Origin of the sequence: Paenirhizobium naphthalenivorans, from assembly GCF_007992095.1 — a bacterium.
GTDB classification, from domain to species: domain Bacteria; phylum Pseudomonadota; class Alphaproteobacteria; order Rhizobiales; family Rhizobiaceae; genus Allorhizobium; species Allorhizobium naphthalenivorans.
In genome coordinates this window covers 1-112612 of sequence record NZ_BJZP01000005.1, presented here as the reverse complement: position 1 = coordinate 112612, position 112612 = coordinate 1, and the positions used below count along the sequence as shown (strand labels likewise).

Below are 112612 nucleotides of genomic sequence, written 5' to 3'. Positions count from 1 at the left end.
GGTTGAAGGCCCTCAGTTCCTGGGGAATTCGAGCCCCATCTCACGGAAGCGTTCCGGATCGTCGCCCCAGTTCTCGCGCACCTTGACGAACAGGAAGAGATGCACCGGCTGCTCGAGGATTTCGGACAATTCCTTACGTGACGCGGTCGAAATCGACTTGATCGCATCACCGCCCTTGCCGAGCACGATCTTCTTCTGACTGTCGCGCTCGACATAGATGACCTGCTCGATCCGGACCGAACCGTCCTTGCGCTCCTCCCACTTCTCCGTCTCGACATGCGAGGCATAGGGAAGCTCCTGATGCAGACGCAGGAACAGTTTCTCGCGGGTGATTTCGGCGGCGAGCTGGCGCATCGGAAGATCGGAAATCTGGTCTTCCGGATAGTACCAGGGGCCTTCCGGCAGGCGCTTGGCAAGGAAATCCATCAGATCGTCGCAACCGGAGCCGGTCGTCGCCGACACCATGAAGGTGCGCTCGAAGGCGATCGTCTCGTTGGCCTTGGCGGCGAGTTTCAGCAGGTCCTCGTGCCTGACGCGGTCGATCTTGTTGAGCACCAGGATCTTCGGCTGGTGCACATCCTTGAGGCCTTCCAGGATGGCTTCCGCATCGCCGCGCAACCCGCGCTCGCTGTCGATCAACAAGAGGATCAGGTCGGCATCCTTGGCGCCGCCCCAGGCCGATGTCACCATCGCACGGTCGAGCCGGCGACGGGGCTTGAATATGCCGGGCGTATCCATGAAGACGATCTGCGCATTGTCATGAATCGCGATACCGCGCACGATCGCGCGGGTCGTCTGAACCTTGTGGCTGACGATCGACACCTTGGCGCCGACGAGCCGGTTCAACAGCGTCGACTTGCCGGCATTGGTCGCGCCGATCAGGGCCACAAAGCCGGAATGCGTGGGCTTGTCGTCAACGGCTGCGCCTTCGACGGAGGGGTTTTCGGTTTCGGTCATGGTTTCCAATCAGCCTGCGTCCGCGGACTTCGTCCAGACGCCTTCGCGTTCGAGTATTTTCGTGGCGGCGACCTGCTCAGCGGCGCGCTTGGAGCGATCCGTCCCACTTTCAGGGGCAACGCCGGATATTTCGACGATCACCGTGAAAAGGGGATCATGATCCGGTCCGGAGCGTTCGGCAATCCGGTAGACGGGCGTGGTGGCGAATTTCGCATGCGCCCATTCCTGCAATTCGGTCTTGGCATCGCGGCGCGCACCATCGGCCCGGCTCGCCTTTTGCTCCCAGAAGCGCAGAACAAAGCCGCGGGCGGCCTCCAGCCCTGCGTCGAGATAGATCGCCGCGATGAGACTTTCGACCACATCGGCCCGGACATTGAGCATGGCCTTGCCGGTCAGCTTCTTGACGTCGGAACCGGTGCGGATGAAGCGATGCAATTCCAACTCGTCGGCGATCGCGGCACAGGCCTCGGCGCTCACCAACTGGTTGAAACGGACGGAAAGCTCGCCTTCAGTCGCGTTGCGGAACGTCTTGAACAGCAACTCGGCGACACACAGGCCGAGCACCCGGTCGCCGAGAAACTCCAGACGCTCATAGTCGCCGCCCTTGGACGACGGCGTCGCGCTCGAATGGGTCAGCGCCCGATCGAGCCTCTGCTTCTCGGCAAAGGCATGACCGATCGCGGTTTCTATCCGCGTCCGGTCCTCCTCGCTAAGACCCTTCGGTTTTCTCATTCCACCACCTTGAACAGGCGATCCCAGCGCATGTTCGACGGCCACTTCCATACCTCGCGGAACGAGGTGTCGTTGCCAAGCGAGAAGAAGATCATGGAGGCGCGGCCGATGAGGTTTTCAGCCGGCACGAAACCGACGTCGAAACGGCTGTCGAGCGAATTGTCGCGGTTGTCACCCATCATGAAGTAGTGGCCTTCCGGCACGATGAATTCCCGCGTGTTGTCGCCACGGCTGTTGGGCGATTGGTCGAGGGTGTCGTAGCTGACACCATTGTCCATCGTTTCGCGGAAAATCGGAACGTCAGTGCCCGGGTCAAGGCTGTAATCGGACGTGAAGCGGCCGTCCTCGGCACGTGGTACCGGCTTGCCGTTGATGTTGAGGATGCCGTCGATCACCTGGATGCGGTCACCCGGCAGGCCGACGAGGCGCTTGATGTAGTCGATCTTCGGATTCGGCGGGAAACGGAAGACGACGATGTCGCCGCGCTTCGGCTCGCTGGCGAAGATACGGCCCTCGAACAGATCCGGCGAGAAGGGCAGCGAGTATTTCGAATAGCCGTAGGAGAATTTGTTGACAAAGATGTAGTCGCCGACCAGCAGCGTCGGCATCATCGAACCCGAGGGAATGGTGAAGGGCTGGAACAGGACCGTGCGGATCACCATAGCCAGGAGCAGCGCCTGGATGATGACCTTGATGTTCTCCCAAAGGGCACTCTGCTTCTTTTCAGCTTCCACGCTGTCAATTCCTTTTCTGGCAAATCCTGCCTTGTCTAGTCGGTTCGCGTCGCTGCGGCAACGGCCGAGGCGCGGAAAATACCCGATGTCGCGGGTGGTCAGCCGGTCGCCGGGCGGGCCTCGATGATGACGAAGGCCTGTGCAAGCGGATAGTCGTCGGTGATGGTGAGATGGACGACCGGATCGTGGCCAGGCGGCATCATTCTCTTCAGGATCTCGGCGGCCCCACCGGTCAACGCCATAGTCGGCTTGCCGCTCGGCGTATTGACCACGCCCAGATCCTTCCAGAACACCCCTTCGGCCATCCCGGTTCCAAGCGCCTTGGACATCGCCTCCTTGGCCGCGAAGCGCTTGGCATAGGATTCGGCGCGGTTCTTGCGTCCGTCGGACTTGCGCTGTTCGATGTCCGTGAAACAGCGTTGGGTAAACCGCTCCCCGAAACGTTCGAGCGAGTGCTCTATGCGGCGAATGTCGATGAGGTCGCTACCAATGCCGATGATCATGGGCAGGCATCCAGCCAGGCTGCGCCCGGAAATGAAACCAGGCACTGGCGCAATGAAATGGCGGAATGGGCATTCGCCCGGGAAACAAGGGACAGCATAGGCCACATGTAGTGGATGCCACCTCGTTTCGACAAGTCGGAGCCGACGAAATTCGTCTGGCCGCGCAACAGCGCGAAGGCGCGCATGTATCTGCGCGCCGCGAAAGATGTGTTAGAGACGTTCAGAAGCGGTTGCGAAAAAGACCGCGTTCAATCTCGCGCTGGCGAAACTCCAGGTCGACCATGTCGTGGGCGCCGTTGAGATAGGCCATTTCGCGTTCGGTGGACGTCGGGATACGAAGGGCATGGGCAATCTTGCGAAGGGGCTTGAACATTTCTCTATCCTTTTTCTCTTATGTTAGCCCCATGTAATTGTGCGGCGCACAATGCACCAGTCCGCAAAGCGGTTTCCTGACATGCGGCTGACGCATGACCGGCTAAGAAAGGTTTAACGTTCCGGATTTCGCGTTTACGCATACGGCCACGCGAAGGCACCCCCTCCCCGCCGGCGATGACTCGCAGGCCCATAAAGATCCGGCGAGCTGCACGGCCATTCGCTTCAGGGCCTCAGTCGTAGACGCGCGCGACCGTCGAAATGCAGTCCAGGCCCTTCAACTCCACGAGCAACTGGTTGAGCTGGCGCAGGTCCCAGACCTCGACGTCGATCTCCATTTCAGTGAAGTCGGTCGCGACGCCAACCATCGACAGCGTGCGGATGTTAATGTCGAGCCGAGCCACCGTCTGAGCGACCGTCGCCAACGTGCCGGGTTCGTTGATCGCATTGATCTGGATACGCGCCATGAAACGAGACTTGTTCGCCTCGTCGAGATCCCAACGAACGTCGATCCAACGTTCCGGCTCATCGTCGAACTTCTGCAGAGCGGAGGCCTGGATCGGGTAGATGGTGATACCCTTGCCACGCTCCATGATGCCGACGATGCGATCGCCGGGAACCGCGCCGGCCGGTGAGAAATGCACTTCAGCATTGCTGCTCAGCCCGCGGATCGGCAAACGGTCGCCGTCCTCACCCGCGTCTGCCAAATTTTGTCCAGCCTTGCCCGGGATCTTGAAGACCATGCCGTTGGCGCTGTTCATCGCGAACCAGCCTTCATCCGTCGAAGGCTTCACAGTCACGCGCTCATCCTGGTAGTCGGGAAAAACCGCGCGCAACACGTCGATCGACGACAGCTCACCACGACCGACGGCCGCTATCGCATCCTCGACGTCGCGCTGGCCCAGACGGTGCAGAACCGGGCGCAGACCGTCGCGCGAAAAAATCTTGCCGGCCCGCTCGAAGGTACGCTCGAGAATGCGATGGCCGAGCCCGGCATATTGCTTGCGGATCGCCATGCGGGTCGCCCGACGGATGGCGGCGCGCGCCTTGCCGGTGACGACGATCTCCTCCCAGGCCGCCGGCGGCACCTGCACGCCAGAGCGGATAATCTCCACCTCGTCGCCGTTCGACAGGCGGGTGACGAGCGGCATGATCGAGCCGTTGATCTTGGCGCCAACCGTGGTGTCGCCGATATTGGTGTGGACCGCATAGGCAAAGTCGATCGGCGTCGCCCCGCGAGGCAGGGCGATCAGCTTGCCCTTCGGAGTGAAACAGAAAACCTGATCCTGGAACAGTTCGAGCTTGGTGTGCTCGAGAAATTCTTCGGGGTTGTCCCCTTCGGCGAGCGCCTCGATGGTGTGCCGCAGCCACGAATAGGCATTGCTCTCGCGTGACAGCAGTTCGCCATCGCCACCACCCTCGCCGTCCTTGTAGAGGGCGTGGGCGGCGATGCCGTATTCGGCGATCTCATGCATACGCTTGGTACGGATCTGCAACTCGATGCGCTGGCGCGACGGGCCGACGATCGTGGTGTGAATCGAGCGATAGTCGTTCTGCTTCGGCGTCGAGATATAGTCCTTGAACCGGCCTGGCACGACGCGCCAGCGGGTGTGGACGATGCCGAGCGCGCGATAGCAGGCCGGAATGTCGTCGACGATGATGCGGAAACCGTAGACGTCGGAGAGCTGTTCGAAGGACAGGGACTTCGACTGCATCTTGCGGAAAACAGAATAGGGACGCTTCTGACGTCCCTTGACCGAGGCATTGAGCAATCCGTTGGCGACCAGCAGTTCGTGCAGTTCGTCCTCAATCTTCTTGATCAGGCCTTCATTGCGCTGGGACAATTCGGCGAGACGCTGGGTAACCGTCTCATAGGCTTCCGGATTAATGTAGCGGAAGGACAGGTCCTCCAACTCATCGCGCATGTCCTGCATACCCATGCGGCCAGCGAGCGGCGCATAGATTTCCATCGTCTCCTCGGAAATGCGCGCACGCTTGTCGTCGCGCATGTGTTCGAGGGTGCGCATGTTGTGCAAACGGTCGGCGAGCTTGACCAGCAGGACGCGCACATCATCGGAGATCGCCAGCAGCAACTTCCGCAGGTTCTCCGCTTGTTTGGCCTTTTTCGTGACGAGATCGAGCTTCTTCAGCTTGGTCAGGCCTTCGACGAGACGGCCGATATCCTCGCCGAACAGTTCGTCGATCTCCTGGCGTGTCGCCGTTGTATCCTCGATCGTATCGTGCAGCAGGGCGACGGCGATCGTCGACTCGTCGAGATGCATCTCCGTCAGGATGGCGGCGACTTCGAGCGGATGCGAGATATAGGGATCGCCGCTGGCGCGTGTCTGCTTGCCATGCTTCTGCATGGCATAGACATAGGCTTTGTTGAGCAGAGCTTCATTGGCATCGGGCTTGTATTTCTGAACCCGCTCCACGAGCTCGTATTGCCGCATCATGCCAAGGCGCTCCATAAACGAAAAGCGCGCCAATCGACAGGGATTGGCGCACGAGATCTGATTTCCGAGACTTTAAAGCCCGATTGCTTGACGATTAGTAATCGTCGCTCTTTTCCGGCGGCACGAGTCCTTCGATACCGGCCAGAAGATCCTCTTCCGACATCTGATCGAAGCTTACGGTTTCCGGCAGTTCGTCCTCGTCTTCGCTCTTGGCGGCAGCAGCGCCGATCAGCGCGCCGGCATCCTGTTCCGGCTCGTCGACTTCGACATGCTTCTGCAGAGAATGGATGAGGTCTTCCTTGAGATCGCCGGGCGACAACGTCTCGTCGGCAATTTCGCGCAACGCGACAACCGGGTTCTTGTCCTTGTCGCGATCGACGGTGATCGCAGCGCCCTGCGAGATCTGGCGGGCGCGATGGCTTGCAAGCAGAACAAGCTCGAAACGGTTATCTACTTTGTCGATGCAGTCTTCAACGGTGACACGGGCCATTGCCTGTCCTTTGCGCTCGGGAATTTAAGGATTTAGCAGCCCGATACAATCAATGGAAGGCAAATTCAAGTTTTTCGTCGTTTAAGGCCGGCGTTCGCGACCATAACCAGCCAAAACACATTCAAAAGGCACAATATTCAACCTATGCGTGCTTGGAATATCAACTTCCCTGTCCTAGATAAAACTTATATGAATATTTCATAATTTAAGTGACATATTCATGAGTAAAAAGGCAAGGTTTTGATTTGATTGCCTTTTATCACTAATTACTTTTGTAACAAAAGGATATTCTCACGATGTTTGACCCCCGAGAAAAGATCGCGCTCTTCATCGACGGTGCGAACCTCTACGCGGCGTCCAAGAGCCTCGGTTTCGACATCGACTATCGCAAACTACTCAAGGCATTCCAGAAACGCGGCTACCTGCTGCGCGCCTACTATTACACGGCATTGATCGAGGATCAGGAGTACTCCTCGATCCGCCCTCTGATCGATTGGCTCGACTATAATGGCTATAAGGTCATCACCAAGCCGGCCAAAGAGTTTACCGACTCGATGGGGCGCCGCAAGGTCAAGGGGAATATGGACATCGAACTTGCCATCGATGCCATGGAACAATCGGAGACAGTCGACCACCTGGTCATCTTCTCGGGCGATGGCGACTTCACCACTCTGGTCGAGGCGCTGCAGCGCAAGGGCCGCAAGGTGTCCGTCGTCTCCACCATGGCGACGCAACCGCCGATGATCGCCGACGACCTGCGCCGACAGTCGGATCACTTCATCGACCTGATCTCACTCAAGGCCGAAATCGGCCGCGATCCGAGCGAGCGTCCCGTGCGCCAGGTTGAGCCAGCGCCCTCCGGCGACACGGACGGCTGATTGCGCGAAGCGCCCCACAAAGAGCGCCGATGCCCCGCATTTGACAGTGCCCACATCCGGGGCCTCAAGACAGTGAAAGACGGTGCCGGAAAAACGCAACAATTGGGAAACGTTGCGGTAGTTCACTTCCCCGGCAACAAAACGCCATTGCCGCAGGCCGTGGCAGCACGGTTTTCCTTGCCGGCTCAGCGACAGCTATAAGGTCGCACGGCCGTATATTTGATCATTATCATTCCCTTCATCAATTTACGTCTAATACTTCATGCTCCGTTAATCGCGTCAGCCATCGGCGCTCCGGCGGCGATTTACTCTCGTCCGGGCGCGGGCTATCTGCACGACCGCTCCGCCTCCCCCCTAAATTTTATGGGCTATTGCAATGACCGACCTTTACCGCTCCGCCTCCCAGCTCAACGAACGCCTGCATTTCCTTGGCCTCGATACCGAACAGCGTGAGCGCCTTGCCAGCCTTCAGCCTCTCATCAAAACCGCCATAGGCCCCTCACTCGACAAATTCTATGCGCGGACCAAGTCGCATCCGGAGACGGCGCGCTTCTTCGCCAGCGATGCGCATATCGCCCATGCCAAGCAGAAGCAGGAGGCTCACTGGTCGCTGATCAGCTCCGGCAAGCTGGACAATCACTATGTGGAGGCCGTCTCCGCCATCGGCCGCACCCATGCGCGCCTCGGCCTCGAGCCCCGCTGGTATATAGGCGGTTACGCGCTGGTGCTCGAGGGGATCATGGAGGACGTGATCACCGACGAGCTGCGCGGCTTCATGCAGGGGCGCAAGGCAAAACGGCTCGCGGAGAACCTCACGACGATCGTCAAGGCCGCCATGCTGGACATGGACTATTCGATTTCGGTCTATCTCGATGCTCTGGCCGAACAGCGTTCTCGCGCGGAGGAGGAACGTCAACAGTTGGAGCATGAGCAGGAAGTGGCGCTGGGGGCTCTCGGTCAGGCCCTCGACCGGCTCTGCACTGGCGACCTGACGGCGACAATCGACAAGGAACTTGCGCCCAAGTTCGACAGTCTGCGCAACAATTTCAACTCGGCGGTCAATGCTCTCGGCTCCGCCTTCTCGGAAATCTACACCGAAGCCTTGCGCACCGCGTCGAACACCCGGGAACTGACCTCCGCGACAGACGAGATGGCCAAGCGCACGGAGCAGCAGGCGGCGGCACTGGAAGAAACAGCAGCCGCGCTCGAACAGATCACCACGGTGTCCAAGCAGACGGAATTGCGCACCCAGGAAGCGCGCGTGGCAATCATCGCCTCCGCTGAGGAAGCGGTACGCTCCGGCAAGGTCGTCGATCAGGCGGTCGAAGCCATGGGCGACATCGAAGCGTCCTCCAAGAAGATCACCCATATCATCAGCGTGATCGACGAGATCTCTTTCCAGACCAATCTGCTGGCTCTCAATGCCGGCGTTGAGGCGGCGCGTGCCGGCGAAAGCGGGCGTGGCTTTGCTGTCGTTGCCCAGGAAGTGCGTGAGCTTGCCCAGCGCTCTGCCGCGGCCGCCAAGGAGATCAAGACGCTGATCGATCGCGCGTCGCAGGATGTCGCACGCGGCGTATCGCTTGTGAACAAGACCGGCGAAGCTTTGAGCACGATCGGCCAGCAGGTGCATACGATCAACGGCCATATCGCCGCAATCAGCACATCTTCGCAGGAGCAGTCGGCTGGCATCAGCGAGATCAACGCGGCAATCAATAGCATGGACCAGATGACCCAGCAGAATGCCGCCATGGTGGAGGAAACCAACGCCTCGACCCATGCGTTGCTTGAGGTCTCGCATGACCTGACGAAGCTCGTCTCGCGCTTCACCATATCAAAGGAAATCGCCATGCAGCGGCAGTCGCAGGACTACCGTCCGCGCTACGCCGCATAGCCTTGAGGCCGGCAGGCGAAGCCCCGGCTGAGCCTGTCCCTCTCAGTGTCAAACGGCCGCGCCCCAAGGGCGCGGTCCATCAAAGAGCTTCGAAACGGATCGGTTGGGCGCCACGCCACAACACCCTGCGGCCCATTTCTTCCAACTGCTCTCGCCCCTCGACCACCGTCAGGAAATGATTGCCCGCCAGCGACCCCATCTTGCTGGCGAAGGACGAGCTGCCATAGGCGAACAGCAGCTCTGTTTCGCTATGGCCACCGGGATAAAGCAGGATGTCGCCGCGCGAGGGATGGCAAGTGTGATTCTCAAAGCCGGCGCCGAACTGGAAATCGCCGAGCGGCACCCAGACCGCCTCGCCGCTCCAGCGCGAATGGATCGTCTGGTTGGTGAATGGCAGGAACGTCTTGAAGATCCGGCAGGTCTCGGGCGCCTTTTCCAACTCGAACCGCGCGGTGAAGACAAACGGACCAACGCTGACCTTCAGCAACTCCACCATGCTCAACCGCCCGTTTTCAAGAGCCGCGACTTCTGCCGGTTCCAGTCGCGCTCCTTCTCCGTCTCGCGCTTGTCGTGCAGCTTCTTGCCCTTGGCCAGCGCCAGTTCGAGCTTGGCCCGCCCCTTCTCGTTGAAATAGATCTTGAGCGGCACGAGCGTCATACCCTCGCGATTGATCGCTGTGCGCAGGCGATTGATCTCACGCTTGTTCAGAAGCAGCTTGCGGCGGCGGCGGGGCTCATGGTTGAAGCGGTTGGCCTGGAGATATTCCGGCAGATGCGAGTTGATCAGCCAGATCTCGTCGCCCTCGTCCGAGGCATAGGATTCGGCGATGTTTGCCTTGCCCTCGCGCAGCGACTTAACCTCCGTGCCAGTCAGTTGAATACCGGCCTCGTAGGTGTCGATGATCTCGTAATTGAAGCGGGCCTTGCGGTTTTCCGCGACGATCTTGTTGACGGTGCGCTGGCTGCCTCTGGGTGCCATAGTGTGATCCGATCCGCCCGGAATGCTTGTTGTTGGCCGGGCGGCGGGCATCCGTCCGGCTCTTGTCTTCCCTATGTAATATAGTGGCCACGGCAAAAAAAGAAGCCGGGCGGAATGCCGCCCGGCGCTCTTCGTATCAAAGCCGAGAAAGCCTCAGCCGAGAAGGCCAGCGTGCGTCAGCGCCGCGTCGATCGCAGCTTCCGTTGTCGGCTCGAGGGCCGACAGAAGCGGCAGACGTACCACCCGGTTCATACGGCCGATGCGCGACAGCGCATATTTCGCACCGCAAACGCCCGGTTCCATGAAGATCGCCTTGTGCAACGGCATCAGGCGATCCTGAAATGCGAGCGCCTTCTTGTAGTCGCCGGCCAGTGTCGCCGCCTGGAGTTCGGCACAGAGTTTCGGCGCGACATTGGCCGTCACCGAAATGCAGCCGACCCCGCCATGAGCGTTGAAGCCGAGCGCGGTGGCATCCTCTCCCGAAAGCTGGATGAAATCGTTGCCGCAAGTGATGCGCTGGTCGGAAACGCGCTCCAGTTTGCCCGTCGCATCCTTCACGCCGACGATGTTCTTATGGGCCTTGGCAAGCGCGCCCATGGTCTCCGGGCTCATGTCGACGACGGAGCGGCCTGGGATATTGTAGATGAAGATCGGCAGTTTCACCGCATCGGCAACCGCGGCGAAATGGGCGAAGAGGCCCTTCTGCGTCGGCTTGTTATAATAGGGTGTGACGATCAGGAGCGCATCGGCGCCAACGCTTTCGGCATGAGCGGCAAGTTCGATCGCTTCCTTGGTATTGTTGGATCCTGCACCCGCGATCACCGGCACGCGCTTCTTCGCCACCTCGATGCACAGTTCGATGACCCGTTTGTGCTCCGCATGGGAGAGCGTCGGCGATTCGCCGGTGGTGCCGACCGGCACCAGGCCGCTCGAGCCCTCGGCGATCTGCCACTCCACATGGGCGGCAAAGGCTTTCTCGTCGACCGCACCGGTTTCGGTGAAGGGCGTGACGAGCGCGGGAATAGATCCCTGGAACATGCAGTAAAACTCCTCAGGGCCGGCATCCATGCTTCGGCCGTATTCCTTGGCTACAACGCGCGCACAATACTTGGGACATAGGGGCGCGACAAGCCGAGGTACCGGGCTTTTATGACGGTTTTGCGTCCCTTCATTCGAGGTATTTCTGCCCTTTCGGCAAGATTTCGTTAATCTCGCGAATGGCTAATGGAGGTATGCGCATTTTCCAGCGGGCAATCGACATGAGGAAAACCCTTCTTCTGGCATCCACCTTTGGTTTCGGGCTGGTGGCGCTGTCGAGCGCTGGCCAGGCCGCGGCGCCCGCCACCGTTCCCGTACCCTCACCCAAGCCCGCCCTATCTTCGGTCGGCGCCTCCGCCCCCTCGCCGGAGGTGACCGGAGGTATTCCCCGCTCCGCCCCCATCCTCGCGGCAAGCCAAGCGCTCAAGGCGGGGCTCGACGCGCTATCAGACAAGAAAGCCGCCGAGGCGCTCGCCATCCGCGACAGTATGCCGGACGGCCTTGACCGGCACATGCTGACTTGGTCGATCGCGGTCTCAGGGATGCGGGACATTCCCTCATCGGAAATCGCCGCCGCGCAACGCGAACTGAAGGGCTGGCCGGGTCTCAAGGCTTTCCGCGCCAATTCCGAGCGCGCGCTCTATCGTGAAAACCCGCCGGCCGCCGACGTGATCGCCGCCTTCGGTCCCACCTCGCCCGAAACCACCGAAGGCACGGTCATCCTCGCGCGCGCGCTCGTCGCCACCGGCGAGAAGAGCCAGGCGGCACGGTTGCTGCGCGGACTGTGGCGCGGGGATGTGCTCGACACGGCGATGGAAGACCGTATCCTCGATGAATTCGCCGGCCTGCTGACGCCTGCCGACCACAAGGCCCGCATGGATTATCTCCTCTATCGTGGCCGGATGACGCAGGCGAAGCGCTTTTCAAACCTGGGCAATGCGCAGTCGCTCTACAACGCCTGGTCCGCGGTACTCTCCAGATCGTCAAAGGCAGCCGCACTGCTTCAGGCTGTCGATCCGAGCTGGCAAGCCGATCCTGCTTATCTCTTCGCCCGCATCGAACAATTGCGCAGGCAGGACAAGTTTGACGAAGCGGCAAAGTTGATCGCCAAGGCGCCGAACGATCCGGCAAAGCTGGTCAACACCAGCGAATGGTGGAACGAGCAGCGAATTGTCGCGCGGGGCCTCGCCGACCGCGGCGAGTTCCAGGCGGCCTACAAGATAGCTGCCGGTCATTTTGCCACCTCGTCCGTCGATGTGGCCGATGCCGAGTTTCATGCAGGCTGGTATGCGTTGCGCGGACTCAACGATCCGGCGCTTGCCGCCGGCCATTTCCGCAAGATTCTGCAAAGCTCGAGCAAGCCGATTTCCGCCTCCCGCGCCTGGTACTGGCTCGGCCGCGCCTCGGAGGTCAGCGGTGACGGCAAGGCGCAGGACTATTTCACCAAGGCCTCGCGTTTCGCCAGCACCTTCTATGGGCAGCTTGCCGCCGCGCGTCTGAAGCACGACCGGCTCGACATCCCCTACCCGATGCCGAGCAACGAGGACCGCCAGAATTTCGCGGCCCGCGAAGCCGTCCAGGCGATCGCGCGTTTCGAGGCGGCGGGCCACGGCTGGCGCGCCGAAAGTCTCTATCGGGCGCTTGCCGAGCAACTCGACCGGCCGGGCGAACTCGCCCTTCTGACCGCCAAGGCGGAGAAATCCGGAGACCACCACCTCTCGCTGCAGATCGGCAAGATCGCTTTTGCTCGGGGCATCGACGTGCCTGCCCTCGCCTTCCCGATCGGTGTGATACCAGCAACCGCCAATATCGCCGGCTCGGGCAAGGCACTCGCCTATGCGATCGCCCGCCAGGAGAGCGCCTTCAATCCGGCGGCCGTGTCGCCGGCCGATGCCCGTGGCCTGCTGCAACTCATGCCGGGCACGGCGAAAGCGGTTGCCAAGCGTCATGGACTGGCCTTCGCACCGGAAAAGCTCACACGCGATGCCGCTTACAATGCTACGCTGGGCGCGCACTATCTTGGCGAGCAGATCGACGCCTTCGGCGGCTCCTATGTTCTGACCTTCATCGCCTATAATGCCGGCCCGAAGCGTGTTCCCGAGTGGATTTCCCGCTACGGCGACCCGCGAGGACTGCCGATCGATGATGTCGTCGACTGGATCGAGCGCATCCCCTTCCCCGAGACCCGCAATTACGTCCAGCGGATCATGGAGAACTACCAAATCTACAAGAGTCGACTCGGCCAGAAGACCGACATCGTCGCCGATTTGCGTTTCGGTCGTTGAAGCCTCTTTGGACAGAGCGGGAACTGGGCTAGCTTTCATCCTCTCGTCGAGCAGGAGGATGTGATGACGGCAGGCTATAATGAGGGTTTCACCGAGCGCTTCGTTCAGACAACTGATGATCTTTCGCTCTATGTGCGTATCTACGGTGACGAACTGACCGGGGTACCCGTCGTCTGCCTGCCAGGTCTAACCCGCAACACCCGCGACTTTCACCAACTCGCCGTCCTGCTTTCGCGTGGCGATACCGCCTTCAAGGTCATCGCGATCGACTCACGCGGGCGCGGCAGGTCCGGTCGCGACCCGGACAAGAGCCACTACACGCTCCCCATAGAGGCGCAGGATGTTGTAAATGTCCTCGACGACCTTGGCATCGACCGCGCCGCCTTCATCGGCACGTCACGCGGCGGATTGATCCTGCATCTGCTGGCCGTCAGCCATCCTGACCGCCTCGCGGCCGTTATCCTCAACGACATAGGACCGGTGATCGAGAAAGAAGGCCTGAAACAGATCCAGGCCTACCTCGGACACGAGCAACGGCCACCGACGGATCTGGATGAGGCGGCCACTGTCTTGCGCGCAATCCACGGGTCCGCCTTTTCGGCGCTAGAGCCGCAAGACTGGCGCGATCTCGCGCAGGCGATCTACCGCGAGGCCGACGGGAGAATCGTCGCCGACTTCGACCCGGCGATCGCCGCACATTTTGTCGGTGCGGATCTGGAACAGCCACTTCCTGACCTCTGGCAGAACTTCGACGCTCTTGCCTCCACTCCCCTGATGGCCATCCGCGGCGATGCCTCCCGTCTTCTCTCACCTGAGACACTGGGCGAAATGGCGGTACGGCACCCCGGCATGGTATCGCTCACCGCCAAGGGCCAGGGACATGCCCCCATCCTGCATCTGGACGATATTCCGACGCGGATCGCGGGCTTTCTCACAACCGCGTTGAATTGAGCGAGGCCGCGCCTTGAGCAAAGCGGATTCCGCAAGCCGCAGCTGATCGACCGAGCACGCCTTGACGCTTAGCGCCGCTCGTCCGGCAACAGCTCACCGACCACCGTCCGCGCAAACGGAAAAAGCCCGGTCTTGCGACCGGGCTTTCCCTATAAGATCAGGAGATCTTATTAGAACGAACGCTGCAGGCGAACGAAGCCGCTCCACTCGCCGTCGGTGTTGTCTGCATCGAAGTAGTTGACAGTGGTCTTCACAGCCAAGCCCTGAGCCAGAGCGTAGTCCATGGTCAGACCAGCGGTCCAAGCATCGTTGCTGCCGGTGAAGTCGCCGTTGGCGTCAGCAAGACCGTAGTTCCAGAAGTACTGGGCACCGGGGGTCAGAGTCAGCTTGTCGGTCAGCTTTGCGGAGTACGAAGCCGCGATCGTCCATTCTGCCAGGTCGTAATATGCGTTGACGCCCGAAGAATAGATACCAGCTACGCCGAGCGTGCCCGGGCCGATTTCAGCATTGACCAGCAGACGAACAGCACCGTCTTCGCGAGCGAAGTCGTAAGCGCCGAGCAGGGCGGCGTTGACAACGCCGAAGGTGCCGGAAAGCTGAGCTTCTACACCGATGCTGTCGTTGTCGCCGTACGAACCATTGAAGGTCGGGGTCCAGTCAGCATAGGTGCCGTTGATCTCATCGACGAATACGCCGAGCGAAAAGGCGTCAGACGAATACTCGTAACCGATCGCATTGATCAGGTTGGAGCCGAGATCGTCGGTTTCGCCAGCGAGACCGGTATCCCAGTAGTTGTACATGTAACCAACTTTGAAGCCGCCGACGGTGATGTAGGCTTCATCAACCTTGAAGGCTTCATTGGTGTAGTCTTCCAGGCCCTTGCTCTGGAAGGCGAAGAAGGAACCGATCGTGCCGAGCTCAGAGTCGTTCTTGGCAGAAACTTCGAGACGGGCGCGGGTCCACATGTCCCAATCTTTTACGCCGCGGCCATTGTCTGCGAAGTCGATTTCTGCACGGACGTAGCCGCCGATCTTCAGGCAGGTTTCGGTGCCGGGGATGTAGAAGTAGCCGGTGCCGAAAGCGTCGCAAACGCGAACGTATTCCATCGGCTCGGGTTCAGCTGCAACGATAGCGTCAGCAGCCTGTGCGCCGGATACTACAGCGAGAGCTGCAGCGGAGCCGAGAAGAAGGCTCTTGATGTTCATATTGACCTCCAGTCAATTATAACTGGAAAGCCCTGATGGAAATGAAATAATTTGTTTTATTTCAACAGCTTGAAGAAAATCGTCGCATTTGCAGACGAACAAGGTCAGGGGCGAGAGCTCATGGCGACGTGCGAAACAGTCGGAGCCAGCGGCCAGGAAGGTGCGCAGCAACTAGGGGCGATTTGGAATTTTCAGGCAAGTGGCGGAGAGGAAGGGATTCGAACCCTCGATACCATCTCTGGTATACTCCCTTAGCAGGGGAGCGCCTTCGACCACTCGGCCACCTCTCCGGTCGGGCTTGATTATTTGCTTGGTTGATCGAATGCAAGGCCTTTTCGCCGATCTGTGCGTTTTCCACCGCCGCAGGAAGAACCCTCCGGTTTCGTGTGAGGCCGCTTCATCCTCTCCCTATTATAAAGTATGCGCCCGTTCGGCCGCCGCTCACGCCAGGCACTGAAGAGTGTGATTCCCGAAAGGGCTGACGAATCGTGACGCGGCATGAAGGGGATTCGTTGCCCAGAAATTGATCCGGTGACCGGCGACAAGCAAAAACCCCCGTCGCCAGGATGTGTGGCTGGTCCTCTGCTTGCGCGGGAATCGCCCCGGAAAGCCGGGATTCAGGTGTTCCGTTATGGGATGAATGCGATGAATCACATCGGTCCGGAAGCCTGCTTGCTCCGCTAAGTGCCTTTTTCGTAAGGGATTTCTTAATGAGAAGTAAACGCCGGCCCCCGTTTGATAGCCGGTTTGTGTCCTTTCAGCAACAGGGCATTGGGAAGGCAGTTAGGATTTGATGCTTTCGGTGGTTTGTTGATTGCATCACCGTCGGCGTTTTGTATTTTCAACTTCGGAAGCGAGGCGGTGGATCGTCCGTCTTCTGAAAACCGACGGGGATGGGGCAGGGAATGCTGTCCTTCAGCCAAAGAACCCAGACCCATACGAAACTTGACTGGAGGTCAATATGAACATCAAGAGCCTTCTTCTCGGCTCCGCTGCAGCTCTCGCTGTAGTATCCGGCGCACAGGCTGCTGACGCTATCGTTGCAGCTGAACCCGAGCCGATGGAATACGTTCGCGTTTGCGACGCTTTCGGCACCGGCTACTTCTACATCCCCGGCACCGAAACCTGCCTGAAGGTCAGCGGCTACGTCCGCTTTGAGACCGGTTTCGACAGCTATGACCGCGGCGCAGGCAAGGATGACTTCGACTGGAACGCCCGTACCCGCGCCAAGGTCAACTTCGAAGCCAAGAACGACTCTGAACTCGGCACGATCGGCTCCTACATCGCGTTCCGCACCTGGGCCGAAAACGACGGCACGGACAAGGACACCAACAAGCTCGAAATTGATGAAGCCTACATCACCGCCGGCGGCTTCAAAGTCGGGTACATGTACAACTACTGGGATAACGACCTGTCGGGCGAAACCGATGACCTCGGTTCGAACCGTCTCAATGCGATCGGTTACGAATACGCTGCCGACGCCTTCTCGGTTGGCGTTTTCGTCGAAGAGCTGACCCGCACCTACTCGAGCGGCTACGACTTCTATAAAGGCAACGACAACATCGGCCTCGACGCTCAGGTTGCCGCTACCTTCGGCGTCGTCAGCGGCGAACTGCTCGGCGCATACGACTTCGCAGCCGAAAACGGTGCCGTCCGTGGCAAGCTGTTCGCCGACATCGGCCCGGGCACGCTTGGCGTCGCAGCCATTTGGTCTTCCGGTGCGAACGCTTACTACGACGTTTCCGAATGGACCGTTGCAGCTCAGTACGAAGCCAAGCTCACCGACAAGCTGAGCCTGACCCCCGGCTTCCAGTACTGGTGGAACTACGGCCTCGTCTCCACTGACGAGTTTGATGATAACAACGACGCTTGGACGGCTGGCCTGACCCTCGACTACAAGGTCGCTGAAGGTCTCACCACCAAGATCGCGGTCAACTACCTCGAAGAAGACCACGGCAAGTATGAAGACGGCCTGTGGAACGGCTTCGTTCGTCTGCAGCGTTCGTTCTAATCCGGTCTCCATCGGATTTGACAGGAGGTTCGGCCTAACGGCCGAGCCTCAGCGCCGCCCGGGCAGATCCGGAAAGGCATCCCGTGAGGCATATCTAGAGATATTGGGCATTGGTGATGGCTTGTCGGGCTGTTGCCGCTTTGCCACCACTTATCTTGGATTTCGCATATTCCGCCGCTGCGTGTAGTTTGCCTGTATACTTTTTATATATCATAACTATCTTGAGGTCAGACGGACGCCAAAGGCGCGCCCTATCACTGTTGAGGCATGCGCGTGAACCAAACGGAAGCCAAAACCCTCCAGACCTTAGGCGGCGACACCCAAGTCCCGCTGTACTCGGTTCACTACCAATATAATTCGACGAACAAATTCGCCGAAGTGCGGGAAACATCGCTTCGAACGCTCTTCGAGAAGTACGGCGACATCCTATGGCTGAACGGCAGCCACAAATACAACGTCACCAACTTCATCGGGGAGTTGCACGACCTCTTGGATTCCCCAGGATTCTCCACGTTTTCCCAGGAGATGCTGGACGAACTGATTGGCAAATTGCGCAAACGCGGTAACAGCAACGCCACCATCAATCGAAAGATGGCGGCCTTAAGCAAACTGCTGCGAAAGGCGTATAAGATGGGAGATGTTTACAGCTTACCCGAATACAAGCGACAAAAGGAAAAGGCGGGCCGCATCCTCTTCCTCGACAAGGACGAGGAGCATGCTCTTTTCTCCCAATTGAGAGCACATTCGGATCTCTATTACCGCTTTTGTATCTTTCTGATCGACACAGGAGCCCGCCTCAGTGAAGGCCTCGATGTGCGGTGGGGTGATCTCACCGATCAGCGCGCAACCTTCTGGGTGACAAAATCGGGCAGGAGCCGCTCTGTGCCCCTGACCCAACGCGTGGTCTCGGCCATCGCCGCCTCGGACCGGCGCAAGCCCGGACCGTTTTCGGATATAGACCAACAGCGTTTCCGGAACGCCTGGCATCAGGCCAAGGACGTTGTCGGCCTTGGCCATGACAAGGATGTGGTCCCGCATATCCTTCGCCATACCTGCGCTTCTCGCCTAGTTCAGGGCGGGATAGACATTCGCCGCGTACAGATGTGGCTGGGTCACCAGACCCTCTCGATGACCATGCGCTATGCCCATCTGGCATCACATGATCTGGAAATGTGCGTACCCGTTCTGGAACGTGCCGCGAGCGCCTAACGGCTCCCTCGCCCGCCGCATCGGACAGATAATGAAGACCGGCGCGCGGCCGATGACGGCGCGCCGGGAAATAACGGGCTGCCTTCGTCGGCGCAAATCTCGGCGCAAGCCACCTCCCCCACAAGGCACGTCTCATCGAACAACGCCGAATACGGGCGGTGCGCCAACCTGTCCCAGCATCAGCCCAGCAAGGACTTCAGCTCTACCGCCGGATCCGCAACCACCGCCTTCGGCGCATTGCGTCCGAGTTCCAGCAGTTTCTTGCCGGTGACATAGGCCTTGGCGTCGTTGATCGCGTCAACGGCGATGAACTCACCCTTGGCATAGTACCAGATCGACAGGCTACCCTCACGCGGTCCGGGGCGCACCACCGTCTCGTCGTAGCCAAGATTGAAACCGGCGATCTGCAGCTTCACATCATACTGGTCCGACCAGAACCAGGGCTTTGGTCGATAGGGTTGGTCCGCGCCAGTCATCACGGCGGCGGCTGATTCGGCTTGGTCGACGGCGTTCTGCACCGACTCGAGACGGATCTTCTCGCCCTTCCAGTCAAAGACGGCGCAGTCGCCCATGGCGTAGATGGCCGGATCGGAGGTGCGAGTGAAGGCGTCGACCAGAATGCCGTTCATCGTCTCGATCCCGGCACGCGCAGCGAGCCCATCATTCGGATTGACGCCGATCCCAGCGATGACGATGTCGGCATCGACGCGCGTGCCGTCGGACAGTTGCGCGGCGACGACACGGCCGTTGTCGCCAATCAGCCGCTCGAGCCCGGTCTTTTCCCGGATGGTCACGCCGTGGCTCGCATGGATGGCGCGCATCGCGTCGGCCGTTTCCTTCGCCGCCACACGCGCGAGAATACGCTCGGCCACTTCGATCAGCGTCACCTCTAGCCCGAGATGGTTGGCGACTGCGGCGGCCTCGAGACCGATATAACCGCCGCCGACGATCAACAACCGGCGTCCCGGTTTCATCTCAACCGCCAGCCGGTCGGCATCGTCCTTGTCGCGCACGGTGTAGACGCCCTCGAGGTTGCCGCCGATCGCATCCGGCAGGCCTCGTGGTGTCGCACCGGTGGCGATCGCCAATGTCTCATAGGCAAGGCTTGAGCCGTCGAACAACCGCACAGTCTTCGCTGCGCGGTCGATAACCTCGACCGGGCTCGACAGGCAGATCTCGACATCGTTCTCGCCGTACCAGTTCTCCGGTCGGAAAAGCAGACGGTCGAAAGCCATCTCGCCGAGCAGATATTTTTTCGACAGCGGTGGCCGTTGGTACGGCAGGTTGTCCTCGGCGCCGAGAATGGTGATGGGCCTTGCATCCTTCAGGCCGCGCAGTTTTGCCGCCAGTGCGAAGGCTGCCTGCCCTGCCCCGATAATGACCAGTCTGCCTGTCACGTGAAGCTCCCGATAGCGGTTCTGGAAGATCGCGCCGATCGCCATATGGGCTCGCGCGAGAAGAAGGCCAAGGGGTAACGCGCCGCAATTCGCCCGTCAAGGACGGCGACGGCAAACCTCGGCGCGGCAAGGGCCCGGCCTGCGCGATCCATGCGCAGGCCGGGTGTCCGGTCAAAGGTCGAGCACGAGATGCGACCGACCATCGGAGGTGTGACGGGGCGAGATGCCTTTGCCGTCGATCGTCGCCGTGACGCGCTGGCGAAAGGCCGAGAAGCTGTCGAAGGTGACAACATCGACCGGCTCATCGAAATGCAGCGTAATCGTGTAATAGCTGCTCTGCGAAAGCCGTGACAAAGCCAGCACGCGGCCGCGAAAGCGCTGACCGAGATACTCGCCGGACACCACGGCGCCAACGGCAACGGGGTCGACTTCGGCATTATCACGGCGGGCGGCGAGCGCCGACAGCGTGTTCCAGTCCCGCACGCCGTGGCTTTTGGCCACGAGTTCGAGCGCGGTGCCATGGGTGACGGCCGTGCCGCCGCTGGCCATGGCCTCACGCAACCGCCGGGCCTGGGATTTCAGTTCATCTATCGTCAGTGTGGCCATGGACATGGCAAACCTCTTCTCTCATCGCATGCGAGAAAAATGAAGGGGCCCGCATTGCCCTCACCGCGCATGCGCAGGACAAGGGTTCATTCCATGCTCAACGAGGACTTCACCAAGGGCATATTGCCTGCGGGCGGCCGGTGCCTCGAACCGTGAGCACATATGGAAAGTCGCAAGGCCCCTGTCAAGCCGGCGAAGTGAGGTTGGACAAGAGGACACGGCCACGGCTCCAGCCGCTGCGACCGAAGGGCGCACACTTATAAACTCTTAGCGATGCCGTTCAGAAAGTGTGAGTGAAGTTGCGCTAAATTGGGACCCTAAAAAACAATCTTGGGGAGAGGGTCATGTCGCTGCAGGTCATACCGGACGCCAAACAAAGCATTCCGCAGGATCAGGTCTACGAGAAGTTCACAATCGATCGCCCCGGAAAGATCATTTTCGTCGGCCATCGCCTGAGCACGAAGAGCAACCTGCGCTGCCTGATCCATTCGATTTCGCTCCACGGCGCGGAACTCGAGGTCAGCCCGCATGTGCCGGTTCCGAGCAACTTCTTTCTGGAAATCCTCGGCATTCACGACGAGATCGGCTGCACCCTGATCCGTCGTGAGGAGGAAAAGGTCACCATCGGCTTCAACATGCTGATCGATGCCGAGTTCCTGCACCACGTCGTGCGGCTCTCCTTCGAACTCTGAATCCTGAGAGTGAACGCAAGAGGCCTCCGGCGATCCGCCGGAGGCCTCTTGCATATCTGCTGATCGTCGCGGTCTATTTGAGAGCGGCCAAGTGCTGCTCGATCTCCGGAACGGTCAGTTTCACCAAGTCCTTGTCGACCTCGGCGCGAATGACGCCAGCCGGAAGCGAGGCAAACTGAGCCCGGAGGATTCCCAGGGCCTTGGGCGGGGCAACCAGAATCATCGCCTTGATCTCGTCCGCGTCCACCAGCGCTTCGATCTTCTTGGCCACATCCTTGAGGAAATCCTCCTCGGCCTGCTCATGCCAGTCGGTATCGCCCATGGCGCTACGGCTGGCGCCCTGCGACTGGTACACGCGTCCGGGCCGGTCCGAGCCAAGATCACGGGTCGCCTCGTCGGGCTGGGATTGATGGTCGACGACCGTCAGGTTGACGAGATCGGCGTCACCGTCATTGCGCAAGAACAGTGCCTTGGCGCCGTCGCATACGATCACCCAAGATTTGCGGCCAATATCGAAACGGCTCATGTCGTTCTCCCTTAATCGATGAGGCACATAGGCCTCGGATTCACACTAGGCCGGTCGAAGGCCTGGTTCAAGACAACCGCTCGCCACAAGGGCGCCGGCATGGAGGCCTGGATTACGACTGCCACGTCATCGCTATCGGTCCGCGCGATGCCAGCAACTCGCCCCTGCAAAATGATGCGTTTCAACAAGGCGTCCAGGCATGGCCAACCCTGCGGAAAAGCCGGAATATCTCACTTTCCTCCAGCCAACTGGGTCGACGCTAGGCCAAGAAGGCGCGCGTGGCCTTGATCCCGATCAAGTCGAGCGACGGCCGGTCGGTTGGCAATCGCCAAATGTCCAGCCTCGACCACCACGCCGTTTCTTCCAAACCGATGGACATCTCGGCGATGCACCCGCAGCTTTGCACCGCGTCCGAACACTGGAAACACCAAAATCCGCCGCGCTCAAGGCGATGATAGTTGCGTCGCGGAACCAAATTTCGAATTCCCTAAAAATCTAATGTCTCGATTGACCACAGCACAACACTTTTCGCGCAGCCTCTCGTTCAAGCAACCGCAGCCAGCGGAAACAAGGGGGAACGCCATGCAGGGTGCCACACATCTCGCGGCAGTGAAGTCGGAAATGTACCAACGCCACTGGGAGCGGTTCTATGTCCGCCGTCCCGCGCGTGTCATGTCGGTCAGCCCCGGCCTCAGTGGCATCACAATGCGCAGTTGTCAGGTCGTTGACATATCGCAGGGCGGGGCCGCGCTGGAACTCACCACCGCCATCGGCCTCTCCTCCCACTATTATCTGCAGGTTCTGGGCCTCGCCGACAGGATCGGTTGCGCCGAAGCCTATCGCAACGGTAACCGCGTCGGTGTAAAATTCATCTGTCCCATCCCTGAGCATGTGCTGCATGCCATCGTCCGAGCCGACTTCATGATGGGCGACAAGGTCAACAAGCCAGCCGGCACCCAGCGTTGATGCGGCAGTCCCTCGGAAAAACTGTTCACGCTTAGCCGTTTTCACGTAAATCCCGACCTTGCGCCGGCCGCAATCGCGCCTATTGTGTGCCGAATTTCAATCGCTTCAGGATTTACAAGAACAGCATGTCCGGTTTTTCGCGCTTCACCCCCTTGATTGGCGCCCTTCCCGCAACAGTACCCTTTGTCGGCCCCGAAGCCATCGAGCGCCAACGCGGGTTGCCCGTCAAGGCCCGTATCGGCGCCAATGAGAGCGACTTCGGCCCCGCTCCCTCGGTGCTAGCCGCAATCCGCGAGAAAGCCGGCGAAATCTGGAAATACAACGATCCGGAAAACTTCGCGCTGAAGGCTGCACTCGCCGCCCATCTCGGACTTGCGCCAGCCAATCTGGTCGTCGGCGAAGGCGTTGACGACTTGCTGGGGCTGATCGTCCGGCTGGTCATCGAGCCCGGCATGCCGGTCGTCACCTCGCTCGGCGGCTATCCCACCTTCAATTTCCATGTCACCGGCTTTGGCGGGCGTCTCGTCTCGGTTCCTTACGTCAACGACCGTGAAGATCTGGGCGGCCTGCTTGCCGCCGTGAAGAGGGAGAACGCTCCGCTCGTCTACTTCGCCAATCCGGACAATCCCATGGGGAGCTGGTGGGATGCCGAAAGCATCGTCGCCTTTGCCAGAGCCCTGCCCGAAACCACGCTGCTCGTTCTCGATGAGGCCTACAACGAGACAGGGCCTGATGGCTCCGCACCGGCGGCCGATGCCTTGATCGACCTGCCGAACGTCATTCGCACACGCACCTTCTCCAAGGCCTATGGCCTGGCCGGCGCACGCGTCGGCTATGCGTTCGGCACGCCCGAAACGGTCGTCGCCTTCGACAAGATCCGCAACCATTTCGGCATGCCGCGCCTGTCGACCGAGGCGGCACTCGCGGCACTTGCCGATCAGGCCTACCTGAAGGATGTCGTGTCGCGCATCAGATCCGCGCGTGATCGGATTGCCGCGATTGCCACAGCGAACGGCCTGTCGCCACTCGCCTCGGCGACCAATTTCGTCGCGATCGACTGCGGCCGAGATGGCGCTTACGCGCGCTCCATCGTTGACGGACTGATGCAGTATGGCGTCTTCATCCGCATGCCGGGTGTCGCCCCGCTCAATCGCTGCATCCGTGTTTCCACCGGCCTGCCGGCTGACATGGACCTGTTCGAGGAAGCACTTCCGAAGGTGCTGAAGTCGCTCTGACCGGGCAATAGCCCAATAAAAAGAACCGCGCCGGCCTTGTTCCTGCCGGTCGCGGTTCTCATGTGTTGGCTCAGGCCCCGTCCAAAGGTCCCCCGCCACGCTCCCCTCTCCAAGGGTTCTTTTTATCTCGCGCCCCGGTTCATTGCCGGGAACTCGTCAGGATGATCAGTGCATCGTCATCCATTCGCGGGCCGAGCGCAGGGCCTCCGCAAGCTCGGTCTTGCTCATCGTCTGGGTCAGATCGGCGCGCAGTTCAGCTGCACGCTCGCAGCCCTTGATGGCGGCGATATTCAGCCACTTGTGCGCCGAAACGAGGTTGATCGGGCAACCGCGGCCGGTCGCATACATCAGCCCCATGTCGCAGAAGACATCAGCGCGGGTTTCGCCACCCATGGTGGCCATTTCGGAATTGTGCATTTCAAAGCGTGCCATTGGTTTTGTCCCTGTCTAGCCTAACGGTTAAAACTGTCCCTGTTTTGGCCCTCTCAGGCCTTCCTTCCGAACCCTGGCCGACTGTCGCGGCTTCTGTTTGGTCCTTCCGGAGCGGCGGGTTTTCCCTGCTCGTTTGATGCCCCAACTATGCCAAAAGCCTTTCAACGGGCGCTTAAAATGCATGATTAATTTGCTGAAAACAAAGTACAAACTCTTCGTAAACTTGGCTTTTCGTTAAGCATCGCCCTGCCTGAAACTTAAGGGATTTGGCTCGAAATTTACGAAAGTTTCAGACTTGGATTTAAACCGAACGATAACCAAGAAAAGCACTTGGCCTTCGCGGTATCGGTGCGAAAGCCGGCGCGCAGAGGTTTTCGCGGTCGTGCAAAAGCCCACAGCCACCTATTTACCTTTACGTTTGCGTAAGATATTTTTCACTCGCTGATCCATGCGTGACCTTAAAATCTGGCGCGCATACCGGCTTTAGAGGACCGGTCCATCAGCATTCGGGCTCGTTTCGGGAGGAGAGTTACACAATGCGCATGATCATCGTCGCTGCGGCTGCGGCCCTGGCGTTTTCGGCGGCAACCGTTCAGGCTGCCGAACCGATCGAAGGAAACTGGAAGACGGCAAGCGGCTCGACCGCGCAGATCGCGCCTTGCGGCGGCAGCTTCTGCGTGACGTTGAAGACCGGCAAGCATGCCGGCAAGCAGATCGGCAAGATGGCCGGAACCGGTGGCAGCTATAAGGGTACGATCACCGATCCGGACGCCGACAAGACCTACTCGGGTTCGGGTACGGTTTCAGGCAACTCGCTCAAGATGAAGGGCTGCGTGCTGGCGGTGCTGTGCAAGAGCCAGACCTGGTCGCGTCTCTGAGGCCGCTCATCCAGCGCAAATAGAAAATAGCGGAAGGCCCGGCGAACATTTCGCCGGGCCTTCCTGCTTCAGTGGCTTTCGTTCAGCGCGCCGTCTGGCCGAACAGGACTTTCTTGGCGTCGTCGTCCTGGGCAATGTTGCTGCGCTTCTCCTGACCGACGGCAATACCACGTTGAACGGCGGGACGCGCCATGACCCGTTCAAACCAAGCCTTCAGGTTGGGGAAATCATCAAGATCCTGCCCCTGGTTCTTGTGCGGCACGACCCAGCCGACCGAGGCGATGTCGGCGATCGAATAGTCGCCGGCAAGATAGTCCCGATCAGCCAACCGCTTGTTCATCACACCGTAGAGGCGGTTCACCTCGTTGGTGTAGCGGTTGATGCCATATTCGATCTTTTCCGGCGCATACTGGCGGAAATGGTGAGCCTGGCCCGCCATCGGGCCAAGACCGCCCATCTGCCAGAACAACCACTGATCGACCTCGACGCGGCCGCGCTCGTCGCTCGGATAGAACTTGCCGTACTTGCGGCCGAGATATTGCAGGATAGCGCCGGATTCGAAGACCGAGATCGGCTCGCCACCGGGGCCGTCCGGATCGATGATCGCCGGCATGCGGTTGTTCGGGGAGATTTTGAGGAAATCCGGAGCAAACTGCTCACCCTTGCCGATATTGACGTATTTCACCTCGTAGGGAACGCCAAGCTCCTCAAGCATGATGGAGATCTTCCAGCCGTTCGGTGTCGGCCAGTAATAGAGTTCGATCGGCTTGGTCATGGGCTTCTCCTGTTCTCGCAAAGAGTGCTGCTGATGCAGGGAGACTTAGGCACGGGCGGCCGATGTTCAAGTGAATTCCCCTTAACCCTTCTGAATGCCAGATGAACCGCAACCTCAGGACGCGTTCAGGGCCGATCCGTCATAACGCCATCATCGAAACGACGAACCCGGAGAAACGACGATGGTGGCCAAGGTAGCAAGACGATTGACGATCTTCACCCTTTCCATGGCGGTCTTTGCCATCCTCGTCGCGGGCCTGGTCACCGCCGGAAACGGAGCGGCCGGGCGTCCTGTGCCTGTTTCCGTCGCGTGCCTGACCTCGAGCGCCCCCTTCTGCAACTCCACCTTTTGAACATTTGCCCGGAGACAGAACCATGCACGCAGCCGCCTTCATCCCCCTTGCCGCCATCTGCCTTCGCTACACGCTGCTCTTCAGCCTCTTCATCAGCCCGCTGGTTGCCGTCGGCATTGCCCGGTCGGAGGAAATCAAGCTGACCAGGAACGGCGCCGGTCTCGTCCTGTTCGTCAGCCTGCAGCGCCAGTCGATGAGTTAAGTCTGCTGCCCGCGACCTTCTTGTACCGGCGGCATATGTCCGACCGAAATTCTCTGTGGATCAGGGCCGTACAGCGTCGTTTGCTTGTCAAGAAGTCTTCACTATAATGACTCATGAGCAAGCGAATCCACTTCCACTCCCCGATCAATTTCATCAGCCCCGACCCGTTCGAGCCGCAGGTCTTCACGGACGCCAAGGCCGCCGTCGATGCGTTGACCGCACTTTACGAGCGCAATACGCGCTTCCTGATCGACGGTTTCTCCGCCCTGGCCAAGGGTGCGACGATCTCCGGCCGCTACCGTGCTTTCTATCCGCAGGTCACCATGGAGACGACGAGCTTCGGCCACGTCGACACAAGGCTCTCCTATGGCCACGTGACGGCGCCGGGCCGTTACACGACCACCGTGACACGGCCGAATCTGTTCCGCCACTATCTTGAGGAACAGCTGGCCTTGCTGATCCGCAACCATCAGGTCCCGGTGGTGGTGTCGGAATCCGACACGCCGATCCCGCTGCATTTCGCCTTCGGCGAAGGGGCACATGTTGAGGCCGCGGCGAGCGGGCTGATGGATATTCCGCTGCGCGACCTGTTCGACACACCCGACCTCACCGTCACCGACGACGAGATCGCCAACGGCGAATACGATCCGCGACCCGGCGAACCGCAACCGCTGGCGCCGTTCACCGCGCAGCGTATCGACTATTCTCTGGCGCGCCTGTCGCACTATACGGCGACCAGCGCGGCGCATTTCCAGAACTTCGTGCTTTTCACCAACTACCAGTTCTACGTCGACGAGTTCTGCGCCTATGCCCGGCGGCTGATGGCGGAGGGCGGCGGCGAATATACGGCCTTCATCGAACCCGGCAATGTCGTGACCCTTCCCGGCCACAGCGAACCGAGCGAGGGCACGGCCGTCGCGCGCCTGCCGCAAATGCCCGCCTATCATCTCAAGGCCAAGGGCCACGCCGGCATTACGATGATCAATATCGGCGTCGGACCATCAAACGCCAAGACGATCACCGACCATGTCGCAGTGCTGCGCCCCCATGCCTGGCTGATGCTCGGCCATTGCGCCGGCTTGCGCAATTCCCAACGTCTCGGCGACTATGTGCTGGCCCATGCCTATGTCCGCGAGGATCACGTCCTTGATGACGACCTGCCTGTCTGGGTGCCGATCCCGGCGCTTGCCGAGGTCCAGCTGGCGCTGGAGGATGCCGTTGAGGAGATCACCGGCTATGAGGGCTTCGAACTGAAGCGCATCATGCGCACCGGCACGGTCGCCACCATCGACAACCGCAACTGGGAGCTTCGCGATCAGCGCGGCCCGGTGAAGCGGCTGTCGCAGTCGCGCGCCATCGCGCTCGACATGGAATCGGCGACGATCGCCGCCAACGGTTTCCGCTTCCGCGTCCCCTATGGCACGCTGCTGTGCGTCTCCGACAAGCCACTGCACGGCGAACTGAAGCTGCCGGGCATGGCGACCGCCTTCTACAAGACGCAAGTCAGCCAGCATTTGCAGATCGGCATCCGGGCGCTGCAAAAACTCGGCTCCATGCCGAAAGAAAAGCTGCATTCGCGCAAGCTCAGGAGCTTCTTCGAGACGGCCTTCCAATAAGGCTTGGCCGTTCTGGAGATGGGTTGAGGTCGGGGCTGGCCGCTCAGCGGCCGGCCGCAAGCTTGCGCAACGTGTCGAGCAAGATCGATACTCCCGTTCCGATCAGCGCGGACAGGATGATGATGAGATGCAGATTGACCGCAGCCCGGCCCAGCAGATCTATACCCTCCTTGGCGGACGACGCACCGAGCGCAAGCGCGCCAGCTGCGATAGCGGCGGGATAAGTGCCGACACCACCCGGCGCATGAAACGGCAGAACCGAAGAAAGCTCGCCACCGAGCGCGCCGCCGAAGGTTGCCGCTAGGGGCGAAACGCCCATCAGGCCAAGCACCCAGGCGAAAACGACAACCTTGACACCCCAATTGACTGCGGTGGCGAACCAGGCCCGAACCAGGCTGGCCGCATTTACCGGCAAGCCTTCGTTGATGCCGTCGAGGATGCGGCCGAGCTTGCCCTTCAGTTTCGGTCGCACTCGCGCCAGGACCGGGCCCTTCAACAGATAAGCGGGAACCGGCGCGATCAGGAAGGCAATCCAGAGCGCTGCCGGAAGACGTTTGTCAGCGGCTTCAAGAACCAGACCAAGTCCACCGGCTGCCAGCAAAGCATGCAGATCGAGTACGCGCATAACCAGCAGAGCCGAGGTGCCGCGCAGCAGCGGCACTGAAAACTCGGAACGCATCAGCAACGGAAAGCTCGTCTCGCCGCTGCGGAACGGCAGCATGATATTGAGGAGATTGTGTACCTGGGCGAGATGGAAGAGCTCGACGAAGCGGCCGGAGGTTTCGCGCGGAAAATAGTCGTGAAGGCGCCAGGCGCGGGCGACATAAGTGAACAACAGCAGCAGAAAAGCCAGCGTGATATGGCCGAAACCGACCGACGACCAGCGCTCGACGATGGACGCCCAGCCCCAGACTTCCTCGACGAAGAAGGCATAGCCACCCACGGAAACGAGTGAGATCAGCAGGGCACGGTGCCGGCGAAGCCACGATTGTTTGCCGATATCCCCCTTGGGCGTCATGGGCAAGAGTTCCGAATTGCGCGAAGATGCCGGTTCCTATAACACCCACCGGAACAAAACCAGCAGTTTCCGGAGTTTCCTGTGCCGACAGTCGCCGTTCAAACGGGCCCATCCAGCAGCGCCACCGAGCAGCCGGATATCGAGCTCTCAGTTATCGTTCCGGTTATGAACGAAGAGGACAATGTCGCCCCGATGATCGACCGGATCGTCGGCGCACTTGCTGATTTCGGCAAGCCTTGGGAGCTGATCCTGATCGACGATGGTTCGACGGATGAGACACTGGTCCGCGCCAAGTCCTATATCGGCCGCCCAGGTCTCGACCTGCGCGTCATCGAATTCCAGCGCAATTTCGGCCAAGCCGCCGGTTTGCAAGCCGGATTTGACGCGGCCCGCGGACGGTTGATTGCCTCCCTGGACGGCGACCTGCAAAACGATCCTTACGACATTCCGATGATGATTGCCGAACTGGAGAACCGCGACCTCGACCTCTTGTGCGGCTGGCGCAAGTCCCGTCAGGATGCGCTCGTGCTGCGCAAGATTCCGTCGTGGCTGGCCAACCGGCTGATTGGGGCGGTAACCGGCGTGAAGATCCACGACTATGGCTGCGGTCTCAAGCTCTATCGGGCCTCGATCATCAAGCAGGTCCGCATCATGGGTGGCATGCATCGCTTCATCCCGGCATGGGTCGCAAGCGTCACGCCCAGCCGTCGTATCGGCGAGGTGGTCGTCAATCACCATGCCCGCCAGTTCGGCCAGTCGAAGTACGGCATTTCTCGCACCGCACGGGTCGTGCTCGACCTGTGCGCGGTTCTGTTTTTCATGCGCTTTCGCCAGAGACCTGGCCATTTCTTCGGCATGATCGGCTTCTTCATGGGTGTGATCAGCGGCCTGATTCTGCTCTATCTCGGCTTTGTGAAGTTCGCGCTTGGACAGGATATCGGCACACGTCCCCTGCTTCTGATCGGCGTGATGCTGTTCCTGGCATCGATCCAGATGGTCACCACCGGCATAGTGGCCGAAATGATGACCCGCTCATACGACGAGCCGAAAGGCTACATCGTCCGCAAGACCTACGAGCAGAAGGCAGGCTGAGGTGATCACCATCCTTCGACAGAAACCGGCCGCGGTTTTTGTCCTGCTGGCCGTCTACTTCCTGGTTCAGCTTGTCATCCGGCTGATCCTGCCACACTCGCTTGAACTCGACGAAGGCCAGCAACTGTTCTTCGCACAGTGGTTCGCATGGGGCTATGATTCACAGCCGCCACTCTACAACTGGGTGCAATACGGCGTCAGCCGGCTGCTCGGCCCCGATCTGCTGTCGCTCGCGTTGCTGAAGAATCTGGCGCTCTTTGCATCCTATCTATGCTTCGGCCTCGCCGCGCAGACAGTCCTGCGCTCACGGGACCTCGCCGTCGTCGCAACGCTCTCGCTGCTGACCATCCCGCAAATCGGTTTCGAGGCGCAACGGGATCTCACGCATACTGTCGCGGTGATCTTTGCCGCCTGTCTGTTTCTCTATGCGTTTCTCTCGACCCTGAAAACGCCGAGCTTTCAGGGCTATGTCCTGACCGGGCTTGCGATCGGCCTCGGCGTTCTCTCGAAGTACAACTTCGTCCTCTTGCCAGCTGCAGCGGTGATTGCCATCGCGCTCGATCGGCAGTTTCGTTCCCGCCTGCTCGACTGGCGCATTCTTCTCACGGGCGCGGTCGCGCTGATCGTTGCCCTGCCCCATGGCCTCTGGTTCCTGGAACATATCGATCTTGCGACCGAACAAACGATCGGCAAGCTGACCAGTGAAGCGACCCACAGCCCCGTCGAGCAAATCGTGTCGGGCCTGTCGTCCCTGTTTGTGTCGTTTGTCGGCTTTGCCGGCCTGACGATTGCGATCTTCGGCATTGTGTATTGGCGGGAGTTCCGTGTGGCATGGCACGCGCAAAACCAATGGACGCGCCTGATCGGCCGGATCATGGCGATTGCGGCGATCCTGCTCATTGTGCTGGTCGTATTCGGCGGCGCGAACCATATCAAGGATCGTTGGCTCACACCTATCTACCTGATCCTGCCGCTCTATCTGGCCACCAAGCTTGAGGCCGGGACAGGCGCGGACGCGCCATATCTTCGCCGGTTCTGGCCCGTTGCCGCATTTGCGCTGGTCGCGCTGCCGATCGTCATGCTGGTGCGTATTCCGATCCACGGGATGACCGGACGATACGAAAAGCTGAACGTCGACTACCCAAGCGCCATCAGCCAAATCCTCGCAAGTTCTCCGACCAAACCCTCGATCGTCCTCACCATCGACTCCCAGCTTGCCGGCAACATACGGTTAAGCGCGCCGGCGTTGCTGGTGACAATCGATGGCTATGAGGTGCTCGACAAGGGCTTAACCGCGGACGACGGCCAGCCGGTTCTTGCCATCTGGCGCGATCGAGGCCGTCCCTCACCGGAGCTGCCCGACGGCATGGCCAGATGGCTCGACGCCCATGGCCTGGCCGCTCCGGCCCAGGCTCATGACATGGCTGTGCCCTATATCTATGGACGTCAAGGCGATCTCTATCACTTCGCCTATGCTTTTCTCTATCCGCAGGCGAAGTGAAGGGGCAAGCAATTCCAGCAAAAGTGTGTAGCGGTTTTGCGTAAAAAATTGCGTAAAAACAAACAGATAGAGCACCGCAGGCGACTCGGTTTTCGCCGGTGATGCTCTAGCCTCCCCTCCATTCAGCCCTGAAGGATCACCGGTTCGCAGCGAACCGGAAAAGTCACCGAATTGGCGATGAAGCATTTTTCGTGCGCATCGCCATGCAGTCTCACCGCCCGTTCGACGTCACCCGTGGCAATGGTCACGCGCGGCCTCAGCACGACGTCGGTGAAACGCCCTCCACCGGTTTCGTCCGTCACCATCACCCCCTCGGCATGGTCCTCATAGGCCGTCACCACGACACCGTTGACCGCGCAGAAATGCAGATACCAGAGCTTGTGGCAGGCTGAGATCGAAGCGACCAGCAAGTCCTCCGGGTTCCAGCGCTCGGAATCACCACGAAAGGCTGGATCGGCAGAGCCGGGAATGTCGGGCTTTCCGTCGCAGCCGATCACATGGTCCCGGCTATAGTCGCGGTAGCCGGACGTGCCGGTGCCGCGGTTGCCGGTCCAGGTGACCGTGACCCGATATTCGTGGTGATGCCCTGCCATGCTTCCTTCTCCTGTTGTGTGAGTCTGTTGCCGGACGATAGGCCAATGCCCCGGCCTCTCCAAGCCGGACCTCTCGCTGCCAGCAGCACAGACACAGGAAAGAAATTCCAAGCCTGCCCTTGCAATGACCGATCTACGATATATCTTAGATACAGTGCAAGATATTGAACAAAGGAAAACAGATGAGACACATGAATTTTGAAGGCAGGGGCTGCGGCGAAGGCCGCAAGGCATGGCATGCCATGCGAGAAGGCGGGCTCGGCGGACGCTTCGACGGACCGCATCGGGGGCACGGTCGCGGGCCCGGACGCCGACGCATGTTCGAAGGCGGCGAACTTCGCCTCGTCCTCCTCAAGCTGATCGAGGAACAGCCCCGCCACGGCTATGACCTGATCCGCGAAATCGAGAACCGCTCCGGCGGCGCCTATGCGCCGAGCCCAGGCGTCGTCTATCCGACCATGACCCTGCTGCTCGACATGGGGCTTGCCGAGGAACAGGCCAGCGAAGGCCCACGCAAGCTGCTGGCGATCACGCAGAGCGGCCGCGAGCACCTCGCCGATCGGGCCGACGAAGTCGCGACCGCCATGGCACGGCTTGCCGCACTCGCCAAGGTCAGCTCGAGCACGGATGCGGCCCCTGTCCGCCGCGCCATGCAGAATCTCAAGGCCGCGTTGCAGGACCGCCTGTCGCAGGATGGCGTCACCCGCGAGGTCCAACTCGAAGTCGCCCGCCTCATCGACGAGGCCGCCGGCAAGATCGAGAGGCTCTGATCATGGCAAAGGCAACCGCGGTCGTACCGACCAAGAACGGCTGGAAATACCTGCAGCAACTGTGCAAGCACTGGAGCCACAAGCTCGAGGTCGAACTCGGTGAAAAAGACGGCACGGTCCGCTTTCCCGAAGCGGTGGCGACCATGAGCGCCGATGATGCGGCGCTCACCGTCGAGATCGAGGCTGCGTCAGATGACGTGCTCGAGCGGATGAAAGGCGTGGTCTCAAACCACCTCGACCGCTTCGCCTTCCGTGAGGCGCCGCTGCCGTTCGCCTGGACGGCGGCTTGAGCGATCGAGAAGCAGGCCGCATCGCGCCTGCGACACCGATCTCCGGCGCGTCGGATAAGCGCTTGAAATACCGTCGTGCTCGGCGTGTATTGCATCTCCTGGTTCGAAGGAGGAAACAAGCATGCCCAGCACACTCACTATCCCCGATCTCGCCGGTAAGGCCGTTCTGATCACCGGCGCGTCAAGCGGTATCGGGGCCGCACTTGCCCGCGCCTTCGCAGCGCAGGACGCGTCTGTCGGCCTTCACTACCATTCGGGCGTCGAAGCGGCACAGGCGATTGCCGGCGAAATCGAGGAGGCCGGCGGCAGGGTTGCTCTCGTCCAGGCGAACGCGGCGAAATCCGAAGAGATGGCCGCCGCCGTCGACAGCGTCGCGCAAACCTTCGGGCGACTGGATGGTCTCATCAACAACGCCGGCAGCATGATCGCCCGCGTCTTGTACGAGGAAATGACCGACGCCCATTACGACAGGGTGATGGACGTCAACGCCCGCTCGGTCGTCGCGGCAAGCCGGGCCGCCGTTACCCACCTCAAGAGGGATGGCGGATTCATCATCAACACGACATCGGTCGCAGCGCGCTCCGGCGGCACCGCCGGATCGGGTATCTACGGCTCGTCCAAGGCTTTTGTCGCGGCAGTCACCAAGGGCATGGCGCTCGAATTCGGTAAATATAACATTCGCGTCAACGCGGTTGCCCCCGGACTGATTACCACGCCCTTCCAGGACCGCTTTGCTCTGGCAGGTCAGCTCGAGCAGGTTGCGGCAAGTGTGCCGCTACGTCGTACGGGGACGCCCGAGGATTGCGTCGGCGCCTATCTCTTCCTCGCCTCTGCCATGCTGTCAGGTTACATCACCGGCCAGACCGTGGACGTCAACGGCGGACAGTTGATGCCATAAGGCGCCCTCGACGACATTCGTCATCGGCCTCCGGTGCATGTCGAAAGGCTCACCCGCTCCCCACCGGCGGGAAGAGGGTGAGCCGCAGCGATCCGGGCCCGAGCCTTATTCCTTGTGGTTGTCCTTCAGCCAGTCCAGCCCCTTGCGCAGCGTATCGACCGCCTGGTCGACCTCGCCGCGCGAGATGATCAGCGGCGGCGAGAACAGCATGCGGTCGCCGGAGGCGCGCAGGATCACGCCATTGCTGACGCACTGGTTGCGCACCAACGTGCCGACATCATCGGGCTTTGAAAAGCGGCGACGGGTCGCCTTGTCCGCGGCGATCTGCACCGCGCCCATCAGACCGACGCTTACCGCTTCTCCGACCAGATCGTGATCAGTGAGCGACAGCAGCGCCTGGTTCAGATACGGGCCGATGTCGTCACGCACGCGTTCGACAAGGCCTTCCTCCTCGATGATGCGCAGGTTCTCGATCGCCGCGGCCGCCGAGACCGGATGACCGGAATAGGTATAGCCGTGATAGAAGTCACCAAGTTCCTCGATCATCACCTTGGCCACCCGTTCGGAGACGAGCACACCGCCAATCGGCAGATAACCGGAGGACAGCCCCTTGGCGATCGGCGCCAGATCGGGCTCAAAATCATAATGCTGGTGGCCGAACCAGGTGCCGAGACGGCCGAAGCCGCAAATCACCTCGTCGGAAACCAGAAGAATCTTGTACTTGGCGGCGATGCGCTTGATTTCCGGCCAGTAGGTTTCCGGCGGAACGATGACCCCGCCGGCGCCCTGGATCGGCTCGGCGACGAAGGCGGCGACATTCTCCTCGCCGAGTTCGAGGATCTTGTCCTCCAATTCCTTCGCGACCTTCAGGCCGAATTCTTCTGGCGTAAGATCACCACCTTCGACATACCAGTAGGGCTGGTTGATATGAACGATACCCGGGATCGGCAGGTTGCCCTGCTCGTGCATCCACTTCATGCCGCCAAGCGAGGCACCGGCAACCGTCGAACCGTGATAGGCGTTCTTGCGAGCGATCACCATGGTCTTGGTTTCATGGCCCAGCGCCTTCCAGTAGACGCGCGCCATACGGAACCAGGTGTCGGAGGCTTCCGAGCCGGAATTGGTGAAGAAGACGTGGTTGAGATTCGGGCCGCTATGGCTGGCGATCTTCTGGGCCAGCAGCGTGGTCGGCGGCGTCGTCGTGCCGAAGAAGGTGTTGTAATAGGGCAGTTCCTGCATCTGCTCATAGGCGGCATCAGCGATCGACTTGCGGCCGTAACCGACATTGACGCACCACAGGCCTGCGAAGGCGTCGAGATACTGCTTACCGTTCGAGTCCCAGATATGTACGCCGTCGGCCCGGCTGATGATGCGAGTCCCTTCCGCATTCAGTTTCTTCATGTCGGAGAAGGGATGCAGATGGTGGGCAGCGTCGATGGCACCGAGATTGGAAGGGGCGACTGCGGTCTTCGTCATGGCATTAGATCCTTGCGCAAGGTGCACTCGCAAACACGCCCGCGGACAAGCTGATCAAAGCTGGTCCGTGACGCCCTGCTTTCCCTTGCCTGATTGAAAGGCGGAACGTTATCGGCTACGAACATTACCTTCCCGAATGCGTTTGGCAAGGGCGTCGATTTGTGCGCTCCTGCGGCCAGATCGCCCCCCAGATTAGTCAGCGAGAAGCACTTTATGACCGAATTGTCCCAGGCCGCCGCCACCCTCGCAGCCGATCCGTCGGCGCGCATCGAAGTTCTGCTGGTCGGCATGAACGGCGACCTGCGCGGCAAGATGATCCCGCTCAAAGCCGAGGACAAGGTCTGGAAGAACACGGTGCGGCTTCCGGCCTCCACCCAGTCGCTCGACATCTGGGGTGACGACAATGACGACATCACCAGGATCTCGCTGACGCTCGGCGACCCGGACGGCATCCTCTTCGCCGACCGGAAATCGCTGACCACGCTGCCCTGGGGGCCTGCCGGCTCCAAGCAGGTCCTCGCCACAATGCACACGCTGGATGGCAATCCGCATTTCATCTGCCCGCGTGCCATCCTCGCCAATGTCCTGAAGCGTTTCGAGGAACGCGGCCTGACGCCGGTCATGGCGACCGAGCTGGAATTCTACGTCGTCGAGCCTGACTTCCGCGAAACCGGCAAGCCCATGCCACCAAAGGCACTGGTGATGGACGGCGAGGTCGAGGGTTTCCAGCTTTACGACATGCGGGCAACCGCCGCGATGGAGGACTTCCTCACGACGGTGCGCCGCTACTGTGACGATATGGGCCTGCCGGCCGACGCGACGACCGCCGAATTCGGCCCCGGCCAGTTCGAGGTCAATCTGCTGCACAAGGCGGATGCCATGGCCGCCGCCGACGACTGCATCTACCTGAAGCGCGTCGTTGATTTCGCCGCCCGCCGCCATGGGCTCAAGGCCACGTGCATGGCCAAGCCCTATGCCGACCACGCGGGGTCAGGCCTGCATGTCCACGCCTCCATCATAGACAAGGACGGCCGCAACATTCTCGATGCCAGGGGCGCCGATCCGGTCAAGCTCAAGTCGATCACCGCCGGCATGCTGAAAACCATGCAGGACGCCCAACTGATCTTCGCGCCGTTTGCCAATTCCTACCGCCGCTTCCAGCCGGGTTCGTTCGCGCCCGACAAGGTCGACTGGGGTTTTGGCAATCGCGGTACGGCCATCCGCATTCCCGACAGCGAAGGCCCTGCGGCCCGCGTCGAGCACCGCGTCGCCGGCGCCGACGCCCATCCGCACCTGCTTCTGGCCGCGATCCTCGGCGGCATCCTGCTCGGTCTCGACGAGAACCTCGATCCTGGCCCGGTCACCACGCCGGACAGCGCGCCGGAGAACCCGGACATGCTGACCCATGATTTCCTGACCGCGGTCGACCGGTTCCGCAACTCCCCCTTCATCGCCGACGTCTTCGGCGCCGAATACCAGCGGATCTACGGCGACACCAAACGCAAGGAAGCGATCACTTATCTGCGCAGCGTGTCGAGCTTCGACTACCAGACCTACCTGCCACGGATCTGATCTGCATCCACCACACCAATCCTACCCCCGGGGCGGCACTACTGCGCCCCGAATACTTGGGGCCGACAGGCAATAATTGACAAACATCAATACACAGCACACAACTGTTGCTCTTGGGCAACGCTCGCACCAACAATAAGAAGCAGAATTGTATTTTTTCTCATCGTAATGTAAGCATATTGAATGTTTTACTGAGGGGACCCAGCGATGAGAAAGCATTTATTGAGTGCAGTTATACTCGCAGCCATGGTAACGCCGGCGGCTGCGGCGGACATGTCGACACCACTTTCTGTACCGACTGCGAGCGACTGGACCGGCTTTTACGTCGGCGGCCATCTGGGCGGTGGCCGGTCGATTATCGATTGGACCTACGACGTCGGTGGAACGACGGCAGACCACAAGGGCGATGGTGTCCTCGGCGGCGCCCAGCTGGGCTACAACTTGCAGTCCGGCAACTGGGTGTTCGGTGGTGAAGCCGACATTTCGGCCTCCGGCATTGATGGTGACACGGACTGCCCGAACCCTGCCTTCACATGCTCCAGCGATACCAAGTGGCTTTCGACCGTTCGCGGACGTCTCGGCTACACCTTCGACAACCTGCTGATCTATGGCACCGGCGGTCTCGGCATCGGCCGGTTTGAGATGAGCACCAATAACGGCGCAGGTACCAGCGGCAGCACGACCAAGACCGACACCGGTTGGGTCGCCGGCGCCGGCGTCGAATATGCCTTCTCGCCGCGCTGGTCGGTCAAGGCCGAATACATGTATTACGACTTCGGCAGCACCAGCTACGAAGTCGATAACGGCTTGGATGTCAACGTCGACTCGCGTTTCCACACCGGCAAGATCGGCGTGAACTTCAAGTTCTGATCACGCCCAGCATCGCCCCGAAAATCGCAAGAGCCGCCGCGTAGGCGGCTCTGTTGTTATCGATGGCCACCGGATCGCGCTTCCCGCATGCGCTAGAAACGGTCGACAGTCAGATCCGCTCCTCTGCTTTTCTCCAGGACGAGCCGGACATTCGGCAGGTCGTTGCCCTTGAGTTTCCGGTCGATACCGGCGGCATCGAGATTGTAACCCTGCCAGCGGGCCGTCAGCCGGCGCTCCAACTCGGCGAGCGGCGGGGCGACGAAGACGGAGTAGTCGAAGAGTGGCGCGAGGGCCGCCCAGGGTTCCTGATCGAGCAGCAGGTAGTTGCCCTCGATCAGGACGATACGATCATGCGGCGAGATCGGCCGCGCCGAGGCAATGGCAATTTCACGGTCCCGGTCGAAGACCGGCACCAGCACTTCCTCTTCCCCTGCCCTCACCGCACGCACGATATCGGCAAAGCCGCGCACATCGAAGGTTTCCGGAGCGCCCTTGCGCAGCAGCAAGCCGCGGTCCTCAAGGATGCCGTTGTCCATGTGGAAACCGTCCATAGGCAGGACGGCCGCGTGCTCTCCGGCAGCGTTCAGAATCTCGGCGAGACGTTCGGCGAGCGTAGACTTGCCCGCGCCCGGCGGTCCGGCGATCGCGACGAGAAAACGGCGCGCCCCTTCGGCGCGCCGTACAATGGTTGTGGCAATGCTGTCCGCCGTCAGGCTCATGCGGCAAGCGCCTCGCCCGGCGCCTCCTTAGCACCCGTCATGAAGGCCACCGCATCTGACATGGTGTAGTCCTTCGGATCAATGACGCAGAGACGACGCCCAAGCCGGTGAATGTGGATCCGGTCGGCGACCTCGAAGACATGCGGCATGTTATGGGAGATGAGCACAATCGGAATACCACGCGAACGCACATCCTGGATGAGTTCCAGCACGCGACGGCTTTCCTTGACACCAAGCGCCGCCGTCGGCTCGTCGAGAATGATGACCTTGGAGCCGAAGGCTGCCGCGCGTGCCACGGCCACACCCTGGCGCTGGCCACCCGACAGTGTCTCCACCGCCTGATTGATGTTCTGGATGGTCATCAAACCGAGTTCCGACAGCTTGTCACGCGCGAATCTCTCCATCGCCGGCCGGTCGAGCGAGCGGAAGATGCTGCCCATGACGCCCGGTTTGCGCAATTCGCGGCCGAGGAACATGTTGTCGGCGATCGACAGCGCCGGCGACAGCGCGAGGTTCTGGTAGACGGTCTCGATGCCCGCCTTGCGCGCCTCGATCGGTGAGGAAAAGTCGACTGCCTTACCTTCGAGGCGGATCTCGCCCTCGTCCGGCGCAATCGCACCGGAGATCGCCTTGATCATCGAGGACTTGCCGGCGCCATTGTCGCCGATGACCGCGAGGATTTCGCCCGGATAGAGATCGAAGTCGGCATTGTCGAGGGCGGTTACACGGCCGTAGCGTTTGACGAGACCGCGCGCGGTGAGAATGGGTTCTTGAGCCATCAGCCTGCTACCTTTCTGATCCACTGGTCGATTGCCACAGCCGAGATGATAAGAACGCCGATCAACAGATAGGTCCATTGCGGATCGGTGCCGATGAGGCGAAGCCCGAGCGAGAAGACGCCGACGATCAGCGCGCCAAACAACATGCCGAGGATGGAACCACGGCCGCCGAAGAGAGATATACCACCGATCACCACCGCCGTGATGCTCTCGATATTGGCGAACTGTCCAGCGGTCGGCGAGACCGAACCGATACGGCCGATGAGCGCCCAGCCGGCCAGCGCGCAGATGAGGCCGGACAACGTATAGACCGAGACCAGCATGCGTTTGACGTTGACGCCGGCGAGTTCTGCGGCATCCGGATCGTCGCCGACCGCATAGACGTGGCGGCCCCAGGCGGTGCGGTTGAGCACATACCAAAGGAGAGCGACGAGCAAAACCATGAAGATGACGCCATAGGTGAAGACGGCGCTGCCGATGCGAAGATTCTGGCCGAAGAACTGCAGGATCGGCGCCTGAGCGGAAATATCCTGGCTGCGGATCGTCTCATTGGCCGAGTAAAGAAAGTTGGAAGCCAGAACGATCTGCCACATGCCAAGCGTGACAATAAAGGGCGGCAGCTTCATGCGCGCGACAAGCTGGCCATTGATCCAGCCGCAAAACGCGCCGACGGCAAGGCCGCACACAACCGCCAGCATCGGCGGCAAGCCATAGCGAAAGGTAAACTGGCCCATCACGACGGACGACAGCACCATAATCGCGCCGACGGACAGATCAATGCCCGCCGTCAGGATCACCAGCGTCTGGGCGGCGCCGACAATGCCGACAATCGCCACCTGTTGCAGGATCAGGGTCAGCGTGAAGGCGGAGAAGAACTTCCCGCCAAGGAGCACGCCAAAGACGGCGATCGATAGCACCAGCACGATCAGCGGCACGGCCGCCGGGCTCGAATGCAGGAAGTGCTGCAACTTCTCCAAGGGCGCCTTGTCATGGGCGTCGAACGAAGCGACCTGGGTCGAGCTGTCGACCAATACCTTCTCGAATTCCTGGCTCGGCTGTGAAACCGGATTTGCAGGCTGCATCGCTTCATCCTCCCTGGATTTCCCGCGCGTGTCTCTGCCGAAGATGCGCGACCGGCCCTCCACCCCGGCGGGCCGGTCGCATGAACCGTGATCGCTCGGCACGGGGGGACCTGATATTCCCCCGCGCCGCCTTGCCGACGCGATCACGGCAAAGTCGCCGGTTAGCCCCAGCACTTGTCCTTGCCGGCCTTGGTGTCGATCGACTCCACGCCCGGAGCAGGCTTGTCGGTGACAAGGGCAACGCCGGTGTCGAAGAAGTTCTTGCCTTCGGTCGCCGCCGGCTTCTCGCCGGTGTCGGCGAACTTCTTGATCGCCTCAATGCCCAAGGAGGCCATCAGCAGCGGATATTGCTGCGAGGTCGCGCCGATCACGCCGTCGGCGACATTCTGAACGCCCGGGCAACCGCCGTCGACCGAAACGATCAGCACGTCGTTTTCCTTGCCGAGAGCCTTCAGCGCTTCATAGGCACCGGCAGCAGCCGGTTCGTTGATCGTATGGACGACGTTGATACCCGGATCCTTCTGCAGGAGGTTTTCCATGGCGGTGCGGCCGCCCTCCTCATTGCCGTTGGTCACGTCATGACCAACGATGCGGGCATCGTCCTCGTCGCCGATCTTGTTGGGGTCCTTCGGATCGATGCCGAAGCCGATCATGAAGCCCTGGTCGCGCAACACATCAACCGAAGGCTGCGAGGGCGTGAGATCAAGGAAGGCGACTTTGGCGTCCTTGGCCTTGTCGCCGAGCGTTGCCGCGGCCCACTGGCCGATCAGCTTGCCGGCGAGTAGGTTATCGGTGGCGAAGGTCTGGTCGGCGGCATCAATCGGCTCGAGCGGAGTGTCGAGGGCGATGACCAGCAGGCCGGCGTCACGCGCCTTCTGCACGGCCGGGACAATGCCCTTGGTGTCGGATGCGGTCAGCAGGATGCCCTTTGCACCGTCGGCAATGCAGGTTTCGATTGCCGCGACCTGGCTTTCCGAATCGCCATCGACCTTGCCGGCATAGGACTTCAGCGTCACGCCGAGCTCGGCCGCCTTGGCGGTCGCGCCTTCCTTCATCTTGACGAAGAAAGGATTGGTGTCGGTCTTGGTGATCAGGCAGGCCGAAACGCCTGCGGCGCTGGCCGAACCGGCGAATACGGTGCCGAGCGCCAGAGCTGCAAGCGACGCGGCGAAAAGAGACTTCTTCATGTGATTCCTCCCGAGAATATCGATGATCCGGTTGCCCCGGACCGTGAGCGTGGCTCCCCCAGCGCTCCCACGCCGGGCTGGCAATCCTCCTCAGGCCGCCATTCCTCCACGCCCCATTTAGAACATCAGTGAATTCTGATTGTCAATTAATAAATCCAGTTGAATTATTAATTCCCTATGACATGCTGACGAACGAAAGATATAAGAGCGCCGGGTGCGACCGAAGGAGGAGCGGCCATGGCACTATCGGACCCCCCAGTGGGGCTTAGCGAGCAATCGCCATTCACGACCGCGGCCGGCGGCGCCAATCAGGTGCGTGTGCGCGCCTACAACGAGCGCCTCGTTCTGTCACTTGTCCGGCGCAACAGCGGCGTGTCGAAGGCCGAGATCGCCCGACTGACCGGGCTGTCGGCCCAGACCGTTTCCGTCATCATGCGGGCCCTGGAAAAGGACGGCCTGCTGATGCGCGGCAAGCCGGTGCGCGGCCGGGTCGGCCAACCTTCCGTGCCAATGCACCTCAATCCGGATGCGGTCCTGTCATTTGGCGTCAAGATCGGCCGCCGTAGCGCCGATCTGGTGCTGATGGACTTCGTCGGCACCATCCGCCTCAACCGCCACCTGACCTATCCCTACCCCGACCCGACGACTATTCTCGCATTCCTGGTGGAAGCGATCGCGGACATGGAGCAACAGCTTTCGCCGGCACAGCGTGACGCGATCGCCGGCGTCGGCATTGCCGCCCCGTTCGAACTTTGGAACTGGGCGCGCGAGGTCGGCGCGCCGGAGGGAGCCATGGAGGCCTGGCGCGGCTTCGATCTGCAAGCCGAGGTCGCGACCCACCTGCCCTACCCCGTGTACCTTCAGAATGACGCGACCAGCGCCTGCGGCGCCGAACTCGTGTTCGGCGTCGGGCCTCGCTATCCCGACTTCGTTTATTTCTACATCGGCTCCTTCATCGGTGGCGGCGTCGTGCTCAATTCCTCGGTTTTCGTCGGACGAACCGGCACGGCCGGCGCAATCGGCCCTCTGCCAGTGCGCAACAAGCACGGCGAGACGCGGCAACTGCTGGAAATCGCCTCGATCTTCGTCCTCGAAAGGCTGCTCAAGGAGCGCGGTGTCGATCCTCAGCCCTTGTGGTATGCGGCCAACGATTGGATCGACTTCGGCGAGCCGCTGGAGATCTGGATCCGCGATTGCGCCGCAGCACTTGCCCAGGCGATCATCGCCGCGAGTTCGATCATCGACTTTTCCGCCGCCATCATCGACGGCGGCTTCCCCGCCTGGGTCAGGACCCGTATCGTCAAGGCGACGCTTGAGGAAATCGGCAAGCTCGACCTTCAAGGCATCGTCGTCCCCGACATCGTCGAGGGTGCGGTCGGCGCCCAGGCAAGGGCGATCGGTGGCGCCAGCCTGCCGATCTTCGCCCGCTACCTCATCGACCAAACCGTCTTGTTCAAGGAAATCGGTAATGTTGAAGGGAATTGATCCGCTGCTGAGCCCGGAATTGCTGGCGACATTGCGCGCCATGGGGCACGGGGACGAGATTGCCGTCGTCGACGGCAATTATCCGGCGCTCGAACACGCCCGTCGCCTCATCCGGCTCGATGGCCACGGTATCGTCGCGGTCATCAACGCCATCCTCAGCGTGATGCCGATCGATGATTTCGTCCCCGAGGCGGTCTTTCGCTCGACTGTCAGCGACGATACCGAACGGCTCGACCCCATCCATCAGCAGATGATCGCCTGCTGCGCCCGCCATGAGCCGAAGCGCCGCGTCGTGCCGCTGGTCGGCCAGGATTTTTACAGTCGGGTGAAGGCGGCACACGCGGTCGTCCAGACCGGGGAACCAGCGCTCTACGCCAACATGATCCTGCGCAAGGGCGTGATCTATCCGTCCAACTGACCCGGCTCCCAGAGGCGGTAAGAGGTTTCGGCTTTCGCAGACACCAGGACATTGAGCGCGCCGGGATGCAGCCGGATCTCGACATCGCGCGGCATGCGGACAAGTTCCCCGTCCACCACGCAGAGCGTACCGCCGCGATGCTTGGGAAACTGCAAGCTGACAACCTCCGCTGTCGTGCTACTGACAGCACCATTTTCTTTCAACCGCCCAAGCAGGATGTCGAGCGCCAGCTTGGCCATGCCGACCGGCTCTAGCGGATCTGTGAGATAAACCCCGAGTTTGCCGCCAGTCAGATTGTCGGCAAAGAACAGCGGATTATCGCCGAACGGGTTGTTGGACACCGAAATCGCCGACACGATCCTGTGCTCGTTGCGGCTATCGTGATCGATGTCGAAAACGACTTCAAAGCGCGAGGGGCGCAACATCACACCAAGGGCCGCGCGTGTGCTCGCCCGCATCTTGCCGAATCGCGAGGCGAAATCCATGGCATTGCGCATGCGCACCATGCGGGCGTGCAGACCGGCGGAAAACTGATGCACGAAAGGCCGGCCATTGACGCTGGCGATATCGACTCGCTCTATCCGGCCCTTTGCCAGGGGCGCCAAGGCGGCGTGGATGTCGAGCGGCAACTTCAGGGAGCGGGCGAAAAGGTTCATCGTTCCGGCCGGCACGACGCCGAGGGCAATCCCCGCCTTCCAGGCGATGCCGGCTGCGGCTGAGATCGTGCCGTCGCCGCCACCGGCGATCAGCGCGTCGATACCCGTCTCGCGCGCGGCGTCCTCAAGCGCTTGAACCACGTCGCGACCCGCGACCACTTCACAGGTGATGTCGTGACCGGCCTCCTGGAAAACCTGCTTGGCATGGACACTGTAGGCGGCCATGTCAGTGGTGCGGAAGGTTCCGCCGTCTCGGTTGAATACCGCCTTGAGCCTCATGGGTCCTCGTTCCGCTGTTCCGTCGGTCGCAGGCATCCGCAAACTACCAGCGCAACCAAACGCGTCGGCATGGGAATGGTTTCGCTATCTATGCTGAAATCGGCATTCAGCGGCATAAATCAAGTTGCCGTGCTATTGCCCTTTACGACGGCGCACGAACGCATGATAAACGTCAAATCCCGCCAGCACCAAGGCTTGTTCCGGCAATGGCCGTCTCGCCTTTCGCTCCGATTTTAGCCCCTCCACGGCCGCCCGCCCGCGGTCGACCAAGGTAGTGCCATGACCGATTGCCGCGCGCTTCCCACCCACGCCCGAGCCGGTATCGTCTCGACCGACTCCATCCAGTCGCTGACGCCGCTGATGATGATCCTGATCGAGATCGCACTCGCCGCCGGGGGCTTCGGCATCGGCACCGGGGAGTTCGTCATCATGGGCCTTCTGCCGGAGGTGGCCACGACCTACGGCGTGAGTGTGCCGGAAGCCGGCCAGGTCATCAGCGCTTATGCCCTCGGTGTGGTGATCGGCGCCCCGATCATCGCCGTGTTGGCCGCGAAGCTGTCGCGTCGCACCTTGCTTCTTTCGCTGATGGGCGTATTCGCCATCGGCAATGTCACGAGCGCACTGGCGCCCGACTTCCTCTCTTTCACACTGCTGCGATTCGCCACCGGTCTGCCGCACGGCGCCTATTTCGGCGTCGCGGCGCTGGTCGCCGCCGCCATGGTGCCGCCCCACCGGCGCGCGCGTGCCGTCGGACGCGTCATGCTGGGCCTGACAATCGCCACACTGATCGGCACGCCGATCGCCACCTTCCTTGGCCAGATGATGAGCTGGCGAGCGGCCTTCCTCATGGTTGGCGCCATCGGCGCGCTGACGGTCATGCTGATCGCGCTCTACCTGCCGAAGGACAAGGTGGCGGAAGGCGCCAGCATTCGCCGCGAACTCGGCGCTTTCGGCCGGCTGCAAGTCTGGCTGACACTTGCGGTTGCCGCAGTCGGCTTTGGCGGCATGTTCTCGATTTTCAGCTATATCGCCAAGACCACGACGGACACTGCCGGCCTTCCCGCGACCATGGTCCCGATCGTGCTGGCACTATTCGGTATCGGCATGAATGTCGGCAATGTCGTCGGCAGCCGTATGGCCGACTATTCGTTGAAGGGCACGATCGGCGGCATGCTCGCCTTCAATGTGGTGCTGATGAGCGTGTTTTCGCTGACCGCGGCCGATCCGGTCATGCTGTGCATCTGCGTGTTTCTGACGGGGTGCGGCTTTGCCGCCTGCCCTGCCGTGCAGACCCGTCTGATGGATGTCGCGGCCGATGCGCAGACGTTGGCCGCCGCGTCGAACCATTCGGCTTTCAACATCGCCAATGCGCTCGGTGCCTGGCTGGGTGGCCTGGTGATCACCTGGGGCTATGGCTATGGCGCCACAGGCTTTGTCGGCGCGGTGCTGTCCTTCCTTGGCCTGCTCGTCTTCCTGATCTCAGTGCTGATTGAGAAGCGCACGTCAGGCCGCTGACAGCGCCTCCTCGTTCGCCAGGTCGGAAGCCTCTTCCGGCATGACGACGTATTTCTTGCCGTCCTGACAGACCACATGCGTCTCGCCCCATTGGCCGAGCGCCATGATCACCGGCTCAAGGGTGCGGCCGAGCGGCGTCAGGCTGTAGTCGACCCGCGGTGGCACGACAGCGAATACCGTACGCGAGACGATACCGCTCTCCTCAAGCTCGCGCAGCTGCTTGGTCAGCATGCGCTGCGTGACGCTCTTCAGCTTGCGCTGCAATTCGGAAAACCGCAGCGTGCCGGATGTGATCAGATGGTAGAGGATCACGCCTTTCCACTTGCCGTCGAGCAGGCTCAAAGTCGACTCCACCGGACAACCGGGAAAGTTGTTCGTCATCTTGGCGCGGGGACGCGACATCACAGTATCCTTTTTGATACTAACACCACTATTGTGCGGTATATGCCAATAATGTGCATTCTTGCATATTGCGACCATATGGATCAACTGAACAGCGTGCAAACGAACCAAGGAGTTTCCCATGCGCGCCGTCGGATATGACAAGGCCGGACCCATCAGCGCCGAAAATGCGCTTGTCGACTTCGAAATTCCCACTCCCGAAGCCAGCGGCCACGATTTGCTCGTCGAGATAGAAGCCGTTTCCGTCAATCCGGTCGACACCAAGGTCCGCACCAACATGGCACCAGCCAACGGCGAACGCCGTGTGCCGGGCTTCGATGCCGCCGGCGTCGTCACCGCCGTCGGTGAAGCCGTGACCCTGTTCAAGCCCGGCGACGAGGTCTATTACGCCGGCTCGATAGCCCGGCCCGGCACCAACAGCGAATTCCATCTTGTCGACGAGCGCATCGTTGGGGCCAAGCCGAAAAGCCTGAGCTTTGCGGAGGCCGCCGCTCTGCCATTGACGGCGATCACCGCCTACGAGGCGCTGTTTCACCGGCTGAAGGTGGACGACAAGGTTCCCGGCGCGACCCAGGCCATCCTGATCACCGGCGGCGCCGGCGGAGTCGGATCAATTGCCATCCAACTTGCCAAGCAGCTGACCGACCTCATCGTCGTCACCACGGCCTCCCGCCCCGAAAGCGCCGAATGGGTGAAATCGCTCGGCGCCGATCACGTCCTCGACCACACCGCATCGCTTGCGCCTCAGTATGCAGCACTTGGCATCGGCGCGCCGGCCTTCGTCTTTTCCGTCACGGCAAGCGACCGCCATGCCGAAGACCTCGCCGAAATCATCGCGCCGCAGGGCCGATTTGCCATCATCGACGACCCGAAAACCGGCTTCGACGTGATGAAGTTCAAGCGCAAGGCGATCTCGATCCATTGGGAAATGATGTTCGCCCGCCCCGTCTTCCAGACCGCGGACATGATCGAGCAGCACAAGCTGCTCAGCCACGTCGCACAACTGGTCGATAGCGGAAAGATCCGAACGACGCTGGCCGAGACATTCGGCGCGATCAATGCCGAAAACCTGACAAGAGCCCATGCGGCAATCGAATCGGGCAAAACCCGTGGCAAGATCGTGCTGGAAGGTTTCTGAGACCAAGCGAGGCGGGTTTAACCCGCCTCAGCCCTTGGCCGCCGGCAACTTCAGAGGGCCGCCGGTCTTGACGCTGCGGATGGCGAAGTTGGACTGTATGTCGATGACATGCGGCAGCACCAACAACTTGTCGGTCAGCAGCGTCTCATAGGCCGCGAGATTCTCGACGACGACCTCGGCCATGAAATCGGAATGGCCGGAAATCATGTAGCAGCCGACCACTTCCGGCAGGTCCTGCAACGCCTGCTGGAAGGCGTGGGCGTGCTCGCGCGTATGATGCGCCACCTTGAAGGCGACGAAGACGGTCAGCTCCAGTCCGGCGGCGCGGCGATCAATCTCGGCACGGTAGCCGCGGATGATGCCCGCCTCCTCCAGCATTCGTATCCGTCTCAGGCAAGGCGACGGAGAGAGGTTCACCCGCTCGGCGATCTCGACATTGGTGGCCCTGGCATTGCTCTGCAACGCATCGAGGATGGCAATATCAAATTTGTCCAGTTTTGGCATATTTCTCACAATCTGCGATTCATCGCGCATTTTACTGCCAATTTTGACACCATCTCAGGCGTAAATGGCAAGGACATATTGGCTATCGGAGGTTTATCCTGCCTCATCTTTTCAGGAGTGCCCGATGAGCCTTGCCAGCCCCGCCACAAGACCACCTCTTTCCGCCGGCCTCGGCGCAGCCTCAGCGCTGTCGGTCGTCCTGATCTGGGCGGCATGGCTGATTTCCACCCGTCACAGCGTCGGCAGCTCGCTTGCCGCCCTCGACCTCAGCCTGCTGCGCTATGGCGTGCCGGCAATCCTGCTTTCGCCCTTCTGGCTGAAAACCGGGCTCTGGCCGAAGGGCACACCGAAGTGGGCGCTCGTGCTGATGGTGTTCGGCTCCGGCGCACCGTTTTTTCATCTGGTCGCCTTCGGCATGAAGTCGACACCGGCTTCGGCGGCAGGCGTGCTGCTGCCCGGCGTCATGCCGCTCGCGGCGGCGCTGATCGGCATTGCTTTGCTGGGTGAGAGGCCTGATCGCATGCGCGCGCTCGGCATGGCAGCGATCCTCTCCGGTGGTCTGCTGCTTCTGCTCAGCAACCTTTCATCCGGTCAACTGACGTGGATGAGCTATGTGATCCTGCCGGCGGGCGCGGCGCTTTGGGCGGTTTATACGCACGCCTTCCGCAAGTCCGGGCTTTCGGCCTTCGAGGGCGGCGCGCTGATCTGCGTCTGGTCGACGATCATCAACCTGGCACTCATGCCCTTCCTTGGCACGCACCTGCTGACCGCACCCATTGCCCAGACGGGACTTCAATTCGTGACCCAGGGATTGCTGTCCGGCCTCCTGGCGACCCTGCTCTACGGCACGGCGGTGCGCAGCCTCGGCGGCACCCAGGCGGCCGCCTACACTGCGGTCACGCCGGTCGCGGCCGCTATCGGCGGCGCGCTACTGCTCAGTGAGCCCCTGGGCGTCGTCACCGTCGCCGCGGCGCTGGTGACGGGTGCCGGCGTGCTACTGTCGACCGGCCTGCTATCAGCTCGCGCCGGTCGCTGACATCAAATGCCTCGCGCTATGCGCGACAGCGCGGGCCGTCAGGCCTGCAGCACCACAACCCGCCCGCCGACCTTGACGCGTTCGTAGAGATCAATGGCGTCGTGGTTCATCATGCGGATGCAACCAGACGACATGGCCTGACCGATCGACCATGGCTGGTTGGTGCCATGGATACGGAACATGGTGTCATTGCCGCCGCGATAAAGATAGAGAGCGCGCGCGCCGAGCGGATTGTTGATGCCGCCCGGAACCCCGCCGGCATATTTCATGTTCTTTTCCGGATTGGTGCGCAGCATATTGGGCGACGGCGTCCAGCTCGGCCATTCCGCCTTGCGACCGACATAGGCGACGCCGGCCAGCGCGTAGCCGTTGCGGCCGACGCCGACGCCATAGCGCATGGCCCGACCGTTGCCGAGCACGTAATAAAGCCGGCGAGCCGGCGTATCCACGACGATAGTGCCGACCGGCTGACTGGTCTCATATGCGACTTCCTGCCGGCGCAGTTCCGGCTTGATCTTGTCGATCGGCACCCTCTTCAGCGGATGCGGCTCGTTCGGCCTGGCATCATACATCGACTGCGCGCTCGGCCCCGTCTGGCATCCAGCAAGCAACAAGGGCAGCCCGATCAACAAGCTGCGGCGGGAAATCGTCATTGTGGCCCCTCGAATTGAAAATGCGTCGCCCAGAAAATTACCGAGTTTATGGTTAACTGTTGGTAAAGGAGCGCCGACAACCACATCGTCGCGTCACACGTCAAAGAAACGACAGGTCGCTGCGGACAGTGCTCGATTGCGGGCACTTGCCTGCCGGCGGACCTCCATTTCGGATCATGGACGTGAATCCTCGAGAAGACCGCAGGGCCGGAATCGGAAGACCCGCGGAAGGGATTTCCGCGGGTCTTCATATGATCGTCGCCGAAGCTTACTTGTCGACGCCAACCATGGCGTTGGCTTCGACAATCATCGGATTGAAGGTGAAGACGTCGCGGTTAGCCGCATCCACGGTCACCTTGACCCAATGCACATTCGGGCTGCCGAATGTCTCGAGGCGGGTAAAATTCGGAAGCATGTGGGTCGCATCCTTCATCGGCTTGTCCATCTTGAAGAAGTGCGTGTCGCCATGCACCAGAACGACCTGGCCCGGGAAGGCTGCGGTTTCATTGTAGACGGCGTCGAGGAAGGCGGCATAGCCTTCCAGGCCCGGAAGGCGGCTTTCGTCCTCGTCTTCCGTTTCCGGAATGTCGAAGCCGAGATCACCCTGGAGAACAAGCATCACGCCCTTGAGATTGGCTGCCTTTGCCGCCTCGAAGGAACCATGCAGCCACTCGATGTTGGCAGCATCACGCTCGACGTATTCGACGTTGTCGGCGGCGCACTGCTCCGGAGTACGGGCGCTCTTCTTGGTGCAATCCTTGTCGTCGTTGACCTTGTTGTTGTTGGAGCCCGGTACGTTCAGGCCGACAAACATCGCCGGTCCGCGTACCAGGCGCGTATTCTCGGAGAACTTCTCGCCGGGCTTGCCCTGATGTTCCAAAGCGACTTTCTCGGCGCCAAAGCTGTCCGCGGTCGTGAACATGGTCTTGCGAATATGGTCAAGGCGCTCGAGGTTGTCGTAGCCGCCGTTGTTGGTGCGATGACAGTCAGTCCACTCGTTATCGCCGGGAACGTAGATCACCGGCTTCTTCAACGTGTTGAACATCGAAATGGCCGATTCGTAGATGTCGTCGGTGCACTTCGAGCTGCCGTCCTTGATGTCGCCGTCATACATGGAAAATGCGATATCGGAGGCGTTCATATCATCCAGCAGCGCTGGAATACGCGGCTGATCGTCGGCCTTGGCATAGGGCATATCGCCCCAAAGGCCCATCGTATAAGCCGTATCGTCGGCAAATGCTGCGGTCGAAAAGGAGGCTGCGGCCAATGCGATACCGGCGCCAAATGCGATCTTTGTAAACTTGAAGGCCATGAATCTTTCCCCTCGGGTGTTGCGATCACTCGGTGGGTATTCCTGTCAGACGACAGTAATACGACAGATTCTTGACGTTCCTGTCATCCCGTTATGATGGCGACCTACGGGAGCAGACACAGCCGATGCGGGGATTTGTCCGCACCGCGCAAATCATGAAAAGGCCCGTCCGCACCGCGAACGAGCCCCTTGTATAGACAGGGATCGGGATAGCGCCAGATCAGACGCCGGCGATCGTATGGAGCCAACCGTGACGGTCATTGCTCTGGCCGCGCTGGATGCCGATCAGCGCATCGCGTAGGCGGGCCGTGACCGGGCCGGTCTGACCGTCAGAGATCTGGAACTCGCCGTCCGGATATTTCACCATGCCGATCGCGGCGACCACAGCGGCGGTGCCGCAGGCGAACGCTTCCTTGAGCTTGCCACTGGCCACGTCCGCCTTCCACTCCGCGAAGGAATAGGGCTTCTCCTCGACGGTGATGCCCTCTTCATGCGCCAGCGTAATCAGCGACTTGCGCGTGATGCCCGGCAGGATCGTGCCACCGAGCGGCGGGGTGACAAGCGAACCGTCGGCCATGACGAAGAAGACGTTCATGCCGCCCAGTTCCTCGACCCATTTGTGCTCGGCCGCGTCAAGGAAGACGACCTGGTCGCAGCCCTTGCCGTAGGCCTCGGCCTGGGCGACGAGGCTCGCCGCGTAATTGCCTCCGCATTTGGCAGCGCCCGTTCCGCCCGGTGCAGCGCGGGTGTAGTCCTGAGACACCCAGATGCTGACAGGCTTGGCTCCGCCCTTGAAATAGGGACCGACCGGAGAGGCGATCACGCAGAAGATATACTCCCTCGACGGACGCACGCCGAGGAAGGTTTCGCTGGCGAACATGAATGGCCGCAGATAGAGGCTGCTGCCCTCGCCTTGCGGGATCCACCTGGCATCGATGCGCACCAGCTTCTCGACCGCTGCCAGGAAATCCGCCTCCGGCAGCTCCGGCATCGCCATGCGGCGGGCAGACTCGTTGAAACGGCGGGCGTTTTCCTCCGGGCGGAACAGCACGGCTCGGCCGTCGGCGGTGCGATAGGCCTTCATGCCCTCGAAGATTTCCTGAGCGTAGTGCAATATGCTCGATGCAGGGTCGATCGGGAACGGCGCGCGCGCCGTCACTTCGGCGGAGTGCCAGCCCTTGCCCTCGCTCCAGCGAATGACCGCCATATGGTCGGAAAACAGTGTGCCGAAGCCGAGGCTCTCGAAGGCCTTCAGGCGATCGGCCTCCGGCAACGGATTGGCGCTTGGCTTGATATCGAAGGTAAGCGGCGAAGTCGTGGATGGCATCGGGATGATCTTTCAGCTGACCATTAAGGTGGCACGCAAACTGCCGCTTTGGCCACCGTTTTTCAAGCCGTCATTGTGAAAGATCGCTACGCCGCATCGCAGGCGAAGATGTGTCCAAGGACATCGCGGCAATGACCCAGCCTGCCCTCAAGACACAGGGCGGAGGGAGCGAAGATACCGCCTACGCTTCGCTCAGAAGTGGACCGCGCGTGGGGCTTACGGCAACCATCGGCTCGTTTGCGAGGGGCCGGCAACCAGTCCTCCGGTCACCGGGCCCATCTGTCGATGGTGGGGTTATTTCCACTGCTGGCTGCGCCACTCCCAGGGGGTAACCTTGCCATCCTTGTCGCCATCCGCCGCCTCGAAGCGAGCCTTGGCATTGGCGATGAACTCGGCCTGGGACACGCTGCCGTTCTTATCTGTGTCCATCTCGGCGAAACGGGCCGCCTTTTCCTTTTCCCGCGCGGCCTGGCGGTCCTTGTTCCAGCCATTCTGCGGCCCCATACGGACCGTCATATATTCTTCCATGGTCAATTCGCCATTGTCATCAGCGTCCATGGCCGCGAAGACTTCCTCAGCGGCCGACGCCGCCTCTTCCGCGCTGACAACACCGTTTTCGTCGGCATCAATGATCGGGAAACGACCGCGCCCCGGCCCATTCATCATCATGCCGCCGCGGCCCCAGCCCATACCATTGCCATACTGCTGAGCTTCGACCACGCCGGCGAACAGGGCCGTCGTCAGAGTCAGGGAGAGCAGGATCTTCATTTTCGGTGTCATGAGCTTATTCCTCCAATTGCGTAGAGCTTTGAACAGAAACCGGTGGACCGCTGCGCGATCTCGCCCGACGGTTCGCACCTTAATCCATAATCGCATATGGAAATTGATATACATCAAGGAGAGGTAAACTACAGCGCACGGGCGGGAGACCCGGCCGGCATTTCGCCCGATCAAACGCAAAACACCTGCCATCCGAGGGACGGCAGGTGTTTTTGCGCTTCATATTCGGAAAAATTGCCGCCGCCGCTGCCCGCTGTTCGCGGGAACGGCGAGCGGAGGAACATCACATATTCGGATAGACCGGACCTTCGCCACCCTGCGGCGGCACCCAGTTGATGTTCTGGTTCGGATCCTTGATGTCGCAGGTCTTGCAGTGCACGCAGTTCTGCGCGTTGATCACGTAGACCTCCTCGCCATCCTTCTCCACCCACTCATAGACGCCAGCCGGGCAATAGCGGGTCGAGGGGCCGGCATAGACGCCGAGTTCCGACGACTTCTGCAAGGCCATATCCTTGACCTTCAGGTGGACCGGCTGGTCCTCCTCATGGTTGGTGTTCGACAGGAACACCGAAGACAGACGGTCGAAGGTCAGCACGCCATCCGGCTTCGGATAGGCGATCGGCTTGTGCTTGGCTGCCGGCTCGAGCGAGGCGGCATCGGTCTTGCCGTGCTTCAGCGTGCCGAAGAGGGAGAAACCGAACAGCTGGTTGGTCCACATATCGAGACCGCCCAGGCTGACGCCGAGCGCCGTGCCGAGCTTTGACCACAGCGGCTTGACGTTGCGCACCCGCTTGAGGTCCGTACCTATATCGGTTGCGCGCCATTCGTTCTCGATCGCGACCGGCTCGTCATTGGCGCGGCCGCTCGCGATGGCCTCGGCGATCTTGTCCGCCGCCAGCATGCCGGAGAGCACGGCGTTATGGCTGCCCTTGATGCGCGGCACATTGACGAAGCCGGCGGAACAGCCGATCAGCGCGCCGCCCGGGAACGAGAGCTTCGGCACCGACTGATAGCCGCCCTCGGTGATGGCACGGGCGCCGTAGGACAGGCGCTTGGCGCCCTCGAAGGTCGGGGCGATCGCCGGATGGGTCTTGAAGCGCTGGAACTCCTCGAAGGGGAAGAGATAGGGGTTCTTGTAGTTCAGGTGGACGACGAAGCCGACCGCCACGAGGTTGTCTTCCAGGTGATAGAGGAAGGAGCCGCCGCCGGTTTTCATATCGAGCGGCCAGCCGAAGGAGTGCTGCACCAGGCCTTGGCGATGGTGCTCCGGCTTGACCTGCCAGAGTTCCTTGAGGCCGATGCCGAACTTCTGCGGCTCACGATCCTTCTGGAGATCGAATTTGGCAATCAGCTGCTTGGCGAGCGAACCACGCACGCCCTCCCCGATCAGCACATATTTGCCGAGCAGTTCCATGCCGCGCGTGTAGTTCGGCCCCGGTTCGCCGTTCTTCTCGACGCCCATGTCGCCGGTCGCGACGCCGATCACCGCGCCCGCGTCATTGTAGAGCACTTCGGTAGCGGCAAAGCCCGGATAGATCTCGACGCCCAGCGCCTCGGCATGGGTGGCAAGCCAGCGACAGACGTTGCCGAGCGAGACGATGTAATTGCCGTGATTGCTCATCAGCGGCGGCATGAACATATTGGGCAGACGGATCGAGCCGGCCGGGCCGAGGAAGAGGAACTGGTCGTCCTTGACTTCGGTCTTGAACGGATGGTCGGCCTCGTCGCGCCAGCCCGGCAGCAGCTTGTCGATGCCGATCGGATCGACAACGGCGCCGGACAGGATATGCGCGCCGACTTCCGAACCCTTTTCCAGAACGACGACGGTCAGGTCCGGATTGACCTGCTTCAGGCGGATCGCCGCCGACAAACCGGCCGGGCCTGCGCCGACGATCACCACGTCGAATTCCATGCTCTCGCGTTCGGGCAGTTCGTGTTGTTCGCTCATCATCTCTCTCCGCTCGGACTATCCCAGACTTCGGCCTCTTCCTTGTCAAAACACAAGCGCCTTGTCGAGCCGCGATGCGACACGCAGTGGCTCGAAATTAAGGCCGGGTGACATTCCCGTTCAGAATATCTAACGTTTACGTTAACGTCAATTCAACAGCAAGACCCCGACCGGGTCTCTGCACGCATCGAGGATTGTCCCGAGCCGCGAGCCGGACTAAAGATCCACCCGGAAAAGGCGCGCCGATCTTGCGCATGGCGCACCGCAATCGGATCAAGGACGCGTATCGATGACGAGCGAATGGCGGCGCTTCACCGCGATGGAACTGGTGGAACAGCTTTCAGGTCTTCACGCCGAGCTTACCATCCTCGGCCCCGACGCTCTGGCGGGCCGCCATCCCGGCGAACACGCGGACAATCTCGCCTGTGGCGTCATGGCCCAACCCGGCTCGACCGAGGCTGCGGCCGCACTCATACGCTGGTGCAATGACAACGCCGTCGCGATCGTGCCCCAGGGTGGGCTGAGCGGCCTCGTCGGCGGCAACGTCAGCCACGCCGGCGAGGTCATCCTGTCGTCCGCGCGCCTCAACCGCATCCTCGCCATCCATCCGGAGGAGATGACGGTGGAGGTGGAAGCCGGTGTGCCGCTCGAAAGCCTGCAACAGGCCGCCGCCGCTCATGGGCTGACGACCGGCATCGATCTCGGATCACGCGGTACGGCAACCATCGGCGGCATGGTCTCGACCAATGCCGGCGGCATTCTAGCCTTCCGCAACGGCGTGATGCGCCATCAGGTGCTGGGGCTGGAGGCCGTGCTGCCCTCGGGCGACGTGCTTTCCGACATGACCCGCGTGGTGAAGGTTTCCGCCGGACCGGACCTGAAACATCTCTTCATCGGCGGCGAAGGCGCCTTCGGTTTTGTCACCCGAGTGGTGCTGAAGCTTGAGCCGCAGCGCCCGCACCGGGCCACCGCCTTGCTCGGCGTCACCGACGCCACCTCGGCGCTTGCCGTCATCCGACATTTTCGCACGCGCTCCGCTGTCACGCTGGAAGCCGCCGAAATGATGTGGCCGCGCTACATCCGCGACTGCGCGGCGCTCAAGGGCTTTGACCTCTCCTGGCTCGAAGACGACGCCGCGGCGCTTCTCATCGAGCTGTCGGCGGAAACCGTGGAGGCGGCGACGGCCGCGCTGGAGCACGGACTGGAGACGCTCTGGGAAGCGGTCGACCTCAAGGGCGGTCTGATCGCCCAGTCGCTCGACCAGGCGAAGAAATTCTGGGACATGCGCGAGGACTCCGGCTTCTACTATGCCGCAATCCCCAGCGCTCCCTCCTTCGACATTTCCGTGCCGCCGACCTATCTGGATGCCTATGTCGCCGGGCTCCATGCGCGGCTGCAGGCGATCGACCCGACCTATGACGCCTATGTCTACGGCCATGTCGCCGACGGCAACCTGCACCTCACGCTAATCAGGCCCGGCCCGCTGCCGCAAACCGAGCTTCTGGCCGTCGAGGACGCGGTCTACGCCGGCATACGTGACGCCGGTGGCAGCTTTTCCGCCGAACACGGCGTGGGCGTCGAAAAGCGCCACGGCTACGAGACGAATGTCTCGCCGGAGAAGCGGGCGCTGGCACACGTCATCAAACAGGCGGTGGACCCGAAGGGGGTGTTCAATCCGGGGAAAGTGCCGTTTTAAGTACCCAGGAATTGCGCAAAATCTGGCCATTGCGGCAATTGTAAAAGCTCTTATTCTGCAACCTCCCACAGATCGGCTGTCAGACCGGGTTAAGACCCGGCATAGCCACGCCATCAATCCGAATACTCAACGGAGCGCAGCAAATGGCATCAGGGCGAGCGAGCATCGTCATCATCGGCGCCGGCATTATGGGCGCCTCCCTCGCCTATCATCTGGCCAAACGCGATGTACGGGTTACGCTTGTCGACCGCGGAAAACCAGCCAGCGGGGTTACCCATCGGTCGTTCGCATGGATCAACGTATCCTACGGCCAGCCCAAGATTTATCTGGAATTGCGCAAGAGGGCCGTCGACGAATGGCGCAGGTTGGAGAGCGAACTTGGCGGACGCCTTCAGATCGACTGGTCGGGTGCTTTGACCTGGTACGCGGACCCGGACGAAACGGAGCGTTTTTTCCAAGAACGGGTCGCCATGGGCCATAATATGCGCCTTATTCGACGGGATCAGCTCGGCGTTATGGAACCATGCCTTAAAAACTTACCGGTTCATGCCGCGTTCGCGGCAAGTGAAGGCGCGGTAGATCCCGTCGCGGCAACCGAACTAATGGTGCGGGCAGCAAGGGAAGCGGGCGCGGATATTCGCCTCGAGACCGAAGTCCTTTCTCTGGCGACAAAAGGATCCGACATAGTCGGTATCGTGACGTCACAGGGCAGGATCGAGGCGGATACCGTCGTGCTGGCGGCAGGCGTCGCATCAAGAGAGCTATCCCAGCCACTCGGCTTGGACCTACCGTTGGAAGCGTCCCCCTCCATCTTGATGCGGTTTAGCACCCCCAAGCGCCTGATAAATAGAGTGATCGCCAACCAATACGTGGAATTGCGACCTCACTCGGATACGGTCATGCTGGGTGCAGAAAGCTACATCGACGACACCGAGGAGAACGGACCTCGGGCTGTGGCGGAACGGACAATGGGTGAAATCAGGACGCATCTCGTCGGAGGCGATAATGTTGAACTGATGGATGTGCAGGTAGGATTGCGGCCCTATCCAAAAGATCGCCTGCCGATCATCGGGCGGATTGGCGGTGTCAATGGCTTGTACCTTTCCGTCATGCACGCCGGCGTCATACTGGCCCCCCTGATGGGGCGACTTGCGTCTTCGGAAATAACGCAAGGCACGAATGATCCCCTGCTCGCACCGTATCGGTTGAACCGCTTCTAGCTCGACCAACGGCAAGGCACCGAAAGATACAAGCGACATTTCGGCTGGTCGCCGCCGCCACCGCGCCCCTTAGCAAAACAAATTGTCGGATTGCCCCATCACACAAGCCTGACCAAGCCTTTGATGCGGCTCTTTTTCCGATGCTTTCCCTTCCCAAAGCCGATGGCGGCTCTATAACCTTGCCCGACACCGCCTGCGGCGGACACAGGAACAGGGAAGGAATTCACATGGATCTTGGAATTTCGGGAAAGCGCGCGCTTGTGCTCGCCTCGTCGCGGGGCCTTGGCCTCGGCATCGCCAAGGCGCTGGCCGATGAGGGCGCGCATGTCCTCTTGTGCGGCCGAAGCGGCGACAAGCTGAAGGCCAATTGCGAGGCGATCAACGCGGCCGGTAAAGGCAAGGCCGATTATGTCGTGGCCGATCTGTCGGACGGCGATTTCGTCGACAAGATGCTCGCGGCCGTCCACCAGACGCTCGGCGGCATCGACATCCTGGTCAACAACACCGGCGGCCCGACGCCCGGCACGGCGGAGGAGATGACGGCGGAAAAGCTCTATAATTTCTTCCAGTCGATGGTGGTGCGGGTCATCACGCTCACCAATGCGCTCTTGCCGCTGATGCAGACGCAGGGTTTTGGCCGCATCCTGACCGTCGCCTCTTCCGGCGTGTTCGAGCCGATCCCCAATCTGGCGCTGTCCAACACGCTGCGCTCGGCCCTGGTCGGCTGGAACAAGACGCTTTCGACCGAAGTCGCCTCCTATGGCGTCACCGCCAATATGATCCTGCCGGGCCGCATCCATACCGACCGCATCGACGAACTCGATGCGGCCAACGCCAAGAAGGCGGGAAAGACGGTGGACGAGGTGCGCACCGCTTCGCTGAAATCGATTCCGGCCGGCAGGCTCGGCAAGGTCGAGGAATTCGCCGCCGCCGCCGCCTTCCTGTGCTCGGTGCCCGCCTCCTATGTCACAGGCACGATGATGCGCGTCGACGGCGGAGCGGCCCAATCGATCTGATAACCCATCCGTGGGCCAACGGTCCTTCAGAGAGAAACCCCCGCAACGCGCGATGCGTGCGGGGTTTTCATCATTTTGGCCCATATGCGACGGACACAGAATTTCGCCGGCGTTCGCGGACCGCGTGGCGGCGCCAGTCGCCGCATGTGGCTTCTCCCGCCACCTATAGACCGGCCAGGATCCCCGGCAGGTCGGCAATCAGCGCGTCACGGGTCTCGAAGCTGATCGGCTCCTTGTAGGGGCGATTCGCCACATGCAGCCGCGCGAAGACCACTTTGCGGCCTTGCCGCTCGGCCCAGCCCACGAACCAGCCGATCGGGCGGTTTCCGTCGCGCGCACCCTTCGCGTCACGCATCCAGCCGCTGCCCGTCTTGCCATGGATCACCCAGCCGTCAGCCGCCTCGAAGCGTGGCGTGATCGCCTGCGTCATCACCCTTGCATGATCTGGGATCGGCAGCTTGCCGTTCAGGAAACGGCGGAGGAAGTCCGCCTGCTCGTCCGGCGAAATCACCAGAGACGACATCAGCCAGGATTCGGTCAGCCCGTCGAGATCGCCAGGTCCGCCGGAGACGTCGCGGTTGCCGTAGTCGAAACGGCGCACGTAATCGTCGAAGCGCTTGGCGCCCAGCCGCCGGGTAATTTCCTGCGAGTACCAGACGATCGATTCCCGTTCCCAGCCGGTCGGATCAAAGGCCTTCTTCACCCGCGCAGGGCCGCCGAACTTCGCCTGGTAGTCCCAGCGCGGCGTCGTCTCGTCCTTCAGAACGCCCGCGTCATAACCCATCATGGCCAAAGGCAGCTTGAAGGTCGACATGGGATAGACGCGCCGGTCGCAGCTCCCTTGCCGATGGATCACCTCTCCGCTATCCGCGTCGAGAACGACCGTGCAGCGGATCGGATCGATGGCAAATGCCGGGTCCGCGGCACAAAATACGGCAAAAAGGCCGATAGCGGCGGCAAGAAAGCCGCGTCTCTCTATGATCATGGTATGGCTCCCTCGGTTTGGGCGTCCCTGTTGTAGGCGCGATTGCGAGTGAGCGACAAACGATGATAACTGGCGGGAGCCATAAATAGAACTAGGGCATATGATGGTCCGGCCATATCTTCCGCTGAACGCGCTGCGCGCCTTCGAGGCCGCCGCCCGTCATCTTTCCTTCACCCGGGCAGCGATCGAGCTGCGCGTCACCCAGGCGGCCGTCAGCCACCAGGTGAAGCTGCTCGAACAGCGGCTCGGCGTCACGCTCTTCCGCCGCCTGCCGCGCGGCCTGATGATCACCGAGGAGGGGCTGGCGCTGCTTCCGACGCTGAGGGAGAGTTTCGACCGCATGGCCGACATGCTGGAGCGCTTCGAGGGCGGGCACATGCGCGAGGTGCTGACGCTTGGCGCCGTCGGCACCTTTGCCGTCGGCTGGCTGCTCCCCCGTCTTGCCGACTTCCGCGCTCGCCACCCTTTCATCGACGTGCGCCTCTCCACGAACAACAACCGTGTCGACATCGCCGCCGAAGGCCTCGACTTCGCGATCCGCTTCGGCAATGGCGCCTGGCACGATACAGAGGCGGAAGCCCTGTTCGAGGCGCCGCTGTCGGCGCTCTGTGTGCCGGCCGTCGCCGCGCGGCTGAAGAACCCGGAGGATGTCGGACGCGCGACGCTCCTGCGCTCCTACCGCGCCGACGAATGGCCCGGCTGGTTCGAGGCGGCCAATGCCGTCCCCCCGCCAATCACCGGTCCCGTCTTCGACTCCTCCGTGCTGATGGTGGAGACGGCCCTGCAGGGTGCCGGCGTGGCGCTCGCGCCGCCGCTGATGTTCTCCCGCCACCTCGCCTCCGGCGCGCTCGAACAGCCCTTCCCCGTCTATGTGTCCAAGGGCAGCTACTGGCTGACCCGGTTGAAGTCCCGCGCGCCGACGCCGGCGATGAAGGTCTTTTCGGAATGGATGATCGAGATGGCGGAGGAGACGCGCTCGGTCGGCTAGGCCGCTTCCTCACTGGCCGCCACGCTGTCGTGCAAGCGCTCCGGAAGCCCCCGCAACGCGCTGCGTTTGCAGGGTTTTCGTCATTTTAGCCATCGCGCAACCGGCAGCGGATTTCGCTGGCGTCCGGCTCAGACTCGACTATAGTGGGTGCGACAAATTGTTCCATGGGAGGAGAGACTATTGGAGCACATTCGCCAGCTATTCACCGTCGTCGGGGCCTTGACGATTCTCGTCGGCATCGCCTGGGTCGCGCACGGCACCGGTGCCTTTCACCTGCCCGGCACGGACTTCATGCCGAACGAAAGCGTCTGGACGATCAACGGCATGCTCGTCGCCGTGTTCGGCCTGATCGTCTTCATCGGCGCGCGCTGGTTCCTGCGCCGGGAACACAAGACGGCAAACTGATCGCCTTGATCCGACAACGTGAAAAACGGCAGCGGCTGGGCCTGCAGTCCGGTCGACCGCCTTTTACAAGAATCCGAACAAACAGATCCACGGAAACGCAAGGCGCAACCGCTATAGCCTGTTCGACAGACCGAACAGGATTGAAGCGATGCCCGACCTGATCAACGCCAATGGCGATGGGGTCCCCAGGAATTCGAGCCGGATTCGCGCCGGCGCCGCTTCACGCAAATCGGCGCCGGCCGTTTGCGCCGCCACCGCCCGGTCGCAAACCGCCGCCCAGGCCCGAATCGTCGGCCAGTTGCTTGCCGACTTCGCCTCGCCCGCGGATATGGACGGCGAGACGCCGTCAGAGACGCTCGTTTTGCGCTATTACGGCGAAGTGTGAGATGTCGGTCCGTTGAGGTCTGGCCGAAACAGCGAGCCGCCCTATCTTCATCCGGACGGATCACGCGCGGGGGAACACATCATGGCGACAAGACGGATATTCACCATTCTCGGCGCGCTCGCACTGCTTGTCGGCCTTGTCTGGATCGGGCAGGGCAGCGGCTATTTCCCCTATCCCGCATCCAGCTTCATGATCGACCAGAGCCCGTGGATTGCCTATGGCGCAATGCTTGCGGTCGGTGGCCTCGTGCTGATCTGGATCGCGCGACGCACAGCGCGCTAAGACGACACACGTCCGATCGGGCCGCATGGCCCTTGCCTTCCCCGTCCCCTTCATGGCATTAGGCCCCCTCTCATTCCGGGGGCGCTCAGCGCGCCCTTTTTTCATCTTCGGGCACCGCCCGGTTCCAACAAACGACAAGACGACGAAGGAGCGCGGCAATGGCTGAGGCGCTGGGGCTTGATTTCGGCACGACAAACACGGTGATGGCGCTCGCCGACAACGATCGCGCCACCCATTCGGTCAGCTTCACCTCGCCGGCCGGCGTCAGCGACAGCATGCGCACGGCGCTTTCCTTCATGAAGGATCGCCAGCTCGGCGCCGGCGCGCTCAAGGTCGAGGCCGGACAGGCGGCGATCCGCGCCTTCATCGACAATCCCGGCGACTGCCGCTTTCTGCAATCGATCAAGACCTTCGCCGCCTCGCCGCTGTTCCAGGGAACGCTGGTGCATGCGCGGCGCTTCCAGTTCGAGGACCTGATGGAGGTCTTCCTCAAGCGTCTCGAAGCCTATGCCGGCGACGGCTGGCCCTCCGGCGCCAAACGGATCGTCACCGGCCGACCGGTGCATTTCGCCGGCGCCAGCCCTGATCCGGAACTCGCCATCACCCGTTACAACGCGGCGCTCACCCGCCTCGGCTTTCCCGAGATCCACTATGTCTACGAGCCGGTGGCGGCCGCCTTCTACTTCGCCCAGCACCTGACGCAGGACGCGACCATCCTCGTCGCCGACTTCGGCGGCGGCACGACCGACTACTCGCTGATCCGCTTCGAGACCCATGGCGGCAAGCTCTCCGCCGTGCCGGTCGGCCATTCCGGCGTCGGCATCGCCGGCGACCAGTTCGACGCCCGGATCATCGAGCATCTGGTGGCGCCGGAAATCGGCAAGGGCAGCCAGTTCAAGAGTTTCGACAAGGTGCTCGATGTGCCGAGCAATTACTACACCAGCTTCTCGCGCTGGAACCAGCTCTCGGTGTTCAAGACCTCGCGCGAATATGCCGACCTGAAATCGCTGGTGCGCCAGAGCCTTGAGCCGGACAAGCTGGAACTGTTCATCGATCTGGTCGAGCATGACGAGGGCTATCCGCTCTATCAGGCGGTTTCGGCCACCAAGATGGCACTGTCCTCGGCCGAGGAAGCCGAATTCCGCTTCTCGCCGCTTGGCAAGGCCGGAGAAAAGACCGTCAAGCGCAGCGAATTCGAAAGCTGGATCGCCGAGGATCTCGCCCGCATCGAGGGTGCGCTCGACGAGGTGCTGACCAACACCGGCACCGCCCCCGGCGCGATCGACAAGGTCTTCCTCACCGGCGGCACGTCCTTCGTTCCCGCCGTGCGCAAGATCTTCACCGACCGTTTCGACACCTCGCGCATCGAGACCGGCGGCGAACTCGTCTCGATCGCCCACGGCCTTGCCCTGATCGGCGAGCGCGACGACATCGAGCAATGGGTGGCCTGAGGAGCGGCCACGAACAGAGGTTCAGTCTCCCCCTTGTGGGGGAGATGGCCGGCAGGCCAGAGGGGTCTCTCCCGCCAAGGGAGGGGAGCCCACCGTAGACATAGTGAAAAATGTCCCGCTTGGTGATGGCGGCGGCTTTGCCCTCCCTCTTGTGGGGAGGGTGGCCGGGAGGGGTTTTCGCCTCGGCCTCGGCGGGCGCGGCTTTTATCTCCGCCGCCCCCCTCCCCACGAGGAGGAGAACTCCGCCCGTCCTTGCCATAGGCCTTTTGAAACTGCTTCAGCCCCGAGTCGGTGATGTTGTCGACCCGCTCGCCGGTGGCGGTGTAGCGGTAGAAGGCCACGGTCTGAGCCGCATTCGGAAGGAATAGATCTTTGTTTGGGATCGAGTCCGTGGCCGACCTTAGACCGAAGGATGCGCGCGAGGAAAGCGCGAAATCCCCAAGCGGGCTCAACCTTTCCGCCCCGCAGGAATCAGTTTCCTTTGCTCAAGCACTGCACTAGAACAGGCCGATGATCACCGCCCGCGACATGACGCCCGCCGAACTGGCTGCGCTTTTGCATTTTCACGCCGAAGCCGGCGTGGAATGGCTGGTGGAGGATGATCCGGTCAACCGGATCGCTGAATTTGCCGAGCAACGCGCGGCCCGCAATGTCCGGGCACCGGCTGCGGCCGCGCTCGCGGCATCGGAAGGCGCGCAGCCCTCGACCGCTCGTACGCGGCCGTCAGCCCCGCCGCCGCCGAAGACCGCCTCGCCTTCGGCGCTGCCGGCCATCCCGGACGAACACGCCATCACCGAGGCGCGCTTTGCCGCCGAGAGTGCCCGCTCGCTTTCAGAACTCGGCACCGCGGTGGCGGCATTCGCCGGATGCAACCTCAAGACCAGCGCCCGCTCGACGATCTTCGCAAGCGGTGAGCCGGCGAACCGCATCATGGTGATCGGGCCAATGCCGAGCGCTGATGACGACCGGGAGGGCGTGGCTTTCTCCGGACGCGCCGGCCTGCTGCTCGACCGTATGCTGGCCGCCATCGGCCTTGCCCGCGAGACCGTGCTGATCAGCACCGTGATCCCCTGGCGCCCGCCCGGCGACCGCGCGCCGTCGGTGCCGGAAGCGGCCATATGCCGGCCGTTCATCGAGCGGCAGATCGAGCTTGCCGAACCGAAGGCCGTGCTGTTGTTCGGCAATTTCACCGCCCGGTTCTTCTTCGGCGAAACCGGCACGATCCATGCGCTTCGCGGCGAATGGCGTGACATCGCCTGCGGCAATCATGCCGTCCCGGCGATCGCCACGCTGCACCCGCAGGAGCTTCTGACCGCGCCAGCCAGCAAGGCGCTCGCCTGGCGCGACCTCAAGGCCTTCGCCGACCGCCTCGCGGAAGGCTGAGCGCCTAAACTTTCGGCACTTGTGACACCAATATGCGGAACGCCATGCGCTTTTCACATGGCTGCGTCGCGTTCGCGCGCTTGCCTCATTTATGCTGCACTGCGATATATACTGTCACTCACGGGAGGAGTCGGAAGACAAGGATGACGGCCATGATCGTTCGCGCCCGCCCGCTGCACTGCAAGTTCGAGACCCTGCGCCTCGCCGCCGAGCCGCTGCGCAGTGGCCAGCCCTACCACCGCTTCGGCTCGGCCACCAACGAGCAATTGACCGCGCTTGGCCTTGGCCGCGCGACCATGATCGCCCGTCCTGTCGCCCTGTTCGCCGATTTCCGACAGGCGTGACCGCACCAGCGGGTGCGGCTGGGCATTTGTGCACCGCACTACACTCGATGAAACAAGCCCCACCACCCTTGCGAACCGCCCCTGGGCTTTCATGCAAGACATGCAAAGGAGAATGCCATGACCACGAAGTTCCATCCGCTCCGCAGCCTGAGAGCCGCCGTCAGCCAGATCGGCATGGCCATCGATGTGTCCGAGGCTTACAGCCAGGCGGCCGCCGGAAAGACCAGGCGCTCTTCGCGCCTCGAGAACGCCCTCGCCCTTCACATCCCGCTTTGAGCGCCGCCGCCGTATAGGCGGCGTGTTCAGCTCTTGAGACCGGCCAGGGACGGGACCTCCCGCCGCGCGGAGGGGAGAAGTGTGACACAGGCATGATCGAAGGCCTGGTCGATAATGGAGAACTTGATCGCCTGCCAGCCGCAGTATTCGTGCAGCAGACCGGCCATAAACCACAGGTGGGTCTTTTTCGTTTCATCCTGCCATTGCAGCCCGCCGGCCTCGATGGCACGGCGTAGCAGGCGCTGCAAATGGGTCCGCGACATCATGAAATGCGCCGCCAAGGCGCGGGCGTCGACGCGGCCTATATCATAGCGTTCGGCGCTCGCATCGCTCGTCTCGATCCGCCGCACCAGTTCATCCATCACCAGCCCGCCCGCCTCCGTCCATTGAAACATCGCCACCAGCGGCGGCGGCTCGCGCCAGCCGCCATGCTCGAGCGAGCGACGCGCCGTATAGGGCTGGATGATACGGAAAAGCTCCGGATGCGACAGCAAGGTCGCCGCGCGCTCGCCGCCGTCGACCCGGTCGAGCGTGGCGAGATTGGCCAGCGTCCAGCGCATCATGCCGGTATGGCTGACCTCCGTCGCCTCGAAGCGGCGCGGCCGCCGCCCGGCCTCTCCGGCAAGGCTGATGTAGCGATAGCTCAGCATCTGATCGAGGAAGTTCAAGACGGTATTGCGGCTTGCCGCATTGCTGGCGGTGATCATGTCTCGCAGACGCGATGCCGTCAGTCCGGAACGGGGAGCCGCAGGATCGTATTCGAGGTGCAGCGCGAAGGCGCATTGACTGAGCAACCAGCGCTGATGCGACGTAAGCAGCCGCGCCAGCCGCGGATTGTCGTCATATTCGCCCCGCAGATCGACCGAATAGACCTTGAGGGCCTCCAGGAATGCGGGATTGCCGCTGAGGTCATCAACCGAGAGGGCCAAGACAAACCCTCCCGTTCGCGCGAAAGCCGCACCACATGATCACGCCATTCGGGGAAGAAAAGTCGGCATCCTGATCTTGGCAACGCCAGCGAGGACAGGGGACTTCACTATAAAATCTCATAGAATTCACGTCGATCATGCTGGCTTCCGCGACCGCGGAAGTATCGGTTTAGACCTCCAACGTGCCCTAACCTTCCCTCTGTTTCAATCTTTATCCCCCTCACGCGCCGAAAAAGCGGCGTATCGCAAGGATGATCGTCTGTACTTCAACCCTGAGGCGTCGATGCCTTGCGCGCTGCACGGCGCTCGAGACCCAGCTGGTGTTCCCGATAGATGATGAAGATGCCTGCACCAACCACGATTGCCGCCCCGACCAGCGTTGTCATCGTCGGCACCTCGTCAAACAGCAGATAGGCGATCACCGAGCCGAGAATGATCGAGGTGTATTCGAAGGGCGCCACGGTGGAGACATCGGCGTGGCGATAACTCTCGGTCAGCAGGATCTGCCCGAGACCGCCGAAGAAACCGGCAAGCGCCATCAAACCGAGCGACTGCCAGCTCAATACCTGCCAGCCGAAGAACCAGGTGACGGCCGACAGCAGCGACGCGGTCAAAGAGAAGAACAGGACGATGGTCGCGGTCTTCTCCTCCTTGACCAGCTGACGCACCTGCATCATCGCGGCGGCTCCAAGCATGGCTGACACCAGCACCGCCACTGCGCCTGTAGCCGCAGCCGACCCGAACCCCTGCTCGCCGAAGAGCGTAAGCTTCGGCCAGGAGATGATCATCACCCCGACCAGTCCGACGACAACCGCCGTCCAGCGATAAGCACGTACCGTCTCGCCGAGAAACACGGCAGCGAAAACCACAGCAAGAAGCGGCATGGCATAGCCGATCGCGATCGCATCCGGCAGCGGCAGCAGCACAAGACCGTAAAAGCCGATGCCCATGGCCGCGACGCCGATCAGGCCTCGCTTCAGATGACCGAGCGGATTGGCGGTTTGAAAGGCCGAGCGCAGGTCACCCCGCATTGCGAGATAGGCAAGGATCGGCACGATGGCGAAAGCGGAGCGATAAAAGGCGATCTGCCCGGCCGGCATGCCGGAGCCCGCGAGCTTGATACTGGCCTGCATGCCGACGAAAACGGCGACCGAGGCGACTTTCATCAGGATGCCGCGAAGCGGACTGGAGGCGACAACGGCCATGGGGGGACTCATGTCAGGGCGGGAGCGGCGGGAAGAGCGCAGAACGCCCCGAGCCAAAGGATAAGGAAACGCCACGGCCGATGCACTTGACAGAATCCCATTGGAAGAGTGGCACTTCCAGCCAGCGCAGGCAAGGGCAAGAAGAAGGCGCGAACGCAAAGCCGTCGCCCCCTGAGCCGGGCGGATTCCACAATGAAGGTGCAGCCGCAATCGTCGGAGCGATCACGTTCATTGTCTGTCTTGTCTATTTTTTTCGTGATCGGCCAATTCACCCGGTCATCGATCAAAGATCCAACGCCGAGATTTTTTGGCCTGGCGGACGATGCCCCTCACCTGGCCCGAGAACCTGCGCGAGCGGTGACGACCTTGTCGGCGGCGAGGATGACAACACCATCCGCGCGACGCCTGGCGCCAAGAATCCATTTACGGTGGCGCGCGCGAGCCGGAGGGGCAAGATTTTCGGCTTGCGGCCTATCCCGGCGCCCACAATCATTCCCGAACAAAAGCGTAAATATTCACCGTCGAACACTGGCGATATGGCTTTGTATGCACTTTTATTTCTTGGCTTTTTAACAATCGTTCAGAAATGTGTGCCAGTCTCGCCGGCGAAATCATATCCTTGCAGGCGCATGTTCGAGTATCGCGATCACGCAAGGCGGCTCACGGACGAGATCAGGATACACTATGCGAACAGACACTGGCCGGACAATCAATCTGGCAGACTACCGCCCCACCGACTTCGTCCTGGAACGTGTGGATCTTACTTTTGAACTCGATCCGACCGAAACCAAGGTTGAGGCACGGCTGATCTTCCACCGCCGCGAAGGTGTCGATCCGGCAGCGCCCCTGGTTCTGGACGGTGACGAACTGAAGATGACCGGTCTGCTGTTCGACCAGATCGAGATGGAGCCCGCGCGCTATACTGAGACGGCCGACAGTCTGACAATCCGCGACCTGCCGGAATCCGCCCCCTTCGAGATCACCGTCACGACGCTGATCAATCCGGAGGCCAATACCCAACTGATGGGCCTCTACCGCTCCAACGGCATCTATTGCACGCAATGCGAAGCCGAGGGCTTCCGCCGCATCACCTTCTTCCCCGACCGCCCCGATGTGCTCGCCGTCTACACGGTCAACATCATCGCCGACAAAGCCGCCAACCCGCTGCTTCTGTCGAACGGCAACTTCCTCGGCGGCGCCGGCTATGGCGAAGGCAAGCATTTCGCCGCCTGGTTCGACCCCCATCCGAAACCGAGCTATCTCTTCGCATTGGTCGCCGGCGACCTCGGCGTGGTCGAGGACACCTTCGTGACCATGTCTGAACGCGAGGTGGCGCTGAAGATCTATGTCGAGCATGGCAAGGAAGCCCGCGCGGCCTATGCGATGGATGCGCTGAAGCGTTCGATGAAGTGGGACGAAGAGGTATTCGGTCGCGAATACGACCTCGACATCTTCATGATCGTCGCCGTTTCCGACTTCAACATGGGGGCCATGGAGAACAAGGGTCTCAACATCTTCAACGACAAGTACGTGCTGGCCGACCCGGAAACGGCGACCGACCAGGACTACGCCAATATCGAGGCGATCATCGCCCATGAGTATTTCCACAATTGGACCGGCAACCGCATCACCTGCCGCGATTGGTTCCAGCTGTGCCTGAAGGAAGGCTTGACCGTCTATCGCGACCATGAGTTCTCCGCCGACCAGCGCTCGCGCGCGGTCAAGCGCATCGCCGAGGTGCGGCACCTGCGCTCGGAGCAGTTCCCTGAGGATAGCGGACCGCTTTCCCATCCGGTTCGCCCGACGGAATACCGTGAGATCAACAACTTCTACACGACCACCGTCTACGAAAAGGGCTCGGAAGTTACCCGGATGATCGCGACCATTGTCGGCCGCGACGGCTTCAAGAAGGGCATGGACCTCTATTTCGAGCGCCATGACGGCGAAGCCGCCACCGTCGAGGACTTCGTCAAGTGTTTCGAGGATGCCACGGGCCGCGACCTCACCCAGTTCTCGCTCTGGTATCGGCAGGCCGGCACGCCGCAGATCACCGTTTCGTCCTCCTACGACGCGGCCGCCAAGACCTTCTCCCTCTCGCTCGAGCAGATGGTTGCGGCCACGCCCGGTCAGACGGCGAAGGAGCCGATGCACATTCCGCTGAGGTTCGCGCTGATCGGCGAGAACGGTGCAGAGGCGCAGCCGACCGCAGTCAGCGGCGGCGAGGTAAGCGGCGACGTCCTGCACCTGACAGAGCGCAGCCAGACCTTCACCTTCTCCGGCATCGGCGCCCGCCCGGTTGTTTCGCTCAATCGCGGCTTTTCCGCGCCGGTGAACCTGCATTTCGCCCAAAGCACGGAAGATCTCGCCCATATCGCCCGCCATGACAGCGATCTGTTCGCCCGCTGGCAGGCGATCACAGATCTGTCGCTGCCGAACCTCACCGCGGCGGCGGAAGCTGTCGGCGCAGGAAAGCCGGTGGAATGCGGCTCCGCGCTGTGTGAGGCTTTGCTGGCAATCACCGCCGACGACAGCCTCGAACCGGCCTTCCGCGCCCAGGCGCTGGCCCTGCCGAGCGAGTCCGATATCGCCCGCGAGCTGGGCGCCAACAACGACCCCGATGCGATCCACCAGGGTCGTCAGGCAATCCTCGCGGCCATTGCCAAGGCTGGTGCGGCGACCTTCCGCGCGCTCTTTGACGGGCTCGCCTCTTCCCAGCCGTTCAGCCCCGATGCTGCGGGGGCGGGCCGTCGGGCGCTGCGCAATGCGGCACTCGGCTTCCTGGCGCTCAGCGAGAACAGCCCGGCCGGCGCAGTGGAAGCCTTCGCCGAGGCCGACAACATGACAGACCTGTCGCAGGCGCTCACGGTGCTCGCGCACCGCTTCCCCGATGCGACCGAAACCCACGCGGCGCTTGCGGCCTTTGAAAGCCGCTTCGCCGCCAATGCGCTGGTGCTCGACAAGTGGTTCTCCATCCAGGCCACCATTCCGGGTAACGGCGCGCTCGACCGCGTCATGCGGTTGATGCAGAACCCGCACTTCACCGCCTCCAACCCGAACCGGGTCCGGGCATTGATCGGCACCTTCGCCTTCGCCAACCCGACAGGCTTCAACCGGCCGGACGGCAAGGCCTATCACTTCTTCGCCGAAGAGATCCTTGCGATCGACAAGCGCAATCCGCAGCTTGCCGCACGCCTGTTGACAGCGCTGCGCTCCTGGCGCCTGCTCGAGCCGGTCCGTGCCGATCAGGCCCGCGAGGCGCTGATGTCCATCGAGCGGGCACCTGCACTCTCATCCGACGTCGCCGACATCGTGGAGCGGATTCTGAAGGGCTGACTCAGCCCAAGCGGGACGCCCCGGCACGGGGCGATCCCCCGCCGTGCCATTCCTGCTTGCGGTCCTGGCCGGTCTCCTCATTCCCCTCAGGGCGCCTCCTATCCGTTCGACGGTTCAGCGCCCATGAGCCGGTTGGCGGCGAAGATCCGGGCCAGACCGGGCAATGTTCTCGATCAGATTCAAGCCTTTGGCGAAACTGACACAAAAAAAGCCGATTCGGATTAAGGGCTTAAGTTTTTGTTTACCGAACCCGTCTGGACAAGGCGAATCAGCGATGATTCATTGAGTCAGATTCGGGCGAGCGGCGCCCTGGATCGCACGAGGGATCGAGGCAGGGACAATGTCGAACGCGCGGCGGGCAACCGCAGCCGATGAGCGGTTGCGACTCAATTTTTCAGGCTTTGTGGCTTTTTTCAACAGCTTGCGCGAGCGCGTGGCTACGGAAAAAAAAGCCGGAAACGGTTCGTCGCGACGGCTCGAAACCGTGCTACGCCGGTCGATCCCCATTCTGATCCTCGCCTTTCTCGCGGTTGTGGCAATCGCGCGTATCGGCGGCATGCTCAACGAACATGCTCGCCTGGAAAGCGCGGTGCGTCAGACCACGGCGCTGGTTGCCATCACCGCGAAAGCCGCCCTCATCGAGCACGAGGCGCTGTTCCTTTCCGCTGATCGCAATGCGGCGGAAGCCACACTGTCCGCCCTCCTGCCGGCCGAGCGTCTCGCCGGCGACGCCTTCGTGCTGATGGTCGAGCCGTCCGGTCGCATATTCGCCTCGTCGGTGGCTGGCGCCGGCTATGTCGGCTTGCCGCTTGCCAATCTCCTGCCGCAGGTCGCCGCCATCCGCCGCTTCTCCGATCAGCCAGACGGTGTCGAGACCGACATCGGCGGACAGCGCCATTTCGCCGTGTTCACCCCGATCGGCAGCGACGGCGCCCTAGTGCTCACCGCCCACTCTCTACTGCCAACCATGGATTTCTGGCGCAGCGAAATCGCCCTCAATGTCACACTGTTTTCCGGCATTTCACTGATCCTCAGCGTCATTCTCTACGCCTATTTCCAGCAGGTGAAGCGGGCGCGCGAGGCCGACGAGATCTCGCTGGAAAACAATATCCGGGTCGAGGCGGCACTGTCGCGCGGCCGCTGCGGTTTGTGGGATTTCGATCTCGTCAACCGCAAACTGTTCTGGTCGCGTTCCATGTATGAAATGCTCGGCCTGCCCCCGGCGAGCGAGGTCGTTGCCTTTGCCGACGCGGCGCAGCTCATGCATCCAGACGATGGCAATCTCTTCGCCCTTGCCCGCGCCGTCGGCCGTGGCAAATCCAAGCAGATCGACCAGATTTTCCGCATGCGCCACGCCCAGGGCCATTATGTCTGGATGCGCGCCCGCGCCCAGGTGATCTGCTCCCACACCGGCTGCATGCATGTCATCGGCATAGCCATGGACGTCACCGAGCAACATCGGTTGGCTCAGCGCTATGCCGAGGCCGACCAGCGCCTCGCCGACGCGATCGAATGCACGTCCGAAGCCTTCGTGCTGTGGGACAAGAACGATCGGCTGGTGATGTGCAACGGTCACTTCCAGCACGTCTACGGCCTGCCCGACACCATCCTCGTGCCGGGAACCGAGCGCGCCGTGGTACAGGCGGCGGCCCAGCGGCCGATCATCCAGCGCCGGGTGGCCGATCCCGACCAGAGCGGCTCGTCGCGCACCACCGAGGTGCAACTCGCCGACGAGCGCTGGCTACAGATCAACGAGCGACGCACCCGCGACGGCGGTCTCGTCTCGGTCGGCACCGACATCACCCTCCTGAAGCGCCACCAGGAGCGCCTGCGCGACCAGGAGCGCCGGCTGATGGCGACCATCGGCGATCTCTCGTCTTCGCAGAGAAAGCTCGAGAAGCAGAAGTCCGAGCTTTCGATCGCCAATGCCAATTACCAGGCGGAAAAGGAGCGCGCCGAGGCCGCCAACAAGGCGAAGTCGGAATTCCTCGCGAACATGAGCCACGAGCTTCGCACACCGCTCAATGCCATCCTCGGCTTCTCGGAAATCCTGCTCGCCGGCATGTTCGGCCCGATCGGCTCGCCGAAATATTCGGAATATGCCCGCGACATCCACGAGAGCGGCAAGCATCTTCTCAACGTCATCAACGACATTCTCGACATGTCGAAGATCGAGGCCGGGCAGATGAAGATCCGCTGCGAGACGATTGATCTCGACTCGCTGATCGAGGAAAGCCTGCGGCTCACCGCCATCCCGGCGGATGAGAAGAACGTCCTCATCGAGCAGCGTGTCGCCTCCGGTCTGACCATGACGGCCGACCGCCGCTCGATGAAGCAGATTCTGCTCAACATCCTGTCCAACGCTGTGAAGTTCACCGAACCGGGTGGACGGGTCTCGCTTCACGCCCGCAGGATCGGTGACGAAGTGACGATCACCATCGCCGACACGGGCATCGGCATTCCAAAAGCGGCGCTGAGCAAGATCGGCCAACCTTTCGAGCAGGTGCAGAGCCAATATGCCAAGAGCAATGGCGGCTCTGGGCTTGGCCTTGCCATCTCCCGTTCGCTGGTAAGCATGCATGGTGGCAGCCTGAAGATCCGCTCACGCGAAGGCAAGGGCACTGTCGTTTCGGTCCGCATTCCGGATGTGCTGGAGACCGAGGTCCTAAGTAAACGGGCGTGAGAGGTTATTCGGGGGCGCTCATCCGCCGCTGTGGCGACAACGGTCGGCCCTTCTATCACGGCTGGGCGAGATCCTGGATCGGTTGGAACGCGAGGATGCCGCCGACGGTACTGCGCCGGGAATAGGGCTCCGGCCTCGCCTGTCGGCCTGTTCCCCAGTCGAAAGTTCACCATAGTTGTATTTATTCGCCGTACACACGTGAATTCATTTAAGATTACTGATACATATTAAGAGGGAGAGTAAGATACGAGTTCCCTTTTTGCGCGATTTCCCTCAAGCAGTGCGAGCAGGTGAAGAATGCGTCGATCATGTTGGAGCCTGACCTTAATCATTCTTGTCTGCGGAGGCCTGCTTGCCGGACAGACAAGCGCGGCTGAAACACTGCGTCTAGGCGGCAGTGGCGGCGCGCTGCCGATGGCGGAGCGTATTTTCAAGGCCTATGCCGCCCAAGGCGGTCCCACCATCGAGATCGTGCCCGACCTCGGCAGTTCGGGCGCCATCCGCGCGACCGGCGACGATGTCATTGATCTGGCAATCTCGTCGCGACCACTGAAAGCGGAGGAGTCCGCGCGCGGATTGATGGCCACCGCCTTCGCGCGGACCCCGCTGGTACTGATTACATCGCGCCGCGCGCCCGGGAGTGTGAAGAGCGCCGACCTGCCGGGAATATTCGCGGCGGAGAGTCCGAAGTGGCCGGACGGGTCGCCCGTGCGAATTATCCTGCGGCCCAAATCGGAGACCGATACCGCGCTGTTTATCGAGCAGTTTCCCGGCATGGCGGCTTCCATCGACGCAGCGCGACGGCGCCCCGAGATTCCCGTCACAGTGACGGATCAGGACAATGCCACCGCGGCAGAAGAGCTGCCAGGATCGCTTGTCCAGGCAGGCCTCAGCCAGATCGTGACCGAGAGGCGCAACGTGCGACTTGTCGCGATCGATGGCGTGGAACCCACACTGGAGAACTTCGAGAAAGGGCTCTACCCCTACGAAAAGCGCTACTATCTCGTTTATTCGGAGAAAAGCATCGCGATAGCGCAAGGGTTGCTTGACTTTCTTCATTCTGAGCAGGGCCAGAGCGCCTTGCGCGAAACCGGAAGTCTGTCGGTCGGGGAGTGATGGGGAGCATGGCCACCACCCAACTTCGTCACTTGGTTAGCACGATAGGATTGACGGTGGCACTGGTTACTGCGGTCGCCGGTCCGGCCGCCTTTCTTTGGGATGCCTATACCAACACGACAAGTACGCTGGACCTCAAAGCGGGACTCGCCGGCAATAGAGTGGCGCAATATATCTATTCGCACGAGAGCCTCTGGCAATACCAACAGCTCCATCTGCAGAGCCTGATCGAGGCCCCCTACGCCGATGGCGCGGCTTTGCAGCAGAGGATCTATACGACGGACGGGCAATTGATCCTAGAGGTGGGAGCGCCGCTTACGGCCCCGACCATCACCAGACGTCTGCCGGTTATCGTTTCCGGACAACTGCGCGGCTACGTTGAGGCGACGTCCAGTTTCCGCACCCCTCTCTATGAGGCCGGGTTGGTCGCAGTCCTCAGTTCCCTGCTCGGTTTCGGCATGTATTTCGCGCTTCGGATCTTCCCATTGCGGGTGCTCGACCAGACGATGGAGGCCTTGCAGCAGAGCCAGAAGGACCTGGCAACCCAGAATGAGCGGCTGGATACGGCGCTAACGAACATGTCGATAGGCCTGTGCATGTTCGATCACCAGGAAAAACTCGTCGTCGCCAATGAGCGATTTGCGGAGATCTTCAGGCTGTCCCCGGACGAAGTAAGACCCGGGCGGACCATGCAGGAACTGTTGGAGCTGGCCTTCCACCAGGCAGGGCGAAAGGAAGACGACCTGCAGGACACATTGAGGCTGAGCCGACGCTTCATAGCCGAACGCTCGTCCGGATACGCCGTCCACAAGAGCGGTGACGGTCGAAGCATTGCCATGACCCACCAGCCAACGCCGAGGGGCGGCTTTGTCGCGACCTTCGAGGACATCACCGAGAGATTGCTTGCGGAAGAGAAGATCAAGTATCTGGCGCATCATGATGCGCTCACCGGCCTGCTCAACCGCGCGGCCTTTTATGAGCGCATGGACGCCATCGTCGGGCGCATACCGAAATCGAGGTCGCTTGCGGTCCTCAGCCTGGACCTCGACCACTTCAAGAACGTCAACGATACACTGGGCCATCCCGTAGGCGACCTGCTTTTGCAGGCTGCCGCCGATCGCATGCGCAATTGCACCCGTAGCGAAGATATCCTTGCACGTCTGGGAGGGGATGAGTTCGTCATCCTTAAGGTGGATTCCGAACATCCGGCCGATGTCACGGCGCTCGCGTCCCGTCTCGTCGAAGTACTCGGCACTCCGTTCGACCTGGAAGGCCACCAAGTGGTGGTGGCCGCCAGCATAGGCATCGCGATAGCCCCCGGTGACGGTACGGTCCCGGATGTCCTGATGAAGAATGCGGATCTCGCGCTCTACCGTTCCAAAGCCGATGGCGGAGGCACCTACCGCTTTTTCGAACTCGACATGGACGCGCGTATGCAGGCCCGGCGCAGCCTGGAACTCGATCTTCGCAAGGCGATCGTGACCAACGAGTTCGAGGTCTATTATCAGCCGATCATCGACGTGAAGACCGGGGCGGTCACGAGCTGCGAGGCACTTGTGCGCTGGCGGCACCCTGAGCGCGGCATGATCTCGCCCATGGAATTCATCCCGCTCGCCGAGGAGACCGGCCTGATCGTGCCGCTGGGTGAGTGGATCCTGCGGCAGGCTTGCACAGAGGCAGCCAAGTGGCCAAGCCACGTCACCATCGCCGTGAACCTCTCCCCGGCCCAGTTCAAGAGCAAGAACCTCGTTCCCGCCGTGACAAAAGCGCTTGTGTCTTCCGGTCTTCCGGCCAAGCGGCTGGAACTTGAGATCACCGAACTGGTCCTCATCCAGGACAACGAAAGCGCCTTCGCCATACTTCATCAACTCCGCGATCTCGGCATTCGGATCGCAATGGACGATTTCGGCACCGGCTATTCCTCACTGGGCTATCTGCGCAGCTTCCCGTTCGACAAGATCAAGATCGACCAGTCCTTCATTCAAGATTTGCCGCACAAGGAAGAAAGCCTCGCCATCGTCCGCGCCGTCGTGGGGCTGAGCAGTAGCCTGGGGATCGTCACGACCGCGGAGGGCGTCGAAACGGACGAGCAGCTCTCGAGCGTGACCTCCGAAGGCTGCACCGAGTTCCAGGGCTATCTGTTCAGTCGCCCCCAGAGCGCTGGGGATATCGGTCGTACGCTCAGCGAGCAGGCCACGCCCACAATCAACACTGCCTCAGAAAGCACGGAGACCCGACGGCGGCCAGCCTCCGACACTCTCCCCCTCCCCGCTATTTCACTACCGCCTGAAACACCTTCCTGACCGCCTTGGTCAGCCGGCGCAATTCCGCCTCCAGCGACTTGAGATCGGGCGCGTCGCCGGCGCGGCAGACGAGGTCGACAAGGCCGGCGGGGGCAGTTGCGGGGTCGAAACCTCCATCGACGCAGAGCTGGATCACCTGCGACAGTTCAGTCAAGAGATGCAGCGCCGCGAGGCACAGGTCGAGGTCGTTCGGATCCATCAGCTCGCCGCCAAGCCGCTTCAGGGCATCCGCGGTCGAAAGACCGTTGACCTCCGCCTTGACGCCGTGCCCTTTGGCGATCAGCGCCAGATACTGAGCGATGAATTCGATGTCGATCAGCCCGCCGGGGATGAGCTTCAGGTCCCATATGCCCTTCGGCCGCTTCTCCTTGTCGATCATCGTCCGCATTTCCGCGACGTCGCTCGCGGTCTTCGCCTCCTCGCGCGGCTTGGCCAGCACGGCGGCGATGACGGCACGCGTCGCATCCATCAATTCGGCATCACCCGCGATCAACCGGGCGCGGGTGAGCGCCATATGCTCCCATGTCCAGGCTTCCTCGAACTGGTATTTTTCAAAGGCCTTGAGCCTCGTTGCCACAGGTCCCTTGTTGCCGGAGGGGCGAAGCCGCATGTCGACCTCATAGAGCACGCCCTCCCCCGTCGGCGCCGACAGCGCGGCGATCAACCGCTGGGTAAGCCGGGTATAGTAGCGCACCGGATCGAGCGGCTTTGCGCCGTCGGACTCGCCCGCGTCATCGTCGTGTTCATAGAGCAGGATCAGGTCGACGTCGGAGCCCGCCGTCAGCTCGAAGGAGCCAAGCTTGCCCATGCCGGCAAGCGCCACCCTGCCACCGGCGACCTTGCCATGGACGGCCTCGACCTCCGCGATCACGGCCTTCAGAGCATGCTCGATGATCAGGCCGGCAAGGTCGGTGAAGGCATGCCCCGCCAGCACCCCGCCGATCGAGCCAGTGAGCAAGCGGATACCGATCAGGAAACGCTGTTCGGCAGCGAAGATGCGCAGACGATCGAGGATCTCCTCGTAGTGGCGACTGCCGCCGACGAAGGAGGAAAGCCGTCTGGCGAGATAGTCGCGGGTCGGCAGTTCGACCATCAACCCTGGATCGAGCATGCCGTCGAACACATGCGGACGCCGGGCGATGATCTCGGCGAGCCTCGGTGCCGACGACATGATGCTGACGATCAGGTCGAGCAGTGCCGGATTGCTGGTGAGCAGGGAAAAGAGCTGGATGCCGGCGGGCAGACCGGCGAGGAAATTGTCGAAGCGCAGCAGCGCCTCGTCGGCCCGCCGGCTCTCGCCGAAGGTCATCAGCAGTTGCGGCGTCAGTTCCGTCAACCGCTCGCGCGCCTCGACCGATTGCGTGGCGCGGTAGCGACCGTAGTGCCAGGTGCGGATGACGCGGGAAATATCCTCCGGCCGCTCAAAGCCGAGGCTCTCCAGCGTCCGCAGCGTATCGGGGTCGCCCTTCTGTCCGGTGAAGACCAGGTTTCCGGAAGCCGACGACAGGACCTCCTCCTGCTCGAACAGCCGCGCGTAGCGTTTCTCGACCGTCTTCAACACGCTTTCCAGCCGCGCGGAGAAACTGCCCGTGTCGGCAAAGCCGGCCATGAATGCGATGCGGCGAAGCTCGCTCTCGGTTTCGGGCAGCAGATGCGTCTGTTCGTCACGCACCATCTGGATACGGTGCTCGACATCACGCAGGAACCAGTAGGCCTCGATCAACTCGTCGCGGGTTGTCGCATCGATCCAGTTGGCGGCGGTCAGCGCTTGAAGCGCCGCTTCGGTCGGGCGCAGGCGAAGTTCGGGCATACGACCGCCGGCGATCAACTGCTGGGTCTGGGCGAAGAACTCGATCTCGCGAATACCGCCCCGGCCGAGCTTGACGTTATGACCCTTGACGGCGATCGCACCATGCCCCTTGTGCACATGGATCTGCCGCTTGATCGAATGAATGTCGGCGATCGCCGCGTAGTCGAGATATTTGCGAAAGACGAAGGGAACGAGTTCACGCAGGAACCCCTCACCGGCCTTCAGATCACCAGCGACGGGTCGCGCCTTGATGAAGGCGGCACGCTCCCAGTTCTGCCCCCTGCTCTCGTAATAGAGCAGGGCGGCCTCGACCGGCACGGCCAGCGGCGTGGCGCCGGGGTCGGGACGCAGGCGAAGGTCGGTGCGGAAGACATAGCCGTCGCCGGTGCGGTCCTGCAGGATGCGCACGAGACGGCGCATCATCCGGCCATAGGTCTCGGTCGCGTCTTCGGGCGAAACAAGGATACCCGCATCCGTCTCGAAAAAGACGACGAGGTCGATGTCGGAGGAATAGTTGAGCTCGCAAGCGCCGAGCTTGCCCATGCCCAGCACGATCAGGCCACTGCCAAGGGCCGGCGCCTGCGGGTTTGCAAGCTTCAGCTTGCCGCTCTGCTCACCGGCGAGCAACAGATGGTCGATCGCCGCCGCGACGCAGGCGTCAGCCATTTCGGATAGCCAGCGGGTCGTGTCGCGCGCGTCGAAGATCCGGGCGAGATCGGCAAGTGCGGTCAGAAAGGAAAGCTTGCGCTTGGCGGCGCGCAGCCGCGTCATCACTTGCGCTTCGGTCGCCGGCGGCCCGCCTTCTTCGCCGCGCCAGGCATCGCGCGCATCGGCAACGAACCCTTTCAGCAATGGCTCGAGCGGCTCGTCGAGCGCGCGAACGAGTGTCGCCGGATCGAGCAAGGCCATGTCGCGCAGATATGGGGAAAGCGAGAGTGCCGCCGCAACGAAGCTTTTCAGCGGGCTTTCCCCCGCCAAAAGCGCAGCCAGCGCCGGTTGTTGCTTACCGGCATCTTTCAGCAGCGAGAGGGCCGATTTCAGTTCCGTCTGGTTGAACGGTCGGATCACACCGTCCGCAACATCCGAAAGTCTCTTCATCACCGTCTCATTCATCGCCAGCCTCCCCGCACGCGCTCCTTGCGAGATCTTTCTTAGCGAATCTCGCGGCTGAAGGGAAAGCTAGGCTTTCTGCCGGGCAAAGGCCATGCTAGCGCATCAAGGCACCACGGTGCCGTGGCCTGCGTCAATTTGTTTGTTGAACATAGAACTCATATTTCTATACACCTGCAAGATGATGGGAGCGAGTATCGGCCTGGAGACAAGTCTCACCCAATTCCCTGTTCGGAATTATACGCATTTGCATCATGCGCCTGGTGCGGGAGCCTTCCTGCAATGGCCTGAAGCCTGGAGAACACAATGACGGCGGCATCGCTTTCCTATCCGTTGGCCATGGCGCGAACCGGCGAGCAGGTCAGGATTATCGGGCTTGCAGGCGGGCGCAGTGTCGACCAGCGACTGACGGATTTCGGCTTGGCCATAGGCAGCACGGTGCGCGTCGTGCACAACCCGATGACCGGCCCCATGATCGTCGCTGTGCATGAAAGCCGCGTCAGTCTCGGCATGGGCATGGCGCAAAAGATGACCGTCGAACCGCTGGAGAAATAACGCCCATGCCCCTCCTCAACGAACTCCCGGTCGGCGCGGTTGCGCGCGTCACCGGGTACAGCGATCGAAACGCCCCGTGCCGGCGGCGGCTCTTGTCCATGGGTGTCACGCCCGGCGCTGTCATTACCGTCACGCGGCGCGCGCCCCTCGGCGATCCGATCGAACTGAACCTGCGCGGCACGGCGCTCTGTCTGCGTCTGGAGGAAGCGCGGGTCATCACCGTCGAGCCAATTATCGCAACCGTTTCCGACTAGCTCCGTCCGGAACGCTATACCCCACACGCGGATACATTCGATGAACCAGTTGACTGCCGCCGTTGTCGGCAATCCCAATTGCGGCAAGACGACCCTCTTCAACGCGCTCACCGGCTCGCGGCAGAAGGTCGGCAACTGGCCGGGCGTAACCGTCGAGAAAAAGACCGGCACCATGCTGCTCGACGACAAGCCGGCGACGCTGGTTGACCTGCCCGGCACCTATTCGCTCGGCTCGGCCGAAACCTCGCTTGATGAGCGTATAGCGCTCGATTACGCGATCTCCGGCGCGGCCGACGTGTTGATCAACATCGTCGACGCCTCCAATCTGGAGCGGCATCTCTACCTGACGACCCAGCTCCTTGAAATGCGCGTGCCGATGCTCGTCGTGCTCAACATGATGGACGTCGCACGCCAGAACGGCATCAGCATTGACGTCGATGCCCTCGCCGCGCACCTCGGCTGCCCCGTCGTGCCTGTCGCCGCGGCCAAGGGAACGGGGCTCGAGGAGATGAAGCGCGCGATCGCCGAGGTCGCCGCATCGAGGGCCGTGCCGCACTGTTTCTGCCATTATGACGCGCCGGTCGAGAAGGCCGTCACGCGCTTTGCCTCGCGCTTGCCGGACGCCTCTGTCGATCGCAGATGGCAGCTCATCCAGATCTTCGATGGCGACCATGCCCGACTTGCTGCCTTGCCGTCCGACCTTGCCGCAGAGATCGGCGATTGCTTCGCCGATCTGGAGGAAGCGTGCGGCGAGGACCTCGACATCCTGATCGCCGATCGCCGCTATGCCTTTGCCGGCAAGGCGGTCGCAGCTTCCGTCGAGCGTCCGCGCGAGGCCTCGCGCTCGATGACGGACCGCATCGACCGGGTGGTGCTGCACCGCGTGCTCGGCATCCCGATCTTCCTCGCCATCATGTATCTGATGTTCATGTGGACCATCAATGTCGGCTCCGCCTTCATCGATTTCTTCGACATCGGCGTCGGCGCGGTGCTGGTTGACGGGCTCGGCCATGCCATGCGCTCGGCCGGTTCGCCGGATTGGCTCGTGGTTCTGCTCGCCGATGGCGTCGGCGGCGGTATCCGGACAGTCGCCACCTTCATCCCGATCATCGCCTTCCTTTACATCTTCCTGTCGATCCTCGAGGATTCCGGCTATCTGGCCCGCGCCGCCTTCGTTATGGACCGCTTCATGCGCATGGCCGGATTGCCGGGCAAGGCCTTCGTGCCGCTGATCGTCGGCTTCGGCTGCAACGTACCGGCCATCATGGGCACGCGTACGCTCGACAACGACAGCGACCGCAAGACCGCGATCATGATGGCACCTTTCATGTCCTGCGGCGCGCGCCTGCCGGTCTACGCGCTGTTTGCCGCCGCCTTCTTCCCGACCAATGGCCAGAACCTCGTTTTCGGGCTTTATATCACCGGCATCGCCGTGGCGATTCTAACCGGTTACCTGATGAAGATGACGGTCACCAGGGGCCATTCCTCGCCGCTGGTAATGGAGCTTCCTCCCTATCATTTGCCACGCTTTCGCAATGTCGTGCTGCACACCTGGGAACGGTTGAAGGGCTTCGTACTCAGTGCCGGCCGGGTGATCGTGCTGATGGTCGCCTTCCTCTCCTTCGTCAATGCCATGGATACCGAAGGCAATTTCGGCACTGGGAAGAGTGATGCCTCGCTTCTGGCGGCCGCAAGCCGGGCTGCCGCTCCGGTCTTTCATCCAATGGGACTTGATGAAGGCAACTGGCCGGCGATCGTCGGCATCGTCACCGGCGTCTTCGCCAAGGAGGCCGTCGTCGGAACGCTCGATTCGCTCTATGGCGCATTGGCACGGGATGCCGTAAGCGCGGCCCCGCAAGAGCAGCGGACGACGCTTCAGATCATCGGGAACGGACTGAAGGACGCCCTCGCCTCGATCCCGACAAATCTCGCGGCCGTTGCGGGCAAAGCCGTCGATCCGCTCGGCCTTGACATCGGCCATGTCAATTCGCCCGATGCCGCCGCCGCCGAACAGGCCGTGGAGAAAGGCACCTTTTCCGAAATGCAGGCACGCTTCTCCGGCGCCGCCGGCGCCTTCGCCTATATGCTGTTCATCCTGCTCTACACGCCTTGCGTCGCGGCGACAGGGGCGATCTATCGTGAAGCGGGCGCGCGCTGGATGATGGCGGCACTCGCCTGGACGACCGGCATTGCCTATGGCGCCGCCGTCATAGCCTACCAGATCGCCACCTTCGACAAGGCTCCGCTGCAAGCCGCCGGTTGGATTGCCGGGGTGATTGCCGCCTTCGCCCTGACCGTCGCCACGCTCCGCTACAATTCGGCACGGCCTCACCGGACGCTGGCGGTCACAACGGAAGGAGAGCGCTGATGGCGAGCCTCATCCAGTTGCGCGACATCCTGCGTCAACAGAAACGCGCCTCACTCCAGAGCCTGTCGCTGCAAAGTGAGAGCGACATCAGCGCGGTGGAAGCCATGCTGTCGGTATGGGAGCAAAAGGGGCGCGTGCGCCGCACAGCACCCGCCGCCGGGGCTTGCGGTGGATGCGGCGGGTGCCAGAAGGGCTGTTCGTCCGCGCAGGTCATGTTCGAATGGGTCGGGGACTGAGGAACTGAGACCACGCCGGAGTGGCGTCAGGCCAAGGCCGTCGTCAGCCCTTTTGCCCCGGAAACACCATGCTGGCGGTCAGACCACGCGCTCCCCCACCGTCAGGCGTCGTATCGGAAAGTTCCAGCCGGCCGCCATGCAGCGCCATGATCGCCTCGACCAGCGACAGGCCGAGCCCCGTACCGGGCTTGGAGCGGCTGGCGTCGAGGCGCACGAAGCGCTTGACCACGTCACAGCGCTTGTCGGAGTCGATGCCCGGACCGTTGTCAGCCACGGTGACCTGCAATGCGCCGCCGACCTTGGCGACCGTGACGGTGATCTTGTGCTCGCCCTCTGCCGTCGCCCCGTATTTGATGGCGTTGTCGAGCAAATTGAAAAGCGCCTGTCCGATCAGTTCGCGATTACCACGGACCGACAGACCGGGGGCGATCTCGGTCTTGAGCACCAGCCCCGCCTCCTCCGCCACCGGCTCGTAGAGTTCGGCGCTGTCGGCGGCGATCGCCGAAAGGTCGATGTCCGAAAACTCGGCGGCGATCGAGCCCGCCTCGACGCGGGAAATCATCAAGAGCGCGTTGAAGGTGCGGATCAACTGATCGGATTCGGCGATAATGCCTTCGAGCGCGGCACGACGCGCCGTCTCATCGTCCTCCGCCAATGCCTCGGCTGCCTTGTTGCGCAGGCGCGTCAGCGGCGTCTTCAGGTCGTGGGCGATACTGTCAGAAACCTGGCGCAGGCCCTCATTCAGCTTCACGATCCGCCCGAGCATTTCGTTGAGCGAGGAGGACAGGCGGTCGAACTCATCGCCTGATCCGGAAACAGGAAGACGCTGGGCAAGATCGCCCGCCATAATCTTCTGGCTCGCCGCCGAGACACGATCGATCCGCTTGAGGGCACTGCGACCGATGGCGAACCAGATGATGACAGCGCCGAGCCCCATGATGGCAAGCGCCACCATAAGCGCTTGGCGCACCAGAAGCCGCAGCTTGCTCGGCTCGCCAAGGTCGCGGCCAACCAGGACCCGCAGCTTGTTGTCGAGGAAGAACACATGGCCGGCGGCGATGTGGCGCTGCACGTCACCGCTTTCATTGTAGCGCTCGTAGCGGAAGGGATGATCGGTCCAACCTTCATGGTCGAAGAGCCCCGGCTCCACCGACGCGACGTTGCCGGCGAGGATCTCGCCATTCGGACCGGCGATGACGTAGAGATTCGCGCCCGGCTGGCTGGCCCGGCGCTCCATCATGCTCAAAAGCCGATTGACACCACCCCGCTGGAAGGCGGTCTCGATCTCCTCGACCTCCTCCTTCAGCGTATCGCGTGTCTGGACATAGAGGATCTGCTCGGACAGCGCCGTGACGTAGATGACCAACAGCGCGGCGCAAAGCGCGAAGAGCGCGATATAGAGGGCCGATAGCCGGACCGCGGCCGACTTCAACAGGAGCTTGGCTCGGGCGTTCATGGGCGGCTCAGCCTTCGTCCTTGATCATATAGCCCGCGCCGCGCACCGTCTTCAGCAACGGCCGGTCGAAGTCCTTCTCGATCTTCGAGCGTAGCCGCGACACATGCACGTCGATGACATTGGTCTGCGGATCGAAATGATAGTCCCAGACGTTCTCGAGCAGCATGGTGCGTGTCACCACCTGACCGGCATTCTTCATCAAGTATTCGAGCAGCCGGTACTCTCGCGGTTGCAACAGGATCTCCTTGCCGGCGCGGCGCACTTCGTGCGACAGCCGGTCGAGTTCGAGATCGCCGACGCGGTAGGCCATATCCTGTTCCGGCTTGCCCTTGCGACGTCCTAGGACCTCGACACGCGCCAACAGTTCGGAAAAGGCATAAGGCTTCGGCAGATAGTCGTCGCCGCCGGCGCGCAGACCCGTGACGCGATCATCCACCTGGCCAAGCGCGGAGAGAATCAATACCGGCGTATCGACACCACGCTTGCGCAATTCGCTGATGACCGAGAGACCATCGCGGCGCGGCAGCATACGGTCGACCACCATCACGTCATAGCCGTTCTCGCTGCCCATGAAGAGCCCGCTCTCCCCATCGCTGGCATGATCGGCGACAATGCCGGCCTCGCGAAAGGCCTTGGTGATGTATGCGGCGGCTTCGAGGTCGTCTTCGATGACAAGTATCTTCATGTGCGCGACATTATCGTCGGAGGCGCCCTGTGCACAACTGGAATCACCCGACTGTGGCTGGTCGCCCCGCCCGGTACTCATGATGAATGTCCTTTCCCCGGAAAAAGAAAAGGCGCCGCGTCCCGAAGGACCGCGGCGCCCGGTTTGGGTCAGGTTAGCGCCGTCAGCCTTGGGCGATCGGCAGTGCCACGAAGCGGCTGCCGCTGTCGGACTCGATCTGGAACAACGCCTTGGTGCGGCCGTCCTTCTTCGCCTGCTCAAGCACCTTGAGCACATCGTCGGCGGTTGAGATGGCCTGGTTGTTGACCGAGGTGATCTTCTCGCCCGGCTTCACGCCCTTGTCGGCGGCATCGGAGTCCGGATCGACGTCGACGATCGTCAGGCCCTTGCCATCTTCGGCGGGAGTGACGGACAGGCCCATGTTGGCCAGCGCCTGTTCTGTCGCGGGTGTCTGAGTGTCGCCACCGTTCTGGCCATCGGTGCCGGCAAGGTCCTTTTCGCTCGGCAGCTGGCCGAGTTCAACCTTGACGCTCGTCGCCTTGCCTTCACGCCAGATCGACACGTCGACTTTGGTTCCGGGAGCGAAGGCGGCAATCCGCTTGGCAAGATCGCGCGGATCCTTGACCGTTTCGCCGTTGACGGCGGTGACGACGTCACCCTGCTTGATGCCGGCTTTGGCGCCCGGCGAACCTTCCTGCGGAGCGACGACCAGAGCGCCGCTGGCTTCCGACAGGCCGAGCGAGTCGGCGATGTCCTGGCTCACCGGCTGGATCTGCACGCCAAGCCAACCGCGTTCCACCATACCGCCGTCCTTGAGCTTGGCGATCACGTCCTTGGCGACCGAAGCGGGGATGGCGAAGGCGATGCCGACATTGCCGCCCGACGGCGAGAAGATCGCGGTGTTGATACCGACCACTTCGCCGTTGAGGTTGAAGTCGGGACCACCGGAATTGCCACGGTTCACGGCCGCGTCGATCTGGATATAGTCATCATAGGGACCAGAGCCGATGTCGCGGCCGCGAGCCGAGATAATGCCGGCCGTCACCGTGCCGCCGAGACCGAAGGGATTGCCGACGGCCACGACCCAGTCGCCGACGCGCATGTTCTCGTCGTCGGCGAAGTTAACATAGGTGAATTTCTGTTTGGGATTGTCGACCTTCAGCAATGCGAGGTCGGTACGGCTATCCTTGCCGACCAGCTTGGCGTCGAGTTCCTTGCCGTCATTCGTGACGATGGTGAAGGCCGCACCCTCATCGACGACATGGTTGTTGGTGACGATATAGCCGTCCTCCGAGATGAAGAAGCCGGAGCCTTGCGAGGTCGGGCGCAAATGTCCCTTGCCGTCGGCGCGACCGCGCGGCATGCGGTCAGGCCCACGCTTGCCGTTCGGATCCTGGCCCTGGCCGCCGAATTCCTTGAAGAAGCGCTTCAGCGGGTGATCATCGGGCAGGTCCTCGAAGCCCCGGCCACCGAAGCCGAAGGAAAAATTGCTGTTGTCGGCGGTCTGTTCGACATTCGACTGGACACGAACCGATACGACGGCCGGGGAAACGGCCGCGACCACGTCGGCGAAACTCGGCACCTGAGCAGCCTCGACCTTGACCGGCTCGGCATAGGCGGGCGCTGCGGCGAGCGGAAGCGCGCCGGCCAGCATCACAGCCGCAAGACCCGCTGCGGTCGAATTCTTGAGGATCGTCTTGAGCTTGGAGCGACCAATTTGTGCGGACATGAAACTTACCTTCATCTGTTCTTCTGACTGGAGACCGGGAAATCCGGCGAACGCGGTGGACGATGAAGATATAGGACGCCTCACCTTACTGCGAACTGTCCGACAGATGAAATATTTGTAATCTTTGACGGTCCCCACGCAGGGGTGCGGCTCATTCGTCCAGCAGCTTGCCGAGACGTGCCTCTTCCTCGTCCGTCAGTTTTTTCTGTACAGCGCGGCCACGGCCACGCGCGTAGAACAGGGCGATCGCCAGCCCCCCGATCATTAACGCGCCCGGCGCGCCCCAGAGGATGATCGTCTTGCCCGTAAGGCGCGGCTTCAGCAGCACGAATTCGCCGTACCGCGACACGACATAATTGATCACGTCCTCGTCGCTGTCGCCAGCCGTGATGCGTTCACGCACCAGAAGCCTGAGATCACGAGCGAGTTCCGCGTTCGAATCGTCGATCGATTGATTCTGGCAGACCATGCAGCGCAATTGCGCCGAAAGGTCCCGGGCCCGCTGCTCAAGTTTCGGATCGGCAAGCCGCTCACCCGGATCGACGGCGAAAGCCGGGACGGGAAGAACAGCAAGGAGCGCGAAGAGGAGCGTCGTCGCAAGACGCGGCAAATATCCACTTCGCCCTCCGACCTGTCGTCCGCGAGGGAGCAGAGGCCGGACCAAAGAGCGCATCATTCGGCCGCCTCCAGGCTTGCCGCGGCGATCGTCTTGGCACGCCGCTTCGGCGCGCCAACGCGCAGTCTGCGGTCGGAGAGCGAAACGAAACCGCCGGCCATCATGATCAGCGCGCCGTACCAGATGCACAAGATATAAGGCTTCCACCAGATCCGCACGACGATACCGCCGCCGTCCATGCGGTCGCCGAGCGAGACATAGAGTTGGCTGACGCCGAAGGTACGGATACCGGCCTCGGTGGTCGGCATCCGCCGCGCCGTATAGAGCCGCTTCGACGACCAGACGTCACCCTTGTCGACACCCGCCTGCCTGACGGTGAAATGGCCTCGGTCCTCCGTGTAGTTCGGGCCGATGGCCGACTTCATGCCGTCAAACGTGATGGTATAGGCACCCGCGTCGGCCGTCATGCCGGGCGTCATCTCGACCACGGTCTCGGTTTCGAAGGTGGTGACCGCGACAATGCCGAGAACCGTCACGCCCAGCCCCATATGGGCAAGCACCGTGCCGATCGCCGAGCGCGGCAGGCCGTTCAGGCGGCGCAAGGCCACGCCGAACGCCACCTTACGGAAGCCGGCGCGATACCAGAGGTCGGAGAGCGCCCCGAAGATCAGGAAGAAACCGGCGGCCAGACCGAACACGGCGAGCACCGGTCCGCCATTCTCGACGTAGTAGAGGCCGAGCGCCACGACAAAGGCGAGACCGGCGGCCACGTAAAGCCGCTGAAGCGCCGCATAAAGGTCGCCCCGCTTCCAGGCCAGCATCGGCCCGAAGGGAACCGCCACCAGCAGCGGCGCCATCAACAGGCCGAAGGTCAGGTTGAAGAACGGCGCACCGACCGAGATTTTCTCGCCGGTCAGCGTTTCGAGCAGCAGCGGATAGAGCGTTCCGATCAGCACGGTCGCCATCGATACCGTCAGGATCAGATTGTTGAGGACGAGCGCCCCCTCGCGGGAAATCGGATGGAACAAACCACCCGCCTTGAGCAAGGGGGCGCGCAAGGCGAACAGCGTGAAAGCGCCGCCGATGAAGAAGGTCAGGATGCCGAGAATGAAGATACCGCGGCTCGGGTCCGTGGCAAAGGCGTGGACCGAGGTCAAAACACCCGAGCGCACCAGGAAAGTGCCGAGCAGCGACAGCGAGAAGGTCAGGATGGCGAGCAGCACCGTCCAGATCTTCAGTGCGTCGCGCTTTTCCATGACGAGCGCCGAATGCAGCATCGCCGTGCCGGCAAGCCAGGGCATGAAGGAGGCGTTCTCGACCGGATCCCAGAACCACCAGCCGCCCCAACCGAGTTCGTAATAGGCCCAGTAGGAGCCCATGGCGATGCCGGCGGTGAGGAAGGTCCAGGCGGCAAGCGTCCAGGGGCGAACCCAGCGCGCCCAGGCCGCATCGATACGCCCGTCGATCAGCGCGGCGATCGCGAAGGAGAAGCAGACCGAGAAACCGACATAGCCGAGATAGAGCAGCGGCGGATGGATCGCCAGCCCGACGTCCTGCAGCACGGGATTGAGATCCTGGCCCTCGGCCGGGATTGGCGAGAGACGGGTGAACGGATTGGAGGTCAGAAGAATGAACAGCAGGAAGGCCGAGGAGATCCAGGCCTGCACGGCCAGCACATTGGCCTTCAGCCGATCCGGGAGATTGGCGCCGAAGAAAGCGACCAGCGCGGAAAACAGCGACAGGATCAGCAGCCAGAGCATCATCGACCCCTCGTGATTGCCCCAAACCGCCGAAAACCGGTAGATCGTGGGCATCATCGAATGGGAGTTCTCCCAGACGTTCTTGACCGAGAAATCGGACACGACATAAGCCCAGGTCAGCACCGAGAAGGAGAAGGCGACCAGCACGAACTGCGCAACGGTGCCAGTGACCGCGACACCCATCAGCGCGGCATCGCCCCGCTTGGCGCCGATGATCGGGACGATGGCGATGATGATTGCCGCCGCCAGCGCCAGCACCAGGGCATAATGGCCAAGCTCGATAATCATTGGGTCTGTTCCTCCTTCCAGACGCCGTCCTTCTTCAGACGGTCGGCGACTTCCTTCGGCATGTAGTTCTCGTCATGCTTGGCTAGCACGCTGTCAGCGGAAAAGACGGTGCTGCCAGCCTCGAACTTGCCTTCAGTCACCACGCCCTGCCCCTCGCGGAAGAGGTCCGGCAGAATTCCGACGTAGGTGACCGGGACGGTCGCCGTGCCATCGGTAACGGAGAACTTCACGGTCGATCCCTCGCCACGCACGACCGAGCCCTCCTCAACCAGACCGCCGAGGCGGATGCGCGTGCCGGGACCGACGGCGGTTTTTTCCAGATCCGCCGGCATGTAGAAATAGGCGACCGACTGGCCGAAGGCGAACATCACCAGAAGCACCGCGGCGATGATGAAGCTCATGCCGCCAACGATCACGGCCAGACGTTTCTGCTTGCGCGTCATTTCAATGCCTCCTCCACCGGCAGGCCAAGTTCGCGGCCCATGGCGATCAACTGCTTGCCCTCATCCTTCTCGGGCGGGAAGGCGGCAAGGCCGGCTTTCAGTGCCGCGATCGCCTTGTCTTTTTCCTGCAACATCGCATAGGAGCGGACGAGACGCATCCATCCTTCGAAATTGTTCGGGTCATCCTTGAGCTTGGCATCCAGCCCCTCGACCATGCCGCGGATCATCGCATTGCGGTCCGTCGCGGACATGCCGGCGGCGGCGTTGATGTCTCTTTGGGTCGGATTGCCCGGCGCCTTGGCCGAACCCTGGGCCGGCAATCCCGCGACCGGCGCACCGCCGGAGTTGGCGGCGATATGTTGCTGAACCAGCGGCAGCCAGGGAGCGTCCGCCGGCGAGGCCTTGGCGAGCGCCTGGAAGGCGCCCAGCGCATCGGCGTTCTTACCGGCCTGCTCCAGCGCCAGCGCCAGATAGAACTGCGCGCGCGGGTCCCAGGGGTCGAGCCGTAGCGCCTCCTCGAAAGCCGAGCGCGCGTCTTCGGTAATGATCCCGTCATTGCCGGCGATCAGCACCTCACCGAGACCGTTCATCCGCGTCGGGCTGGTGCCAGCGAGGCGGATGGCGTTGCGATAGGCCAGTTCGGCGTCACCGAGGCGCTGCATCTTGAAGTAGATCGGCGCCAGTACGTCCCAGCCGGCGCCATCGTTCGGGTTTTCCGCCAGATGCCGTTCGACCTTGGCGACAAGCAGCTCGATATTGTTGCCGGGATTCTCCAGTCGCGCCGCCAGCGGCGCTGCGGGCATGTCCGGGCTGCCGGTCTTGAGATAGAGGCCGAGACCGACGGCCGGAACACAGAGAATGACGAAGGCTTGCGCCAGCAAGTTGAGACCCTTCGCGCCGGAACGGCCACTCGCATCCACAGCCTCGTTCGACACCGCGAGCAACCGCCGGCCGATCTCGGCGCGGGCATAGCCGGCGTCCTCGGCGGAGATCAGCCCTTGCGCCTTGTCGCGCTCAAGCTCTTTCAGCTGGTCGCGATAAACGGCGGCCTCGCCGGCATCGTCAATCGGAGCGGAGCCTGCCCCCTTGAGGAGCGGCAGGAGCAGGGCGACGGCAACGGCGACCGTCAAAAAGGCAGATATGATCCAGAACAACATGCTGCTCAATTACTTCAAGCCGAGACGTGATGCCACAGACAAACAACGGATGACGCGAAATTGAGGCGTTTGGCCGCAAGCCGATCCGTGAGAGAGCAGATGATGGGCAGCCTTGGCTTAAGTCAAGGGCGTCCAGGTCCCGTTCGAATTGCGGCAGGCCGCACCGCGGGCCTCGATCTGGCGGCCCTTGGCGTTCAACTTATGGGTATACTGGCGGCAATTCTGCTGACCGACCTGATAGGGCGCGGCAGCGACCACCTGGCCGCTTACGCTCTGTCCGGTCCAGGCGACAGGCTGTCCGCCGGGCGCCGCTTCCAGCGCCCGATATTCGGCCTCGAGCGCCCGCTGCAACTCGCTGTCGGTCAACTTCAGCCCGGAGCGCGAAACGATGCCGCCCTGAAGCGCCGAAATATAAAGCGCCGACGGATTGGCCTTGCCCGAGGACAGAAAACCACCCTTCGATCCGCCAGTCGTCGTGCAGGCCGAAAGCGCCAGTGCGGCCAGCATCAACGCTGCCGCGCCGCCAAAGCGGGAAACACTCATCGGACCAGCCCCGGTCCGCTCATCGGAACAATCGATTATCACGCCTGTCCTCGCTCTGCTGCTGTCCGCCCAGGGCATCATTAAAGCCGTCATTGTTTTTTCACAACAAAATTGATCATGCAGTGTCCCGCGTCACAGAAGGCAACACGAGCGCCGCCTTCAGCCCGCCGATGGTCGCGCCTGACAGACCAAAAGCCCCCTGATATTCGCTGGAAATCTCCTTGACGATCGACAATCCGAGCCCGGTGCCCGGCTTGCTCTCGTCCAGCCGCTTGCCGCGCTTCAATGCCTCGCCGATCTCCTCGGGCGCAAGCCCGGGACCGTCATCCTCGACAGTCACCTCGATCCAGCCGCGCCGCGCGCCCTCGCCCGCCGGTTCCAGCTCGTGGATTGCCGTTCCGGCGACGATTGCAACGCGCGCCTTGGCGAACCGTGCGGCATTCTCCAGCAGGTTGCCCACCGTCTCCTCTACGTCCTGCTGTTCCATGGCAAAGGCCAGGCCCGGTGCGACGTCGAGGGTGAAATCGATCTGCGGATTGAGCCGTCGCATCACCCGAACCAGCCGCTCCAGCACAGGCTCCGCCTCGCAGCGCGCTAGCACGGAATCGCGCTGGGCGGCGATACGCGCGCGGTTGAGATAGCTCGTCACCTGGGCCTGCATGGCTTCCGCCTGACTGCTCACCACGTCGGCTTGCGCCTTGTCGAGGTTGCGCGCCTCGTTGAGCAGCACGGCGATCGGCGTCTTCAGCGAATGGGCGAGATTGCCGACCTGCATGCGGGCCCGCTCGACGATGCGGCGATTGCTTTCGATCAACGCATTGATCTCGTTGGCAAGCGGCTGGATCTCGCGCGGATAGTCACCCTCGATCCGCTCGGCTTCGCCGCCGCGGATCTTTTCCAGCGCGCGGCGCGCACGGTCGAGCGGTTTGAGGCCGATCAGAATGGCAAGACCGTTGACGACGAGCCCGCCGAAGCCGAACAGCGCGAGCCCGACATAGAGACGCGTCGAGAAGAAACCGATCTCCTCTTCCACCACGTCGAGATTGCCGGACACGCGAAAGCGCGCCGCCCGGTCGCCGCCATCGAGCACGACCTCGGTCTCCGCGACCAGGATCTTGTTCCCGACCGCATCGACCATCGGATAGAACCGCTCGTAATGCTCATCGAAGGGAAACTGTTCGAGACTCGGCACCGCAAGTTCGGCCATGCCGAGCGAGGTGGAGGCAAGCGGGGCTGCGGCGAAATTGCCGAGCGGCTCGACCAGCCAGTACCAGCCGGTTTCCGGCTGGGAAAAGCGAAGGTCGCCGAGCTCCGGACTGCCCTGAAGACTGTCGCCGTCGCCGATCGAAACGGAGTTGATGACGTTGTAGAGCTGGGCGCGCAGAAGATTGTTGAAGCCGCGCTCCACACCCTGGCGGTAGAAGGCGGAGATCACCAGCGCGATGGTGATAAGCGAGACCGCCGACCACAGCGTGGCCATGAGCAGCACGCGGACGGTCAGCGACCGGGAGACGGGGATCATTTCGCCTCTTGCGGGGCTTGAATACGGTAGCCGAGGCCGCGCACGGTCTCGATCATGTCGGTGCCGATCTTCTTGCGCAACCGTCCGACGAAAACCTCGATCGTATTGCTGTCGCGGTCAAAGTCCTGGTCGTAGAGGTGCTCGACCAGCTCGGTCCGCGACACGACCTCGCCCATGTGGTGCATGAGATAGGAGAGGAGACGGTATTCGTGCGATGTGAGTTTCATCGCCTTTCCATCGACGCTCGCCTTCGAACTCTTGGTGTCGAGGCGAACCGGGCCGCAGACGATCTCGGACGAAGCGTGCCCCGCGGCGCGGCGGATCAACGCCCGGATGCGGGCCAGCACTTCCTCGAGATGAAACGGCTTGGCGACATAGTCGTCGGCGCCGGCGTCGATGCCGGCGACCTTGTCGCTCCAGCGGTCGCGCGCCGTCAGCAGCAGAACCGGCATGATGCGCCCGGCGGCCCGCCATTTCTCCAGAACGGTGATGCCGTCCATTTCCGGCAGGCCGATGTCGAGGATCACGGCGTCGTAGGGCTCCGTGTCACCAAGGAAATGCCCCTCCTCACCGTCGAAGGCCTTGTCGACGACATAACCGGCCTCCTGTAGAGCCTCGACCAGCTGCCGGTTCAGGTTGACATCGTCCTCGACGACCAGAATGCGCATCTATCCCGCCCCTCTTCTTGCGTCACGCGCCACGGCTGCGGCGGAGATTACTTGGAAACCCGCATAGTCACCTTGCGCGGACGTTCGTTGCCGTTGCCCGGAATCAGGACCGTGATGACGCATTCATTGCCGGATTGACGCACCGAGAGCAACTGCCCTCCGACATCCTCGACAACACGATAGGCGGCACTGCGGCAATCGACACCACCGTCGCTCTGCACAAGCACGAGCGGAGCGTTCACGGCATCGACGCCCACGCCGTCCAGGACAGGCGAGGCCGCCATTCCGACCGCGAGGCCTGCGATGATCATGATGGATGACATTGCTTTTTCTTCCGCACCACTGCTTACTATTACTCTCTATCTACCGCATGCCTTCTGAATGGCAAATGAATGCCCGGATCAATTGCGGCCGCCGCCTAGATCGATCGGCCCACGCGCCATGACGCGTCCGTAGATCGCCAGAACGCCCCCGAACGCACCGGCGAAGCTCGCCAAAGCATCGGCGAGGTTGGCTTGTTCGGCAAGCCCCATTTCGACACCTGCATGTCGCAAAAGCGGCGCCGCCATCGCAATCAGCGCCCCCCACACGGTTTTCGACTGATACCATTGCTTCATGTCGAGCATGGCTCGCTCCTTTCAAGGGTTGATGTGAATTGATTGGTGGTTGTTGATTGATCTGGCCGCATGGTCCGGCGAAACGCCGCCGCGCCAGCTCGGCCCGCCCCTTTTCGCCTCCCAAAGGCCAATATTGCCGGCAGACGGCTGACGGATGGGCGCCGGAGAGGATTCGGGTCCGCGACGGCCGTACTTCACGTCACCGCGATTTCAGCCTCGGCCGCGATCCCTTCCGCGACCCGCCCGAGCTGGCGAACCCGCAGCCGGATACGCGTCTGCATCCCGCCGAAATCCACCATTTCATAAGCCTGCGCATAGACGAATCGCGCTTCCGCGACCTCGCTCACCCGCCGCACCTCGGTTTCATCGAGGATTTCCACCCGATAGGCCTCGTATGCCTCATCGAGCGGCACCTCGGCCGGTAGCCAGCTGTCGGCATCGACACGGGATCTGCGGATCCAGCCGAAGACGATATCGCCCGCCGCATCACGCCGCGCCGAAAGATGCACCGGCTGGAGTGGTATCTCGGCCCGCAAGCCGCCGGCAAAGACGCCAAGTTCCGCCGGGGATGCCGACATGCCGAGCCGCTCGGCGATATAGGCGAGCGAAAGCCCCGCCTCCCCGGCACTCAGGCCGAGCGGCCTCACCGCCTCGTCGAGCAGTACGGCCATGGCGCCCGCTTGCGCCCCGGCGAGCATCGCATCCTCGGTCCCGCCAAGGCCCCGCAGCAGGGGCGCTAGCCGCCAGCGGCCGGACGAGATCTCCTCCGCCTCGGCAAAGCCGATCACCTCCCAGGCGCCGTTTGCCGCACGTACCGCCAGCCTGTTTGCGCCGTCCAGCGCCGCAAGCCGGCTTACCGAGGAAAAGCTGCCGAAAGAAAGCTCCACCTCCAGCCCTTGTGACCGGTCAAATCGGCCCGAGACGCCATTCCCAAGGGCCAGTGCCAGACGCCCCAGAGTCGCCGGTCGCTCCAGCGCCACGCGCGGGCGAAAGCCCTCGTTCTCGGCGGACGATGAGATCAGCATGCGCCGCCACGGCCGGGTCAGCCCGGCCGCGCTGGCGAAATCCGTTGCCCCACCGGGCGCATAACGCGGCAGATCCATCAGCTGGATGACCGGATCGAAGCCGATCGCCGCCGGTCTCGCCGGCGTGCGTCCCGTTCCCTCGCTGACCGGCGTTGTCGACACCGCCCCCGCCACCTCGCGCAGGCTCAGCCGCCGCGCCAACCCGTCGTCGATCTCGCCGACCAGAAACCGGCCTTCCGGCCCATCTGTGAGCCGCAGCACGTCGCCCGGCTGAATCGAGATCTCCCCCGGCCCGAGCGAGAATTCCAGTCGGCGCCGGCCGATGCGATGGTCGCGCAGCATGCCTTCGGCGAGCGCCAGCGCCGTTTCGCCTGCCAGGACCGCCATCAAATCGCGCGCCAATTGCCGCTGTGTCGCCGCCTCGACCCGGCGTGATCTGGCGCTCGCCTCTTCGTAATCGCCGGCCGGATCGTAATAGGTCAACGAGGCCTCGGCGGCGAAATCGCTGTCATGGCCGCGCGTTTCGCGCCACAGCGGTTCGTCCTTCAGGTCGGCGAGAACCGGAACGTCCAGCGCTGGCAGGCTCGCCGCCCCGCGCGAACGAAAGCGAAGCTTTGCGCCATCCTCGATGATGTCGATCAGGAAGCTCTCCGCCAGCGGCTCGATCAGACTACGCGCCGAGGCAAGATCGCCCTGCACATAGCCGGTCAGATCGCCGCTCACCTGCGAGACATCGAAGTCGATAAAGCCGTGATCGGACAGCAGGGCCGCCAGCACATCCGCCAGTGTACCAGTGCCCAGTCGCCCGTTCAGCCAATGGCCGGTGCGCCAGTTCGTGCCGTCGGCCCAGAGATCTACATCCTGCGGAAAGGCCGGCTGCGGTCGTGCGTCCCAGGTCCACAGGAAGACATGCGCCGGATCGACCATGCCGTCCTGCCAATGTCCGAGGTGCGTTTCGAGGAAGCGTCGCTGCTGGCTGTCGGAGCGTGCTCCGCTGGAGAAATAGGGCAGCGCGTTTTCCGCCGATTTGGGATCGCCAAAGACATTCGGCTGGTTCGCCCCCTTGTCGATCGCCGCGCAGCCGAGTTCGGTGAACCAGACCGGCTTCATCCCCGGTGTCCAGGCACTCGGCACCGCCTTCTCCACGCCGCCTGCCCGGTCGAAGTGCGGATTGCCCCACCAACCTTCCATGTCCTTGAAACGAAACACCCAGGGCTTGCCCGCCAGCCCATCGGTGATCGGCGAGCGAATACGCGCCGCCCGATGCGTCTCGCTTGCGTAATACCAGTCATATCCCTCGCCGGCCGTGATCTGGCGCGCCATGGCTTGACCGTCGTCGGCGAGGCGAAACCCGTCAGGATTGGCTCCCTCGAGATCGGCGTCGCGCCAGTCGGACAGCGGCATGTAATTGTCGATACCGACCGCATTGATCGCCGGATGCGCCCAGAGCGGGTCCAGATGGAAGAAGACATCGCCCGAGCCATCCGCCGGATGGTGCCCGAAGTATTCGCTCCAGTCGGCCCCATAGGTGATCTTCGTTGTGGAACCGAGGATGGCACGCACGTCGGTCGCAAGATCGGCCAGCGCCGTGACGAAGGGAAAGCCGTCGCCTTCATCGCGCAGCGTCGTCAGCCCGCGCAGTTCCGAACCGATCAGGAAGCCGTCGACCCCGCCCGCCGCCTGCGCCAGCAGCGCATAGTGCAGCACCATGCGGCGATAGCCCGTCTCTGCTCCGCCGAAGCTGACCGTCGTTCCCGACACCGTAAACTCGCTCGCCTCCGCCGAACCGCAGAAGGCCGCGATCATCGCCGGGATCGCCGCAGTGCGATCCGGCGAGCCCGGCCGTCCCGGCGCCGGGTGACAGGTGATCCGCCCGCGCCACGGATAGGCCGCCTGTTCGGCCCCGCCGTAAGGATCGGCAAGTCCGTTGCCCTGAGGAATATCCATCATCACGAAAGGATAGAGCGTCACTTTGAGGCCGCGCGCCTTGAGATCGGCGATCGCCTCGACCACGCTTCGATCGTCCGGTGTGCCGCCATAGGCCGGACCGCCATCGTGGCAGCTGACCAGATAGGCCGCATCGCGCGTCACGCCCGAGACCCGCCAACTGCGGCTCTCACGCGTCCGGCTTTCCACCTCGACGCCCGGCACCACCCGGCACTCGCCGGCCCGCAGGTCCGTGCCGAACCACGAGACCACCAGCGCGACGTTTTCCAGATTGGGGCAAAGCGCCTGCAATTCGTCGATCGACGCCTGCCAGTCGGTGTGCGCCACAAGTGTGTTGCGGTTGATGATGCGCGAGGCCCCGTCGCCCGTCCTTTCCTTGACCTGCACGGTCGCATAGCCATGCTCGGTCGAGCCGGGAATGACGGTCACGGCCCGAACCATGTTCTCCAGCGCGCCGACCGGCCGGATCACCTCGAACTGCAACAGCGGAATGCGATTACCGAAATCGTCGAGCGGCAGGTGCTCGAACACCACATAGGAAAGGCCGCGATAGGCCGGCGCCCTGCCCGTCCCCTGTTTCGCCTCGATCAGCGGATCGGGCAATTGGTCCTCGCTTCCAGGATAGAAGCGCATCTCGATCTCGGTCAGGTCGATCTCCTGACCATCGGCCCAGACCCGGCGCACCGCCGCCACCTTCCCCTCGCAAAGCCCGATCGCCAGATTGGCGAAGTAACGATAGGTCTTGACCCTTGTGCCCGTCGCCTTGGCGCCTGCCCGTTCGGTCGTCACCTCCTCCTCGAAGCGAGTCGCCCAGATCAGCGTGCCGCCAAGCCTTGCCGTGCCATAGAGGCGCGGGATCGCCGTGCCTTCCGCCGCCCCCGGCAGACGCGCCGCCGAAAGATGCGATCCGGTGACAGTTGTCCCGCCGATCAGCGCGCGGTCGACCATATTGCCGGCCAGCGCCCCCGCCGCCCGACCGATCACCGCGCCAAGCGGCCCGAAGACAGAGCCAAGCGCTGCACCCGCCGCCTGGAAGAGGATTGTCGCCATGGGCTCGCCTCCGGCACCCGCATGGATGCTCGCCTGGATTGGGAAGAAGTGAGGTTGTTCAACAACAGACGCGGAATACGCTGCGTCGGCGCAAGCGGGTTCGCCGCATATCCGTTCGACGGTCGCCTGCGGTCAAATCTCCGGGAACCGGTAGATTCCGGCAATCCGTCTGCTCCAGGCCGGCACTAGGGCCGAACGGATCACCGCCGCTTGTTCATAGGCATGGATGAAGGCGTCCGGCGCGGCGAGAATGCCGGCATGCTTGGCGGCGAACTGCTGGCGGAAGCGGAAGATCACAAGATCGCCCGGCAGCGCCTCCCCGAGATGCTGCACCGCCGCACAATGCCGGCCCGCCGCCTCCAGCAAACGCTCTTTGCCGGAGCGCTCGGCCCAGTCCGGCGCATAGGGCGCCACAGGCTCCGGCTCCACGCCATAGATCTCGCGCCAGATCCCACGCACCAGCCCCAGGCAATCGCAACCGACTCCCCTGGTCGAGGCCTGATGGCGGTAGGGCGTACCGATCCAGGTCTCGGCGATCGCGACAACCCGTGCTGCGATAACGGACATGGTGCTTCCTTGGGGGAGTTTGGACTAGCGGAAAATCGTGACGGCGCACCGACGCCATCACGTCACTCGAACAAAGGTGCCCCGTCATGCGTGCTCTCGCCCTTCACGTAGGAATAGGCGAAATCGCTGCCCGGCATATGCGGAAAGCCGCGAAAATTGACGGCATTGGCAAAGCGCTCGCGGCAGGTCGAAAAGCCCTTGTCGCAACCGACCGTCACCGTCACCCCGTCGCCCACAGCAGGCGGACTTTCCAGTGGCAGCCAGAGCGTCAGCCGCGTAGCCCCGGAAACCGCCGCATTGCCGTCGATCTCCACCGTCAGCCCTTGATTGGCGCCAGTGTCGAACCGCAGCGTACCGAGCCGGAAATGCCCGTCCTCGAAACCGTCAAGCCCGGAAACCAGAATCCGATCCCGGCCTTCGAGAGCGGCCACCGTCCCCGTCGCCCGCCGTCCGGAAGCCGATAGATCCACCCGACAGCGACCGTCACCGAGGCTCGCGTCGCAGCGCCGGCCAAAAACCCGGCCCTGCTCCTGCGACAATCGATGGGCAAAACTGCGCAGCTCGGCGTTAAAGGCCCCGCCGGCGCGCGACACTTCGCCGATCTCCTGCACCTTGAGCAGCAGATGCTGGCCCTCAGGGTCCTGCCAGTTGACGGAAAAGACCTCGACCCGCGCTCCGTCATAGCGACCGGCGGCGAGATCCTCCTCCCGGATCGCCTCGCTGGAAAATCCACCGGTGACTTCGGCGCCCGGCGCCGCCATGCCGTTGGCCTCGCGGGCCTCGGTCCCGGCAAAACCGCTCGCGGCGAGAAAATCCGTGCCGGCGAAGGCAAGGTTGCGATCGTGCTCGGTGAAGCCCATCATCTGCCCGTCCCGCCGCGTCACCCGCCAGGCGCGGCACAGCGTGGTGGCGTCGCCGGACAGATGTGCGGCGAGCGCACTGGCGATCTCTCTCATGGCAGTATCTCCGTCAGCGGAATGGCGGGAATGCGCCCGGCCTTGAAAGCCTCGACATTGACGTCGATGCGGTCAGTGTCGAAACGCACCGGCACGTCAAAGGCAAAGCCGGCCTGCACCAGCGCCCCGACAGAGGGAATATATTCCCCTCCAAAGGTGATGATCCCCGTCGTCGCATCGCAGGTAAACCCCGTCTCCGGCAGTTCCACGCCGTCCACGGCCAGCCGCACCGTCCCGGCCACCGGCTTGACGATCTCCCGCCGCCATTCGCCGCCCGCATCGCCATAGGTTTTCACCAGCGTAAAACGCGCGGTCTCGCCATCGCCCATGCCGATCGTCTGATCGAAGGGTGTCACCGCCTCGCCCGGTTCGCCGGATGTGCCGTCCAGCGGGTCGCGAAAGCGAAAGCCGTGGAGCTGCCCACCGCGCGCCTCGAAGAAGGCCACCACGGCATAGAGATCGGCAAGCGAACGCAGACCGGAGCCTGCGTCATAGACCCGGCGCGAGTTGCGCCATCGGGCATTGCGCGCCTCACGCCCGTTGGTCAGATCGACGATGTCGGTGCGCCGCGTCGGCCCGCCGCTCGTCGACAGCGACAGGCGCAGCGGAAAGCGCACCTCGTGAAAACCACTGCTCATGGCTTGCTCCTCGTCTGGACGGCACCGGGATGGCCGGCGACCTGCCTAGAGATGCCGCCGCCCGCGCCCGACGCTACGCGCCAGCATGGCGGTGATCTGCCCCTCGCTACGGGCAAAGCTTGCCGCGTCGCTGGCCGTCACATGGAAATTGATCTGGGTCGTGCCAGAACCGCTGCTTGCCACGCCGAGCGATCCGTCCGAGCTGCGCTTCAAGGGAACGATGGCCTCGGCGCCCGCCTCGCCCATCAGGCCAAGGTCCGCCCTCCAGCGGAAAATAGGTCGGCGCCGACACCACGCCCCCAGCGGCAAAGGGTGTCACCCGCCCCGGTATGCCGCCTGCGGCAAACGGCATGATCGCGCCAAATCCTGTCGTGAGCCCGGAAATCAAGCCGGTCATGGCATTGCCCAGCAGCCTCTCAAGCGGCTTCAGGCCGGCCGACAGCGCAAGATCGGCAAGCCGCGTGCCGACCGATTTCAGCGTATCCTCCAGCCCCTTGCCCCCGGCGGTCGCCCCCTTCAGCGCCGAGGTCAGCGCCGCGCCAAAACTCCGCGACCGCGCCTCCAGATCGTCCAGCACCTTGAGCGCCTCTGCCGCATCGAGGTCGAGCGAAAGCGCAAGTGTGTCCTCACCCGTCATGGAAACTACCTCCCTGAACGTGAAAGCGTCATCTCGGACGCCGGAAGCCGTGGCGTCGGCCCTCGCCGCCGCCTGATCCTCATATGGGCGCGGGATCACGGAGCGGTTGAAAGCCTCGCGCCCTCACTTGATCCATCGGGATAGGCTGACATCAACCTCTCGAGCCCCTCGCGCTTCAACCTCTCCCCACGCCTGGCAAGACCGCCCGCCATCGCGGTGAATTCGGCAAGGCTCAGCCCCCAGAACACCGTTGGATCAAGCCGCAGACGGCAAAGCCCGGCATCGAGCACCGCCTCCCAGGGGAAGGCGCGCACCCCGCCGCCTTTGCCGCCTGCGGCCCTCAGGGGTCCGGAGAGCCTTCCCCCTTCTGTTGTCCGTCACCCGGTGCGAAGGTCACGACCAGCAGGTCGCGGACCACGGCCGCCGCCCCGGCCAATCCGCCCTCCACCGCCATGTCGGCCAGATCCTCGTCGCTTAACCGGTTGCCGCCGCCCCTCAAGCCGGCGCCAAGAATGCGTGTGAGATCAACCGCCTTCAGCCGGCCGGAGGCGAAGCGCGCGCCGAGATCGGCAAGGCTGTCGACCCCGAAGGACGTCTCCAGTTCGGCCAGCGCCCCAAGCGTCAGGCACAGGATCCGCCGATGTCCGTCGATCATCGCCTCCACCTCGCCGCGCCGGCGGTTGGCTCGTCCGACGCCGACAAGGCTCTCGCCCGCGCTCCGCATCACAGGACACCGAAGGCGAGCGCGCCGGCCGATTCCAGCGCCAGTTCGAAGGTGAGTTCGCCGTCATGGGATCCGGCATATTCAAGCGCCGTCACCTGAAACGGCCCGCTCACCGTACCGAAATCCGGAATCACCACCTGCCACGACAGGACCTCGCCGGCGAAGAAGACGCCGCGGACCAGCGCATCGGAGGCTTGATCCTTGAACAGGCCCGCGCCCGACAGGGAGGCGCGCTGCACGCCCGCCCCGCCCAGAAGCTCGCGCCAGCGCCCGGCGCTTTCCGCATCGGTCACGTCGACGGTCTGCGCATTGAAGGCGAGCCGCTTGGTCCGCAGTCCCGCCACGGTCGCATAATCCGCACCGTCATGGACCTTCAACAGCAGGTCCTTGCCCCTCTGTGCCGTCATCTGGAAATCCTCTCGATCCGTGAAAAATCCTATCTGTCAGGGTGCGGCTGACGATGGCCCATGCCCCGCACGCCCCCCTGCCCGCCCCTCACGGGTCCGCCGTCGGCAAGCCCCACGCGCTGCGACAGCGCGTCCTGGGCTCAAGGCAATTGCCGGGCGTCGCCCTGTCACTCCACCGTCAACTCCACCACCGCGCGAAACGCCATCTCGGCGGCGAAGAATCCGGTCTTGACCTCACGCCGGCTCACCGTCCGGCGATGGCGCAGCGACACCAGCACGGCCCCTGCAAGCATCGGCGGCGCATCGCCCAGCACGACACGCGCCTTGGCGGCGATCGCCTCGGCCTCGCGCCGGCTGGTCGCCGACCAGGCCTCCAGCGTCATCAGGATCTCGACACCGGCCTCGCTCGCCGTCGAATAGTCGCGCGTCTCCACCGTGCCCAGCACCAGGGCCGGCAGATCGAGCCGGTCGGCCCGCCGGTCGCGCAGACCGCTTGCGCCGACCAGCGCGACGAGCCCGGCATCGGCGGAAAGCCTTGCCTGGACCGCCGCCAGAAATTCGTTCACCGGACTGGTCATCGCGCCTGTCCTCCTCTTCCATGAAGGCCGTTCGCCCCGCGCAGGTCTTGACCCGCCGCATCGTTCGGCCATTGCGCCTCTGTCTGCGTCAGAGCCTCATGCGTCCCGGCATCCGGTATCCCGTCCGTTGCGGTCTCCATCGCCCGGATCTGCGCCACCTGCCGCGCCAGGCTTCCGGCCAGCGCCCGCCGCAGGGCGATCCCGAGATCCGCCCCCGTGTGTGCCAGCGACATACGGATCGCGGCCCTCATTGCGCCTCCTCCCGACAGCGGCAGAGTAGAAAACGCCCGGTTTCGTCGGGATCGCGCGCGCTTTCGATGACGAAACGCCGTGTGCCCTTGCCCAGCCGCATGCCGGCCGCGATGTCCGCACGAGAATGCAGCCAGACTTGATGGGTGATCGTCACGCGCCCCGCGCCGGCCATGTCCTCGACGCTGGCGGAAAGCGGCTCGATCCTTGCCCAGAGGCTCGTCACGACCTCATGGCCGATGGTGGCGCCACCCTGCCCGTCAGCGGTCTCGACCGGTTTTTCCAACACCAGCCGGGCGCTGAACTGTCCGGGATCGAAGTCTATGAGGCCCATGGTCAAAGCCCCCGTCGGCAAAAAGGCGCGATCAGCCGCTCGTAGCCGGGCGGGATCGCCGCCGGCTGGCTGTCGAGCGCGATCGCCCCGCGCACGGCAAACATCACCGCCACATGCAGCAGCATCGCCCGTTTCAGCGTGTCGGGCACATCCGCGCCGCTTGCGCCATAGCCTGCGGTGAAATCGATCTCGATGCCGTTCAGTTCCCGCCCTAGCGCCGGCGGATCGCGCAGCCACAGCCGCGCCGGTCGGGCCTCCCCGTCCAGCAGATGATCGGTGAGCGAAACAGCGGCCGGATCACCCTCGCCATCATAGACGATGACGCCCGTCACCTCGCGCACCGGCCCACGTACGATCTGGATCACGCCGTCCCTTGGCCAGTCGTCGAGGCAGAGCCGAAACCCTTGCGTGATCAGCGCCAGCCCCGTCTCGCGTTCGATATGTTCGCGCGCAACCGTGACAAGCGCGGCGATCAGCGCGTCTTCGTCTGCGCCATCGACGCGCAGATGCGCCTTGGCCTCGACAAGCGTCAGCGGCTCCGCCGCGGGCGGAATGGTCTGGATATAGGTCATGGAAACGGGTCCTCGGCTTTCGGGCGGAATGCGCCGCGCGTCATCTCATCCCCAAACGGGGGAGAATGGGATTTCGGCGACTGGGGCCAGTCGCCGGGTGCTGGACACTGCGGAAAAGCGCCGGCCTTTGGCGAGCGGCCCTTTTCCGAAACATCTGCAGATCAACCGGCCGCGAACTTCACCAGCTTGATCGCCTCGAAGTTCTGCACGCCGCCACCGACGCGCTTGGTGGTGTAGAACAGTACATAGGGCTTGGCCGAATAGGGATCGCGCAGCACGCGCACCCCAACCCGGTCGACCACCAGATAGCCCGAGCGGAAGTCACCGAAGGCGATCGCCGTGGCATTGGCGGCAATCGCCGGCATGTCCTCAGCCTCGGCGACCGGAAAGCCGATCAGCGATGCGTTCTCGCCCGGCCTTGCTGGCGGCTGCCAGAGATAATTGCCATCGGCATCCTTGAACTTGCGGATCTCGCCTTGCGTCTTGCGGCTCATGACGAAGCTGGCGTTCTGCCGGTGCCCGGCCTTCAGCGCATAGACCAGATCGACCAGCACGTCGGACGGGCCGGAGGCGGCGAAAGCCCCGGCCACCCCGGTCGCCAGAGTGCCGATCTTGCCCCACTCCCAGGCGTCGTCGGCCACCTGATCATAGGCGAGGAAACCCTTCGGCTTGTTGACCCCGTCGCCCGAGACGAAAGCGGTGCCCTCCTGTTCGGCGAAGGCGATGTCCACTTCGCCGGCGATCCACGCCTCGATGTCGACGGCCGCGTCGTCCAGCAGCGCCTGGCTGGCCGCCGGCATGGCATAGAGTTCCATGGTCGGGAACGACAGTTCGGCAAGCTGCGCCGTCGCCGTCTGCGGTCGCGCCGCCGTCTCGGCCACCCAGCCGGCGGTCATGCCGGCCGGCGACAACGGCTTCTTCAGCACCGAGCCCGAAACCTGCCGCACGGTCGCCAGCGCGCGGATCGGCGAGACGACCGACAGTCTGCGGCCGATCTCCGTGTCGGTCTCGGGCGGCACCAGATAGCCGCCGTCGGCCGGCGTTCCCGCGCTCAACGCCTTGGCCTCCAACTCGCGCAGGCCCGCCTCGTCGCCGCGACGGATATAAGCCTCGAACGCCGCCTTGTGCTCGGCCGTCTCCGGTCCGTCCGCATCGCCGCCGCGCGATAGCGGCGGACGCATCTTCTTCAGCACCAGCTCGTCGAGCACCCGGCCCTGCTCGTCCATTGCCTTGTTGATCCGCTCCATCTTGTCGCGCGTCACCACGTCGGCGGTCAGCTTCTGCTCGATCTCGGAAAGCCGCTGATCGTTGACGTCCTTGAACGCCTCGAAAGCGGTCATGAAATCCTCGAAAGCCACCGTCACGCTGTCCGGCGCCGCCTTGACTTCGGGGGCCACGCGTTCTGCCACGGCGCACGGCTTGATCTGCTGCTTCATCGCTTCGCTCATCTGTCATCCTTTCCTGAAGACATCCATGGCCAACGACCGGGCCGCCTTGCGCATGGCGCGGGCGAGCTCGGTATCCCTGTCGCGGAAAAACCGCGCGTGCTTGACGTTCGAGACCCGTGCGGCCGGCAGCATCGGAAAAGTCACCACCGAGATCTCCCAGAGGTCGGCCTCGAGAATGCGGCGCACGCCGCTCTTCCTTTCGCGCCTCGAGCGCACGGTACGAAAGCCGATCGACAGTCCGTCGAGCGCGCCCGACTTCATCAGCGCATGCACCTCGCGGGCGCGGGCCACCCCCGGCGACAGTTGTCCCTCGACATAGAGCCCCCGGGCGTCCTCGCGGATCACCCGCCACGCGCCGATCGGCTCGGCCGGATCATGCTGGAAGAGCATGCGCACACCCTTGGCGCCGCGCATGGCCAGCGACCGCTCGAACGCCCCCGGCTCGATCGCGTCGCGCCCGAGATCGACCTCGCCGAACAGGCTGGCATAACCCGAAAACGAGCCGTCGCCCTCGACGCCCTTCAGGGTCAGGTTGACGAATTTTTCAGTCAGCGAAACGGGCCCGCGTCGAGCGTGCATGGCAGTCTCCTCGTGATCTTGGATGGTTCTTCGAGCGGCATCGCCGCTCCCTCTTCTCTCCCCGCCGGGGAGAAGGTGACGCCGTGCCCGCAGTGCCCTTACCCGCCCGGCCGCTGGCCGTAGCGGGCGAAGAGGCGGACCAGCAGACCGAGCCCCCACCAGGCCGAAAGGCTCGCCGCCGTCGCCCCGGCCAGCATGATCTCCTGGGGCGACAGATCGGCCGCCACGTCGAGCTTGGCCGCGATCCACAGCCCCGCCGGCCCGCCAAAGATCATGCCGCAGGCGACCCCGGTCAGGAACCGCACCGCCGCCTCGCGCCGACCTTTCGGCAACAGGTAGACGAGCGAGATTGCCGAGCCGGCGATCGCCCCGATCACCCGCGCGCTCCACACGCCCCCGTCATGGCTGAAGTCAGTCATTTGTTAATCTCCCGCCGCTAAAATGCGCGAAGACTGAAAGGCTCCCGATGGACGTCGGCCCCACCTCCCGCCGCCCCACACCGGCCTGCGGGAGGCCCAGAAAGCCCCCCGGACAGCTTCGCGTGGCGCTTTAAGTGCAGGGCATTTTCCGAGTCGATTGAATCCCTTGGCCGAGATGTCTGAGACTTTGAGTCCGCGACATCAGGTGCCACTTCAACCGGTTCATCTTCCGATTCAGGTTGAAGTGCGCCCTTCCGGTTGCCCCTCCCCTTCTGCCCTTGTCGCAGGACCAAGCCGCAAGCTCTCAATAGCCCACGGCCTGCCGCTTCTCCTCCTCGGTGAGAAAGTCCGCGGCCCCCAGCCTTGCCCAGAGCGCGTCGCGCTCGGCCGCCAGCCCCGCCACCTGGTCGAGGTCCGGCACCAGCCGCAACGGCTCGCCGAACAGCGTGGAGAGGAGGCCGGAGAAGCTCGCTGCCGTCCGGGAGACGAGCGGCAGAACGGTCAGCCGATAGAAGGCCCGGTTGGCCTCCTGGTAGTTGGCGTAGGTATTGTCGCCGGGAATGCCGAGCAGCATGGGCGGCACACCGAAGGCGAGCGCGATGTCGCGGGCCGCGCCATTGCGCGCCTCGACGAAGTCCATGTCCTTGGGCGACAGGCCCATCGATTTCCAGTCGAGCCCGCCCTCGAGCAGCAGCGGCCGCCCGGCCCGCATCGGTCCGGAATAGCCCTCGTCCAGCTCGCTCTTCAGCCGCTCGTACTGGTCGGCGGAAAGGTTGCCGCCCTCCTTCGGCTGATAGACCAGCGCGCCCGAGGGCCGGGCCGAATTGTCGAGCAGCGCCTTGTTCCAGCGCGCTGCGGCATTGTGCAGATCGAGCGCCACTTGAGCCGCCGCCAGCGGCGGAAAACCAATGTGGTCGTCGAGTGGATGGAAAAGCTTCAGATGCAGCAGTCCTTCGCCACCCTCGGCCGGAATCCGCCGCCTCACCGTGCCGGTGCGATAGTCATAGGCCTGCGGCCAGCCGTCGGCGCCGGCCACCACCGAGACGCGGTCGGGCCGCAGCAGATGCAGTTCGGCCGGCCGGATGCCGATCGCCAGCGCCTCGACATAGCTGTTGCCGGACAGCAGCAGGTGGCCGTAGAGCGCCTCGAAGAAATCCGCCCCGCCCATGTGGGCATTCGGCCGTCCGACCAGCGCCAGCGCCGCATGGCCTTCGACCTCCTGTCCGTCGCGATAGGCAAGCCATGGGATGGCCGCGGCCGCCTCCGCCACCAGCCGCACCGTGCGGTGGGCCACCGGGTTCTTCATGAAGCCCTCGCGCGACAGCGTCGGATAGGACCTGCCGGACCAGCGCGCCTCGCCCTCGCCTGCCACCAGCGAAAACCCCTGGGACCCGCTCGCCTTGGTTTCGGACATGGCGCTTCTTTCCGCCGGGAGAGCCCACGGCAGACGGAACGGCAATTTCATCGGATCCATCCTGTTGCTGTTGATCGAGAAGACGGCAAACCGCGCCGGTGCCGCGTCGCCTAGCTCAGCGCCGCCAGAAAGGCCCGCCCGTAACCCGCCACCAGTGCGGCCCGGTCGCGACCGTTGACGATGCGCCGCGCGCCGGTCCAGTCGGGGCTTTCCCCGCCAAACGCATCAGCCAGCCTGACCCCGCTGAACAAACCGTCGCGCATGCCGACGATCAGAACCTTGACCGCCACGTCGAGCTTGAGCGCCCGGCCGGGGTCGCCGACAAGGTCGACCCCGATCGCTTCGGAGAGCTTTTGGTAATTGCGCTTGTGGGTGATCTGCACCAGCCCCCGGCCGAACCAGCTCTTGCCCTCGGCATCCACTCGCCAATAGGGTCGGCGCACCTGCGGCAGCAGCCCGGCGGCATAGGCCCGGTCGAGCCGGGCGATGGTCGTCCCGTCGGAGGCCGCGAAGGTCTCGCGCACCGGCTGCATCCGCCCGCCGGTCTCGTGAAACGCGGTCGCCAGGCAATAGGCCAGACGGCATGGATCGTCCACGTCGCCGAGCGCCCGCCAGCCGGCGACGAGCGCCTTCATGCCGGAGACCTGCGCCGCCGTCAGCCGACCGGAAAACAGGTCGCGGCGGACCGATTTGAAGAATCGCTGCTCGTCGAATGCCATCTCGCTCTCCCGTGTCGAAAGTGCTGTTTTCCGCCCGGCCGTGGCCCTCGACCTGACCCGGAGCCGTTCGTCCGGCCCGGCGGTTAACCACCGCCGAAAATTTCCTGGGTGTTTAAATCGTTTGAAGGAATTTCAATCGTTTAGAGGGGCAGGCGCCCATATTTACAAAGATTTAACACTGTGGAACTTTCCGCCGCATTGGAAGTTTCATCCCCCACACGAACGCCGTGAGGAGTAGAGAGATGCAAGTGAACAGCACGACCCAGACCAAGGCCCCGGCCGCGACCATTCCGGCCCATGTGCTTGAGCGCCTCGAAAACGAATGGCGCCAGATGCGTCTGGCCGGCCCGCAGCCGGTCGCTGCCACGGCCAAGTAAGCGGCTTTCGGCCCCTGTGATCGCGCCGGCGCCTTCGAGCGCCGGTTTCTTTTTGCCGCCGCGTGCGGCCTCCCGGCATGGCGACCTGATCCTCACACGCCTCTGATCCGCGGCTCACTCCCCTCCTTCAGCAGCAACACCGTCAGCGCCCAGACCAGCGCGTCCAGCCGGTCCGGCGAGCGCCCCGAAGACAGCCCGTCAGGGCCGAAGTCGCACATCTGGTCTTCCAGTTCGACGAAGCGGCCGGCATGCACCACCCGGCCCTGTTCGTAGAGGGCCGCAACCGGCTCGGCCCGCAGGAACTTGCCGCGCGTCGCCCGTACCATGGTCACCGGCAGGTTGGCCTCGACGCTTTTCAAGGTCGCCGCCACCATGTCGCCGCCCTGGTTGACTTCCGCCACCACCCGGTCCGCCTCGAAGCGACGATAGGCGGCGGCCACCGCGCGGGCCCAGTCGGCCGGACTTCGGCCCTCGACCGAGCAATCGGCCAGCACCGCCGCTCGCCCGTTGTCCATCAGCCCGGCCACGACGATGCCGCAAACCGAGGCGGCACCGCTTCCGGCCGGCGGATCGACCGCGACGACGATCCGGCCGAGCGGCTCGCTCAGCCGCACGGTCAGCGCCTCCAGCCGGTCGCGCCGCCACAGGGCGTCCTCGCGATCCTCGACCAGCTCGCCGCCGAGTTCCTGCCGTCCAAGCCGGGTCCCGCCATAACGACGCTCCAGCGCGGCGAGAAACCCCGGCGCCAGGTGATCCGCATTGTCGGCGGTCGAAAGCCGCGACATCCGCGTCTCCGGATCGCGGATCAGCCGCTTCAACAGCGGCACGGCGCGCGGGGTGGTGGTGATCAGCTGGCGCGGCCGCGCCCCCAGCCTCAGCCCGAACTGCAACATGTCGAAGGTCTCCTCGGCATGTTTCCATTTGGCCAGTTCGTCGCACCAGGCATAATGGAACTGCGGCCCGCGCAGGCTTTCCGGATCCTCCGAGGAGAAGATCTGCGCCATCGCCCCGTTCGGCCAGACGATCCGGCGCCGCGAAATCTCCACCTCCGGCCGCATCCGCCGGGCGATCCGGGCAATGCCGGAGGCCCCGTCGATCATCACCTCGCGGGCGTCGCCCAGCGTCTCGGCGATCAGCGCGATGCGCAGACCCGTGCGCGGCCCGGCGGCAAGCGCCAGTCCATGCACCCATTCGGCGCCGGCCCGCGTCTTGCCCGATCCACGCCCGCCCATGATCAGCCAGGTCGCCCAGTCTCCCTTGGGTGGCTGTTGCTCGGCTCGACCCGCGAGTTCCCAGTCCCGCCCGACCCGCCGGCAGCCCAGGATCCCGCGTGCCAAAAGCAGCGCGTCCAGATCGGCTTCGGCTGAAGAGCGGGCCCGTTCCTCCGCCTCCGTGTCCGTCCCATCCGGCGGCCCATTGTCGTCCGGCCCGGCCGGTCCGTGAGCCTCGCTCCGTTCGGCCCACGGCTGGCTTTGCCCGTCGCGCCCAGCCGGCGGGCCTTCGCCCTCTGCCGGCACTGGCGGACGTGGTTCGTCCAAAGAACGCGGCGTCGAACGCTCCTCGGCATCAGCGGCTTGCGCGCCGGACACTACCTCGCTGGAGCCGCTATCGCCAAGGGCGACGTTCGCCACGGGCCGGCCTGTCATGTCGCCGATCAGCCTCCAGACCGATCCCATCGCGTTGCTGCGTTCCCGGCCAATCCGCTCCATTCCACCCCGCATACCGTCGAGGATTCCGGTCGCCTGTCTGGCACCACTCTCGGCGGTCGCCTTCTCAACCGCTTCCCATGCCCGGCGGTGCTGGCGGTTCAGGCTCGCCGCCGATGCAGTCCATGGCGCCGCCATCGGCGCCTCCCACCGCGCCACCGGCGACAAGCCCTTCGCCATCGGCCCGCCAGGCTTCGAACCGGGCTTTGGCCCGTGATTCCGCCTGTGCTTCGATGATCCGCAGGAGTTCGGCCTTGATCGCTTCATCGTCCTCGCCTTCGCCGCTCGAAAGGGCTGCGTCCTCGCGGTCTCGCGCCAGCTGGCGTTGCAGGCTGTCGATCTTTTCCAGCGTCCGCACGATCAGCGCGATCGCGTCGGTCGCCGCCTTGGCATCGGCCCGCGCCGCCTTCGCCGCCGCCTCGTCCACGCCACTTGCGCCAGCCTCGTCCAACGTATCGCTATCGCCCTCGGCGGTTCCGGACAGGATCGCCACGGCCGCCGCGCGCAACTGGCGAAACAGCTCGAACTGCTCGCGCATCTCCTGGGTCAGGTCGTCGAGCAGAGCCGCCAGCCGATCGACCGGCGACAGCGGCTGCGCCGACTTCATCTCCAGCACGGCAGCGCCCGCCGCCCGCGCGCATTCGGCCAAAGGCCACGCCTTTCCGCCGCGCCCGAGGCCAAGCAGCCCCAGGTCGCTATCAACCCTGTCGTCCATGATGATGTCTCCGTGTCGAGGCGCCGGCAGCCGAAGATGGCCGAGACCAGACGCCCAACAAAAAAGC

Annotated in this window: 112 protein-coding genes, 1 tRNA gene and 1 pseudogene (1 of these 114 cut by a window edge); 47 read left to right on the top strand and 67 right to left on the bottom strand. The window is 62.7% G+C overall.

The genetic code is table 11. The features are described from left to right. Positions 1-6, top strand: the end of a protein-coding gene (locus RNA01_RS07060) for an AbrB family transcriptional regulator (RefSeq protein ID WP_147179263.1). The gene continues 1095 nt to the left of window position 1, outside the view; 6 of the gene's 1101 nt are visible here — the last part of the coding sequence; its start codon lies off the left edge, out of view; the stop codon is at positions 4-6. A gap of 6 nt (positions 7-12) precedes the next feature. On the opposite strand, the gene era is transcribed toward RNA01_RS07060, so the two are convergent. The 7 genes from era to rpoZ form a co-directional block, all read right to left on the bottom strand. Then, positions 13-957 carry a GTPase Era gene (era, locus tag RNA01_RS07055; protein WP_147179262.1) on the bottom strand — a complete coding sequence of 315 codons (945 nt, stop codon included), beginning with the start codon at positions 955-957 and terminating at the stop codon, positions 13-15. A 9-nt stretch (positions 958-966) separates the two neighbouring features. Continuing rightward, positions 967-1689, bottom strand: a complete 723-nt coding sequence (gene rnc / locus RNA01_RS07050; RefSeq protein ID WP_147179261.1) for a ribonuclease III — start codon at positions 1687-1689, stop codon at positions 967-969. Beyond that, complete coding sequence (gene lepB / locus RNA01_RS07045) at positions 1686-2423, bottom strand: signal peptidase I (protein WP_147179260.1); 738 nt, start codon at positions 2421-2423, stop codon at positions 1686-1688. Before lepB ends, rnc begins: the two co-directional genes overlap by 4 nt. A 98-nt stretch (positions 2424-2521) precedes the next feature. Beyond that, the gene (gene acpS, locus RNA01_RS07040; protein ID WP_147179259.1) at positions 2522-2926 is read right to left on the bottom strand and encodes a holo-ACP synthase; all 405 of its coding nucleotides are present in this window, start codon (positions 2924-2926) and stop codon (positions 2522-2524) included. 220 nt (positions 2927-3146) lie between these two features. Continuing rightward, a complete protein-coding gene (locus tag RNA01_RS07035) occupies positions 3147-3299 on the bottom strand; it encodes a DUF3563 family protein (RefSeq protein WP_147179258.1) in 153 nt (50 codons plus the stop codon). 232 nt (positions 3300-3531) lie between these two features. After that, positions 3532-5754 (bottom strand): RelA/SpoT family protein, encoded by a 2223-nt coding sequence (locus RNA01_RS07030; protein ID WP_147179257.1) that lies wholly within the window; start codon positions 5752-5754, stop codon positions 3532-3534. Between the two features lie 94 nt (positions 5755-5848). After that, positions 5849-6244 carry a DNA-directed RNA polymerase subunit omega gene (gene rpoZ, locus RNA01_RS07025; RefSeq protein ID WP_147179256.1) on the bottom strand — a complete coding sequence of 132 codons (396 nt, stop codon included), beginning with the start codon at positions 6242-6244 and terminating at the stop codon, positions 5849-5851. Positions 6245-6540: 296 nt separating this feature from the next. Here rpoZ and RNA01_RS07020 point away from each other — a divergent pair, with 296 nt between their 5' ends. Further along, positions 6541-7122: a LabA-like NYN domain-containing protein gene (locus tag RNA01_RS07020; protein ID WP_147179255.1), complete on the top strand. Its 582-nt coding sequence runs from the start codon at positions 6541-6543 to the stop codon at positions 7120-7122. A 376-nt stretch (positions 7123-7498) separates the two neighbouring features. Beyond that, on the top strand, positions 7499-9013 hold the full coding sequence (locus RNA01_RS07015; protein WP_147179254.1) for a globin-coupled sensor protein: 1515 nt from the start codon (positions 7499-7501) through the stop codon (positions 9011-9013). 79 nt (positions 9014-9092) lie between these two features. Here RNA01_RS07015 and RNA01_RS07010 read toward each other — a convergent pair whose 3' ends face one another. The 3 genes from RNA01_RS07010 to dapA form a co-directional block, all read right to left on the bottom strand. Continuing rightward, entirely contained in the window at positions 9093-9509 is a 417-nt protein-coding gene (locus RNA01_RS07010) for a DUF3830 family protein (protein WP_210245736.1), read from the bottom strand. A 2-nt stretch (positions 9510-9511) separates the two neighbouring features. Further along, positions 9512-9991: an SsrA-binding protein SmpB gene (smpB, locus tag RNA01_RS07005; protein WP_147179253.1), complete on the bottom strand. Its 480-nt coding sequence runs from the start codon at positions 9989-9991 to the stop codon at positions 9512-9514. 153 nt (positions 9992-10144) lie between these two features. After that, positions 10145-11029: a 4-hydroxy-tetrahydrodipicolinate synthase gene (gene dapA / locus RNA01_RS07000; protein ID WP_147179252.1), complete on the bottom strand. Its 885-nt coding sequence runs from the start codon at positions 11027-11029 to the stop codon at positions 10145-10147. Between the two features lie 221 nt (positions 11030-11250). Here dapA and RNA01_RS06995 point away from each other — a divergent pair, with 221 nt between their 5' ends. Both RNA01_RS06995 and RNA01_RS06990 read left to right on the top strand, forming a co-directional pair. Further along, positions 11251-13314 carry a lytic transglycosylase domain-containing protein gene (locus RNA01_RS06995; RefSeq protein ID WP_147179251.1) on the top strand — a complete coding sequence of 688 codons (2064 nt, stop codon included), beginning with the start codon at positions 11251-11253 and terminating at the stop codon, positions 13312-13314. Between the two features lie 63 nt (positions 13315-13377). Then, entirely contained in the window at positions 13378-14265 is an 888-nt protein-coding gene (locus tag RNA01_RS06990) for an alpha/beta fold hydrolase (protein WP_147179250.1), read from the top strand. Positions 14266-14435: 170 nt separating this feature from the next. Here RNA01_RS06990 and RNA01_RS06985 read toward each other — a convergent pair whose 3' ends face one another. Both RNA01_RS06985 and RNA01_RS06980 read right to left on the bottom strand, forming a co-directional pair. Continuing rightward, complete coding sequence (locus RNA01_RS06985) at positions 14436-15470, bottom strand: porin (RefSeq protein ID WP_147179249.1); 1035 nt, start codon at positions 15468-15470, stop codon at positions 14436-14438. A gap of 200 nt (positions 15471-15670) precedes the next feature. Next, positions 15671-15760 (bottom strand) — tRNA-Ser (locus tag RNA01_RS06980). Between the two features lie 671 nt (positions 15761-16431). Here RNA01_RS06980 and RNA01_RS06975 point away from each other — a divergent pair. Further along, a complete protein-coding gene (locus RNA01_RS06975; RefSeq protein WP_147179248.1) occupies positions 16432-17481 on the top strand; it encodes a porin in 1050 nt (349 codons plus the stop codon). Positions 17482-17754: 273 nt separating this feature from the next. Next, positions 17755-18690 carry a tyrosine-type recombinase/integrase gene (locus tag RNA01_RS06970; RefSeq protein WP_284727886.1) on the top strand — a complete coding sequence of 312 codons (936 nt, stop codon included), beginning with the start codon at positions 17755-17757 and terminating at the stop codon, positions 18688-18690. Between the two features lie 179 nt (positions 18691-18869). Here RNA01_RS06970 and RNA01_RS06965 read toward each other — a convergent pair whose 3' ends face one another. Next, positions 18870-20087 carry an NAD(P)/FAD-dependent oxidoreductase gene (locus tag RNA01_RS06965; protein ID WP_147179246.1) on the bottom strand — a complete coding sequence of 406 codons (1218 nt, stop codon included), beginning with the start codon at positions 20085-20087 and terminating at the stop codon, positions 18870-18872. A gap of 171 nt (positions 20088-20258) precedes the next feature. Next, positions 20259-20699 carry a glyoxalase superfamily protein gene (locus RNA01_RS06960; protein WP_147179245.1) on the bottom strand — a complete coding sequence of 147 codons (441 nt, stop codon included), beginning with the start codon at positions 20697-20699 and terminating at the stop codon, positions 20259-20261. Positions 20700-21037: 338 nt separating this feature from the next. On the opposite strand from RNA01_RS06960, the gene RNA01_RS06955 reads away from it, so the two are divergent. Continuing rightward, on the top strand, positions 21038-21385 hold the full coding sequence (locus RNA01_RS06955; RefSeq protein WP_147179244.1) for a hypothetical protein: 348 nt from the start codon (positions 21038-21040) through the stop codon (positions 21383-21385). A 73-nt stretch (positions 21386-21458) separates the two neighbouring features. On the opposite strand, the gene RNA01_RS06950 is transcribed toward RNA01_RS06955, so the two are convergent. After that, positions 21459-21911, bottom strand: a complete 453-nt coding sequence (locus RNA01_RS06950; protein WP_147179243.1) for a host attachment protein — start codon at positions 21909-21911, stop codon at positions 21459-21461. Positions 21912-22110: 199 nt separating this feature from the next. Here RNA01_RS06950 and RNA01_RS06945 point away from each other — a divergent pair, with 199 nt between their 5' ends. From RNA01_RS06945 to RNA01_RS06935, 3 genes are all read left to right on the top strand, one after another. Continuing rightward, entirely contained in the window at positions 22111-22410 is a 300-nt protein-coding gene (locus tag RNA01_RS06945; protein WP_147179242.1) for a hypothetical protein, read from the top strand. Positions 22411-22493: 83 nt separating this feature from the next. Further along, complete coding sequence (locus tag RNA01_RS06940; RefSeq protein ID WP_147179241.1) at positions 22494-22877, top strand: PilZ domain-containing protein; 384 nt, start codon at positions 22494-22496, stop codon at positions 22875-22877. A 125-nt stretch (positions 22878-23002) separates the two neighbouring features. Then, positions 23003-24112, top strand: coding sequence for a pyridoxal phosphate-dependent aminotransferase (locus RNA01_RS06935; protein ID WP_147179240.1), 1110 nt, complete (start codon positions 23003-23005; stop codon positions 24110-24112). 165 nt (positions 24113-24277) lie between these two features. Here RNA01_RS06935 and RNA01_RS06930 read toward each other — a convergent pair whose 3' ends face one another. Next, the gene (locus RNA01_RS06930) at positions 24278-24544 is read right to left on the bottom strand and encodes an SEL1-like repeat protein (RefSeq protein ID WP_147179239.1); all 267 of its coding nucleotides are present in this window, start codon (positions 24542-24544) and stop codon (positions 24278-24280) included. A 536-nt stretch (positions 24545-25080) separates the two neighbouring features. On the opposite strand from RNA01_RS06930, the gene RNA01_RS06925 reads away from it, so the two are divergent. Then, complete coding sequence (locus RNA01_RS06925; RefSeq protein ID WP_147179238.1) at positions 25081-25422, top strand: DUF2147 domain-containing protein; 342 nt, start codon at positions 25081-25083, stop codon at positions 25420-25422. A gap of 82 nt (positions 25423-25504) precedes the next feature. Here RNA01_RS06925 and RNA01_RS06920 read toward each other — a convergent pair whose 3' ends face one another. Further along, complete coding sequence (locus tag RNA01_RS06920; RefSeq protein WP_147179237.1) at positions 25505-26197, bottom strand: glutathione S-transferase family protein; 693 nt, start codon at positions 26195-26197, stop codon at positions 25505-25507. Between the two features lie 181 nt (positions 26198-26378). Between RNA01_RS06920 and RNA01_RS23650 the strand changes: the two genes are divergently transcribed. The 3 genes from RNA01_RS23650 (at position 26379) to RNA01_RS06910 (ending at position 28367) form a co-directional block, all read left to right on the top strand. Then, a complete protein-coding gene (locus RNA01_RS23650) occupies positions 26379-26549 on the top strand; it encodes a hypothetical protein (protein WP_170253384.1) in 171 nt (56 codons plus the stop codon). Between the two features lie 22 nt (positions 26550-26571). Further along, positions 26572-26751: a hypothetical protein gene (locus RNA01_RS06915; RefSeq protein WP_147179236.1), complete on the top strand. Its 180-nt coding sequence runs from the start codon at positions 26572-26574 to the stop codon at positions 26749-26751. 113 nt (positions 26752-26864) lie between these two features. Then, positions 26865-28367, top strand: a complete 1503-nt coding sequence (locus tag RNA01_RS06910; RefSeq protein WP_147179235.1) for an AMP nucleosidase — start codon at positions 26865-26867, stop codon at positions 28365-28367. A gap of 43 nt (positions 28368-28410) precedes the next feature. Here the strand turns inward: RNA01_RS06910 and RNA01_RS06905 are convergent, their stop codons facing one another. Continuing rightward, positions 28411-29385 (bottom strand): lysylphosphatidylglycerol synthase domain-containing protein, encoded by a 975-nt coding sequence (locus RNA01_RS06905; RefSeq protein ID WP_147179234.1) that lies wholly within the window; start codon positions 29383-29385, stop codon positions 28411-28413. A gap of 81 nt (positions 29386-29466) precedes the next feature. Here RNA01_RS06905 and RNA01_RS06900 point away from each other — a divergent pair, with 81 nt between their 5' ends. Next, on the top strand, positions 29467-30477 hold the full coding sequence (locus tag RNA01_RS06900) for a glycosyltransferase family 2 protein (protein ID WP_268906688.1): 1011 nt from the start codon (positions 29467-29469) through the stop codon (positions 30475-30477). A gap of 1 nt (position 30478) precedes the next feature. Beyond that, a complete protein-coding gene (locus tag RNA01_RS06895; protein WP_147179233.1) occupies positions 30479-31978 on the top strand; it encodes a glycosyltransferase family 39 protein in 1500 nt (499 codons plus the stop codon). Between the two features lie 122 nt (positions 31979-32100). Here RNA01_RS06895 and RNA01_RS06890 read toward each other — a convergent pair whose 3' ends face one another. Next, complete coding sequence (locus RNA01_RS06890; RefSeq protein ID WP_147179232.1) at positions 32101-32571, bottom strand: OsmC family protein; 471 nt, start codon at positions 32569-32571, stop codon at positions 32101-32103. Positions 32572-32753: 182 nt separating this feature from the next. Here RNA01_RS06890 and RNA01_RS06885 point away from each other — a divergent pair, with 182 nt between their 5' ends. The 3 genes from RNA01_RS06885 to RNA01_RS06875 all read left to right on the top strand — a co-directional run bounded on the left by RNA01_RS06885 (position 32754) and on the right by RNA01_RS06875 (position 34529). Further along, complete coding sequence (locus tag RNA01_RS06885) at positions 32754-33341, top strand: PadR family transcriptional regulator (RefSeq protein ID WP_147179231.1); 588 nt, start codon at positions 32754-32756, stop codon at positions 33339-33341. A gap of 2 nt (positions 33342-33343) precedes the next feature. Beyond that, entirely contained in the window at positions 33344-33631 is a 288-nt protein-coding gene (locus RNA01_RS06880) for a DUF2218 domain-containing protein (protein ID WP_147179230.1), read from the top strand. Positions 33632-33752: 121 nt separating this feature from the next. Beyond that, a complete protein-coding gene (locus tag RNA01_RS06875) occupies positions 33753-34529 on the top strand; it encodes an SDR family NAD(P)-dependent oxidoreductase (protein WP_147179229.1) in 777 nt (258 codons plus the stop codon). A 105-nt stretch (positions 34530-34634) separates the two neighbouring features. Here the strand turns inward: RNA01_RS06875 and RNA01_RS06870 are convergent, their stop codons facing one another. Further along, complete coding sequence (locus RNA01_RS06870; protein ID WP_147179228.1) at positions 34635-36005, bottom strand: aspartate aminotransferase family protein; 1371 nt, start codon at positions 36003-36005, stop codon at positions 34635-34637. Positions 36006-36218: 213 nt separating this feature from the next. Here RNA01_RS06870 and RNA01_RS06865 point away from each other — a divergent pair, with 213 nt between their 5' ends. Next, positions 36219-37577, top strand: a complete 1359-nt coding sequence (locus RNA01_RS06865; RefSeq protein ID WP_147179227.1) for a glutamine synthetase family protein — start codon at positions 36219-36221, stop codon at positions 37575-37577. Between the two features lie 222 nt (positions 37578-37799). Beyond that, a complete protein-coding gene (locus RNA01_RS06860) occupies positions 37800-38447 on the top strand; it encodes an outer membrane protein (protein WP_235916476.1) in 648 nt (215 codons plus the stop codon). 92 nt (positions 38448-38539) lie between these two features. On the opposite strand, the gene RNA01_RS06855 is transcribed toward RNA01_RS06860, so the two are convergent. From RNA01_RS06855 to RNA01_RS06840, 4 genes are all read right to left on the bottom strand, one after another. Beyond that, positions 38540-39166, bottom strand: a complete 627-nt coding sequence (locus RNA01_RS06855; protein WP_147179225.1) for a nucleoside triphosphate hydrolase — start codon at positions 39164-39166, stop codon at positions 38540-38542. After that, positions 39163-39945 (bottom strand): ATP-binding cassette domain-containing protein, encoded by a 783-nt coding sequence (locus tag RNA01_RS06850; RefSeq protein ID WP_147179224.1) that lies wholly within the window; start codon positions 39943-39945, stop codon positions 39163-39165. The genes RNA01_RS06855 and RNA01_RS06850 overlap by 4 nt, the downstream gene beginning before the upstream one ends. Next, on the bottom strand, positions 39945-41027 hold the full coding sequence (locus tag RNA01_RS06845; protein WP_147179223.1) for an ABC transporter permease: 1083 nt from the start codon (positions 41025-41027) through the stop codon (positions 39945-39947). The genes RNA01_RS06850 and RNA01_RS06845 overlap by 1 nt, the downstream gene beginning before the upstream one ends. A 161-nt stretch (positions 41028-41188) precedes the next feature. Next, on the bottom strand, positions 41189-42214 hold the full coding sequence (locus RNA01_RS06840; protein ID WP_147179222.1) for a sugar ABC transporter substrate-binding protein: 1026 nt from the start codon (positions 42212-42214) through the stop codon (positions 41189-41191). A 237-nt stretch (positions 42215-42451) separates the two neighbouring features. Here RNA01_RS06840 and RNA01_RS06835 point away from each other — a divergent pair, with 237 nt between their 5' ends. Both RNA01_RS06835 and RNA01_RS06830 read left to right on the top strand, forming a co-directional pair. Then, positions 42452-43699: an ROK family transcriptional regulator gene (locus RNA01_RS06835; protein ID WP_147179221.1), complete on the top strand. Its 1248-nt coding sequence runs from the start codon at positions 42452-42454 to the stop codon at positions 43697-43699. Beyond that, the gene (locus RNA01_RS06830) at positions 43683-44117 is read left to right on the top strand and encodes an RbsD/FucU family protein (RefSeq protein ID WP_147179220.1); all 435 of its coding nucleotides are present in this window, start codon (positions 43683-43685) and stop codon (positions 44115-44117) included. The genes RNA01_RS06835 and RNA01_RS06830 overlap by 17 nt, the downstream gene beginning before the upstream one ends. Here RNA01_RS06830 and RNA01_RS06825 read toward each other — a convergent pair. Next, positions 44102-45052 (bottom strand): diacylglycerol/lipid kinase family protein, encoded by a 951-nt coding sequence (locus RNA01_RS06825; protein WP_147179219.1) that lies wholly within the window; start codon positions 45050-45052, stop codon positions 44102-44104. The two genes, RNA01_RS06830 and RNA01_RS06825, sit on opposite strands and share 16 nt — an antisense overlap. A gap of 279 nt (positions 45053-45331) precedes the next feature. On the opposite strand from RNA01_RS06825, the gene RNA01_RS06820 reads away from it, so the two are divergent. Then, entirely contained in the window at positions 45332-46567 is a 1236-nt protein-coding gene (locus tag RNA01_RS06820) for an MFS transporter (protein ID WP_147179218.1), read from the top strand. On the opposite strand, the gene RNA01_RS06815 is transcribed toward RNA01_RS06820, so the two are convergent. Further along, a complete protein-coding gene (locus RNA01_RS06815; protein WP_147179217.1) occupies positions 46556-46969 on the bottom strand; it encodes a winged helix-turn-helix transcriptional regulator in 414 nt (137 codons plus the stop codon). The two genes, RNA01_RS06820 and RNA01_RS06815, sit on opposite strands and share 12 nt — an antisense overlap. A 121-nt stretch (positions 46970-47090) precedes the next feature. Between RNA01_RS06815 and RNA01_RS06810 the strand changes: the two genes are divergently transcribed. Further along, positions 47091-48107, top strand: coding sequence for a zinc-binding alcohol dehydrogenase family protein (locus RNA01_RS06810; RefSeq protein WP_147179216.1), 1017 nt, complete (start codon positions 47091-47093; stop codon positions 48105-48107). Positions 48108-48134: 27 nt separating this feature from the next. Here the strand turns inward: RNA01_RS06810 and RNA01_RS06805 are convergent, their stop codons facing one another. Continuing rightward, complete coding sequence (locus tag RNA01_RS06805; protein ID WP_147179215.1) at positions 48135-48611, bottom strand: Lrp/AsnC family transcriptional regulator; 477 nt, start codon at positions 48609-48611, stop codon at positions 48135-48137. Between the two features lie 124 nt (positions 48612-48735). Here RNA01_RS06805 and RNA01_RS06800 point away from each other — a divergent pair, with 124 nt between their 5' ends. Beyond that, positions 48736-49647 (top strand): EamA family transporter, encoded by a 912-nt coding sequence (locus tag RNA01_RS06800; protein WP_147179214.1) that lies wholly within the window; start codon positions 48736-48738, stop codon positions 49645-49647. Between the two features lie 38 nt (positions 49648-49685). Here RNA01_RS06800 and RNA01_RS06795 read toward each other — a convergent pair whose 3' ends face one another. The 5 genes from RNA01_RS06795 to RNA01_RS06775 form a co-directional block, all read right to left on the bottom strand. Further along, a complete protein-coding gene (locus RNA01_RS06795; protein WP_147179213.1) occupies positions 49686-50300 on the bottom strand; it encodes a L,D-transpeptidase in 615 nt (204 codons plus the stop codon). 268 nt (positions 50301-50568) lie between these two features. Further along, on the bottom strand, positions 50569-51612 hold the full coding sequence (locus tag RNA01_RS06790) for a hypothetical protein (protein WP_210245735.1): 1044 nt from the start codon (positions 51610-51612) through the stop codon (positions 50569-50571). 220 nt (positions 51613-51832) lie between these two features. Then, on the bottom strand, positions 51833-52939 hold the full coding sequence (locus RNA01_RS06785; protein ID WP_147179212.1) for a branched-chain amino acid aminotransferase: 1107 nt from the start codon (positions 52937-52939) through the stop codon (positions 51833-51835). A 294-nt stretch (positions 52940-53233) separates the two neighbouring features. After that, on the bottom strand, positions 53234-53719 hold the full coding sequence (locus RNA01_RS06780; protein ID WP_170253383.1) for an EF-hand domain-containing protein: 486 nt from the start codon (positions 53717-53719) through the stop codon (positions 53234-53236). 283 nt (positions 53720-54002) lie between these two features. Then, a complete protein-coding gene (locus RNA01_RS06775) occupies positions 54003-55667 on the bottom strand; it encodes an electron transfer flavoprotein-ubiquinone oxidoreductase (protein WP_147179210.1) in 1665 nt (554 codons plus the stop codon). Between the two features lie 289 nt (positions 55668-55956). Between RNA01_RS06775 and RNA01_RS06770 the strand changes: the two genes are divergently transcribed. The 3 genes from RNA01_RS06770 to RNA01_RS06760 all read left to right on the top strand — a co-directional run bounded on the left by RNA01_RS06770 (position 55957) and on the right by RNA01_RS06760 (position 59599). After that, on the top strand, positions 55957-57363 hold the full coding sequence (locus tag RNA01_RS06770; protein WP_147179209.1) for an FAD-binding oxidoreductase: 1407 nt from the start codon (positions 55957-55959) through the stop codon (positions 57361-57363). Between the two features lie 143 nt (positions 57364-57506). Next, positions 57507-58583, top strand: a complete 1077-nt coding sequence (locus tag RNA01_RS06765) for an NAD(P)/FAD-dependent oxidoreductase (RefSeq protein ID WP_147179208.1) — start codon at positions 57507-57509, stop codon at positions 58581-58583. Positions 58584-58810: 227 nt separating this feature from the next. Then, positions 58811-59599, top strand: coding sequence for an SDR family oxidoreductase (locus RNA01_RS06760; RefSeq protein ID WP_147179207.1), 789 nt, complete (start codon positions 58811-58813; stop codon positions 59597-59599). A gap of 163 nt (positions 59600-59762) precedes the next feature. Here RNA01_RS06760 and blaOXA read toward each other — a convergent pair whose 3' ends face one another. Then, positions 59763-60584: a class D beta-lactamase gene (gene blaOXA / locus RNA01_RS06755; RefSeq protein ID WP_147179206.1), complete on the bottom strand. Its 822-nt coding sequence runs from the start codon at positions 60582-60584 to the stop codon at positions 59763-59765. A gap of 103 nt (positions 60585-60687) precedes the next feature. Between blaOXA and RNA01_RS06750 the strand changes: the two genes are divergently transcribed. From RNA01_RS06750 to RNA01_RS23645, 8 genes are all read left to right on the top strand, one after another. Continuing rightward, positions 60688-61572: a LysR family transcriptional regulator gene (locus RNA01_RS06750; RefSeq protein WP_147179413.1), complete on the top strand. Its 885-nt coding sequence runs from the start codon at positions 60688-60690 to the stop codon at positions 61570-61572. A gap of 180 nt (positions 61573-61752) precedes the next feature. Next, on the top strand, positions 61753-61977 hold the full coding sequence (locus tag RNA01_RS06745; protein ID WP_147179205.1) for a hypothetical protein: 225 nt from the start codon (positions 61753-61755) through the stop codon (positions 61975-61977). A gap of 148 nt (positions 61978-62125) precedes the next feature. After that, the gene (locus RNA01_RS06740; protein WP_147179204.1) at positions 62126-62362 is read left to right on the top strand and encodes a hypothetical protein; all 237 of its coding nucleotides are present in this window, start codon (positions 62126-62128) and stop codon (positions 62360-62362) included. 81 nt (positions 62363-62443) lie between these two features. Further along, positions 62444-62644: a hypothetical protein gene (locus tag RNA01_RS06735; RefSeq protein WP_147179203.1), complete on the top strand. Its 201-nt coding sequence runs from the start codon at positions 62444-62446 to the stop codon at positions 62642-62644. A 158-nt stretch (positions 62645-62802) separates the two neighbouring features. Continuing rightward, positions 62803-64095, top strand: a complete 1293-nt coding sequence (locus RNA01_RS06730) for an Hsp70 family protein (protein WP_147179202.1) — start codon at positions 62803-62805, stop codon at positions 64093-64095. A 510-nt stretch (positions 64096-64605) separates the two neighbouring features. Then, positions 64606-65478, top strand: a complete 873-nt coding sequence (locus RNA01_RS06725; RefSeq protein WP_147179201.1) for a uracil-DNA glycosylase — start codon at positions 64606-64608, stop codon at positions 65476-65478. A 143-nt stretch (positions 65479-65621) separates the two neighbouring features. Next, entirely contained in the window at positions 65622-65822 is a 201-nt protein-coding gene (locus RNA01_RS06720; RefSeq protein WP_371864054.1) for a hypothetical protein, read from the top strand. 117 nt (positions 65823-65939) lie between these two features. Further along, positions 65940-66098, top strand: coding sequence for a hypothetical protein (locus RNA01_RS23645; RefSeq protein WP_170253382.1), 159 nt, complete (start codon positions 65940-65942; stop codon positions 66096-66098). Between the two features lie 26 nt (positions 66099-66124). Here RNA01_RS23645 and RNA01_RS06715 read toward each other — a convergent pair whose 3' ends face one another. Both RNA01_RS06715 and RNA01_RS06710 read right to left on the bottom strand, forming a co-directional pair. Beyond that, positions 66125-67027: a hypothetical protein gene (locus tag RNA01_RS06715; protein WP_235916474.1), complete on the bottom strand. Its 903-nt coding sequence runs from the start codon at positions 67025-67027 to the stop codon at positions 66125-66127. Between the two features lie 266 nt (positions 67028-67293). Beyond that, positions 67294-68232, bottom strand: coding sequence for a DMT family transporter (locus RNA01_RS06710; protein ID WP_147179200.1), 939 nt, complete (start codon positions 68230-68232; stop codon positions 67294-67296). A gap of 684 nt (positions 68233-68916) precedes the next feature. On the opposite strand from RNA01_RS06710, the gene pepN reads away from it, so the two are divergent. From pepN to RNA01_RS06690, 4 genes are all read left to right on the top strand, one after another. Further along, positions 68917-71565: an aminopeptidase N gene (gene pepN / locus RNA01_RS06705; protein ID WP_147179199.1), complete on the top strand. Its 2649-nt coding sequence runs from the start codon at positions 68917-68919 to the stop codon at positions 71563-71565. Positions 71566-71905: 340 nt separating this feature from the next. Further along, positions 71906-74248 carry a PAS domain-containing sensor histidine kinase gene (locus tag RNA01_RS06700; RefSeq protein WP_147179198.1) on the top strand — a complete coding sequence of 781 codons (2343 nt, stop codon included), beginning with the start codon at positions 71906-71908 and terminating at the stop codon, positions 74246-74248. 297 nt (positions 74249-74545) lie between these two features. Continuing rightward, positions 74546-75364 carry a PstS family phosphate ABC transporter substrate-binding protein gene (locus tag RNA01_RS06695; RefSeq protein WP_147179197.1) on the top strand — a complete coding sequence of 273 codons (819 nt, stop codon included), beginning with the start codon at positions 74546-74548 and terminating at the stop codon, positions 75362-75364. 8 nt (positions 75365-75372) lie between these two features. Further along, positions 75373-77667 (top strand): putative bifunctional diguanylate cyclase/phosphodiesterase, encoded by a 2295-nt coding sequence (locus RNA01_RS06690; protein ID WP_170253381.1) that lies wholly within the window; start codon positions 75373-75375, stop codon positions 77665-77667. Here RNA01_RS06690 and RNA01_RS06685 read toward each other — a convergent pair. After that, the gene (locus RNA01_RS06685; RefSeq protein ID WP_371864053.1) at positions 77636-80590 is read right to left on the bottom strand and encodes a bifunctional [glutamine synthetase] adenylyltransferase/[glutamine synthetase]-adenylyl-L-tyrosine phosphorylase; all 2955 of its coding nucleotides are present in this window, start codon (positions 80588-80590) and stop codon (positions 77636-77638) included. The two genes, RNA01_RS06690 and RNA01_RS06685, sit on opposite strands and share 32 nt — an antisense overlap. 303 nt (positions 80591-80893) lie before the next feature. Between RNA01_RS06685 and RNA01_RS06680 the strand changes: the two genes are divergently transcribed. From RNA01_RS06680 to RNA01_RS06665, 4 genes are read left to right on the top strand one after another with little or no spacing between them, the layout of a single operon-like run. Next, complete coding sequence (locus RNA01_RS06680) at positions 80894-81142, top strand: FeoA family protein (protein ID WP_147179194.1); 249 nt, start codon at positions 80894-80896, stop codon at positions 81140-81142. A 5-nt stretch (positions 81143-81147) separates the two neighbouring features. Continuing rightward, positions 81148-81396: a FeoA family protein gene (locus RNA01_RS06675; protein ID WP_147179193.1), complete on the top strand. Its 249-nt coding sequence runs from the start codon at positions 81148-81150 to the stop codon at positions 81394-81396. A gap of 40 nt (positions 81397-81436) precedes the next feature. Continuing rightward, on the top strand, positions 81437-83764 hold the full coding sequence (gene feoB / locus RNA01_RS06670) for a Fe(2+) transporter permease subunit FeoB (protein WP_147179192.1): 2328 nt from the start codon (positions 81437-81439) through the stop codon (positions 83762-83764). Next, positions 83764-84000, top strand: a complete 237-nt coding sequence (locus tag RNA01_RS06665) for a FeoC-like transcriptional regulator (protein WP_147179191.1) — start codon at positions 83764-83766, stop codon at positions 83998-84000. Before feoB ends, RNA01_RS06665 begins: the two co-directional genes overlap by 1 nt. A 43-nt stretch (positions 84001-84043) precedes the next feature. Here the strand turns inward: RNA01_RS06665 and RNA01_RS06660 are convergent, their stop codons facing one another. From RNA01_RS06660 to RNA01_RS06520, 29 genes and pseudogenes are all read right to left on the bottom strand, one after another. Further along, positions 84044-85456 carry a sensor histidine kinase gene (locus RNA01_RS06660; RefSeq protein ID WP_147179190.1) on the bottom strand — a complete coding sequence of 471 codons (1413 nt, stop codon included), beginning with the start codon at positions 85454-85456 and terminating at the stop codon, positions 84044-84046. A 7-nt stretch (positions 85457-85463) separates the two neighbouring features. Further along, positions 85464-86222, bottom strand: a complete 759-nt coding sequence (locus RNA01_RS06655) for a response regulator transcription factor (RefSeq protein WP_147179189.1) — start codon at positions 86220-86222, stop codon at positions 85464-85466. 82 nt (positions 86223-86304) lie between these two features. Continuing rightward, entirely contained in the window at positions 86305-87870 is a 1566-nt protein-coding gene (locus RNA01_RS06650; RefSeq protein ID WP_147179188.1) for a Do family serine endopeptidase, read from the bottom strand. Between the two features lie 151 nt (positions 87871-88021). Further along, on the bottom strand, positions 88022-88480 hold the full coding sequence (locus RNA01_RS06645) for a cytochrome c-type biogenesis protein (protein ID WP_235916471.1): 459 nt from the start codon (positions 88478-88480) through the stop codon (positions 88022-88024). A gap of 62 nt (positions 88481-88542) precedes the next feature. Continuing rightward, complete coding sequence (locus RNA01_RS06640; protein ID WP_147179187.1) at positions 88543-90534, bottom strand: heme lyase CcmF/NrfE family subunit; 1992 nt, start codon at positions 90532-90534, stop codon at positions 88543-88545. Next, a complete protein-coding gene (gene ccmE / locus RNA01_RS06635) occupies positions 90531-90977 on the bottom strand; it encodes a cytochrome c maturation protein CcmE (protein ID WP_147179186.1) in 447 nt (148 codons plus the stop codon). Before ccmE ends, RNA01_RS06640 begins: the two co-directional genes overlap by 4 nt. Then, positions 90974-92134, bottom strand: coding sequence for a c-type cytochrome biogenesis protein CcmI (gene ccmI / locus RNA01_RS06630; RefSeq protein WP_147179185.1), 1161 nt, complete (start codon positions 92132-92134; stop codon positions 90974-90976). Before ccmI ends, ccmE begins: the two co-directional genes overlap by 4 nt. A 117-nt stretch (positions 92135-92251) precedes the next feature. Further along, positions 92252-92677 carry an RT0821/Lpp0805 family surface protein gene (locus tag RNA01_RS06625; RefSeq protein WP_147179184.1) on the bottom strand — a complete coding sequence of 142 codons (426 nt, stop codon included), beginning with the start codon at positions 92675-92677 and terminating at the stop codon, positions 92252-92254. Positions 92678-92792: 115 nt separating this feature from the next. Beyond that, positions 92793-94199: an ATP-binding protein gene (locus tag RNA01_RS06620; RefSeq protein WP_147179183.1), complete on the bottom strand. Its 1407-nt coding sequence runs from the start codon at positions 94197-94199 to the stop codon at positions 92793-92795. Continuing rightward, on the bottom strand, positions 94196-94867 hold the full coding sequence (locus RNA01_RS06615) for a winged helix-turn-helix domain-containing protein (protein ID WP_147179182.1): 672 nt from the start codon (positions 94865-94867) through the stop codon (positions 94196-94198). Before RNA01_RS06615 ends, RNA01_RS06620 begins: the two co-directional genes overlap by 4 nt. Positions 94868-94914: 47 nt before the next feature. Then, complete coding sequence (locus RNA01_RS06610; RefSeq protein WP_147179181.1) at positions 94915-95190, bottom strand: hypothetical protein; 276 nt, start codon at positions 95188-95190, stop codon at positions 94915-94917. A 78-nt stretch (positions 95191-95268) separates the two neighbouring features. Next, complete coding sequence (locus tag RNA01_RS06605; RefSeq protein ID WP_147179180.1) at positions 95269-95493, bottom strand: hypothetical protein; 225 nt, start codon at positions 95491-95493, stop codon at positions 95269-95271. Positions 95494-95678: 185 nt separating this feature from the next. After that, positions 95679-99506, bottom strand: coding sequence for a baseplate multidomain protein megatron (locus RNA01_RS06600; RefSeq protein ID WP_147179179.1), 3828 nt, complete (start codon positions 99504-99506; stop codon positions 95679-95681). Positions 99507-99638: 132 nt separating this feature from the next. Next, positions 99639-100073, bottom strand: a complete 435-nt coding sequence (locus RNA01_RS06595) for an NlpC/P60 family protein (RefSeq protein WP_147179178.1) — start codon at positions 100071-100073, stop codon at positions 99639-99641. Positions 100074-100135: 62 nt separating this feature from the next. Further along, complete coding sequence (locus RNA01_RS06590; protein WP_147179177.1) at positions 100136-101029, bottom strand: phage/gene transfer agent baseplate hub protein; 894 nt, start codon at positions 101027-101029, stop codon at positions 100136-100138. Then, the gene (locus RNA01_RS06585) at positions 101026-101667 is read right to left on the bottom strand and encodes a DUF2460 domain-containing protein (protein ID WP_147179176.1); all 642 of its coding nucleotides are present in this window, start codon (positions 101665-101667) and stop codon (positions 101026-101028) included. The genes RNA01_RS06590 and RNA01_RS06585 overlap by 4 nt, the downstream gene beginning before the upstream one ends. A gap of 45 nt (positions 101668-101712) precedes the next feature. After that, positions 101713-102304, bottom strand: a pseudogene (locus RNA01_RS06580) (phage tail tape measure protein). Between the two features lie 95 nt (positions 102305-102399). Then, positions 102400-102618: a phage tail assembly chaperone gene (locus tag RNA01_RS06575; RefSeq protein ID WP_147179175.1), complete on the bottom strand. Its 219-nt coding sequence runs from the start codon at positions 102616-102618 to the stop codon at positions 102400-102402. Between the two features lie 26 nt (positions 102619-102644). Further along, positions 102645-103028 carry a gene transfer agent family protein gene (locus tag RNA01_RS06570; RefSeq protein WP_147179174.1) on the bottom strand — a complete coding sequence of 128 codons (384 nt, stop codon included), beginning with the start codon at positions 103026-103028 and terminating at the stop codon, positions 102645-102647. Further along, the gene (locus tag RNA01_RS06565; RefSeq protein WP_147179173.1) at positions 103028-103435 is read right to left on the bottom strand and encodes a phage major tail protein, TP901-1 family; all 408 of its coding nucleotides are present in this window, start codon (positions 103433-103435) and stop codon (positions 103028-103030) included. Before RNA01_RS06565 ends, RNA01_RS06570 begins: the two co-directional genes overlap by 1 nt. Positions 103436-103602: 167 nt before the next feature. After that, positions 103603-104013, bottom strand: coding sequence for a DUF3168 domain-containing protein (locus RNA01_RS06560; protein WP_147179172.1), 411 nt, complete (start codon positions 104011-104013; stop codon positions 103603-103605). Then, positions 104010-104264 carry a hypothetical protein gene (locus RNA01_RS06555; RefSeq protein ID WP_147179171.1) on the bottom strand — a complete coding sequence of 85 codons (255 nt, stop codon included), beginning with the start codon at positions 104262-104264 and terminating at the stop codon, positions 104010-104012. Before RNA01_RS06555 ends, RNA01_RS06560 begins: the two co-directional genes overlap by 4 nt. Continuing rightward, a complete protein-coding gene (locus RNA01_RS06550) occupies positions 104261-104596 on the bottom strand; it encodes a phage head closure protein (protein ID WP_147179170.1) in 336 nt (111 codons plus the stop codon). The genes RNA01_RS06555 and RNA01_RS06550 overlap by 4 nt, the downstream gene beginning before the upstream one ends. Positions 104597-104598: 2 nt before the next feature. After that, the gene (locus RNA01_RS06545; RefSeq protein ID WP_147179169.1) at positions 104599-105168 is read right to left on the bottom strand and encodes a head-tail connector protein; all 570 of its coding nucleotides are present in this window, start codon (positions 105166-105168) and stop codon (positions 104599-104601) included. Between the two features lie 161 nt (positions 105169-105329). Continuing rightward, the gene (locus tag RNA01_RS06540; protein ID WP_235916470.1) at positions 105330-106616 is read right to left on the bottom strand and encodes a phage major capsid protein; all 1287 of its coding nucleotides are present in this window, start codon (positions 106614-106616) and stop codon (positions 105330-105332) included. Positions 106617-106619: 3 nt separating this feature from the next. Further along, a complete protein-coding gene (locus RNA01_RS06535) occupies positions 106620-107195 on the bottom strand; it encodes an HK97 family phage prohead protease (RefSeq protein WP_147179168.1) in 576 nt (191 codons plus the stop codon). Positions 107196-107293: 98 nt separating this feature from the next. Beyond that, entirely contained in the window at positions 107294-107614 is a 321-nt protein-coding gene (locus RNA01_RS06530; protein ID WP_147179167.1) for a DUF6107 family protein, read from the bottom strand. 304 nt (positions 107615-107918) lie between these two features. Next, entirely contained in the window at positions 107919-109079 is a 1161-nt protein-coding gene (locus RNA01_RS06525) for a phage portal protein (RefSeq protein ID WP_147179166.1), read from the bottom strand. Between the two features lie 59 nt (positions 109080-109138). After that, positions 109139-109747: a glycoside hydrolase family 19 protein gene (locus RNA01_RS06520; RefSeq protein ID WP_147179165.1), complete on the bottom strand. Its 609-nt coding sequence runs from the start codon at positions 109745-109747 to the stop codon at positions 109139-109141. A 242-nt stretch (positions 109748-109989) separates the two neighbouring features. Here RNA01_RS06520 and RNA01_RS24325 point away from each other — a divergent pair, with 242 nt between their 5' ends. Further along, the gene (locus tag RNA01_RS24325) at positions 109990-110124 is read left to right on the top strand and encodes a hypothetical protein (RefSeq protein ID WP_268906687.1); all 135 of its coding nucleotides are present in this window, start codon (positions 109990-109992) and stop codon (positions 110122-110124) included. A 92-nt stretch (positions 110125-110216) separates the two neighbouring features. Here the strand turns inward: RNA01_RS24325 and RNA01_RS06515 are convergent, their stop codons facing one another. Both RNA01_RS06515 and RNA01_RS06510 read right to left on the bottom strand, forming a co-directional pair. Continuing rightward, positions 110217-111467 (bottom strand): DNA-packaging protein, encoded by a 1251-nt coding sequence (locus RNA01_RS06515; protein WP_371864056.1) that lies wholly within the window; start codon positions 111465-111467, stop codon positions 110217-110219. 430 nt (positions 111468-111897) lie between these two features. After that, complete coding sequence (locus tag RNA01_RS06510; protein WP_147179164.1) at positions 111898-112545, bottom strand: hypothetical protein; 648 nt, start codon at positions 112543-112545, stop codon at positions 111898-111900. Positions 112546-112612: the final 67 nt, after the last annotated feature.

Bases quoted from the DNA above. Each gene is read 5' to 3' on its own strand.
- era (WP_147179262.1), bottom strand. From the start codon at position 957: ATGACCGAAACCGAAAACCCCTCCGTCGAAGGCGCAGCCGTTGACGAC.
- rnc (WP_147179261.1), bottom strand. From the start codon at position 1,689: ATGAGAAAACCGAAGGGTCTTAGCGAGGAGGACCGGACGCGGATAGAA.
- acpS (WP_147179259.1), bottom strand. From the start codon at position 2,926: ATGATCATCGGCATTGGTAGCGACCTCATCGACATTCGCCGCATAGAG.
- RNA01_RS07035 (WP_147179258.1), bottom strand. From the start codon at position 3,299: ATGTTCAAGCCCCTTCGCAAGATTGCCCATGCCCTTCGTATCCCGACG.
- RNA01_RS07030 (WP_147179257.1), bottom strand. From the start codon at position 5,754: ATGATGCGGCAATACGAGCTCGTGGAGCGGGTTCAGAAATACAAGCCC.
- rpoZ (WP_147179256.1), bottom strand. From the start codon at position 6,244: ATGGCCCGTGTCACCGTTGAAGACTGCATCGACAAAGTAGATAACCGT.
- RNA01_RS07020 (WP_147179255.1), top strand. From the start codon at position 6,541: ATGTTTGACCCCCGAGAAAAGATCGCGCTCTTCATCGACGGTGCGAAC.
- RNA01_RS07015 (WP_147179254.1), top strand. From the start codon at position 7,499: ATGACCGACCTTTACCGCTCCGCCTCCCAGCTCAACGAACGCCTGCAT.
- RNA01_RS07010 (WP_210245736.1), bottom strand. From the start codon at position 9,509: ATGGTGGAGTTGCTGAAGGTCAGCGTTGGTCCGTTTGTCTTCACCGCG.
- smpB (WP_147179253.1), bottom strand. From the start codon at position 9,991: ATGGCACCCAGAGGCAGCCAGCGCACCGTCAACAAGATCGTCGCGGAA.
- dapA (WP_147179252.1), bottom strand. From the start codon at position 11,029: ATGTTCCAGGGATCTATTCCCGCGCTCGTCACGCCCTTCACCGAAACC.
- RNA01_RS06995 (WP_147179251.1), top strand. From the start codon at position 11,251: ATGAGGAAAACCCTTCTTCTGGCATCCACCTTTGGTTTCGGGCTGGTG.
- RNA01_RS06990 (WP_147179250.1), top strand. From the start codon at position 13,378: ATGACGGCAGGCTATAATGAGGGTTTCACCGAGCGCTTCGTTCAGACA.
- RNA01_RS06985 (WP_147179249.1), bottom strand. From the start codon at position 15,470: ATGAACATCAAGAGCCTTCTTCTCGGCTCCGCTGCAGCTCTCGCTGTA.
- RNA01_RS06975 (WP_147179248.1), top strand. From the start codon at position 16,432: ATGAACATCAAGAGCCTTCTTCTCGGCTCCGCTGCAGCTCTCGCTGTA.
- RNA01_RS06960 (WP_147179245.1), bottom strand. From the start codon at position 20,699: ATGTCCATGGCCACACTGACGATAGATGAACTGAAATCCCAGGCCCGG.
- RNA01_RS06955 (WP_147179244.1), top strand. From the start codon at position 21,038: ATGTCGCTGCAGGTCATACCGGACGCCAAACAAAGCATTCCGCAGGAT.
- RNA01_RS06950 (WP_147179243.1), bottom strand. From the start codon at position 21,911: ATGAGCCGTTTCGATATTGGCCGCAAATCTTGGGTGATCGTATGCGAC.
- RNA01_RS06945 (WP_147179242.1), top strand. From the start codon at position 22,111: ATGGCCAACCCTGCGGAAAAGCCGGAATATCTCACTTTCCTCCAGCCA.
- RNA01_RS06940 (WP_147179241.1), top strand. From the start codon at position 22,494: ATGCAGGGTGCCACACATCTCGCGGCAGTGAAGTCGGAAATGTACCAA.
- RNA01_RS06935 (WP_147179240.1), top strand. From the start codon at position 23,003: ATGTCCGGTTTTTCGCGCTTCACCCCCTTGATTGGCGCCCTTCCCGCA.
- RNA01_RS06930 (WP_147179239.1), bottom strand. From the start codon at position 24,544: ATGGCACGCTTTGAAATGCACAATTCCGAAATGGCCACCATGGGTGGC.
- RNA01_RS06925 (WP_147179238.1), top strand. From the start codon at position 25,081: ATGCGCATGATCATCGTCGCTGCGGCTGCGGCCCTGGCGTTTTCGGCG.
- RNA01_RS06920 (WP_147179237.1), bottom strand. From the start codon at position 26,197: ATGACCAAGCCGATCGAACTCTATTACTGGCCGACACCGAACGGCTGG.
- RNA01_RS23650 (WP_170253384.1), top strand. From the start codon at position 26,379: ATGGTGGCCAAGGTAGCAAGACGATTGACGATCTTCACCCTTTCCATG.
- RNA01_RS06915 (WP_147179236.1), top strand. From the start codon at position 26,572: ATGCACGCAGCCGCCTTCATCCCCCTTGCCGCCATCTGCCTTCGCTAC.
- RNA01_RS06910 (WP_147179235.1), top strand. From the start codon at position 26,865: ATGAGCAAGCGAATCCACTTCCACTCCCCGATCAATTTCATCAGCCCC.
- RNA01_RS06905 (WP_147179234.1), bottom strand. From the start codon at position 29,385: ATGACGCCCAAGGGGGATATCGGCAAACAATCGTGGCTTCGCCGGCAC.
- RNA01_RS06890 (WP_147179232.1), bottom strand. From the start codon at position 32,571: ATGGCAGGGCATCACCACGAATATCGGGTCACGGTCACCTGGACCGGC.
- RNA01_RS06885 (WP_147179231.1), top strand. From the start codon at position 32,754: ATGAGACACATGAATTTTGAAGGCAGGGGCTGCGGCGAAGGCCGCAAG.
- RNA01_RS06880 (WP_147179230.1), top strand. From the start codon at position 33,344: ATGGCAAAGGCAACCGCGGTCGTACCGACCAAGAACGGCTGGAAATAC.
- RNA01_RS06875 (WP_147179229.1), top strand. From the start codon at position 33,753: ATGCCCAGCACACTCACTATCCCCGATCTCGCCGGTAAGGCCGTTCTG.
- RNA01_RS06870 (WP_147179228.1), bottom strand. From the start codon at position 36,005: ATGACGAAGACCGCAGTCGCCCCTTCCAATCTCGGTGCCATCGACGCT.
- RNA01_RS06865 (WP_147179227.1), top strand. From the start codon at position 36,219: ATGACCGAATTGTCCCAGGCCGCCGCCACCCTCGCAGCCGATCCGTCG.
- RNA01_RS06855 (WP_147179225.1), bottom strand. From the start codon at position 39,166: ATGAGCCTGACGGCGGACAGCATTGCCACAACCATTGTACGGCGCGCC.
- RNA01_RS06850 (WP_147179224.1), bottom strand. From the start codon at position 39,945: ATGGCTCAAGAACCCATTCTCACCGCGCGCGGTCTCGTCAAACGCTAC.
- RNA01_RS06845 (WP_147179223.1), bottom strand. From the start codon at position 41,027: ATGCAGCCTGCAAATCCGGTTTCACAGCCGAGCCAGGAATTCGAGAAG.
- RNA01_RS06840 (WP_147179222.1), bottom strand. From the start codon at position 42,214: ATGAAGAAGTCTCTTTTCGCCGCGTCGCTTGCAGCTCTGGCGCTCGGC.
- RNA01_RS06835 (WP_147179221.1), top strand. From the start codon at position 42,452: ATGGCACTATCGGACCCCCCAGTGGGGCTTAGCGAGCAATCGCCATTC.
- RNA01_RS06830 (WP_147179220.1), top strand. From the start codon at position 43,683: ATGTTGAAGGGAATTGATCCGCTGCTGAGCCCGGAATTGCTGGCGACA.
- RNA01_RS06825 (WP_147179219.1), bottom strand. From the start codon at position 45,052: ATGAGGCTCAAGGCGGTATTCAACCGAGACGGCGGAACCTTCCGCACC.
- RNA01_RS06820 (WP_147179218.1), top strand. From the start codon at position 45,332: ATGACCGATTGCCGCGCGCTTCCCACCCACGCCCGAGCCGGTATCGTC.
- RNA01_RS06815 (WP_147179217.1), bottom strand. From the start codon at position 46,969: ATGTCGCGTCCCCGCGCCAAGATGACGAACAACTTTCCCGGTTGTCCG.
- RNA01_RS06810 (WP_147179216.1), top strand. From the start codon at position 47,091: ATGCGCGCCGTCGGATATGACAAGGCCGGACCCATCAGCGCCGAAAAT.
- RNA01_RS06805 (WP_147179215.1), bottom strand. From the start codon at position 48,611: ATGCCAAAACTGGACAAATTTGATATTGCCATCCTCGATGCGTTGCAG.
- RNA01_RS06800 (WP_147179214.1), top strand. From the start codon at position 48,736: ATGAGCCTTGCCAGCCCCGCCACAAGACCACCTCTTTCCGCCGGCCTC.
- RNA01_RS06795 (WP_147179213.1), bottom strand. From the start codon at position 50,300: ATGACGATTTCCCGCCGCAGCTTGTTGATCGGGCTGCCCTTGTTGCTT.
- RNA01_RS06790 (WP_210245735.1), bottom strand. From the start codon at position 51,612: ATGGCCTTCAAGTTTACAAAGATCGCATTTGGCGCCGGTATCGCATTG.
- RNA01_RS06785 (WP_147179212.1), bottom strand. From the start codon at position 52,939: ATGCCATCCACGACTTCGCCGCTTACCTTCGATATCAAGCCAAGCGCC.
- RNA01_RS06780 (WP_170253383.1), bottom strand. From the start codon at position 53,719: ATGACACCGAAAATGAAGATCCTGCTCTCCCTGACTCTGACGACGGCC.
- RNA01_RS06775 (WP_147179210.1), bottom strand. From the start codon at position 55,667: ATGAGCGAACAACACGAACTGCCCGAACGCGAGAGCATGGAATTCGAC.
- RNA01_RS06770 (WP_147179209.1), top strand. From the start codon at position 55,957: ATGACGAGCGAATGGCGGCGCTTCACCGCGATGGAACTGGTGGAACAG.
- RNA01_RS06765 (WP_147179208.1), top strand. From the start codon at position 57,507: ATGGCATCAGGGCGAGCGAGCATCGTCATCATCGGCGCCGGCATTATG.
- RNA01_RS06760 (WP_147179207.1), top strand. From the start codon at position 58,811: ATGGATCTTGGAATTTCGGGAAAGCGCGCGCTTGTGCTCGCCTCGTCG.
- blaOXA (WP_147179206.1), bottom strand. From the start codon at position 60,584: ATGATCATAGAGAGACGCGGCTTTCTTGCCGCCGCTATCGGCCTTTTT.
- RNA01_RS06750 (WP_147179413.1), top strand. From the start codon at position 60,688: ATGGTCCGGCCATATCTTCCGCTGAACGCGCTGCGCGCCTTCGAGGCC.
- RNA01_RS06740 (WP_147179204.1), top strand. From the start codon at position 62,126: ATGCCCGACCTGATCAACGCCAATGGCGATGGGGTCCCCAGGAATTCG.
- RNA01_RS06735 (WP_147179203.1), top strand. From the start codon at position 62,444: ATGGCGACAAGACGGATATTCACCATTCTCGGCGCGCTCGCACTGCTT.
- RNA01_RS06730 (WP_147179202.1), top strand. From the start codon at position 62,803: ATGGCTGAGGCGCTGGGGCTTGATTTCGGCACGACAAACACGGTGATG.
- RNA01_RS06725 (WP_147179201.1), top strand. From the start codon at position 64,606: ATGATCACCGCCCGCGACATGACGCCCGCCGAACTGGCTGCGCTTTTG.
- RNA01_RS06720 (WP_371864054.1), top strand. From the start codon at position 65,622: ATGACGGCCATGATCGTTCGCGCCCGCCCGCTGCACTGCAAGTTCGAG.
- RNA01_RS23645 (WP_170253382.1), top strand. From the start codon at position 65,940: ATGACCACGAAGTTCCATCCGCTCCGCAGCCTGAGAGCCGCCGTCAGC.
- RNA01_RS06710 (WP_147179200.1), bottom strand. From the start codon at position 68,232: ATGGCCGTTGTCGCCTCCAGTCCGCTTCGCGGCATCCTGATGAAAGTC.
- pepN (WP_147179199.1), top strand. From the start codon at position 68,917: ATGCGAACAGACACTGGCCGGACAATCAATCTGGCAGACTACCGCCCC.
- RNA01_RS06700 (WP_147179198.1), top strand. From the start codon at position 71,906: ATGTCGAACGCGCGGCGGGCAACCGCAGCCGATGAGCGGTTGCGACTC.
- RNA01_RS06695 (WP_147179197.1), top strand. From the start codon at position 74,546: ATGCGTCGATCATGTTGGAGCCTGACCTTAATCATTCTTGTCTGCGGA.
- RNA01_RS06690 (WP_170253381.1), top strand. From the start codon at position 75,373: ATGGCCACCACCCAACTTCGTCACTTGGTTAGCACGATAGGATTGACG.
- RNA01_RS06685 (WP_371864053.1), bottom strand. From the start codon at position 80,590: ATGAATGAGACGGTGATGAAGAGACTTTCGGATGTTGCGGACGGTGTG.
- RNA01_RS06680 (WP_147179194.1), top strand. From the start codon at position 80,894: ATGACGGCGGCATCGCTTTCCTATCCGTTGGCCATGGCGCGAACCGGC.
- RNA01_RS06675 (WP_147179193.1), top strand. From the start codon at position 81,148: ATGCCCCTCCTCAACGAACTCCCGGTCGGCGCGGTTGCGCGCGTCACC.
- feoB (WP_147179192.1), top strand. From the start codon at position 81,437: ATGAACCAGTTGACTGCCGCCGTTGTCGGCAATCCCAATTGCGGCAAG.
- RNA01_RS06665 (WP_147179191.1), top strand. From the start codon at position 83,764: ATGGCGAGCCTCATCCAGTTGCGCGACATCCTGCGTCAACAGAAACGC.
- RNA01_RS06660 (WP_147179190.1), bottom strand. From the start codon at position 85,456: ATGAACGCCCGAGCCAAGCTCCTGTTGAAGTCGGCCGCGGTCCGGCTA.
- RNA01_RS06655 (WP_147179189.1), bottom strand. From the start codon at position 86,222: ATGAGTACCGGGCGGGGCGACCAGCCACAGTCGGGTGATTCCAGTTGT.
- RNA01_RS06650 (WP_147179188.1), bottom strand. From the start codon at position 87,870: ATGTCCGCACAAATTGGTCGCTCCAAGCTCAAGACGATCCTCAAGAAT.
- RNA01_RS06640 (WP_147179187.1), bottom strand. From the start codon at position 90,534: ATGATTATCGAGCTTGGCCATTATGCCCTGGTGCTGGCGCTGGCGGCG.
- ccmE (WP_147179186.1), bottom strand. From the start codon at position 90,977: ATGACGCGCAAGCAGAAACGTCTGGCCGTGATCGTTGGCGGCATGAGC.
- ccmI (WP_147179185.1), bottom strand. From the start codon at position 92,134: ATGTTGTTCTGGATCATATCTGCCTTTTTGACGGTCGCCGTTGCCGTC.
- RNA01_RS06625 (WP_147179184.1), bottom strand. From the start codon at position 92,677: ATGAGTGTTTCCCGCTTTGGCGGCGCGGCAGCGTTGATGCTGGCCGCA.
- RNA01_RS06620 (WP_147179183.1), bottom strand. From the start codon at position 94,199: ATGATCCCCGTCTCCCGGTCGCTGACCGTCCGCGTGCTGCTCATGGCC.
- RNA01_RS06615 (WP_147179182.1), bottom strand. From the start codon at position 94,867: ATGCGCATTCTGGTCGTCGAGGACGATGTCAACCTGAACCGGCAGCTG.
- RNA01_RS06610 (WP_147179181.1), bottom strand. From the start codon at position 95,190: ATGTCATCCATCATGATCATCGCAGGCCTCGCGGTCGGAATGGCGGCC.
- RNA01_RS06605 (WP_147179180.1), bottom strand. From the start codon at position 95,493: ATGCTCGACATGAAGCAATGGTATCAGTCGAAAACCGTGTGGGGGGCG.
- RNA01_RS06600 (WP_147179179.1), bottom strand. From the start codon at position 99,506: ATGGCGACAATCCTCTTCCAGGCGGCGGGTGCAGCGCTTGGCTCTGTC.
- RNA01_RS06595 (WP_147179178.1), bottom strand. From the start codon at position 100,073: ATGTCCGTTATCGCAGCACGGGTTGTCGCGATCGCCGAGACCTGGATC.
- RNA01_RS06590 (WP_147179177.1), bottom strand. From the start codon at position 101,029: ATGAGAGAGATCGCCAGTGCGCTCGCCGCACATCTGTCCGGCGACGCC.
- RNA01_RS06585 (WP_147179176.1), bottom strand. From the start codon at position 101,667: ATGAGCAGTGGTTTTCACGAGGTGCGCTTTCCGCTGCGCCTGTCGCTG.
- RNA01_RS06570 (WP_147179174.1), bottom strand. From the start codon at position 103,028: ATGCGGAGCGCGGGCGAGAGCCTTGTCGGCGTCGGACGAGCCAACCGC.
- RNA01_RS06565 (WP_147179173.1), bottom strand. From the start codon at position 103,435: ATGACGGCACAGAGGGGCAAGGACCTGCTGTTGAAGGTCCATGACGGT.
- RNA01_RS06560 (WP_147179172.1), bottom strand. From the start codon at position 104,013: ATGACCAGTCCGGTGAACGAATTTCTGGCGGCGGTCCAGGCAAGGCTT.
- RNA01_RS06555 (WP_147179171.1), bottom strand. From the start codon at position 104,264: ATGAGGGCCGCGATCCGTATGTCGCTGGCACACACGGGGGCGGATCTC.
- RNA01_RS06550 (WP_147179170.1), bottom strand. From the start codon at position 104,596: ATGGGCCTCATAGACTTCGATCCCGGACAGTTCAGCGCCCGGCTGGTG.
- RNA01_RS06545 (WP_147179169.1), bottom strand. From the start codon at position 105,168: ATGACCTATATCCAGACCATTCCGCCCGCGGCGGAGCCGCTGACGCTT.
- RNA01_RS06540 (WP_235916470.1), bottom strand. From the start codon at position 106,616: ATGAGCGAAGCGATGAAGCAGCAGATCAAGCCGTGCGCCGTGGCAGAA.
- RNA01_RS06535 (WP_147179168.1), bottom strand. From the start codon at position 107,195: ATGCACGCTCGACGCGGGCCCGTTTCGCTGACTGAAAAATTCGTCAAC.
- RNA01_RS06530 (WP_147179167.1), bottom strand. From the start codon at position 107,614: ATGACTGACTTCAGCCATGACGGGGGCGTGTGGAGCGCGCGGGTGATC.
- RNA01_RS06525 (WP_147179166.1), bottom strand. From the start codon at position 109,079: ATGAAATTGCCGTTCCGTCTGCCGTGGGCTCTCCCGGCGGAAAGAAGC.
- RNA01_RS06520 (WP_147179165.1), bottom strand. From the start codon at position 109,747: ATGGCATTCGACGAGCAGCGATTCTTCAAATCGGTCCGCCGCGACCTG.
- RNA01_RS24325 (WP_268906687.1), top strand. From the start codon at position 109,990: ATGCAAGTGAACAGCACGACCCAGACCAAGGCCCCGGCCGCGACCATT.
- RNA01_RS06510 (WP_147179164.1), bottom strand. From the start codon at position 112,545: ATGGACGACAGGGTTGATAGCGACCTGGGGCTGCTTGGCCTCGGGCGC.